Raw genomic sequence first — 115343 nt, 5'->3', positions numbered from 1 at the left:
CGCCAGTACATGCGCCAGGTCGCCACCCGGCTGAACCTTGGCGATACGCAGCACACTGTCTATCATGACGGCGGCAAATACTTTGGCTTCCTGGTTCGCGCGCAAGATTATCCTGACCTGAAATCGCATCTCGAGGGCTTGCGCGCGGTTGCATCGCAAGCTGTTTCCGTCTCGAAGCGCACGCTTGATCTTTCCATGACGATCGGTGTCGACCATTCGAAGAACAAGTCGCCATCCAGCCGGATCAGCTCGGCGATCGCCGCAGCTGACCAGGCGCGCGAGGCGTATCGCCCCGTCTTCATCATCACCAATTTCGAGGCCGACAGCGAAACCTGGGATTATTCGCTTCAGGCACGCCTCGAACAGGCCCTCACCGAGAACCGCATTTCGATCAAGCTGCAACCCCAGATCGAACTGCAGTCCGGCCGGATTATCGGCGCTGAGGCGCTGGCCCGCTGGGTTGATGAGGAGCGAGGCGAAATCTCTCCCGCCCGGTTCATCCTTCAATGCGAGCGCGTTGGGCGACTCGATGAACTGACAAAGCGGCTGCTCGGCCTCAGTTTTGCCGCATCCCGGTCGCTGCGAGAAAAGGGACTGCCGGCGCGTGTGTCGGCCAACGTCTCAGCCATCCAGTTCGTCGACCACCGGATCGCCGATATGATCGAGACTGCGCTTGCTGAATCCGGCGCCGACCCCGCCGATATCATTATCGAAGTAACGGAAAGCGCCCGCATCGAGGATTTCGCTGTTGCTCGCGACATTATGGAGCGACTTGGCAATTCAGGCATCCGTTTCTCTATCGACGACTTTGGTATTTCATCCGCCAACCTGGATGCGCTGTATCGCTTGCCATTCTTTGAACTGAAGATCGATCGGATGTTCGTCAGCGCCCTAACCAATGACCGTTCCGCGCGCACGATCGTCGAAAACATGCTCAGTCTTTCCAGCGGTTTGGGACTCGTCTCGGTAGCTGAGGGAATCGAGGACCTCGCGACCCTTGAAATCTTAAGAAATATGGGCGGTGACCTGGGCCAGGGCTATTGCATTGCCCGCCCGCAAACGCTCCCGCTCTTGCAGGAAACCATGCGATTACAGAGGGATAACGGTTTGCAGCGTAGCGGTTAAGGTTAACAGTTTACAAACAAGCATGGTTAATTTATTTCCTAGGCTCCATTTGCAAAAGGAGTCTGGGTCATGTTGCGTTCGATTTGGGACTGGATTTTCGCTTAAGTCGAAGTCCAATCAAATTTGAAAGGCCCCCTTTGTGGGGCCTTTTTTATTGCCCAAGGCAAAGCGCGCACGCGGCCTTGAGCCAGACTCGAGGGCGCAGCGGTGGATGTGAGACGCCCGATGGCAGGGCGATTCTTTCGAACCTTGGCGCAGGTTCACACTTTTGGCTGATCATGCGAACATGCTCGTCAGGCCTGTGGCTGGGGGATGCAGCAACTTTCGGTTCGCCGCAGGCCCGCCTCAAGCCACCCTCGCAATGGCGGGGCAGGCCCGTCTCGTTCATCTGCCAGAAAGGTTTCTCCGAACACGCAGAACGTCAAGTGCGTCAGATATGTGCCTGTTGGGCGCACGCCTTGAAGGAGATTTTTAGGGGGTTTTGACAGCCGGACGTGCCATGGTGGGGGGACGGTCGCCTGTAGGTCGTGCATGTGCGAGACCGGCTGATGAGGATTGAAGGAGTAATTGAATGATTTCTATCTCGACACGACCGGCGGCGCTCGCGGCGCTGGCCCTGGTTGCCATCCCGGCAACCGGTACCCTCTCAGCCCAGACGGCCGATGGCGGGCAAACCCAGATCGATGTTTATGGCTCGCTGCCGACCGATCTTGATGCCCTGCCTGACGGGCCGGAACTCGAAGGCTTCATCACGGCGCGCAACGGCAACCGCGTGCAGGTCACCACGCCAGGCGGCGGCGCGACGGTCTTTAACGTTGCCCCTGCGACCGAAATTCGCACCAGCGGTGGCTTCCTGGGGCTCAGCCGCGAGAAGCTGGGCGCCGATTCGCTGCTTAACGGCCTGCCGGTCACGGTTTCGACCGTGCAATGGGAAGGCGGTCTGGTCGCCAGCAAGATCGCGCTCAAGAGCAAGGACCTGAAAACCGCAGCGATGATCCGCAACGGCACCGACCAGCGCTTTGGCGAGAATGAAGCTGCCATCGCCGAGAATGCCGCTGCCACCGAAGCACTGCGCGGCCGCATGGCGGATATCGACAAGTACAACATCAAAGGCACGACCAACGTCTATTTCGACACCGGCAAGTGGAACCTTTCGCCCAGCGCCGAGCGTGAACTGTGCGAAGCGGCTTCCGAAGCCGAAGCGATGGACAATGCGCTGCTGCTGGTCGTCGGCTACACCGATTCGGTTGGCAATGAAGACTACAACCAGGAACTGAGCGAGAAGCGCGCGGGCCGCGTCGTGAACTTCCTGCAGCAGAAGTGCCGCTGGGCTCCCTGGCGCATGCTTTCGCCGACCGGCATGGCGGAGTCCGATCCGCTGGCGGACAATGAAACGGAAGCTGGCCGCGCGCAGAACCGCCGGGTGTCGGTCAACATCCTCGTCAGCAAGAGCGTTGACGGTATCTGATTATCGGAGATTATCCGCTTATCGGCAGGGGCGGGCTTCGGTCCGCCCCTTTCCTTTGAGGGCAAAGAGCGCCCGAACCGCCTGCGCGCTAGGCCATCAATCCACGCACAAACGGGATCAGCCCGGTCTGGCGGGTGCGCCGCATCCGTTCGGCATGCAGGATTTCGCGCACCTTGACGAAGCATTCGTCCACGTCGTCGTTGATCACGACGTAATCGTATTCGGCCCAATGGCTGATTTCGCTGCGCGCGCGCTCCATCCGGCTGTCGATCACCTGCTGGCTGTCCTGCGCCCGGCTTTCCAGCCGACGCCGTAGCTCGGGCAGGCTGGGCGGCAGGATGAACACGCTGACCACGTCCTGCTGGTCTTTCTGGTAGAGCTGCTGGGTGCCCTGCCAGTCGATATCGAACAGGAAGTCCTGGCCCTCTTTCAGCCCTTTGCGGATATAGCCCTTGGGCGTGCCATAGCGGTACCCGAAGACATGCGCCCATTCGTAGAAGTCGTCTTCGGCGACCATCTGGTCGAATTTTTCATCGCTCACGAAATGGTAGTCGACGCCGTCAACTTCGCCGGGGCGGCGCGGGCGGGTGGTGGCTGAAACCGATAGCTGGATCTCCTCGTCCGCCATCAGCAGCATGTGCGATATCGTCGTCTTGCCCGCGCCCGAAGGCGAAGACAGGATGAACATCAGTCCGCGGCGATGCAGGGTATCTTGGTCAGCCATGAGCGCTGTTGGCGCAAAGCGGGGTCAGGAATCAAGTGCGGCGGGCCGCGCAATCGACCTATTTCTTGCGGCCGAAATCAACCGTGACCACGTTGGAGCCGTCATCGCTGCCGTCCGGCGTGTCGCCCTCACCGTCATTTTCCGCGTCTTCGTGCGCTTCGGGTTCCATCTCGGCGACGGTCGCCTGGAACTGCAGGCCGAAATCGACCGCCGGATCGACGAAAGCGGTGATCGCGCTGAACGGGATCGAAAGCTTCGCCGGGACCTGGTTGAAGCTGAGCCCGACCGAAAAGCCGTCCTCGCTTACCTGCAGGTCCCAGAACTTGTTCTGCAGCACAATCGTCATTTCATCCGGGAAACGTTCGCGCAAATGCGGCGGGATCGAAACGCCCGTCGCGCCGGTCTTGAAGGTGATGTAGAAATGGTGGTTGCCGGGCAGTTCGCTGCCGCCTTGCACGATTTCGCCCAGCACGCGGCCCACCACGGCGCGCAGCGCTTCCTGCACGATCTCGTCGTAGGGGATCAGGCTGTCTGGCGTTTCATCACTCATATCGCCTGAATCGTGACGCTGTGCGCGGCTGCGGTCAAGCGGCAATCGACATCGCAGTTGTCGTGCGCAGTGCTTGCACACGGGCAAAGAGCGCTTATAGCGCGCACATGCGCACTGCCCGGATCGAGCGAAACACTGCGGAAACCGCGATTCTCGTCGAGGTGAACCTCGATGGCACTGGAAAATATGACGTTTCCACCGGAATCGGCTTTCTCGACCATATGGTCGAACAGTTTTCCAAGCATTCGCTGATCGATGTCACCATGAAGGTGAGCGGCGATCTGCATGTCGACCAGCACCATACGACAGAAGACAGCGCGCTGGCGCTGGGCCAGGCGATCACCCAGGCGCTGGGCGACAAGGGCGGGATCGGGCGCTATGGCAGCGCCTATTCGCCGATGGACGAAACGCTGTCGCGCGTCGCGCTCGATATCTCGGGGCGCCCGTATTTCGTGTGGCGGGCCGGCTTTACGCAGGAAAAGCTGGGCGAATGGGATACCGAGCTGATCGAGCACTGGTTCCATTCGGTGTCGCAGACGGCCGGGCTGACGCTGCATGTCGAACTGATCTACGGCACCAACAATCACCACATTTGCGAAAGCATCTACAAGGGCTTCGCCCGCGCGATGCGCACGGCGGTAGAGCTTGACCCGCGCAAGGGCGGGGCGATCCCTTCCACCAAGGGACAGCTGGGTGGCTAGTAAGCTCCAATCGGCTGCGAAGCAGCCGCAAGGGCGACTGCCCGCCCGCAGCGATGCGATCTTTGATCGCTTGAGCGAGGAGGTCGCGCGCCCGGACGGGCGTGCGGAACAACAATATGGCTGAAGCTCTGGCCCTGATCGATTACGGCGCGGGCAACCTTCACTCGGTGCACAACGCGCTGAAGGCCGCTGGTGCGGAACATATCGCCGTTACCTCAGATCCGGACCTGGTGCGTGGCGCGCGGCGGATTGTGCTGCCGGGCGTCGGCAGCTTCAAGGCCTGCGCCAAGGGGTTGCGCGGCATTCCGGGCATGGTCGAAGCGCTGGAAGAGCGCGTGCTGGACCACGGCGTGCCGTTCCTCGGCATTTGCGTGGGGATGCAATTGCTGGCCACGCGCGGGCTTGAACACGGCGCCACGCGTGGACTGGGCTGGATCGAGGGCGAGGTGCACCTGATCGAGCCCTCCGATCCGTCGATCAAGGTGCCGCATATGGGCTGGAACGATGTCGCCCTGCTGCCGCATGCCAAGCGCCATCCCGTGCTGGAAGAGGGCGAGGCCTATTTCCTGCACTCCTATCATTTCGCGGCGAGCGACGGCCATGATGTGGCGGCGATGACCGACCATGGTGAAGGGCTGGTGGCGGCGGTCGCACGCGACAACATCGTCGGCGTCCAGTTCCACCCGGAGAAAAGCCAGGCATACGGGTTGGCGACGCTGGAGCGGTTCCTGGAGTGGCGCCCATGATCGTTTTCCCCGCCATCGACCTGAAAGGCGGCGAAGTCGTGCGCCTGGCCGAAGGCGATATGGATCGCGCCACTGTCTATGGCGACAATCCGGCGGCGCAGGCGCTGATCTTTGCCGAGGCAGGCGCGCAGCACCTGCATGTGGTCGATTTGGATGGCAGCTTCGCGGGGCGCGCGGAAAACCGCGAAGCGGTTGAGGCGATCATCGAAGCCTTTCCCGGCTACGTCCAGCTGGGCGGCGGCATCCGCACGCGCGAAGCGGTCGAGGGCTGGTTCGACCTGGGCGTGGCGCGGGTGGTGATGGGCTCGGCGGCGCTGAAGGACCCCGAATTCGTCAAGGACATGGCGCGCGAATTCGAAGGCGGTATCGTCGTCGCGGTCGACGCAAAGGACGGCATGGTCGCGACTGAGGGCTGGGCCGAGGTGTCGGACGTGCCCGTGGTCGATCTTGCGCGCCGGTTCGAGGATGCCGGCGTTGCCAGCCTGCTGTTCACCGATATCGGCCGAGATGGCCTGCTGAAAGGCGCCAATATCGACGCGACGGTCGACCTTGCCCGCCGGGTCGATATCCCGGTGATCGCGAGCGGCGGGGTCAAGGGTCTCGACGATATCCACGTCCTTTCGCTCCACGCGCATGAAGGGATCGAAGGCGTGATCACTGGTCGCGCGCTCTATGAAGGGCGGCTCGATCTGGCGGCGGCACTGGCGATGGCGGCCCGCGCATCATGACCGTCCGCATCCGCGTCATTCCCTGCCTCGACGTCGCCGACGGGCGCGTGGTCAAGGGCGTCAACTTCGTCGATCTGAAGGACGCGGGCGATCCGGTCGAGCAGGCCAAGGCCTATGACGAGGCCGGCGCGGATGAACTGTGCTTCCTCGACATCTCCGCCAGCCACGAAGGGCGCGGCACGCTGCTCGATATCGTGCGGCGCACGGCGGAGGTGTGCTTCATGCCGCTCACCGTGGGCGGCGGGGTGCGCAGTGTCGAGGATGCCCGCGCGCTGCTGCTGGCCGGGGCAGACAAGGTGGCGGTCAATTCCGCCGCGGTTGCCCGGCCCGAACTGGTCGGTGAAATTGCCGCGAAATTCGGCAGCCAGTGCGTGGTCGCCAGCATCGATGCACGGCGCAGCGGCGCGGGCTGGCAGATTTATACCCATGGCGGGCGCAAGCCGGCTGGCATCGATGCGGTCGAGCATGCGGTGAAGTTGGCCGAGCTGGGCGCAGGCGAATTGCTCGTCACTTCGATGGATGGCGACGGCACGCAGGCCGGATACGATCTGGCGCTGATCCGCGAGATTGCCGACAGCGTCAACGTGCCGGTGGTTGCCAGCGGCGGGGTGGGCACGCTGCAGCATCTGGTCGAAGGGGTGACGCTGGGCCATGCCAGCGCGGTGCTGGCCGCCTCGATCTTCCACTTCGGCACCTATTCGATATCCGAGGCGCATGCAGCGCTGCGGGCTGTCGGCCTCCCGGCCCGAGGCGTTTAATTCTAGACCGCCAGTTGAAAATTCGTCATCGCGAGCGTAGCGACGCGATCCAGAAGCGGCCCCAACTGGATTGCCGCGGGCCTGCAGCCCTCGCAATGACGAGATAGAAGTGTCGGATACGCTCTCCAGACTCGAACAGGTCATCGCCGAGCGCCGCAGCGCTTCGCCTGACAGCAGCTATGTCGCTCAGCTCAACGCGAAGGGCCTGCCCAAGATCGCGCAGAAACTTGGCGAGGAAGCGACCGAGGCGGTGATTGCCGCGCTGTCAGGCAGCCGCGAAGAGCTGGTCGGCGAAAGCGCCGATGTGCTGTTCCACCTGCTGGTGCTGCTCAGCGCGAAAGATATCCCGCTGGCCGATGTTCTGGCCGAACTTGACCGGCGCGACGGAGTGTCCGGCCTCGACGAGAAAGCCGCACGGAGCGAATAATGCCGATCGACGCGACCCAGCCCTATGATGACAACAATATCTTTGCGAAGATCCTGCGCGGGGAAATTCCCTCGACCAAGGTTTATGAAGACGAATGGGCCTATGCCTTCGAGGATATCAACCCGCAGGCCGCGATCCATACGCTGGTGATCCCCAAGGGGCGCTATGTCAGCTGGGACGATTTTTCGACCAAGGCGAGCGCCGATGAAATCGCCGGTTTCATCCGCGCGGTGGGCGAAGTGGCGCGGGCGAAGGGGCTGGTCGAGCCGGGCTATCGCCTGCTCGCCAATATCGGCGGGCACGGGCATCAGGAAGTGCCGCATTTGCATGTCCACATCTTCGGCGGGCATCCGCTGGGGCCAATGCTCTCGAAATAACTTCAGGTCGTCGCTTTTTCGTCGAGGGTAAAAATCCCATACTTGCGGCGCGAGTCGCCCCTCCGCTAAAGCAACTCGCGAATGGTCATGCCCAATCCCCCCGGTGGCGTTTTCGATAGCGCGCGGCATCTTTATGCCGTGCGGGTCTATTACGAAGACACCGATCTTTCGGGGATTACCTATCACGCCAACTATTTGCGCTGGTTCGAACGCGCCCGGTCTGACCTGTTGCGGATGCTGGAGATCGACCAGCGCGCCGCGATCGAAGCGGGTGAGGGCGCCTATGCGGTGTCCGAAATCAACCTCAAGTACCTGCGCCCGGCAAAACTCGACGACGATGTGGTGATAGAGACCACCTGCACCGAGCTGGGCGCCGCAAGCTGCCGCATGCACCAGCGCGCGGTGCGCGGCGAAGAGCTGTTAAGCGAAGCGACATTGCGCGTCGGCTTTATCACGCCTGACGGGCGCCCGCGCCGCCAGCCTGACGAATGGCGCGCGGCGTTCAGGAATTTCATGGAAGACAATCTCGCATGACCACCAGCCTGCTTACCCTGATTGCCGCTGCACCCACCCGGCTCAACCCGCTCGACCTGTTCCTGCAGGCAGATATCGTGGTGAAGGCGGTGATGATCGGCCTGATTCTCGCCAGCATCTGGGTGTGGACCATCATCGTGTCGTTCAGCGTGCGCATGGGCAAGCTGGAACGCGGATCGCGCGACTTCGAAGCGGATTTCTGGGAAGCAGAGGAATTTGACAGCCTCACCACCGGCCGCGCGCGCAAGGACCTGCCCCCCGCGCGGGTCGCCGCGGCGGGTGTGGCCGAATGGAAACGCTCGACCCAGCATCCGCCGGTCGATCGTGATGGCACGCGCCAGCGGCTTGCCAGCACCATGGAAAGCCAGGTTGCCAAGGAGGCGGACGATCTTTCGGAACGATTGAACTTCCTCGCCACTGTCGGCTCGGTGGCGCCCTTCGTGGGCCTGTTCGGCACGGTGTGGGGCATCATGAACAGCTTCTTCCAGATCGGCATGCAGGAAAGCTCGTCGCTCGCCGTGGTCGCGCCGGGCATCGCCGAAGCGCTGTTTGCCACCGCGATCGGCCTGTTCGCCGCGATCCCGGCGGTAATCGCCTACAACCGCTTCAGCCACCGCGTGAACCGCTTTGAAGCGCGGCTGCAGCGCTTTGCCGACCGGTTCCATGCGAGCCTGAGCCACGAGTTGGATAAGGCGTGATGAAAATTGAGAAGCCGTCATTGCGAGCCCAATTTCTATTTGGGCGAAGCAATCCAGAGCGGTGCGCACCAGCATCCTGGATTGCCACGTCGCCTGCGGCTCCTCGCAATGACAAAGGCGGAAGGGTAGCTCCATGGCCATGAACCTCGCCTCCTCCGGCAAGTCCGGCCGCCGCTCGCGCCGTGCGCCGATGGCGGAAATCAACGTCACGCCCTTTGTGGACGTGATGCTGGTGCTGCTGATCATCTTCATGGTCACGGCGCCCTTGCTCGCATCGGGCGTGCCGGTGGAATTGCCTGAAAGCCGCGCCAATCCGATCGACCAGACGCCCGACCAGGTGACGATCTCGATCGATCCGACCGGGGCGATCTACGTCAATGACAAGCGGGTCGAGGCCGGCGGACTGCCCGATGCGCTTGAGGGCATTGACCGCGGTACCGATGGGAAGGGCCCGGTGATCGTGCTGCGCGGCGATCGCAGCCTCGATTATGGCCGGGTGATGGCGGTGATGGGTGAGCTCAACCGCGCCGGCTTCACCTCGATCTCGCTGGTCACCGACAGTTCAGTTTCGCCGCCATAACTCCATGGCCACGATGGAAACCACAGCCCTGCGGCAAGACGAGAAGATCGGCCTGGCGATTGCGCTGGCGCTGCATCTTGCGTTGGCGGGGGTGCTATTGTTCCAGCCGGGGCCGGGCGAAGGGCTGGAAGCGCCCGAGCGGATGACGGTAAGCCTCACCACCGAAGTGGGCCTGCAATCCACCGCACAACAGATCGCGCCGGATAGCCGCGCCGCGCTCGCCCCCACTGTGGCGGAGGAAGTGCAGGCGCCGGTCGAGGCCTCGCCTGACAGCGCACAGCGGCCCAATCGCCAGCCGCCCCCGCCGCGCACCAATGCGCGCAATGCCGTGGCGCAGCCACAGCGCCCGGCGGCGCAGACTCCGCCGCGCCAGGCCACGGGCACGCAAGTGGGCGAAAATTTCCTCGAAGGCGTGGGGTCGAGCCGTAACAGCGACGATACGCGCCTCCCCGCCGACCAGATCGGTGCGAGCGCGCAGGCATCGCTGCGGCAGGCGATCAACCGGCAATTGAAGCCGCATTGGAACGCGCCGCAGGGCGTGGATGTCGAACAGCTTGTGACAATTCTGGCGTTTCGGCTTAATGAAGATGGCAGCTTGGCAGGCAGGCCGCGCCTGGTCAGGCAGTTGGGGATCAACGACGCTAACCGCGCGCAGGCCTCGCTCCACGCCGAACGCGCAATTCGCGCCGTCCAACTTGCCGCACCTTTCGATCTACCACCTGAATATTACAACGCCTGGAAGAACATTGCAGAATGGCGTTTTGACAGAAGGCTTTGAGAATGAAGAAGTTGATCGCTAGCCTGATTGTGCTGCTTGCCGCGCCAGTAGCCGCGCAGGATCTGGCCCAGCCCGCGACCGAAGGCGGCGTTGTCGAAACCGAATTCCAGGCAGAGGGCGGCCTGACCGGCGCAACTACCGATGAAAGCGACTGGGCGGACCTCGGCATTGCCATCCCCGGCTTTGCCGCCGATCGCGATGTGGCGACGCCGGCCAATGCCAATGGCACCGCCGCGCTGGGGCGCGAGATCGCCCGCGTGATCACCGCCAACCTCCAGAACAATGGCCTGTTCAAGCCGGTCGGGCCGAACAGCCTGCCGCAGCCCAGCTTTGCCGAGATCACCGCCCCGGCGTGGGGCAACTGGCGCGGGCGCGGCGCGGAGATGCTGGTGCATGGCTATGTCCGCGCGCGGGCCGACGGGCGGCTGGTGGTCGGCTGCTATCTCTATGACGTCGCGCTGCGGGACGAGCTCGTGCGCGAGGGCTGGGTGGTCCCGCCCGCCGACTGGCGCCGCGCGGCGCACAAATGTTCGGACATCATCTATGCCCGGCTGACCGGCGAGAGCCCGTTCTTCGACAGCCGCATCGCCTATATCGCGGAGACCGGGCCGAAGGATCGGCGGGTCAAGCGGCTCGCGATCATGGACAGCGACGGTGCCAACCACCGCTTCCTGACGCTCGGCAGCGCCACCGCGCTCACCCCGCGCTATTCACCCGATTACAAGCGGCTGCTCTATCTTTCGTATGTCGACGGTAACCCGCGGATCTATGTCTATGACATCGGCACCGGCCGCCAGACGCTGGTGACGCAAAGCACCAATCCCACCTTCGCCCCGCGCTGGAGCCCGGACGGGCGCTATATCCTCTATTCGATGGCGATTGCCGGCAATACCGATATCTACCGCGTCCCCGCGACCGGTGGGCAGAGCGTGCGGCTGACCGATACGCCCGGCATCGACATCGGCGGCTCCTATTCGCCGGACGGCAAGCAGATCGTGTTCGAAAGCGACCGTTCGGGCAGCCAGCAATGCTATGTCATGAACGCCGACGGCACCAACCAGCGCCGCATCAGCTTTGGCGGCGGGCGCTGCGCCACGCCGGAATGGAGCCCGCGCGGCGACCAGATCGCCTTCACCCGGATCGCGGGTGACTTCAACATCGCGGTTATGAGCCCCAACGGGCGCAACGTGCGCGCGCTGACCAATGGCTGGCAGGACGAAGGCCCGACCTGGGCGCCCAATGGGCGGATCGTGCAGTTCTTCCGGACCGAACGGAATACCGGTAAGTCGGCGCTGTGGCAGGTCGACCTGACTGGCCGCAATGAACGCAAGCTTCCCACCCCGGTCGATGGATCTGACCCCGCCTGGGGACCCATCCTCCCTTAAAATCGTAAGTGTGCTATAACCCCCTAAGGGTCCAGCGATGGCCCCTATTCCGAGAGGAACCCCCACCATGAATACACGTGTTGCTACTGTGATGCTGCTGGCTTCCGCCACCGTGCTGGGCGCCTGCGCCAAGAAGGCCCCGGAAGAGCTGCCGCCTCCTCCGCCGAACCAGGGTGAGACGGCCACTCAGCTGCCCGATCGCGCGCCGGTTGGCCCGCAGGTTGGCAGCCAGGCGCATTTCGTCGAGGCGGTGAATGGCCAGAACGTGATCTATTTCGATACTGACCGCTTCAACATCGACAGCGCCGACGCGGCGGCCTTGCAGACGCAAGCGCAGTACCTGGCGCGTTACCCGCAGGTGCGCATCACCGTGGAAGGCCATGCCGACGAGCGCGGCACCCGCGAATACAACCTTGCGCTGGGTGAACGCCGCGCCAATGCGGCGAAGAACTATCTCGTCGGCCTGGGTGTCGATGCCAGCCGCGTGGCGACGGTCAGCTATGGCAAGGAACGCCCGGTCGCACTCGGCTCGAACGAGCAGGCCTGGGCGCAGAACCGCCGCGCGGTCAGCGTGGTGATCAACTAGTCGAACAAGGAAAACGGACGGGGCAGGTCGGGGGCGGGCGCCTCCACCTGCGCCGACCACAGCCCGCCGCCGCGATGCAGGTCCGCACCTGCAGGCTTATGCAACAGCGCCATCGCCGCCATGGCGAAGATTGCGAAGCTGCTGGATATGGCGAGTTGCTTGCTCATCGGACTTTCTGTGCGGCGCGCCTAGCACCAGTTTGTTTACGATCTGTTGCAATGCAACATTTCACGCTGAAACTGGTTCCCGCATCTTTCAAAGCGGCGCAACCATCCCTAGACTGAGCGCAATGCCCACCCGACCAACTGCATATCATGCCTAAGGCGACCCGCTCCAACGACTGGGGTTTCCCGCGCTGGCGCGGCTATGGCAGCTCGCGCGAGGCAACCAGCGTGCGCCTGTGCGACCGGCACGGGTGTGACGAGCCGGGCGATTGCCCCGCGCCCAAGGCGCCCAACAGCCCTGAGCGGTGGTATTTCTGCCAGCAACACGCCGCCGAATACAATTCGAAATGGGATTATTTCGAAGGGCTCGACAAGGCCGAACGCGAGGAGCGCGCGCGCAGCGAACGGCGCGACAATTCGGGCTATGCCGAGGCCTCGCATTACGGCTGGGCCGGCTCGGGTGACGGCAGCCGCAGCGCCGACGAAATGCGCGCGCTCGAAGTGCTCGAGCTGGAAGCGGATGTGGACTTTGCCGCGATCAAGAAGGCCTGGCGCGAAAAGGCCAAGACGGTACACCCCGATGTGAAGCCCGGCGACAAGGACGCCGCCGCCGAATTCCAGAAGCTGCAGGTGGCTTACGAAGTGCTGAAAGCTGCCGAGGAACGCCGGGAGTGGCGGGGTTAGGGCTGAACTGACGGCTTCCGCGCTAATCGCGGACGTCACAGCTAGCCGTTTCTGGCTGCGGTTTCTGTCGTCACGCCGATTTCAAGTATCTCATGATGGCAACCAACCTTCAGCTTGCAGCGCCGTCCAGATTTTCTGAATTACCTTTCCGCCACGCTGCATGACAGCCGTGCCATCAGCGACCTGTAACTGACCGTTGCGGACTTGCAGGCGGCCTTGCGTCATCACGTGTCGCACTTGCGGGCCACTTGCATACAAAAGGTTGTTGAGCGGTTCAGGCGGCAATGCTCCTGCACCTACAAGGAATCCACTAACGTCGACCGCGATCAGATCAGCCAAGGCGCCTTCCTCGATCCGTCCCAGATCACTTCGTCCCAGCGCCTCTGCCGGATAGAGCGTGGCGCCCTTGATCGCCTCAAGCATCGTTGGCTCCACAATTGGCAGCTCCGAATTGTTCTTGAGGAGGTGATACCGCGCTTGCCCCGTGATCACCGCCAGCTTGAGTACTTCGAGATAGTTGTTGGAATGAGTATCGATCCCGACATTGGTCCTGATACCGTGACCTAATGCCTCAGGATAAGGCTGGGTCTTGCCACCAAGGCCGCTCATTCCGGGACAATGCGCGTATATCGCGCCTTTCTGGCTGAGAAGGGGCGCATCCACACTCCAATCCGGATAGCCCATGTGTGCGCCGAAAAACGGACCGTCCAAAAGGCCAAAATCATCAAGCCACTGTGCTGAGGTTCGCCCCCAGCGCCGCTGCATGGTCGGATTTTCCATCGGGTGCCATGCGAGGTGCGTATGTATTCCAGTGCCCAGTTCGCTCGCGGCCTTGGCGATGGCTTTCATGGTCTCTGGCGTATGGAAATCAGCTGCCATCGGCGACATCATCGGCATGATCCGGCCATCTGCTGCGCCGCCGTATTTCCGTCCGAATGCGAGGTTCTGTTCAATCTCCTCAAGCGTACCCGCCTCCGCTTGGTACAATGCGCCGTCACCGGTTGCAGTGATGATCGGACCAAGCCGGGTGAGGTTGGGGAGCATTGCCCCGGGATAGCCTCTCGCGCCAAACCGAGATGCGACGCGCACATAGGATTCTGCCTGTCGCAGGGTGCAACTCATTTCAAGCTGCGTGGTGCAACCACTCAACAAGAGTTCGGCGAGATTATACTCGGTTAGAGCGTCGAGTTCCTCGTTGTCGAGCAACGCCTCCACCAGTTCCAGAGGTCTTAAGTCAGACCGCCCGGACTCGATCAGTCCGCGTGTTGGGGTCCCTGCCGAGACATGGGTGTGGCCGCTGATAAAACCCGGAAGCAGCAGGCAGTTGCTCATTTCAAGCCGCGGGATCGAAGCAGGCAGAGGTTTGGTCTGGACGGCCTCAATACGTCCGCCCCGTACAAGAATTTGGATGTCACGCTCGATCAAGGGCTCGCCATTCTGCCAGCGCAGCACCATGCCCGGCTCAAGCACGAAGTCGCGAGTCTCATCGAGACCAGGTGTCGCTGCCAGTGCCGATGGGAACTTGCCAGACGAAGCGGCCAGAAGCGCGCCGCTCGCGCCAATTCTCAGTAGCCCTCTGCGCGATAGACTTCTCAATGGCATAATGGTCCGATCTTCTGCGTGGGGAAGCAGTTTGACCGACTTTCCCATGCTTTGCTTGGCTAGATCAGAACAGTTCGCCTGTTGGACAACTTTTGCCGCGAGAAATTCCAGATGCTCTCGCACCACGCCCATCCTCGGACATTTCCTACATCGCGCGAACCCGCTAATCGGGCGGGGCTCTTTCTCTCCGTCCGGCCTTCCTCGCAATGTGCGTGAGTAACCGCGCGCTGCCTGATACCTGTGCCCCAGCATGGTCTCACTTTGCGCCCGCGCAGAGTCACACTTCGGCGCGCAAGGGTCACACTCGGCCCCGCCAAAGTCACACTTGGGGCCGCAGAGTCACACTTTCGGCACCCGACAGTCACAGAATGGCTTTTTAGCCCTTGGACCGTGTTCCATGTGTTCCATCGGGCCGGATTTCGAAGCCGTCCGGCTCAGGTTTTTGGCCCTGCAGATCCCCTGCCGCTGGCGTTGATCGCGGGATCGGGATTGTCGTTCCACCACGGCACGTCACTATAGGGCCGCACGTCCAGCTCATGCGTCCAGCAATTCTTCGGCTGCTGCGCCAGGTGCCAATAGGTTTCCGCGAGCACCGCCGGATCGATGATCCCGTCTGCGCCCTTGGCCGCCTCGAACGCGTCCCACTTGTCGCCCAGCAGCTTCACCAGCGTATCGGGCGAGCGGACCGGGCCGTCGACCACGACATGCGCGACATGCACGCCCTTGGGCGCGAATTCGGCGTTGAGCGTCTGACACAGCATGCGCCGCCCGCCCATCGCCGCGGCATGGCTGTGCTGCCCGGCATTGCCGCGCACCGCAGCCGTGGCCGAAGTGACCAGCAAGGTGCCTTTTCCCCGCGCGACCATCGCCGGGAACATCGCATGCGCCAGCCGGAACACGCCGAAGCAGGCGAGCCGCCAGCCGAGCTCGAAAATGCGGTGCGGCGTGTCTTCCAGGCTGCGATTGCCGATTTGCGCGCCGAGATTGTAGAGCGCACAATCGATCGGGCCGATGTCGCGCTGGGTCCGCTCGACCAGTTCCTCGATCGCGCCATCTTCCGCCGCATTGAGCAGGGTGCCACTGGCGCTGCCGCCCGCCGCCTCGATCTGCCCGACCAGCCGCGCCAGGCCCTCCTCGTCGCTGCGCCGGGCAAGCACCGCGTGATAGCCCCCGGCGGCAAAGCGCGCGGCGGCGTGCCCGCCGATCCCCGCGCCCGCGCCGATAACGAGAAATACCGGTTTTGTTGCAGCCATGATGTCGCTCTCCTTTCGGTGCGGCCAAGCTACACTGGCAGGCGTCGCTTCCGGCCTGGCGGTTGCAGCCTGGCAGGCGGTTCATCCACTGTCACTTTGGCGTGTTGCCCGTACGGATATCGCCAGCTGCAACCTGGCGATCGAAAATGACAACGCCGTCGAATAGTTGGGACCAGTCTTCAACAATCGGCAAATAGCTGAACAATCCCCCAGACCGTGTTCCGGCCTTGGATAGCGCAGCAGCGTCCAGCAAGATCGCTCCATCACGGGCGATTGGCCCGGTGAAGGTTTCAAGCGAACCCGGTGCCGCAGCTTCAATAATGCGGGGCTCCGGTCGGCCGCGCGTTGTTCCCCCTTGAGCGGCGAAGCCCAACATAAACACCCGATCACCGTACAGGTCGGCGAGATAGGAGCCAAACGGCTTCACCCCTTCAAAGCGTTTGTGGCGATGCTGCGCGCGCTGCGTGCGAATTGGCGGTCCAGACAATGGCTTTGGTCTTGGCCGGCCAGCGGGCCATCCAGCGCTGGAAATTGGCGAACATCTCCTGGTCGCGGCTTGTGGAGTAGCTGTTTGCGTCGGCCGAGTTAGCAGCCGCGAAGGCTGACAGGTTGGCCAGCATTTCCTGGCGCTCGCGGCGGACATCGGTATCGGCAGAAACGGGGAGCGCTCCTATGGCCTCAAGGCATAACGCGACCGCTTGCCGACGCTCGGAGTTGCTGCCTTTGAACAGCAAATCCCGGAAAGCCTTGCGGCAGTTCTCGCGCTCCACCGGCACAAGTTCGCCCGAAAGCTCGGCGATGACCCCGAAATTGGTGAAGTCCTGTCCTGCTCCTCCCAACTGGAAATCGAAGCCGCCAAGCCGGATCGCCCCGTTGGTTGCCTGCTCTGCCAGATAGGCGAGCAAGGGCTGGAATTCCTCGTCGAACTTCCATAGCCCGCCAACCGCAGTAGCAATCTGATCGGGCATTACCGGGCGGTCTGCACGGCGCGCCCGATCGAGCTGTACAAATTCGAAGAAGCTCGCTTCGAACAGCACAGCAGAAAAGCCGCAGTGTGCAACCAGGCGCGTGATCAACGCGGTCTTGAACATCTCGGTACGTGCGTCGCCGTGTTCAGCTTCGCCTAAGACTGCGACTTGCCGGTCACATAGGGCCGCAGCTGCCGATTCAAGCACAGCAGCTTCTGAATGTGGCTCCCCCCTGGGCCAAGGCGGGTGCTGGAAGGTTCAGGGCCAGTAGTGCGGCGAGGCGCAGCTTCATCGGTCGGTCAAACTTTCGCCAGTGCCTGATCGAAATCGGCGATCAAATCGTCCGGGTCCTCGATCCCGATGCTGATGCGCACCAGATTGTCGGTGATGCCCAGCGCCGCCTTGCGTTCGTCCGGCACCGAAAGATGCGTCATCGAAGCCGGGTGGCTGGCGAGCGTTTCGGTCCCGCCCAGGCTGACCGCGAGCTTCGCCACTTTCAGCGCGTCGAGGAAGCGGAAGCATTCCGCCTCGCCGCCCTTGATGAAGACCGAGAAGGTGCTGCCCGCGCCGGTGCAATGGCGGTTATAGATGTCTTGCTGGCGCGGATCCTTGATCATGCCGAGATAGCCCAGCCCTTCGACCTTGGGATGCTGGCTCAGGAACGCGCACACCCTCTCCGCATTCTGCCCGGCGCGCTCCATCCGCAGTTCGACGGTTTCCAGCGAACGCAGCAGCATCCAGGCGGTGTTGGGATCGGCGATCCCGCCCATGGTGTTGCGCAGCGCGCGGATCGCATCGATGAAGCGCTTCTTGCCCGAAACGCTGCCGGCGACGAGGTCCGAATGGCCGCCGACATATTTCGTCAGCGAATAGACCACCAGGTCCGCACCCTGATCCAGCGGGCGCTGCCACAGCGGCCCAAGGAAAGTGTTGTCGATCGCGATCGGGCAGCGATCCGGGTCGAAATGCGCGTCGCGGGCGGTCTTGACCGCTTCGACATCGACCAGCGCATTGGTCGGGTTGCCCGGGCTTTCGAGATAGATCAGCGGGACCTCGCCGCCTTGTGCCTCGGCCTGCGCCTTGGCCTTGCGCATCACTTCGTCGAGCTGTTCCGGCGTGGCGCCGGCCGGGAAATCGACATAGGTCACGCCGTATTTGGCCATGATCTTTGCGACGAAACCTTCGGATGCGGCATAGAGCGGGCCGGAATGGACGATCACGTCGCCTGCCTTGCACGCGGCCAGCATGAGGATCGCGATTGCGGTCATCCCGCTGGAAAAGCTCAGCGCTTCTTCCGCCCCGTCCCAGATCGCGAGGCGATCCTCCAGGATTTCCTGGTTGGGTGCATTGAAGCGCGAATAGACGAGGCCCTCGGCGCCGCCCGCGCGCTTGCCGGTGATGCCTTCGAAATGGCGCTTGCCCGCCGCCGCATTCTCGAACGCAAAGGTGCTGGTGAGGAAGATCGGCGGCTTCAACGATCCTTCGGACAGCACCGGATCATAGCCATAGCCCATCATCAGCGTGCTGGGCTTCATCGGGCGCCCGCCGATCGTGGTGATCAGCTCTTTCGGCTTGCGGCGCGGGGTGGGCTGGTCGACGGGATCGATCGCGTCGGTCATGGGGACGATGTCCTTCCTTTTACAAGCGCTCCCAGGAAGGCAGGAGCCGAATGGGCCGCCGGGGCGCCCGTTCCTAACCTCCGCAGGAACGCCTCTCCACCAGCCAGCCGGATTGCCGTCCGATTATCGCGCACTGGTTGCAGTTGCAACCATCTAGGCGAGGGCGGCCACAGCCCACACCGCGCCGACGATCAGGAAAATGCCGATGATGTCGAGCGCCAGCCCCGCGCCGACCATCCGCTCGATCCGGATGCGTCCGGTGGCCCAGCCGATGGCATTGGGGCCGGTCCCGGCGGGTAGCATGAAGCCCCAACTCGCAGCGATCGCGGCCGGCATGGCGAGCAGGATCGGATCGACCCCCAGCGCCACGATCAGGCTGGCAACGACCGGGATGATCCCGCTGGCGGTGGCGACATTGCTGGCGAACTCGGTCACCAGCACTACCATGGCGACAATGGCGAGCGCGACCAGTGGCAATGGCACGTTGCTGAGCGGCAGCAGCGCATTGCCGAGCCAATCGGCAAGGCCGGATGTCTGCATACCCGCTGCCAGTGCCAGCCCGCCGCCGAACATCATGATCACGCCCCAAGGCGCACGGTCAGCTTCCTTCCATACCAGCAATGGGCGCCCGGTGCCGTCAGGGATCAGGAACAGCGCGAGCCCAGCGATGATGGCGATGGTGCCGTCTTCCCAGCTTCCCGCGGGCAGATAGGGTTCGACCAGCGGCACGCTCATCCACGCGAGAAAGGTCAGTGCCACCAGCGGCACCAGCCGCTTTTCCGGCAGGGTCCATGCGGCGTGGGTGTCAATCGCGGCGCGCGCCTTGCCAACGTCGAAGGGGTGCGCGCTGACCCTTTGCGCCCGCGCCACGATCCAGGCGGCGATCGGTACGCCGACGATCACGATCGGCAGGCCATAGAGCGACCATTGGGCAAAGCTGATGCGGACCCCGGCGATGGTCTCCAACAGGCCCACCGCGATGGCATTGGTGGGCGAACCAACCACGGTGCCTAGCCCGCCGATACTGGCAGCAAAGGCGATGCCGATCGGCAAGGCGCCGGCCAGGCCTTCCTGATCATCGTCAGACACCCCGCCACCCGCCAGCACTGCCAGCGCCATCGGCATCATGATCAGCGCGGTCGAGGTGTTGGAGATCAGCATCGAAAGCAGTGCGGCGCTGATCATGAAGGCCAGCAGCAGCTGTGTCTGACCGCCGCTTGTGCCGACCAGCCGCAGGATCGCAAGGCTCAGCCGCTTGTGCAGCCCGGTACGCTCGATCGCCAGCGCAATGAACGCGCCGCCGAGGATCAGGAACAGGATCGGCGAATAATAGCTGGCGGCAACCTCGCGCGCGCTGCCGACGCCGCCGAACGGCAGGACGATGAAAGGCAGCAGCGCGGTGGCGGTGAGCGGGATCGCCTCTGTCATCCACCATGCTGCCATCCACACCACCAGCCCCGCGACCAGCCAGCCCTCGGCCGGCATGCCGGCAGGGGCCGGTGTGAATGCAGTGAAAGCGAAGGCCAATGGGCCGAGGATGAGGCCGATCTGGCGGGCTGTCATGTGTGAAATTTCCCCATTTCCAGCATGCTAGCCACGAAGCTGCCGGTTGGCGAGACCGCGCATACGAAAAGGGCGCGCCAATCAGGCACGCCCTTCAAAAATTCGGGTTTCGCTGCCGTGGTTTACTTCGGCGCGAGCACCATCAGCATCTGGCGCCCCTCAAGCCGCGGAAAGGCTTCGACCTTGGCGATTTCCGCCACATCGTCCTGCACCCGCTTGAGCAAGTTCATGCCCAGTTCCTGGTGCGCCATTTCGCGTCCGCGGAACCGCAGCGTGACCTTCACCTTGTCGCCGTGCTCGATGAACTTGTTCACATTGCGCATCTTCACGTCATAATCATGCGTGTCGATGTTGGGACGCATCTTGATCTCCTTGATCTCCTGCGTCTTCTGGGTCTTGCGGGCTGCGTTGGCTTTCTTTTGAGCCTCATATCGGTACTTGCCGACATCAAGGAATTTGGCCACCGGCGGGTCCGCATTGGGCGATACTTCGACCAGGTTCAGGCCAAGCTCGTTCGCCTGCTCCATCGCTTCGCGCGTATACATGACGCCGAGGTTCTCTCCCTCGTGGTCGATCACGCGTACTTTGTCGGACTGGATGAATTCATCGTAGCGAGGGCCGCTTTTGATTGGCGGGGCCATCGAACGCCGGGGTGGACGGGCTATGGGGTGTTCTCCTGTTTCAGCCGTGATTCTGTGGGTGCTATGTAGTGGTAAAGCAGTCGGAACGCTAGGGGTTAGGCCGCGCTACGAAAAAGCCGCAATTGCACCAGCCTTCCCTTGGCAGGCAGCACGGCGTCGATCGCGTTCGCAGGGCTGAGCGCGGCGCGAATTTCCGGCGCGCCTGCGTCCATTCCTCCGGTAAGCGCGCCGAAAGCTGGCAGGATCATCCGGTCGCCGCTTGTCTGGCTGCGACTGAGGACACCGCAAGGTCGGCTGATATGACGGTTGCGGATGTTCACCCGCACCTTGGGGTGGAAATGGCCCGACAGCTCTGGCCGGGTTTCTCCTGGCTGCGCAATATGCCGCAGCACGATCCCGCCGATCTCCAGCTCCGCCGCCAACTCGCCACCGAATGTGCGATGCATGTGCTCGTCATGATTGCCGGTGATCCACACCCAGTCGAGCGCGCGGGTCAGCGCTTCCAGCATTCCCGCAGCATAAGGATCGAGCCGCGACGTCCCTTCACTATCGTGGAAGTTATCGCCCAGCGTGATCACACGCCGCGCACCAGTCTGCTTCACTGCATCCGCCACCCGCTCCAGCGTAGCGCGGCTGTCATAAGGCGGCAGCATCTGCCCGCCCCGCGCATACCAGCTCGCCTTCTCCAGATGCAGGTCCGCCACCAGCAAGGCCTGTTCGCGCGGCCAGTAAAGCGCGCGGCCATCGACCAGCAGCATTTCCTGATTGGCGAACGAAAGGGGAACCATGGTTGTGACTTGCCGTGCGCGCGGCGCTTTGGCAAGACGTCAACTGGATCGTATCAGGGGAATGTATGGCTGACTGGACACCGCACACCGCGCGCGCAAAGGAATGGTTCGAAAGCTTGCGCGACCAGATCTGCGCCGCGTTCGAGGAAATCGAGCGCGAGACGGGCTCTGATGCGAGCTTCCAATATACCCCGTGGCAGCGCGAGGAAGAGGGCAATCCCGATCCCGGCGGCGGGGTGCAGGGCCTGATGAAAGGCAAGGTGTTTGAAAAGGTCGGGGTCAATGTCTCGACGGTGAAGGGCAGCTTCAGCAAGGATTTCGCCGCTTCGGTCAACGGTGCTTCGCCCGAGCATCCCGGCTTCACCGCTACCGGCATCAGTCTGGTCGCGCATATGGCCAACCCGCATGTGCCTGCGGTGCATATGAACACGCGCTTCCTTACCACGCAGGCGGCGTGGTTTGGCGGCGGGGCGGATTTGAACCCGCCGATCCCCTACGAGGAAGACACCGCGGATTTCCACGCGCGTTTCCGTGCGGCCTGCATGGCCCACAACCCGACCTATTATGAACGCTTCAAGAAATGGGCGGACGACTATTTCTTCATCCCGCATCGCGGGGTGCATCGCGGGGTCGGCGGAATCTTCTACGATCACCTCGAATGCGCTGACGACGCCGCGTTCGAACGCAATTTCGCCTTCACGCAGGATGTCGGCAAGGCGTTCCTCGACATCTACCCGCAGCTGGTGCGTCGGCGGATGGAAAGCGAGTTCACGCCGCAAGACAAGCTGCAGCAACTCGAATGGCGTGGGCGCTATGCCGAATTCAACCTGGTCTATGACCGCGGTACGCTGTTCGGGCTCAAGACCGGCGGCAATGTCGATGCGATATTGATGAGCCTGCCGCCTGAAGCAGTGTGGAGCTGATTACTCCGCTGGCTTATCTCCAGCGGGTGCATAGACCCGTACCCAGTCTACCAGCATCGCAATCTCGCCGGTCTTGATCTGATCGACCGTTTCCTCAGGCACGCCCACATATGGCTGTTTGATGCCATTGGTCTTGAGCGGGTAGATCCCGCCCACGGCGAAATTCAGGATCAGGTGCTGCGGCGTATCGAAGCGCCATTCGCCGTAGAATTCGACCATCGGGCGGGTCACGCGATAGATCACCTGGCCGTCAATTTCGAACTCGATCGAGTCCTTCGTCCATTCGACCGCATAGACATGCCAGCCGGTTACATCCTGCCCTTCAGGGAAGAAATATTTGTTCACCAGCGGGGTTTCCCCCGAATAGCCGGGGCCATGCATTGCCACGCCGATCCAGTCCTTCTCGCCGACATATTCCATGATGTCGATCTCGCCGGTCTCCGGCCATTTGCCATTGCCGAGCAGCCACCAGGCCGGCCACACACCGGTCGCATCGGGCAGCTTGATCCGGGCTTCGGCACGGCCATACGTAAAGTCGAACTTGCCCTGGCTGTTGATCCGGCCGGAGATGAAATCGGCCTTGCGGTCCTTCCGCGTGTCAACCCCGGGCTTGTAGACCGGGCGCAGGACCAGCACGCCGCCCTCTGCCCCTTCGATGTCATCGGCAAACCGGATCGTCTCCGGGCTGTCGAGATAGGCCTGCTGTTCGTTGTTGACCCAGAATTCGGGGCCAACCACGTTCCACTTCGATCGGTCGAGCGCTCCATCATCGAACTCGTCGGCAAACACCAGTGTGCGGGCCTCTGCGCTCGCGCTGATCGGGTGGTGATCCGCCTGGGCGGGGTGAGCGGCGAGCAGCGCGGCGCTTGCGCTGACCAGGAACTTGCGTGCGAACATCGGGGCCTCTCCAAAAGTCACTCTGTGAACGTTCACAATGACGCGTATGGAGATTAAAGTCCAGCCTGCAATGCTATTTGGGTTCGCTGCCGCCACCCATGGCACGGCTGCGCTGCAACTGCTCGAAATAGTTCGTCGCGTCGTCCTTGTTCTCGCGCTCGAGCTGGCGGATCGCATCGCTGATGTTCTTGCGGCACTGGTCGCCCGCATCGCCCTTCAGGCATTTGTCCCGCTCTCGCTCTAGCTCGGACATCTTCTTCGCACGCTCAAGCATCCGGTCGCTGATCGCACGCATTTCATTCAGGTCCATTGCCCCGCCTGCTGCGCTGGCTTCGGAGCTGGCTTCAAGGACATTGCGGAAATCGCGCGCCATGCCATCGCTGCCGGTGACGGTTGTGGCGGTGCCCGGAGCACCGGAGATAACAGTCCCGTCGCCATAGCGGATGCTGCCATCGGGCTGCAGCACCCCCGGTTGCCCGTCGGGGCCATTGGCAGGGACGCGCTCGCCATTGGGCAGGGTGACCCAGCCATTGCTAGCGGTGTCGGTGCCGCCACCAGCCGGCCCCTTGTCCGGCGCGTCGCTGCTGCTGGCCGATCCGTCCGGCCGGGTGACAACGGTTTCGCCCTTGCTCCCCATCCCGACCGTGGTGCCATCGGGATAGGTAACGCTGCCGTCGGCGTTCTGCTTGCCGCGCTGCCCACTGGGGTCGGTGGCGCGCACCTGCTGGCCATTGGGCAGTTCGAATGTGTCGGGCGGCGGCTGGCTGCTGGTGCTGCCATCGGCGCGGCGCACCACAGTGCTGTCGTTCGCGCCGACGCCCACGGTCGTGCCGTCAGGATAGGTCACGCTGCCATCGGCATTGACCTTGCCGCGCCCGCCATTGGGGTCAGTGGTGCGGACTTTCTGCCCATTGGGAAGGGTGAAGTAATCCGTCTGGAGCGCCGCCAGAGGCAGCGGTGCGGCAAGCGCGAGCGCTGCCCCTGCCAGCAGCGCCAATTGCCTCAAGGCGCGATCTCCAGCACGTCAACATAGGCGACCTTGCGGTTGAGCGCGATCGAGACATAGACCGTGGGCTGGCCTTGCTGCGCGCGCCTGGCGGTGAAGTATTCGGTGTCTCCGGCAATGCCCAGATTGATGCCATTGACCGGTACGTAACCCGCGCCAAGCTGGTGGTAGGAAGAGCTGCCGCATTGTGCCTTGCGCGAGCACTGCCATTCGATCACGAAGCCCTGCCGCAGCAGCGGCTCACGCCACGCAGCGATCATGGCGGAAGCGGTCTGCCCGCCGGTCAGTTCGTATTGGGTGCGCGTCAGCAGGCCGGTCTGGTCCTGATAGCTGATCTGCTTGGGCTTGAAGCCGGTGATGCGGCGATAGCTGGACAGTTGCCCGGCCTGATGATCGACGGCTGTCGCCCCGGCAATCGGCGGAACGGAGAACGGGGCGGCCGGCGGACTGGTTTGCGCCGCGAAAGGATCGAGCACTCCGCCGTTTGCTGCTACGGGCGCCGCAGGAGCAGCGGCGGGCGCGGCGGCAGGTGCGCCTCCGCCGCCCTCCTTGCCGGGATCTTCAGGCAGGCAGTCCCGCGCGCCGGTCACGCATTGCACGGCCTCGCGCGTGCGGCGATCGGCCTGGCGCTTGGTTTCTCGTTCAGCAGACTTCTTTATCACTGTGCCCAGGCTTTGTGCGCTGAGGCCGCTTGCCGGGATTGCAGCCATGACACTGGCTGCAATCAGACCCGAGATGAAACGCATCGCAGTTCTCCCGCTATGAGGCGGCCAACTCTGCAGCCGCGAATGTCGAACACGATGAGAAATAACCAGAATTTGCACCCGATGCTTGTTCGAATGCGACATCACGCCCACATTCCGGCCCATGGCGAAAGCTATCGTCCGGCAACGGTGGATTTCGCATTGCAATAAGTCGCGCTGCACCGCACATTTGCTGAACGATGCTGCGGCAATACGAACTTGTTGAACGGGTCCTGGGTTATGACCCTGACGCCGATGAGGCGGCGCTGAACCGTGCCTATGTCTACACCGTGCAAAAGCACGGCACGCAGAAACGCGCATCGGGCGATCCCTATTTCAGCCATCCGGTCGAAGTCGCCGGGCTGATGACCGACCTCAAGCTCGACCAGCAGACCATCATCACCGCGCTGCTGCACGACACGGTCGAAGACACGCTGGCGACTATCGAGGATATCGAGGCCAATTTCGGCCAGGATGTGGCGCGGCTGGTCGACGGTGTGACCAAGCTTTCCAAGATCGAGCAAATGCCCGAGGATGAGCGGGCGGCGGAAAACCTGCGCAAGTTCCTGCTGGCGATGAGCGAGGATATCCGCGTGCTGCTGGTCAAGCTGGCAGACCGGCTCCACAACATGCGCACGCTGCATTTCATCAAGTCGCCGGAAAAGCGCCAGCGGATCGCGCGCGAAACGATGGATATCTATGCCCCGCTGGCAGAGCGCGTGGGGATGTATGAATACATGCGCGAGATGCAGCTGCTCGCCTTCGAACAGCTCGAGCCCGAAGCGCATGCCACGATCACCAAGAAGCTGGAGGATCTGCGCAGTCAGGACGGCGGGCAGGTCGATGCGATCGCGCTCAAGGTCAAGCAGGCGCTGGCCGAGGCGGGGCTGAAGGTCGAGGTTTCCGGCCGCGAGAAGCATCCCTATTCGATCTGGAAGAAGATGGCCGAACGCCATGTCAGCTTCGAACAAGTAACCGATATCATGGCCTTTCGCGTGATCTGCGAGAGCGAGGCCGATTGCTACGCTGCCCTGGGCGTGCTTCACACCACCTGGCAATTCCTGCCCGGGCGCTTCAAGGACTATATCTCGACGCCCAAGTCGAATGGCTACAAGTCGCTCCACACCTCTTTGATGTACGAGAATTCGATGCGGGTGGAGGTGCAGATCCGCACCCGCGCCATGCATATGACCAACGAGTTTGGGTTCGCCGCGCACTGGGCCTACAAGCAGGGCGACAAGCCCGATGGCGCGGTTGGCTGGCTGCGCGACCTGATCGAGATCGTCGATGCCAGCCATGATGCCGAGGAACTGCTCGAACACACGCGGCTCGCGATCTACCAGGACCGGATCTTTGCCTTCACCCCCAAGGGCGGGCTGTTCCAGCTGCCCAAAGGTGCGACCCCGGTCGATTTCGCCTTTGCCGTGCACACCGATCTGGGTGCACGTGCGGTGGGTGCGAAGATCAACGGGCGCCACATGCCGCTGCGCACTCCACTGAGCAATGGCGACGTGGTGGAGATCATCAAGAGCAAGAATGCCGAGCCGCAGCTGTCATGGCTGGGCTTCGTCGTCACCGGCAAGGCGCGCGCGGCGATCCGCCGTGCGGTGCGGCTGAAGGAGCGCGCGGAAATCGCGGAAATCGGCCGCAAGCTGTTTGACGAGATCGCCACCAAGGTCCCCGCGCGCATCGGCAAGAAGGCGCGCGATGCTGCGGTCCAGCGCCTGGGGCTGATGGACGAGGAAGACCTGATGTTCGCGATCGGCGCAGCCAAGCTGACCGACCGTGAAGTGATGGAAGCGCTGGTTCCCGGCTGCACTGCCGATATCGACGAGGATGACGATTGGACCCGGCGCGAGCACGCCATCTCTATCCGCGGCCTTACGCCGGGCGTCGGCTTTCAGCTGGCCGATTGCTGCCACCCCGTGCCGGGTGACCGCATCGTGGGCCTGCGGCGCAAGGGTGAGGGGGTGGAGGTCCATGCGATCGGCTGCTTCGAACTGGCCAATGGCGTCGATGCCGACTGGCTGGACCTAAGCTGGGGCAAGCGTTCGCAAGGGGCAGTCGGGCGGCTGCGTGTGACGCTTTATGACCGGCCCGGTACGCTGGCCGAGATGGCGGGTATCTTCGCTCAGAGCCATGCCAATGTGAAGCAGCTGGGCCAGATTGAAACCGATCATCCCTTCGCCACTTACGAGTTGGACCTTGAGGTGCAGGACTTGGCGCATTTGACGCGTATCCTCAGCGCTTTGCGCGCCAGCGATGCGGTGGCGCAGGCGGAACGTATCTGATGGCCGTGCGCTCCTGCGAAAAGCAGGAGCCCGGTAGGTAGCGCAATGCATCGGGGTTCCTGCTTTCGCAGGAACTCACAACAGCTCCAACTCCATCGTCACCTGATCGCCTGCCGCCAGATCCTCGGCCCGCATAACCTTCTTGCTGACCAGCAAAATCCATTCGCTGGCCTTGTTCTGCGGAAAAACTGAACTCTTCCAAGTCGTCTCGCCCAGCCGCGCGATCACCTTGACCGAGCCGAACCCGCGCCGCGTGCCATATTCAAGCCGGAGCAGGCGTGCGTGCATCGCAATGGCTTCGGCTGCATCGCCGGTAATCACGAGAAGGTGATAAACCGCCTTCTCCCCCTGCCAACGGGCAAGTTGCGTGGTGTGGCTAACCCGCTCACCCTGTGCCTGGCCGATAGTCACTCGCCGGGAATGCGCCGCACCGGCACCGGGATATTGCAGATATCCGCGCCGCCAGCAGGATGGATGAAGAACGCGTCGCGGCGGTTGGCACGCGCCTCGGCATACTTCGCAAAGCTCTCGCTTTCGGTACTGAGATATTCGAATGCGGGCTGCGGGATCTCGTGCAGGTCGCTGGCAATGCGGACCTGCCGGATCGGCGTGCGCCTGTCCTTTTCGAAATCGGCGTAGAAGCCCAGCTCCCCTTTTCCGCGCGGGAGCGAAGAAAGATGCTCCATCCCCTCGATGATCCGGCCCACAAGTGCGATATTGCGATCGAGCTGGCGCGGCGCATGGCCGATCACGGTGTAAAGCTCCGCGCCAGAGCCGGTGTCGGGAGAGTAGTTCCGCCCTACGCCGACCATGCCATAGCAATGGACGGGCCAGCTCGAACCTTGCTCGGTGCCCGCGATGGGCCAGCCTTTTGAACTGATTCTTGCCCAGTCGGCATAGGTATCTTTGGCGCCGTGAACCCGCAGCACCCGACCGGTCCCGTCATGATAGGGAGGCGTAACGTATTCTGTCTCTTCCAAGACCCTTAGTCCCTCTGGCAGTGGCTTGGTTTCCCCGGTCGCCTCAGGATTGTCGTAATTGGGATCGCCCCATTGCACGACGTAATTGTCCTGCACGCGGTTGACGCTGATATTGTCGTACCAGCCGCTCTTCGCGAGCAGCTTGATGTTGTGCACCCAGCCCTGGCTGAAGGGGGCGGGGATCAGCTGGATCACGACACGGCGCTGGTTGCCTTCTGCATCGGGGGCGAGGTCCATCACCAGCAGGTCTTCCGCCGGGATCTGCACCCAGTCCGATGGTGGCGCGGCGGCAACGATCTCATTGGGCGAGGGTGCGCTGGCTGGTGCTTCTTCAGCGCACGCTGCCGGGGACAGAGCGAGGGCGGCAAGGCCGATAACGAGGTTTTTCATCTGCGGAGGTGTGCCACTGGATTGCGCCTTGCGAAAGAGGGTTCGTCCCGCTATCCGCGCGGGCCTGTCTCAAGCCTCAAGTAGCGCACGGCGCGGTAGGCCAATAATTGGGGCATGCGGAGCAGTGGCCGAGTGGTCGAAGGCGCACGCCTGGAAAGTGTGTATACGGCAAAACCGTATCGAGGGTTCGAATCCCTCCTGCTCCGCCACCTAGTCTGCGACTTTCCCTACACGTGAGAATTGACCCCTCAGAACCCCGCAGTTCTGCGGGATTGCGGCTGTGAACCCGTACCACAGAGAGCGGTATTCTGAGAGAAAGGCCGGCCGAAAGCCGGGTTTTCTCCGCGGCCCTTTGGCGTGGTACCGTCTTAGGGTCTTTCCGTGTTACCGGCCGAAAAACACGGAAAAACGCAAAAAGAACACGGAACGGTATGCGCTCGACATCAAATTGCCGTTAGAAATCAGTTGAGTGATCTGGAAAGATATCGGGCTGGAACACGCAATGGCCCGATCCGCTTGAGCAGATCGGGCCATTGGCCGAGAGCCGATCGCTATCGGACTAGTGGTATTTCAGGAACATCTTGAACTGATGCTTGTCCGAGGCAGCAAGAAACTGGGTTGTTGAATCCACCTGATCATCGAACTTGCTGTGCGGGAAGCTGAACAGCTCGGCCTCATAGGCTGCGAGCCATGGCGCTTCGATGGGGAGCCATACTTTGCCCTGCTCGAATTTAAGCGACTGCTGTTCGGTTCGTTCGACCTTGCCTGTGGAGGGCGAGAGGTAATCCAACCACCGCTGCTGGTCCTTGAGGCGGATTTCCTCGATCAGGCTGATCCCGCTCGCCTTCTTCTCGACGATGACCATCTTGGCCTTGTATTGGGCTTTGAGCTCGTAGACCTTCTTGTAGAGCGCCGACAGGATCGGCCTGCCTCGCCAGACGTCGAGCAGGTAGAACCCATCAGGACAAATCGCCCAAGTCGTACACACGCTCCATGATTGGTCTTCATCGCCCTGATAGGCGGTGTCCCAGCTCTGGACGATCGCGATTGTCTGGGACGGCTTGGGCGGGATCTCGTAGCGCTGCACCCATTCCTCCTTGATGACCGCGCCACCGGGCGGCAGCGGGTTCTGGTTGAACTGGGCCTCGAAATCGAACTCCCCCATCTCCTTCTTAAGCTGCTCGAGATCCTTTAAGTCATGGCGCTCGGGCTGAAGGACGCGGCCAGCCTTGAAGCGGACCTTGAGGCCACCCTCGACGATGTCGAAATCCTGGGTTGTCGGCTGGATCGCCGGCAGGATCAGCTCGATCCAGCCTCCGGTCTCGATGATGTGGCCGGGCAGGTCCTCCTGGTGGAGCCTTTGCGCGACGACGATCAACCTGCCCTCCTTGGGGTGATTGAAGCGCGTGTGGATGGTCGATTTGAACCACTCGATGCATTTGGCACGAGCGGTGGGTGAGTGTCCCTCGCTGGCCTTGATTGGATCATCGATGATGATCACGTCTGCGCCGCGTCCAGTGAGCGTTGCCCCTGTAGAGGTGGCAAAGCGGTAGCCACCCACCGTGGTCCCGATCTCGGTCTTGTTCTGCTGTTTGGGATCGAGATGGGTGTTTGGAAACACCCGCCTGTACCATGGTGACTTCATCAACTTGAGCGTATCGGCGCTGAACTTCTCGGCCAGATCGGTTCCATATGAAGCGCAGATGATCCGCATCTTGGGATCCTGGCCGAGCAGCCAGGCAGGATAGGCAATCGAGATCAGATAGGTTTTTAGATAGCGCGGCGGGATGCAGACGAGCGCCCGCCTGACATCGCCTCTGAAGATTTTCATCAGCAGGAAGCAGATGATCGCGATATGCGGTGCCATATAGAGCTTGCCCGGCTCGAGGATCGGGAAAGCGCGAATGGCAAAGGCAAAGAAGTCCTTGCGGCAAAGGTCATCGACGATCCGGCGCAGTTCGAAGGGATCAGCCATTGTTTTCCTCCTCGTCTGATTGTTTGAAGACTTTGAATGTCTCTCGCAGTTTGAACCATTGATCGAAGGTGTCGAAGTCGGCAGCGGATTCCGCCTTGGTTGGAGGGATAGTCTCACCGGGGTCGAACTTCTCATCGAGGCTCATCTGCATGGCGATAGCCTTGAGGTCGCCGGATGCGGCCTTCTGGGCGAGCTGATGATAGGTCAGTTCCTGTTTGGTCATCTTCTGGGTCTCACCGTCGAAATTGACGGTGATCTTTTTCTGGACTGCCTCCTTCCACAATGTCTTCTGGTTCTTCGAACCCTTGGGCCGTCCCTTGGGATTGGGGGATGGGTCGCCCTTCTTCCACCAGGTGTCAGGGTCAGTCTTGCCCTTGCCCCATTTGGAGGGCTTCTTGTTGGGGTCCTTAGCCATGGCTCGCCTCCCTTTCCGACAGACGAACCCTTGCGAGCTCGTCGAAGGTCAGCCCGGTCTCGATGTGAATGGCTGGTATACCCGTCTCGCGCTCCCAGCGGCGGATGGCCCGGTCGACATATTTGGGATCGAGTTCGATGCCGCGACAGATACGCCCAGTGCTCTCGGCAGCGAGAATGGTGCTGCCTGATCCGATAAAGGGATCCAGCACGATATCGCCGCGATTGGTGACATCAAGCAGGGCATCCTCGACCAGCGGTTCTGGCTTGGGCGTGGGATGGTCAGCCAATGCCTTGGCCGAGGAGGATCCGGGACGATTGGCGCCAGGATAACGCCAGATGTTGCAGCGATCGCGCCCATGTCGGCCAAGTTGAATGTTGTTGGTGGCAGGGGTATTGCCATTGCAGAAGACCGCAACGAACTCATGCGCGTTGCGGTAGAGGCCACCCATGCCTCCCGATCCCTTGTCCCATACGGCAATGTTCTTGCGGGTGAGGCCAACATCCATCGCGGCGAGCAGCAGAATGTCGATCTGCCTCCAATCCATGCAGGCAAAGATGATGGCGCCAGCTGAGCTGAAGGCCTTGCAGTGCCCGAGATAGGCCGTGAAGAACTCCTGGAGTTCCCCGCGATCCATATCACCCGCTCCTTCAAGAAAATTCAGGTGCTTGTGCTTGCCTAGGCCGCTTACAAAGCCTTCTATCTCGCAGCCATAGGGCGGGTCGCTGAAGATGCATTGGGCAAGCTCGCCTGCAAGCAGGCGCACATACGAGTCCATCTCAAGCGCATCGGCGCAGTGGAGCCGATGCACGCCGAGCTGATACAGGTCGCCGAGGCGAGAGATGACGGACATGTCGTCTTCATCTTCCTCAAACTCATCTTCATCACCATCGCCCTCAGCCGGTTCGGACAGGATTGTGATCTGGTCGATCTCGGGCAGCGTGAAGCCAGTGTTTGTGAGATCGATCCCTGCTGACTCGAGCCTGATCATCTGTTCGCGCAGCAGGTCCGTGTCCCAGGTGCCTGTCTCGCCGACGCGATTGAGGGCGAGTGCGAGCGCTTCGATCTCGACCTCGTCGAGATGTTCGACCGACAGGCAAGGCACTGTCTCGAAACCGAGCTGTTCCGCCGCTTCGCAGATGACATGGCCCGATATGACCATGTCGTTGCGATCGATCAGGACCGGCATGACCAGCCCGAACTGCCTTATTGAGGTGATCACCTTCTCAAGCTGTTCGGGGGTGGTGACGCGCGCGCGGTTGGGCGATGGCTGAAGGTCGGCCAGAGGCTTTTCGATGACGACAAGCCTGGGTTGGATGTCATTGCGCGCGGGGCGGGACGCAGCACCAACGACCCTTGTCTTCGCCGCCTGTCCCTTTCGCCGGGCGCGAGACTTTTCCTGCAGCTGCTCTTTCACCCTGTCAGAGAACATCTTGCGCTTGGCAGCAGGCTTCTTGCTGCTGCCAGCAGTTGTTCCAGTCGTTGGTGACGTGTTGCTGGCCTTTGCGGCCGACGGGCTGGTGTTCTTGGGATGCTCCTGGTTTTTCATCGTTTCCTCCGTCCGTTAGTTCCGGCGGAGGAGGAGCTGAGTGCACAGTTGGTCCTGCCTCCACGCGGGAGTTTCAGGACCTGACCCCATGACTTAGGGGCCTACATCCATTTGCCAGTGAGCCGGAAGCTCAGTGACAAATACCGTGCCAGGTCTATGCCCTATTACGAGCCACAAATGCCTGCGGCTTGCAAGTGGTTTTTGCAGCCTCAGGTTCATCGCAACAGTTTATGGGCTTTCGAGCAGTATCGGAGGCGGTGAGCATAGGCAAAAGGTCTGCTTTGCGCCCCAATCCAAGACGTAGCGTTCCGATTTCTTAGTTCCCAAGAGCGGACGTTCTCCGTGGCCATTCCGGCCAAGGAGAATGAAGATGGCATACTCGCAATTTGCAACAAAACGAACGACCTTCCCCGCAAAGTACCCGGATTGTAAGAGCTACGTGGTAAGCTACGGGAGCGCTTATTATCGATCGACTGCAGAAAGCCCATTATGGCGAGCTTATGCCGAGTTTTTCAAAGCTATTTTATCATGGATATTTATAATGCTTTCACGCAGCCATGTGTGCCCCAAGTCCTGATCCATTCTTTTATTCCACATCATAAAGACGGGTAATTCGATGTGGACCGGTGCGGGGACAATTTTTAGATCATGTGCGGCTGCATAGGCTTGCGCCATGGGCTTGGGCAAAGTGGCGACCATGTCTGTCATGCCTACGATCCTTGGCATCTGAGAAAGGCTGGACACAGTCATCGTCCGCTGTCTCGTAAGTTTCTTTCGCCAAAGTTTGCGGTCAATGAGCGGCGGACCATAAGCCCCAGCCAGTTCAAGAACCACATGTTTCATTTTCGCATATTTTTCGAGAGTAATGTGATCACTGATCTCCGGGTGCTCTTTTCGTACCAAGCATACTTCCTGCACAGTGCCAATTTGAACGGAGCGAACCATCTCGCTCTCAATCGGGATCAACCAAAGATAAATATCGATGTTCTCAAAATGCAACTCCCGCTCAATATTTAGCCCAAGCGCCGATGTTGTTTTAATGTGCACCGAGGAAGCTGCTTGCTCCAGCAGCTTGGCGATTTGGGGGACAAGGAGCAATTCTCCATAGTCACTCAGTGCGAGGTTGAAGCTACGCTTGCTTTTGGTGGCATCAAATTCGGTGCGGTGCTCGATCGCCGACGACACAATTGATAGCGCTCGTCGAATGGGATTCGCCAATTCCAATGCGCGTGGAGTCGGCTTCATTCCCTGACCAGTGCGCGCAAACAGGCGATCCCCTGCGATATGTCGGAAGCGGTCGAGGGCAATGCTCATCGCCGGTTGGCTCATGCCGATTTTCTGGGCCGCACGCGTAATGCTTCTTTCAGTCATAATCGCATCAAAGATCGTCAGAAGGTTGAGATCAACATTCCGTAAGTTCATCGCTTTGGCTCCACGGCAATCACATTATTTGTACGGCAAATAACGATGATATTAAATATGAAGTTCTCTTATGACAAGCTCCTCCATAAGGGCGCTCCATAGGCAATTTGCTTGCGTATGGGAGAGCCGCTCACGTCCACCTGAAACTACTAGGCTGAGGTGAAGGCGGAAGACGGGGCAAATTCAATTTTCAGGGGAGAGAACGATGTTCAAGAACAAGAAACTGTTACCGGGTGCCAGCATTATGGCTTTGGCGCTGTCATCCGCTTCTGGGGCAATGGCGCAAGATGTGCCAACTGACAGTGAGCGTGCAGCTGAACGCGCATCTGACGATAACGTTATTATCGTCACAGCAACGCGGCGAAGCGAAGGGCTACAGGATGTTCCGATCGCCCTATCTGTGGTCAGCGGCGAAGCAATTGCTGAACAAGGCATAGACGATCTTGAAGCTCTGTCTGATCTCATCCCCAATGTTCATATTGGGAAATCCGGAAGTTCAAATCAAATATTCATTCGTGGCATAGGCTCCGGCAACAATCAGGGTTTTGAACAATCCGTCGGCATGTTTGTGGACGGTGTTTATATGGGGCGTGCCCGCAATTCACGGGCTGCGTTTCTAGACATCGAGCGTGTAGAAGTCCTGAAGGGCCCGCAATCGACCTTGTTTGGGAAGAATACAATTGCTGGTGCGATTAACATCACTTCCGGGCAACCAACCAATCAACTCGAAGGCTACGTAGAAGCAAACTACGAGACCGAAGTGAATACCTTTGGCGTAACCGCCATGGCTTCCGGACCATTGTCAGACCGCTTTAGAGCGAGGATCGCTGCTAACTATCTCAACTCGGATGGCTGGATGCGTAATAGTGCGCCAAATGGTGAAGATGGTCCGGGGCAGGAAAATATTGCCGTCCGCGGTATTTTTGAATGGGACGCGGCAGATGCGCTCACACTAAACTTTAAGGCGGAGCATGGTGAATTCGACATTGTTGGACGCGAACAGAAGCTGACGATTTCCACGCCCACCTCAGACTTTCTATTCGGACTGGGCAGCGATCCTAATTTTGCCAGCACCACCGGATTCAACCGCAACAAGTCTGATGCCGGTTTCCCTGGACGACCGCTGCTTGACAATACCAAGTCAAACATTTTTCAAATGACTGCGGATCTGGAAGTTGGGGACCACACGCTGCGCTCAATTTCCGCATTTACAAAATATGAATATCAAAACTGCACTGATGCGGATTATGCGCCGGTAAACTTTATTGATCGTTGCCGTAATGAAGAGCATAAGCAATTCACGCAAGAAATTCTGCTGACCTCTCCATCGGGGCAAACAGTTGAATATTTGGCTGGCGTATATTATCAAGATGCCGATCTCAGAAGTGATGCCAGTACGACGGTGGCGCTAAGTTCACTGCCACCCATTGAAAATGCCATTTTGGGCCTTTTGGGTGGCGGTGCCGCTGGCAGTTTGGATACGGAATTTCTCAACTTCTTTCGGCAAAAGTCTGAAACATGGTCAGCGTTTGCGGAGCTGACTTTCAACCTAACCGATAGTTTTCGCGTTACCGGCGGCCTGCGCTATTCGGATGACAGCAAAAATGCAGTGAAACAACAGATCACCGCTGTACCTGGTGGCACCACCTCCGATCCGTTTCTGGCATTCATAATGAGCTCCGCAGTGCTCGGTTTCGCCAACCAGTATTCTTATGATTTGGACCGGAGCGAAAATCACTGGACGGGTAATTTGAACCTCCAATATGATTTCAATGACGACATCATGGGCTACTTCAATTTCGGAACAGGCTATAAGGCCGGTGGCTTTGATGCGGACAATGGCCTGGATCGTTCGCGTCAGTTTGAAGATGAAACGGTAAAGTCTTTTGAAGCTGGCCTGAAAATGGAGCTCCTTGACCGGCGTGCCCGCATAAATCTCGCAGCATTCATCAATAGCTATGATGACGTGCAAGTGAGCTCTTTCGAGACAGTCGGCTTTATCGTCGGCAACGCCGCTAAAACCAAGGTTCAGGGTATCGAAGGCGACTTTGTCTTTGCGGCCACTGATGAGCTGTCTTTCCACGGCGCATTCTCGATACTTGATGCCAAGTATGACAAGTTTACCAATGCCGCATGCAGAATATCCCAAATCCAGGATGGCAGTTGCGCCGCCAATGGAGGATTTCAGGATCTTTCGGGTCAGCCATTGCAATTTGCTCCCGATACTTCGGGTAATATCGGGTTCTCTTACGATAGAAATATAACCGACGGCCTGGTAGTTTCGCTTGGAACGGATGTCCTTTGGACCGACGACATAGTTGTTGCGCCAGACGGCGATCCCAATGTCATTCAAAGCGCTTATGCTAAGGTCAATGCGCGCATCGGGATCGAGGCGGACGATGGAAGTTGGTCACTTGCGGTTGTCGGGAAAAACCTGACCAACAAGACGACCTTTAATTGGGGCAATGATGCATCGCTTTCAGGGACAGGGTTTGGATTTGAAAACGCCTATTTCCATCATATCCAGCCGCCTCGCACATTTGAACTGAGGGCACGATTGGCTTTCTAAGGGCGCCAAGGAAAATTGCGGGCACTTTTTGATGGCCCGAAATGATCGGAGGTGTGACCGGTCTCCCTGACACCCGTTGCACCTCCGTTGTCCATTTGCCCCAGTCGATGAAAGCCATTGGATATATTGCAAAAATCAAAGGGCGGTTTGGCTCATTTCCTGACGGGTTCTTACGGGAATTTCAGATATGATCCTCAAAGCAAAGCCGCTGGTTGTATTGTGCCAACATGCTGAAACTGCATAGTGAGGCTTAGTCAAACAGGCGAAAGCACTGCCGACAGATTGCATGCGTTTCCCTTCAGAACTCCAAGTCATTGATGGCTGAACTCAATAGCGGGACTAGAACCATAACTACAAAAGCGAGGCACTGTCCGATGAAAACTTTGAATTTGACGCGCTACGGAACTAGGTGGCCGCAAAGGGTCTTGTTGACCGGCCTGGCCATGCTCGCCTTCGTACTTGTCGATGACCTGACGGTTTTGGCACAGTCGGAGGATCTCGATACCAATATGGCAAAAGATCCCCAGGAACTGATCGATTCAGTCACAATCCCAGCATTCCTGCCACCCGACGAATATGAACGGCAATCATCAGAGGCGGCTGATAAGCGCCTTTTCCCGATTGGCCTGCCTCCTCTGAGGCAACCGCGCAACATTCTCGATGACCCGAGATCGCAGATCAAGGCTCCCGAAATCGAGGGCTATGCTGACAAGCTGATTGAATTTGCTGAACAATCGCGGCTTGATGGAAATATTCTCTGGGGACGCATTGAAGGAACCAAATATGAGCAAGCTGCACATAGCTGGATATTTACAACCCTGAAGAGCTTTGGAATCGAAGATGTCCAGTATGACAAGTTTCCAACGTACGAATCAATCTGGTTTCCCTCGGCAAACAGTCTGGACGTTGTTCAGGCGCCCGGATTTGATGATGGGCAGACATTTGCAGTTGAAGGCGCAATTACCCCCTTTCCATCGAAAACCACGCCAGCAGGCGGCCTCCAGGCTGAGCTAATATATGTCGGCGATGGGACTCCAGCAGAACTTGCCGGGCGGGATCTGACTGGCAAGATTGTAATGGTTCGCGGGCGGGCTGAATCCAGCGCACTATTCAGTTCCGTGCGCATTGCTTATTCGCGTATCGCCACAGGTCAGTGGGGCAAGCCCGCTGGTTTTATCGTTTGGTGGCAAATTCCCGGCGTTAAACAAGTCGCGGGACGTGTAGGCGCTCCCGGAGGCGGTGACCAGCTTGGCGAGGTCATTCCATGGATAAGCGTCAATGACGAAAACGGGTATTATTTGCGGAAATTGATTGACCGCGCGACCCAATCCGATCCGGTCAAAGTTCGTATGGTAGTAGAAGGCCGAAACCATCTGCCATCAGAACTGCAAACAGGTAATGTGTATGGTATCCTGCCCGGCAAGTCGGGCAAATATATCATGATGTTTACCCATGTTGACGGCTATTTTTATGGACTGCACGACAATGGCGCGTCGGTGGCCGCCAATCTGGCGCTGGCGCGATATTATGCGTCAAAGCCGCTGGAACAGCGTGAACATGGGTTTATCTTTCTATTTCAAGGCGGGCATGAACGAACGGGGGTTGGCGGAACAAGGGATTTTGCGACCAAATATGCCGATCTAATGAGAAACGATCTGTTGCTTGTGTCGCGTATGGAGCACCTGGGGTTTACGCAGCAGCTGAAAGAGGGATTTCTAACCGGCCCGACCAATAGCGGCTCACCAATATTTTTGACGCTTTCCAATCGCAGCCCGCTGCTGCTGAACCTCTTCCAGGAGGCTGCGAGCGAATATGGCATCAGCATGGCCGATGTCTATTCAACAGATTTTGCGACCGATGAAATCGCATTCTATCCGCCCTTTAATGATTTTGGAGCGCCGGTTTTTGCAGGCTGGTTACAAACGGGCCCCTATTATCACACCACCGCTGATGTAGACATGGACGGGATAAGCTATGCAGAAATGGAGAAAGTGGCGCGCGGCATGGCATTTATCTTCGATCAGCTTGGTAATCATACAGTCGAGGATTTACGCGAGGGAGAGTCGCCATTGACCAACGACAGCGTCTATTCCAGCGAGGCATTCAAACTGTTTTTGGGCAATAATTAACGTCAACCAAGCTCGGAAAATCAACGTGACATGGCATCATAAAAGGCTGTCTCGCCGTACCCTGCTTCGATCAGCGGGTATGAGTGCGGGTGCGCTCCTCATCGATCCATTTGGCCAAGCCTTTGCCAAGCCACATCAAAGATCAGACCAACTGGTCGAATATGATGCCTTAGGCCTCGCAGAGCTCATAAAGATGAAGCAGATATCTAGGACTGAGCTCGTCGAAATTATAATCAGACGGATCGATGCGATGAATCCGTCCCTGAATTTCATGACTGGAAAGGCTTTTGATCGGGCCCGCGAGCGGGCTGGTTCGTCAGCATTTGCGGGCGACAGCCGGTTTGCCGGGGTCCCTATATTGATGAAGGATTTGATCAGCATCAAAGGCCTTCCCTTGACCCAGGGATCGAAGCTCTTTGCAGATTATTATCCCGATAAAAGTGTCCAATATGTCGATGCGCTGGAAGCCTCGGGATTGAACATCATTGGTCAAACAAATGTACCCGAAATGGCCAGCTTCATCATGACCAGCAATGCGCTGTTTGGAACAACCCACAATCCATGGGACATGGACTATTCAGTGTTTTCATCAAGCGGTGGGTCGGCTTGTGCCGTAGCAGCCGGTGTGGTGCCTATGGCTCATGGTACTGATGGCGCCGGATCGAACAGATTGCCCGCATCGGCCACCGGTACGTTCGGCATGAAAGCCAGCAGGTATCGGCAATTGTCAGGCGAAACCGATGGCTCGAACGACATCGCCAAGACCAACCAGATGATTAGCCGCACGGTACGCGACAGCGCCGCAGCACTGGATGCAACCGAAGACAAGTCTGGTGCTCATTACAAATCCATTGGGTTCATAACATCCCCATCGGTCCGCCGGCTAAAGATCGGCTTTGTGACCAGCCGGGACGATGATCTCCTGCCGGTGGAGCCGGAGGTTCGACATGCACAAATTCGGACCGCCCAGCTGCTTGAAGATATGGGCCACCATGTTGAGGAGATTGCGTGGCCAGTCGACGATCATGCAATGGCCGAAAATTATCTCAAATTCACCGCCAGCAAAACAGCGCCTCTAGTCGATCTGATCCGCCGAAAATTCGGAGATAAGGATTTACTCGAATTGGGATTATTGACGCCTTTGCTGGCATCAAGTTTGCAATCTTATTCCAAATATACAGCGGCCGATATCGCTCAGGGTATGGCTAATCTGAATGGCCTGGTTTCCGTATTTGACGCTGCCTTTGACAGGGTAGATGTTATGCTAACTTCCGTATCTCCTGTCGTTTGCCCTCGGCTGAATGAGCACAGCTACAATGATCTTTGGGATGAAGAGATCGAAAATTTCATATTGGCCCGATTGAAATTTACTTCACCAACCAATTTCGGCGGCGTGCCCGCGATGTCAGTGCCATTAGGCATGAGCGCATCGGGTTTGCCCATCGGCTCCCATCTTATAGCGGCCAGAGGAAATGATCAGATGCTATACGAACTGGCCTATGAGTTGGAGGAGGCAAGCCCTTGGAAAAACGTTTGGGCCCCAAACTCGCTCCACTATTCCATGAAGTAGTATTTCTGGATTCTATTTGACAGGATATCGAGTCTCCGTGCGTTTGGCGCGCACGATCTGCTTCAAGCTCGAACGCGGGCTCAGCATGCCTCTGAAGCTGGTCGGATAAGTATATCTCCGACAGTCCTGTTGGCGCCCAAAAGCTGTCTCACACTCCTTCTGGCGCAAGGCGCACAACCATATCAGATAACCTAGGTCGCTTGCCAACGAGTCGGCCGCTGAAGTGTGGCTGGAAGGATAGGCTGCCGCTGCAGTTTCTCCGATCCGCGGAAACGAGACAGCTACACACCGAGACGGCTCGATGTTCCCATGCTATCACTTGCAATAGACGCTCTCCAAATAATCGCAGGACCGCCATAAAAGCGGCCAACCGCTATATGTTAGCTCTTTGACCAAGCCTGACAGTCCGATATCGGCCCAGTAGCAGCCAGTCTGCAACGCACCCCAATCTTAGTCATTGCGGTCGACTGGCCTATTGCCCGAAAGCGTCCATACAAGGCGCGATGATTATTTCGGCTAAAGATATGGCCCGGAAATCCGCTCACTTTTGCAATTGGATCGCTAACGAACCGCCTACTTCAAGCCTCAAGAATGAGAATGCGATCTGTCGGTAGTGATTGTTTGGCAGAAATTTCTCTCATTCTGATGGCAATCGCTTAATTCAGTGAGCCAAGATATCCCAGCTGACCAGCCCTGAAGGTAGCTTGCACACGGTTGGTCGAATCAAGCTTTTGGGCGGCCTTTTGAATGTGATATCGAACCCCTGCGTGGCTGCAGCCGAGGATCATGGCAATCTCGTCATCGGTCTTTCCAAAAGCTGCCCAGCGCAGGCACTCAATCTGACGATCAGAGAGCACGTTCTCGGTTGGCAGATAGGGGTTGCTCCGCATCGTGCGGACGTAGCCAGCAAGAAACTGGCGCGATAGTTCGGAGAACAGCTTACCAAACTGGGTGAACTCTTCAGCCAGATCCTCTTTACTCTCGTCGAGGCTTACGAAGACCGCTGCCGCGATCTGTCCAAATGGCAAGTGAAGCGGAACCACGATCGCGGCTTTGACGAGGCACCGTTTCTCGAAATCCTTAAGTTCGATCTTGTCGAGAAACGGATTCTGCCAACGCGATTGAAAACCATGGCGGTTCACCCAAAAGGGCTCGCTCTCAACTCTGCATGCGCGGATGACTTGAGAGCACAAAGCTTTCTCGTAATCGTTACGCAAGACCTCTTCCTGAGTGTCGCAACCAAATACGTTGGTGTTGATGTCCTGGCCTTCGGCATCAACCATTGGCTCCTGGGAAGAAATGTCATGCCACACCATAATGCGCATGCCTCGATCTCTTGCGATACGGTCCAGCACCAATGCTGCATCGAGAACATCGGCCTTATTGCGAATGGACACGGTTTCCACGAGCTGCAGCGGTTGCGCGCTTTCGTCCGGTCTGCGCAATTTCAATACATTACTAGCCATAGCAAATCCCCCGTTCCGGGAAGGCAAAAATGCTCGCGATTCCTGATAGGGCTGCAGAGAGATGCTGCGATCAGGCATGGCAATGCGGCGAGACAAACTCTCAAGATAAAGCTACCTCCGGCAGTCAGCTGACTGCCCAAATCGGATGCCAGCGTCCAATGTTAATTTGCAAATTTGCAAAGCCTTACTTTGCAAAGTAGTAAAGCCAAATGGCCCATCGACGCAGGCTCTTTGCTGGCGCGCAATTGCGCAAGATCCGTGAGGACAGAGACCTCAAGCAGTCGGAGTTGGCACAGCAACTTTCAATAAGCCCATCATATCTCAGCCAGCTGGAACATGATGATCGCCCACTGACACCGAAACTGGTTGAGAGGGTTGCTGATCTCTTTCCGGTCGATTGGCAGGATTTCTCTAGCGACCACACCGAACAACTTACCGTCCTGCTGAGAGAGGCAATTGGCGACCCGGCGTTCAGCGAGCCAATTTCCACCGACGCAATTGCCAGGCTTGCAGAGCAACAGCCGGCATTTGCACGGCGCTTTGTCGAGCTTCACGAAGCTTTCAGGCGGATCGGCCAGAGGCTTGAGATCGTGGACGAGGCGATCTCAGTCGATACACCTTCCGGCTCTCGCCTCCCCTGGGAAGAGGTCAGAGACTGGTTCCACCTGTCGAACAATTACGTCGATCAGTTGGATCGGTCGGCTGAGGCACTTTCCGATTCAATCCGAGGGTCAGATGGGTTGCTGACAAGCGAAAAGATGCGACGACACCTCATGGAGCGCCACGGCGTTGAAGTCCTGATCGAACCAGCAGACGCTATTCGCAATTTCGACGCGGAGCAGAAGAAGCTGCACATCGATTCAGGGCAGCCCGCCTCCGGTATCCGGTTCCAGATTGCACACCATGTCGCGGCAATGACACTCGGCGATATTATACGAGATGTCGCCAGCGCAGCCGAGCTGAGGAGTGAGGCGGCACGTGAATTGCTAACAATTGGCTTGGCGAACTATGCGGCAGGAGCGGTGCTGATGCCGTATGAGCATTTCCGCAGGTCAGCGCGCGAGTTCCGACACGACATCGATCGATTGACGCTGCTTTATCGCACGAGTTTCGAGCAGACCTGCCATCGGCTATCTACCCTGCAGCGAGATGGAGCGCGCGGACTGCCGATATTCTTCTGCCGGGTCGATATGGCAGGCAACATCACCAAACGTCACAGCGCGACGCGTTTTCAGTTTGCTCGTTTCGGCGGTGCCTGTCCTTTGTGGATCGTGCATGAGGCCGCTGCCATTCCTGACAGGGTACTCGTCCAATTGGCAGAGACGCCGGACGGGGTGCGCTATGTTTCAATGGCTAAAGGGCTGGTCAAGGCGTCTGGCCGTTTTGACCGAAATCCGCGGCGTTATGCGGTGGCACTAGGCTGCGAAGTGCGGCACGCCAGCGAATTCATATATGCCGACACTATTGACGTTACATCTGACGTGGGCGTCACGCCGATTGGAGTATCCTGCAGAATATGTCCAAGAGCTGATTGCGATCAGAGGGCTTACCCGCCAAGCGACCAGAACATCGCAGTCAATCTCTTCCGACGCGGCGTGGTACCGTATGAGCTGCACCGCCGATAGAACGCCCAGTGAGTAGCCTTCGATAACTTAAAGGCAAATCCAGCTTCCAAGCTGTTAGCTTGTCAAGTCTTGGGTTGCTAGAGGACAGCCAGCTTTCTCCGCCTGATCCACCAAGCCGGACAGACAGCAACCGGGCCAGTTTCGGCCAAAGAAGGGCCCCGCACGCCCAAGAGGCGGCGGGGCATCAGGAGAGGGATCGGAATGTCCGAGCCCTTCGGGTCGCGATATCTTCCTAGGTTGTGATTGTGACGAAGCTGAGAAGGGGTGTCGTTAAAATCGCGTGACCGCAATTACACCGTAACTGCGATACCGGTGCTACGTCGGCGCCAGCATCCTGCGCGCCTGCTCATTCCATGAGGGCGTAATCGCGCCGGTTGCCAGCAGCGCCTTGCCATCAAGCGAAGTGGGTGCCTTGCCTGCCAGGATCGCTTCGACCACTTGCGGCGAGAGGAAGGCGAGCCGAGCGACGCGGGTGATCCAGGAGACGCTGACGCCTCCCTGGTTGGCAAGCCGGGTGGCGTCGACCTCGCCACGCGAGAGAATGCCCCACCATTGATGCGCCTGAGCCAGTAGCCTCAGGAGCGTGGGATCTGCAGCGCGCGATCCAGCAGCGATGCCGCTGTCGTCGACCAGCCTGAGTGAATGCCCTGAGCGGGTCAACCGTATGTTGGCCATGTGCCGGATCGTCGCTGGCGCATCGGGACAAAGGTTCAGATCGAGCATTTCAGCCAGCGCATGGGCCGAGATAAGCAGCTCGATCCGATCGGGATGGATCATCACGTGATCGACGAGGGACTTGATCGAAGAGCGACGGAGGTGACCAAGCTCGGTACGCAATTGATCGAGCCTGCTGGTTACCCTCGCATATTGGGCGGGCGCTATGGCCAGTTTCAGTTGCCGGGCGAGAGCGAGCGGGTCAGCGAGTGCCTTCGCCAGTTCGCTGGCGACGGCCTGCTCGATCTCCCTGGCCGGGATACGCATGCTGTCGTGCATCGAACTTGTGGCATCGTGGTGTGCCGACTTCGAGACATAATAGCGATAACGCCTGCGTGTAGCTGTTCCTCCGCCGGTGCAGGGCTTGCTGGTATGGACCGGGATCAGCGCTTCGCCGGCTTGATCGAACAGCTTTCCGGCGAGCATGGCGCTGCTGGCTTCGCGCGCCGTGCGCGTGCCGCGGACATTCTCCGTCAGCTGCTGCTGAACTTCATCCCATTCCTCTCGCGGTATGATCGCGGGATGATTGCCGGGATAGGTCTTGCCCTTGTGCGCGATGTCGCCAGCGTAGATCGGGTTCCTGAGCAGATGGTAGAGCTTGCCGCGGGTAAAGGCGCAGCCACCGTAGCACTTGCCAGTGGCAGTCTGGCGCCTCGGTGTAGTGATCCTTTCGCGGGTGTTGTCAGACTAACGTGGTCTTCTGAGTCTCGCTCCGCTAGCGGCTGATTATGAGCCGCAAGTCGAGAGCTAAACCGCCCAGTCCATTCAAACGTTTCAACTCATCTCCCGAGGTCATCCGGCTGGTGGTAATGATGTACGTCCGCTTTCCGTTGAGCTTGCGGAACGTTGAGGATCTTCTGTCCGAACGCGGTATAGATATTTGCCACGAGACAGTCCGGTTCTGGTGGAACAGGTTTGGTCCAATGTTCGCGGCCGACATCAAGCGAAAACGGATCAGCCGAATGCGTGGGTTTCGCAATTGGCGCTGGCACGTCGATGAGGTCTTTGTGAAGATCAACGGAGAGACCCACTATCTGTGGCGCGCGGTAGATCACGAAGGCGAAGTGCTCGAGAGCTACGTTACGAAGAAAAGGGACAAGTCAGCCGCTCTGCGCTTCTTCAAGAAGACCCTGAAGCGACACGGGAAGGCCGAAGCGATCGTCACGGATGGTCTCCAATCTTACCCAGCAGCGATGCGCGAGCTCGGTAACCTGGAACGAAGAGAAGTGGGCAGTTGGCTGAACAATCGTGCGGAGAACAGCCACCTTCCATTCCGACGAAGGGAACGAGCAATGCTCAGGTTCCGGCAGATGAAGGCGCTACAGAAGTTCGCTTCAGTTCACGCCAACGTCCACAATCACTTCAACCAAGACCGCCACCTGATCGACCGACAAACTTACAAAGAGAACCGCTCAGCCGCCCTGGCCGAGTGGCAAAGCCTCATGGCCTGATCGACCGTGTGGGTAGGGCACGCTCTGCCAAGTGGAGACGCGTTAGCGTTAGACTGACAGCACCTCGGTGAGAGTTTCACCCCACTTCCATGGGAAACGTTGGATTACGATGCCGACCGTTCTGGCTATGTCGTGAATATCGACAAGAACCTTTTGAAGGATGCCCCCCGTTTCGAACGTAATAGCCAACCTGCTTGGGATCGCGATTACGGTCAGCACGTATATTCATACTATGGCGTGATGTACTAACACAGAGATCAATAGGTTCGAGCCATAAGTCTCTTTACCAACATGAGAGGGCTCCGACGTCATAGTCGGGGCCCTTTCTGGTATGCGCTACAGGTGGCAAAATTCAAAAAGATCAGGCTTTGGGTTGTCGCAAGCTGGACCGCTTTTGTTGGATTACGTAGCAAAGCTGCTAGTCAGCTATAAGGCACATCAATGTGTTGATGATGCGTCAGCTTCTGGGTCGTTAGCGGAACGCCGGCTTCTCAGTTTGATATTAGCTGATGCCGACGAAGCGTCTGACCGCCGATCCGGCAACAGCTCGCTTCATACCATGTGAATTGAACGGCAATGTGACCGAGCCATGCCTGTCGATTGCGATGAGCCCGCCGTCACCGCGATATCGCGCAACCTCATTGAGCAAGGCCTCGCAGGCACCTGTCAGGCTGGCTCCGCCATAAGACATTCGTGTTGCAACATCTCGTGCTCCGCCTGCATAGATAAAAGCTTCCCCAATTCCGGTGCAGCTGATTGCGACCTCGCCATCAGCCCAGTTGCCGATGCCGGTAATCGGTGTGTCGCCAACACGGCCTGCGCGCTTGCCAAGCAAGCCGCCAGTCGACGTGGCAGCTGCAAGCCTACCCTCCCGGTCGAGCGCTACTGCGCCAACAGTCCCGTGAGCCAAGCCCTCGTCGAGCCGCAGCATTTCATCGGGCTCGACCCCTACGGGCAAGCGGTAATGCGCGTCTCGATCTGCGACTATCTCCAGACCTTGCTCGATGGCAAACGCGCGTGCGCCTTCGCCGGCCAGGAGTGTATATGGGGTGTGTTCCAGCACCGCCCGGGCAGCCTTGATCGGCTGTGCAATGTCCACCGCAGCGCACACTCCCCCGGCGCGGTGGCGCGCGCCGTCCATGATCGCGGCGTCACATTCGATGAAGCCCTGATCGTTGGGGGCAGAACCACGACCTGCGACGTAAAGCCCGCTGGCTTCCAGTGCCGCAACAGCGTGCTCTACGGTATCGAGCGCGCTTCCGCCGTCAGCCAGGATCGCCTCGCATTCACTCACCAGATCGCCAAGATGCGCCTCGACCTCCGAATAATCCCGCTCGGGTTTTACGCCCGCTCCGCCGTGCAGCGCGATCACATGATTATTCGGCATCAGTTTCCTGCTCTTTTTATGGTTACTTCGATTGGCTCGATATCGAAGCCTATCCCGCTTAGGGTGTAGCGCGCGGTACCGTTCGGTCCTCGGCCCCACCAGCCATGCGATACTTCGGTCTGTGTGAAACGATAGGTGACGCCGAACTCGCCGACGAAGGAATGCCGCACGACTTGCTGCGCAGCCGAATTGTCCAGCAAGCCTTCTCCGGCGACCTCGGCCAATGATTGTCCGGCCAGAGCCATCCCGCCGCCCGACGGTGTTGCTGCATCGAAATATTCCCGCCCCAAGGTTGGCCGCTTGAATGGCGCGGGGGCGATGCTCGCGTTGGCCAGATCGATTGTATCTCCTGACGCGCCGAGCCCTACCATCAGGCCATTGATCGCAGGCCGCCCTTCCGCATTGCGGTGTGCAAAGCGGGCATCCAGGATGGTCACATAGCCCGTTCCCACCACACGGGCGGTGTGGGCAGCGCGATCGACCAACAAGGCAGTATCCTCGTCGATACCCATGCCGATCTTCAGCGCTTGTCGCCTATCGGTAAGCGCGGCTGCCAGCCGCCCAAGCCGGGCGCGCTGCCCGAAATGCTGGTCGATCAGCACATCGCCCGCAAAACCCAGCCCACGACCAAATTCGAGCGACTCGCCCGGCACCTGGGGTGCGAGCGCAGCCAGCGTATCGCCCTGCGTAATCATCGGATCGCTCATGATCGCCGCCCCGGCCGAGGTGCCGCCGATCACTGCACCAGCCTCAAGGCGTGCGCGGATCGAGGCGAGCATCGGTGAGTCGTGGCCGTCTGACGCAATCAGAAGGGCGGAAATTCGCGACTGGTCGCCGCCGGTGAACCAGATTGCACCGGCCTGTTCGATCTTGGCGATTTCCACCGGATTGTGGGAGTTGTCTCGCCAACTCGCTTCGTCGACGCTCTCAGTCGACGGATCGTCAACCATGGCAAGCTCGACAAGCAGGATAGCGGCGGGGTCAACACCATGCGCAATTAAGGTCTCGCGAAATGCGTCCGCAGACTGTTGCGGTTCTCCCGATGCCGCCGGGATGATCACAAACTTCGGGGTGCCATCCGGGCGCGCGTCGAGAAAGGCAGTGAAAACCTCTGCATTGTCTGGCTGCAGGCCACCACCGACGATGACCAGCGTCCCGGAATCGGCGTGGGCAATTGATGCCATGCAGCCGCAAGCAAGCCAGGCAAGGCTCGGCGCAAGAAGCCGGCGTCGCATCAATATCCCCCCGAATGCGCCATCAACATCACAGCGCTCGCCATAGCCATCAGGCCCAACATCGGCCGCCAGATAAAGGCAAGCCATTCGCCGTAACTCACTTTCGCTGCAGCAAGGCAGGCCATGAGCACCGCCGACGTCGGAATCACCAAATTGGTCAGCCCGTCACCCAATTGGAACGCCAGCACCGCAGTCTGTCGACTGACTCCGGAGAGATCGGCCAGCGGCGCCATGATCGGCATCGTTATGCTGGCCTGCCCTGAACCCGAGGCGACGAAGAAATTGAATACGCTCTGCACCAGATACATCGCCAGCGCGGTGAGCCAGTCCGGCACGGCAGCGGTCAAACTGCCAAGCCCATTGAGCAGCGAGTTGAGAAGGGACCAGCTGGCAGGATCGTCCCCGCCCAGGATCAGCATGATGCCCTTGGCGGCGCCGACGATCACCGCCGCGGGCAGCAATTGTGCCGCGCCATCGCGAAAGGCCTCCATCATTTCCGAAACCGAACAGCCTGCGATCCGGCCGATGCGGGCAATTGCAACCGTGACTATGCCGACGGCAAAGAACTGCGCAGCGATCTCGGCGAGGTAGTAGCCTCTCATTGTCACGCCCCAGGCCACCCAGACCACCCCGCCGATCAGCACGAGCAGGACCAATCCATGAGCGCGGGTGAAGGCCGTGGCCGAAACTTCCGCCGCATTTTCTGCCGTCGCCTGGAGCTTGCCGCGCAATCCCGTCCGCACGGCGCGCGCATAGCGCCAGGTGAAAACCGCAGCTGCGACGGTGAAAGCGGCCCATACCGCAGCTCGCAAGCCCAGACCCGACATAGGCGGCAGTCCGGCGATGCTTTGGGCGATGATGACGCTGAAAGGGTTCATCCAGCTCGTCGCGAAACCGATCTGGCTCGCGCCGTAACAGACCAGCATGGCGGTTATAGCGTCATAGCCCGCCCGGTTGAGCGCCGGGGCTAGCACCAGCGTTAGCGCGATTGCCTCCTCCGAAAGGCCGAACACCGCCCCTGCCAAGGAGAAGGCCACGAACAGCACAATGACCAGCCTTTCGTTTTCGGCTCGGCCGCCCGGAAGCGAAGCCTGCACGGCGGCATCGACCGCGCCCGTGCGCATTATCATCCCGAACACGCCGCCAAGCACGACGATGAAGGCCATCAGGCCCACCGTGGCCGAATATCGGTCTCCCGTAACCAGCCCGGCGAACAGGAAATCCAGGAAACCGGTCCGATCTTCATTGCCCAGCAGCGGTGCAGGCATGATCCCGCTTGCCGGCTGGTAGCTTCCGGGAACTATCCGGGCTGGATCGCCGGCCACGCTGAACTGCCCGGGCGTGAACACGAAGGTTGCCGCCCATGCCACCAGCGCCAGGACGAACAGGATCGCCAGCGTGTCCGGCATTCGCCAGGCGCGCGTATCGCGAACGGTCTCAGCCCTATCCTGATCGGATACTGGGTTTTCAGCCATCATGCTCTCCTGCCCGAAACGTTCCGGAGCCCGCATTTGAAGTGCGAGCTCCGGAGTGTGCGCATCAACATGCCGCGCTAGAAGCGCTTCGTCACGCGCAGCGTCGCATAGCGCCCGATCAGGTCATGATTGAACAGATCGACATTGGCCGATGAGCCGAGCACGCGCGGCGGATCTTCATCGAGCAGGTTCCTGACCGAGAGCTGGATGAAGCTGTCCTCGGCAAAGTCATAGCTCACACTCAGATCGAAGGTCAGGTAATCGTCGACCTCGTAATCGGCGTCCAGCGGCAGGCCCAGTGCTTGCAGCGTGCGGTTCGAAGGATCGTCACGATACCCGCTCTTGTAATGCCCGGACAGCGTTGCCCGCCATGCATCCTTGCGCCACCGCAGCTTGCCGCTGGCGATAAAGTCCGGATAGAGATAGTCGCCGGCCAATTGCTCCAGCGGGCTCGCCTCCGATGCCTTTCTCTTGAAATTGAGAATATGCGTCGCATCGAAGGTGAAGGTGAAATCGCCCGCACTTCCGCCGCCAAGGCGATGGGTATAGGCAAAGTCGATCCCGTCGGTTTTCTGGAAACCCAGGTTGGTAATCTGGAAATGCGCATCGGTGACGAAGCCGTTGGTCACTTCCAGCCCCGGTGTGCCGGTAGGCAATGCACCGCTGCCGACTACCGAGAATTCTCCGGCAAGCGCCCGCCGGATGAAGTCGTCCTCGTCGATGCCGACCAGATCTTCATGGCGGATGTTCCAGTAGTCGAGCCGCAGCTCGATGTCGGAATTGGGCGAGATGACCGCGCCGCCGCCAAAGCTGCGGGCGTTCTCGGCACCGAGGTTGGGATTGCCGACGTCTTCCGAAAGCAAGGACTCACCATCCTCGGTCGGATCGCCCGCACAAGCGCCAGGGGTGGCTTCGCAATCGACGCGATAGGAGCTGAGCAGCACACCCGCCCCGCTTTGCGCCAGCGACGGTGCACGGAACGATGTCGAATAATTGGCACGCAAGGCCAGCCATTCGACCGGTTCCCAGCGGGCCGCGATCTTCGGATTGAAATCGCTGCCGAAGGCCTGGAAGTCATCAAATCGTCCGGCCAGCTGGACATCCAGCGTGTCGGCAAGCGGCACATAGAGCTCACCGTAGAGCGACCAGCTGTTGCGCTTGGCGAAGGCGCTGGTCGAGGAGAAGCCAAGGATCGGCTCCGGATTGTCGAGGGTGGCCACAGCCACGCCTGCCGGGGTATCGCGCAGGGTTTCGCGCCGGAATTCGCCGCCGAAAGCCGCCTTCAACGGTCCAGCGGGCATTTCGAGGAGCGTGCCGTTGACGCTGGCGTCGAAGGAATAAAGCCGCGAACGGCCTTTACGCTCAGCCTCGGTTGCCAGCAGTTCCGCCACGCCGTCCGTCTGCGTGGTTTGCCCACCGAACGGATTGTACCACAGCGTGGTCTTGCCGACATCTTCGCAGGTGTCGCCGATGAAATCGGCGTCCGACCGTCCAAGGTCCACGTCCCAGCGCTCAACCCGTGTGCCGTCAGTGCAGATATTGCCGAGGTTGAGGTCGTAGAAGTTCTGCGAGACGATCAGGCCCGACAAGCCGCGCTGCGTCCGGTCGTTGCCACCAAACATGAATGCGGCGTCGAACTTCCAGTCGCCGGAAAGATCTCCCTTCAGCCCCGATGTGATGCGATAGCTGTCGGACTCGACCTCCACGGCTCGCGGCTCAGGAAACTTGCCCCAGGCGTAAATCGGGAAGCCGAAGAAGTCGCTGAAGTCTGTCGCGCCTTCGAATGAGCCTTCCTCGACAATGTCCTCGATCAGGGCCGCGGGCCAGAACGGGTTCTCCGGGTCAATCGGCGCACGCGAGAAGTTGGCCGGCGAGCTGACACCGCGCGATTCCACGCGGCTGTAGAGCACATCATTATACCAGGTCAGCTTGTCGGAAATCTCGAACTGGTGCGTGAACAGGCCGCCGATCGTTTCGAGCCTGTCCTGTGCAGAAACGAAGGCATTGGTGTTCACCTCACAGAACTCGCCGAGATTCCCGGAACCGAAATCCTCTGCTGCGCATCCACCATCGGCCGGCTCTTCGGTCTGGTCGAAGAACTGGAAGAACAGGTCATTGAAGCTTGGGTAAAAGCCTTGCTGGCTGGGTCGGAAGCTCTCGCGGCTGATTGCCCGGTCGCGCAGGAAGAACGGATTGCGCTTGAAATAGTCGACCACCAGCATCACCGAGTTGCGATCGCCCAATCGGGCCCCGGCGACGGCGGTGATATTGTAGCGGCCTTCGTCTGTCCCGGCGGTAGAATTGCCATAACTGGCGCTCAGCTCAAGCCCCTGGAAATCGTTGCGCAGCACGTAATTGACTACCCCCGCAACAGCGTCAGCGCCATAGATCGCCGATGCGCCGGAAGGCAGCACTTCGACCCGCTCGACGGCTGCAAGCGGGATCGAGCTGGCGTCGATGAAGCTCTCTTGCCCGCGGGCGAAGGCGCTGATCTGCGCCCGGCGACCATTGATCAGGGTAAGCGTAGCTGAGGCGCCAAGGCCCCGGAGCGACACCGCAGATGCGCCCACCGGCGTGTCGGACGATAGCGGCCCAGCAGTCGCAGTGGAAAAGGTCGCGCCGCCACCGGTGGCGACCGGCAGGTCCTGCAGTACCTCGATGATCGTGCCCGCGCCCGATCTCGACGATATCCTGGCGCGTTACCGCGATCGTCTGGACCGGACCGTCGCTCGGCAGTCCTTGTATGCGGCTGCCGGTTACGACGATCGCGGATGGCTCATCCGATGAATCGTCGGATGGTGCAGTGGAGACCTGCGCAAGAACGGGTGTGGCTACCCCTGCAAGCAGCAGGGCGGCAGCGCGCGACGCGCTGCGTGAAAATTTCAAATGTGAACGCATTGTATGATCCCTCAAACCTTCATTGGCGACAGAAGCGTCGCATGGCGAACGGTCGGGGAAGGGCCCGGATTTTCGGGACGAGCAAGTTCTGATGCTGAGAAGAATGCCCCTTGTCCGCGCCTATCCCGCGCGGTCAGGGATCACTCGTTGAACCAGTCAGTGAGGTGAAACTCGACCGACCGGCGCACGGTCACAAGACCGCGAAGAGGGCAGAAAAAATTTCTCTCCATGGTTTAATGATGCCATGTTTGGACTCGCGACGCAACTTTCGGGCGACCGGATTGGTTTCAATGAAATATTTCAGGCGTCAGAAATTCGCTCGGCCTGCCGTTGGAGATTTGAGATCGAGCCCGGAGAACTTCGGACTAGCTCCTTTTCAGACACACCATAGTTTCAGTTAGGCGACCTCTCACAAATCGCCAGCTCCTCTGTAGAGCCAGACCAAGTCCGACCCACTTTTCGCTTCAATTGGAGCAACTGGTCGAAGACAGGCTTTCATGCCGAACGTCCGCCATTGGGTCGAATAGCGGAGAGGCTGCTTCTATGCGTTCCGCTTGGGTTCATCCCATTTGAGATCTATCAGAGCTCTGAGTGATACTTTGGGAGAGGTAAAATGAGCAGGATGATCTGGACGGGACTGGCGGTGTCGTTCTTTGCAGCAGGCGCGGTTCATGCAGCCAGTGCAGACTATTTCCTGAAAATCCCGCCGATTAGAGGCGAGAGTGAAGCAATGACGCCAGGCATCGAGCCCGACGAGATCGATAGCAAAGTAGCGGCCCCCGCAACACCACGACAGGGTGACGTAACGCTAAAGCGTGGAGTGACTGCTCCAGCCCAGCGCGGCAATGTCGAAACCACATTCAAGGTCGAAAAGGGAGAAAAGGCAGCAGACAAGGATCATAAGGGCTGGATCGAACTGCTGTCGCTGACTGAAGCATCCGCCGGGCAGGCCACCGGGCGGAGAACCTATGAGCCGATCACCATTCGCAAGCGCATCGACAAGTCTAGCCCTGACCGGCAGAAGCCTGAAGGGCCCGATGATCTTGCCGCCCCGGGCGGTGGGCCAGTCGCCATCGGATTGCTGCTTCCCGCTGTTCAGAAAGTGCGCGAGGCTGCCGCTCGCACCGAAGCATGGCCAGGTTGTACACCGGGCCAGAGATTACCCGGGGTTGAGATCATGGAGGCTTCCACCGGGCGCAAGGGACGCATTCTCGATGCCACGGTAAGCAAATGCGCATCGGAACAGGTGAGCTTCAACTTTACCAAGATCGAGTGGGATTAGGCCCGTCGCGGCGGAAAGCTCCACGGCAGAAATTGGGTCGTTAGCGGAACGTCCGTTTCGCCCGATGGCCGCGCAAAAAGCGGCCATTCCGCAAACGGCCCATAAGCCGACCTTGCCGTCTCATTTCGATTATTGTGAAAGCGGACGGTCGGCCTCGTGTATGAATTGATACAAAATTTGCTACAAAACGAAAACTTGATCACAAATAAAATATTGAAAATAATATTAAAAATATCGAAGGGGTTAATTCCCTCCCTCTCCGCCACATTCCACCAGCCCCGCAGGACCAGGCTAGAAAAGGTCAATCCGCTGCAGCGAGGAGCAGCGCGCCGGTGATGCCGGCATCGTCGCCTAGGCCCGGCAGCACAATTTGATGCTTCGACTGGCCAGGAAAATAGCCGGCGTTTAACTCTGACGCCTGCTTCTTCACCAGATCGAGCAGCCCGCCGGTTTTCAGCACTCCGCCGCCCAGTACGATGACCTCTGCGGCTGACATTGCAACAAGCGAGTGGCACAGTTGCGCGAGGTATCTGGCGATGATTTCGTGCGCTTCATGTTCTGCTGGTAGGTCCGATAAAGATGCGCTCCAGCGGGCCTTGATGGCCGGGCCGCTCGCCAATCCTTCCAGGCAATCCCCATGGCGCGGGCAGATGCCGGCAAACTCCCGATCGGACGGGTGACGGCGGGGAAAGATATGACCCATTTCAGGATGCGCTGCTCCATGGACCGGCCGTCCATCGATAACCAGGCCACCGCCAATGCCGGTCCCGACGGTTACATAGGCGAGCGAAGAAGCACCTTTGCCAGCGCCAAAATAGTACTCGGCCATCGCCGCGCCGTTTACGTCGGTGTCAAAGCCAACCGGAACATTCAGCCTATCGGCAAAATAGCCGGCAATATCGCAACCTTCCCAACTGGCCTTGGGCGTATCGGTGATGCAGCCCCAGCGTGGGTTCGATCTGTCCAGCTCGATTGGGCCGAAGCTGGCAATCCCCAAGCCGCCCAGCTTGCCGTGCTGCGAGAACCAATCGCCCGCTTCGACCAGTGTCGTTTCTGGAGAGCGCGTGGGGATCGTGTGCCGGGCAATAACTTCGGTCGGCGAATGCCCGACGGCCAGCACGAATTTGGTGCCACCGGCTTCGATCCCGGCTAGCAGCGGCTTGTCCTGAGTATTCATGCCAGGGCGCACTCAGCCAGCGCACACCGGTCACCATCGATTTCGAGCTTCAGAAGCGGCGCGGGTGCACCGCCGAATAGCCGGTTCGCTTGCGCCCTGTCGTTCGGGAGGGGCTTCCCCTTCAGTCCGGGAAAGTCGACGAAGCTGGAGACGACAAGCTCGCGCGATACGAACCAGCTGTAGCTCTGGAGCGGTTCGCTGGCGGGATTGGCAAGGACCAGACCCGATCCATTGAGCGGTCGATAGTCGCCGAACAGCGTGTCGGCGACCATTCCGTATAGCCCATTGGGCGCATGGTTCAGCCCCGGCACAAATGTCGAGCTTTGGGTGACCCAGAATACGTAATAGCGATCTTCGTGAAACACGAGATGCGCACGTTCCAGCTCGTTGTTCACACCATCGGCATGGATCAAGGGCGGCAAGAGCTGCCATCTATCGGCAGCCCTGCGCGCGATGCCAACGGCCCCATTATGGTCGCTCTTGCTCGCGGCAAGCGATGCGGTGAAAATCAGATACTCCTGGCTGTCGGCAGGATCACGGAAATAGGCGGGATCCCGGAAGGCCTTGATCTTGCCCGCCTCCCCTTCATGCGCGTCGGCAAGCATGTAGTCCGGCGATGAACCATTCAATGACAGCTGCGGCATCGTCCATGAATGTGGCAGGCCATCGGAACCAATAATCGCATGCGCTTCGACAAGACGCTGCTGATACCCGCCAGGGCGCTCGTTCGTCCCTGCGGCAGTGAAGTAAAGCGTTACCCTCTCACCATCCGTGACCGCAGTGCCGGCCCATTCCCGTTCGTAATCCACCGCAAATTCGGGCAGCACATCGCCGCGATCCACCCAGCCATTCCGACTGCGCTCCAGCAAGCGGATTTTCGCTTCGAAATGGCGCAGCGCGGGATCACCCCGATCGGGCGCTGACAAGGCCATCCACAGCTCCCGCCCCTTGGTCGAGGCAATAAAGCCATCTTGGTCCTGGATTGGCCACATGTCCCAGTAGACGCGGCCAGCATCCAGCCCGGACCGATCGACGCCTTCAATCGTTGGAATACGCGAAACCTGCGAAGCATCGATCTGGCGTACACAATCTGCGGTCCAGGCAGTCGTCATGGCGACATCCTAGTCAATAAGTTGGAAAAGATAAGGGCCGGCCGGCAGGGAGTGACTGGCCGGCCCTTTGTCCCCTGCATCAGAAGTCGAAACGGACCGAAGCAGAAACCGTGCGGCCGTTGATGGCACGCGCGCGGATGTAATTGTCCACTCCCGCCGTGATCAAACCTTCCTCGGCCTCGGTGATGCCCTTGGCGTTCAGCAGGTTGTTCGCATTGAGCGACAATTCGATGTTGTCGACCGGGCGGAAGTTCACGAAAGCATTGACCTGGGTATAGGCCGGGAAGACCAGCTCGTTGCTGTCCTGCGCATAGGCCTTGGTGGTGCCGACCAGGTTCAGGCCGACCCGCGCCACGTCGAAGTCGAGCGAAGGCGTGATCTGGTAGACGAAATCGGCCTGGCGGCGGGGCGTATTGCCTTCGTTTGCCGGCGTGATGTTGTCCTTCGAGATTTCCGCGTCGGTCCAGGTCGCACCGGCGCGCAGGTCGAAGATGCCGCGGCGATAGGCCGCCTCGAGCTCGATCCCCTTGGCGGTGTAGGTCCGGTCGAAGAACCGCTGCGTGGTGGCCTCGAAGTTCTGCTCCTGCGTCTCGGCATAGAAGCCGGTCACGAACAGGCCGAGCCCTCCGCTGCGATACTTTACGCCGACTTCATATTGATCGACGTAATCGATCGCGTCAGCCTTGCGGACAGAACCATCGGCTTGGACCACGCCGAACAGCAGCCGGTCGGCATTGGCGCGGCCGCCACGGCTGGCACGCGCAAATACTGCCGCATCGTCGTTCAGCTGGTAATTCGCACCGATCGACCACGACCAATAACTGACATCGTAATTGATGGGGCTTGGGTTGGCGTTGTTGATGAGCGAAACGCTTTGCTCGACCGCCTGAATTGAGCCGTCGCCATCAACGTCGAAATCGGTGGCCTGGAGCGTGCCGGCATAGCTGCCGCGTGCCGAGACATTGTCGTAGCGCAGGCTGGCATCGAAGGTCAGCGCGTCGAATTCAAGACCCACCGCAACATAGGGGGCATCGATGTCATAGGTGGCATCATAGCTGCGCTGGCAGCAATTCCCCCAGAAGGGTACGCCATAGGCATAGAGTCCGTTGCGGGTGAGCGTGGCGCCGGTACCAGTATCGACAACGTCGACCAGGGCGGCATTGCTGCCATTCACTTCAAGCAGGAAGCTGTCCCACACCCAGTCCATGTCGATGTTCTGGCGCGCCTTGTAGAAGCCGGCAGTAAGGGTGGCGTTGCCCAGTTCCTTTGACAGCTTGATGTCATTGCTGAAGCCGCCGAAATCGTTGATTTCGGTGTTGAACAAGTGCGTCCGCATCAGCAGGCCATTGGCATTGTTGAACGCCTGTCCGGCGTTGGGGCCATTGGCGTAGACGAGGTTGTAGCTACCTGCGGTTCCGGTGAGCAGTTCACCCACCGAATTGCCGATTGCGCCTGCCGCGCCCACTTCCGACGGGAAGGGCGAGACGAAGCGGCCCGAAACATCCGACCAGCGAAAGCGTTCTTCCAGGGTCAGGCCATCGGCCACTTCGAACACGGCTTCGAGGCCAATCGAGGTGACGAGCGGATGCATCCCGTCCTTGATGTCGGTGGTGCGGCCGTTGTTGTTGCCATCAAGGCCGAAGACGTTGGTGAAGAGCGCGCTGTGCGGCGTGTCCTTCAGGATGTTGAAGTTGGTGAAGGAACGATATTTCGGATCCGAGTTGGATCCCGTCACCAGCATCGGCATCGGCAGGTACCCGATGGCGCGGTCATTGAGGTGCTTGGCGTAGAGCCGGACATAACCGCTCTCGAATTCCTGTGTCAGGTTGGCCTTGATCTGATAGCCGCTGTTGCCATTATATCCGGCATCGCGCGGGCCTTCGCCCTCGCGCCAGAAGCCGCCGATATTGAAGCGGGTGTTCTCGCCAATTGACGCGCCATAGTTGAAGTCGAGGCGGTAATCCTCATAGTCGACACCCAGGGTGCCGATGATCGTACCACCTTCCTGGCTGCCGTCCTTCGAGATGAAGTTGATCACGCCACCGGGCGAATTCGACGCCAGAGTGGAAGCGGAGCCGCCGCGCACTGCCTGGATCGACTGCACCGTTTGGTCCGCGCGCAGGAAAATATCGGCGTTGCCGAAGGCGATGTCGCCGAATTGCAGCACGGGCAAGCCGTCTTCCTGGAGTTGCAGGAACTTTGCGCCGCCCGAAGCGACCGGCAAACCGCGTACCGCGATATTGGCGTTGCCATCGCCACCGGTTGATTCAGAGCGAATGCCCGGGATCTGGCGGAAGATTTCCGCGGTCGTGCGCGGTGCGGCATCAGCAATCGCTTCGGCGCCGAGCGCACTGACCGAGATCGACGATTGCAGCTTGTTGGCCGGACGCGGCGATGCGGTGACGATGATTTCGTCAAAGCCGAGCGCGTCATTTTCAGCGGCGGTGTCGTTATCGGCCTGTGCCGCATCTTGGGCCAGCGCCGGGGTTGAAAGGGCGCTCAGCGCGACGCCGAAAGCCAAAACGTGACGGAACTTCATGACAAACACTCTCCTCCATGCCTCGCGCCATACTGCACGATCCGCACTAATGCATAGATCGACTGCAAACGATTGCAACTATAAAATGCAAACGATTGCAAATGTGGGTATTCTGTGTCACGAAATGATCACAAGGCCGGAGGAAATCCGGCGATGAGAGGATGGCTGGATATGCAAATTGCGGGAAAACCGAGGCTTTCTCTGCTGCGAATCGTCGAGATGAATGTCGGCTTCTTCGGGCTTCAATTCAGCTTCGGGTTGCAACAGGCCAATATGGGCCCGATTTATGGCTTCCTCGGTGCCGACGAGGCAACCATGCCGCTTTTGTGGCTGGCTGGCCCGATGACCGGCCTTATCATCCAGCCGATCGTGGGCGCGATGAGCGATCGCACCCATTCGCGGCTGGGGCGGCGAACGCCCTATTTCCTGATCGGTGCGATCATCTGCTCCATCTGCCTGTTCCTCATGCCCTATTCGAGTGCATTGTGGATGGCGGCTTCGCTGCTCTGGATACTCGATGCCGGCAACAACATTACGATGGAACCCTATCGTGCCTATGTCGCCGATCGTCTTGTAGCGGACCAGCGATCAACGGGCTTCCTGACGCAGAGCGCCTTTACCGGCCTCGCGCAGACGCTGTCGTACCTTGCACCGACCTTGCTCACTTCGTTCGTCGCGCGCGATGTGCTTGATGACAACGGGATCCCGGTGATCGTGCGTATCGCCTTCATCATCGGTGCAATCCTTTCCATCTCGACCATCGTGTGGTCAGTCTGGCGGGTGCCCGAATTACCGATGAGCGACGAAGAAAGGGCCGCGCTCGAGCGCAAGCCGCTCACCGCCCGCGCGACCCTATCCGAGATTGCCGACGCAATCCGCGAGATGCCGCGGCCGATGCGCCAGCTGGCGTTGGCGATGCTGTGCCAATGGTATGCCATGTTCGCTTATTGGCAGTATGTCACATTCGCAGTGGGTCGCGCGCTTTATTACACAAGCGACGCCTCAAGCGCGGCGTTCCGGGAGGCCACCCTAACCACGCAGCAAGCCGGGGCACTCTACAACTTCATCGCTTTCCTTGGCGCGCTTGCGCTGATCCCGATCGTCGCCCGCTTCGGCGCGCGCATGGTTCACGCCGCTTGCCTGACCGCCTCTGGCGCGGCGATGCTGATGCTGCCCGGTGTCGAAACCGCCGCGGGACTGTTTGCTCTGATGCTGGGCATCGGGATTGGCTGGGCCGGGATGATGGGTAACACCTATGTGATGCTGGCAGATCTCGATTCCGGCGGAACGTAACGGAATCTATATGGGCATTTTCAACATGTTCATTGTGATCCCGATGCTGATCCAGACGCTGACCATGCCGCTGATATACAATCCGCTGCTTGGCGGCGATCCACGCAATGTACTGGTACTGGGCGGGGTACTGATGCTGGTGGGGGCCGTCGCCACCTTGTTTGTTGACGCCGGACATCGGGTTCCGCGTGAACAAAAGCCGATAACGGGTTAAAGGAGCGCGGATGTCCGCCAGCGAAGATCACGAACTGCAAGATGCCCGGTCGCCGGTGCGCACCATCGTCGACCTTGCCAGGCTGGCGGGGGTGTCGCCCGGCACCGTGTCGCGGGCACTGGCTGGGAAATCGCTGGTCAATGCCAAGACGAAAGAACGCATCCAGGCACTGGCGCGCGAGCACGGTTTCCAGCTCAACCAGATGGCCAGCAAGCTGCGCCGCCAGAAGACCGGCGTGATCGGGATCGCCATCCCGCTGGGACATGACAGCCGCCAGCAAATTTCCGACACTTTCTTCATGACGCTGCTCGGCTTCCTGGCCGATGAACTGACCGAGAAGGGCTATGACCTGATGCTGCGCCGGGTCATCCCCGACCGCAACGAGGACTGGCTCGACCAGTTCATCGGCTCCGGCATGATCGACGGACTAATCGTGATCGGCCAGTCCGACCAGTTCGAGCGGATTGAGGACGTGGCCGACGGGTACCTTCCCATGGTCGTCTGGGGAAACCACCAGGAAGGGCAGCGGCACTGTGTGGTTGGTTCCGACAACCGCTTGGGCGGAAAGCTGGCCGCCGAAAGGCTGATTGCTGCCGGAGCCAAGGACCTCGCGTTCCTGGGAGACACGCAGGCGATCGAATTTGCTGCTCGTTTTGCTGGCGCGAAGGAAATCGCCGACCGGATGGGCGTGCCAATTCGCGTGCTCTCGACCCATTTGTCACCTGACAGAATGGGCGCGGAAATTGCACAGCACCTGCAAGTGATCACGGGGGAAGTGGACGGGATATTCGCCGCCACCGATACAATCGCGATTGCTACCTTGAAGGAGTTGCGTGGTCGCAGCGTCTCGGTGCCTCGCGATATGAAGATAGTCGGCTTTGACGATCTGCCGATTTCCAGCCAGACGGTGCCCGCACTCACCACCGTGAGGCAGGAAATCGCCGCCGGCGCGAAGGGCCTGGTAGATCTGCTCATCCGGCGACTTGGCGGCGAGGACACAGAGAGCCTCGTACTGCGCCCGCAACTCGTTATTCGCGAGACGGCTTAGGACTGGCTTAGATTTTCCCCGGCTCCGCCCTGAAGACCGGCTAAGGCGCTTTTCGAGGCGCGCTGCATCTTCGAATGGGCGATTTCGCTAGCTACTGTCCACCCAATCTCAACCGCTAGAGCCCCTACGACTGCTTCCAGAAAGCGGTCATTCCGCTTTCAGGTCATTTACAGGCCACCTCGAACGTCTGAGATTGGGACGCAAAGTGCAGACGAGTTAGTGCTGAACTGTCAGCGCCCTCTGAAAAGTTGTCCTTGATGGTGTGCCATTTGGCACATTGGTCTATTTTGGCCGGAAAATCCCAAAATTGCGTGGGTTGGCTGTCCCCTGCACCGCAACTTTATTTAAGAGCCGGATATATTTGAAAAATGTGGCTCAAGCGAGTTGATGATGCGTCGGCCCCAAGCAGGACTGTAAGGAAATTTTCACTGCCGCCGCGGGGCACGCTGCACGGATCGAGTTAAGGTTGAGGTGCAGCGCATCCACCAAGGGTTCCTCTACAGACGAACAATTGTCTCCGGCTGTCGAACAATGGAGTCGCCGAGGCTCGGCGCTCGTTTTGCCGGGTGTATGCCGGTTTGCAGTGATCTGGGGGCAGGCGCGATAGTCAATCTTTGGAAGTCGGAGGTGAGAGTTTGCTGAGGTCAGGTTTCTTGGCAGCAATTATGGTCGTCTTTCCGCTGCTGGGCGCACTGGCGGCAATGCCTGCGGATCCGCCATTCGAAGGCACGATAGCGCGGACGGCGGCTGAATCGAAGCCGGCATGGCCAAGACAGAACAGCGCGCCGGCAGATGCACCCAACATCGTCATCATCCTGCTCGACGATATCGGTTTTGCCGACACCTCGACCTTTGGCGGCATCGCGGAGACGCCCGCGCTTGACCGGCTTGCTGCGAATGGCCTGCGCTACAACAATTTCAATGTCACCGCGATGTGCTCGCCCACGCGCGCTGCGCTGCTGACCGGGCGCAACCATCATCGTGTGGGCTATGGCATCATCACCGAAGGTGCCAATGGCTATCCAGGATACAATTCCTATTGGAAGGAAAACACTGCATCCGTTGCTGAAGTACTCAAGGGTAATGGGTATCGGACTGCAGCATTCGGCAAATGGCACAACACGCCCGAATGGGAAATCACCAGCGCAGGCCCGTATGATCGCTGGCCCACCGGCCTGGGCTTCGAACATTTTTACGGTTTCATGGGCGCAGAGGACAATCACTGGGAGCCCAGCCGGCTATATCGAGACACCACCGCGATCGAAGGCAATCAGAGCGCCGACAGCGCATATCATCTTACGACCGACATTACCGATCAGGCGATTGGCTGGATCAGGGAGCATAGGTCCTATTCTCCCGACAAACCGTATTTCCTCTATTTCGCCACTGGTGCGGTGCACACTCCGCATCATGCCCCCAAAGACTGGATTGAACGCTATCGCGGCAAATTCGACCATGGCTGGGATGTGTTGCGCCAGGAAATCTTCGATCGGCAAAAGCGCCTTGGCGTAATCCCGCCCGATGCCGAATTGACACCCCGCCCTTCGCGTATTCCCGCATGGGACTCGCTGAGTGAGGACGAACAACGCCTGTTTGCGCGCCAGATGGAAGTCTATGCCGCGTTCGTTGCGCATACCGACTATGAGGTGGGGCGGTTGCTGCAGGAAATCGCGGAAACGCCGGGTGGACGCGAAAACACGCTGGTGTTCTACATCGTCGGCGATAATGGCGCGGTCGGCCGACGGTTGCCGGGCTATGGCGGGGATGCGACGCTTGCTGAGGAATTGGCGCGGATCGACGAGCTGGGCGGCCCGATGGTGCCATTCAACCAGTATCAGGGCGGCTGGGGCTGGATGGGCAACACGCCGTTTCAATACTGGAAAACCGTCGCCTCGCATTTCGGTGGCCTGCGTGCGCCGCTGATCGTTTCCTGGCCGAAAAAGATTGCGGACCAGGGCGGGCTGCGTCAGCAATTCCAGCATGTGACCGACATCGTCCCCACGATCTACGATGTCGTCGGCATCGAGCCGCCCAAGGAAATCGATGGCATTGCCCAGCAGCCGATGGATGGCCGCAGCATCGCCGCGACCTGGGCCAGCGCAGACCTGCCGTCAGCCCATGAAACGCAATATTTCGAGCTCTCGGGCAGTCGCGCGATCTATCACAAGGGCTGGATGGCCTCGGCTTTGAGCGGCTTCATGTCACCCAGCGGCGATCCGGACCGGTGGGAACTCTACCACGTCGCACAAGACTTCAGCCAGGCCCGCAACATCGCGTCAAAGTACCCCGAAAAGCTGGCAGAACTCCAGGCGTTGTTTGACCGCGAGGCGTCGGTGAACGGTGTCTACCCGATCGGCGGCGCGGCATGGGATCCTGGCGCCAAACCATTCGCCATGCGGAATCGAAAGCGTTTCGATTATTACCAGGGTGCAGCCCGCATACCCTGGGCGCAAATCCCCGACTTCACCCGCTCTTTTTCCCTGGAAGCGGTAGTCAGTCTTCCGGACGAAGGGGCACAGGGCGTCCTGGCGACCTTCGGATACCGCAACAAGGGGTTCGCCTGGTTTGTAAAAGATGGCCGATTGCAGTTCGAAAGCCGCGAGGGGGTGCAGAGCGATATCCTGGTCAGCGATCGGCCACTGCCGACCGGGGCCACACGCCTCCGCTTCGAATTCGATTGCGAGACCTGTGAGGGGGCAGGGCGATCGCGCGTCCCCGTTGCCGGCACCGCGCGGATGTGGATCGGAAGCGAACTCGTGGCTCAGCAGCGCCTTGCCAAGGTCGACTTGATCAATAGTGGCGAAGCCTTCGCCTTTTACATGGGGCTCACCGGCGGATCGCGGATTAGCGATGCCTTCGATGCGCCATTCCCGTTCACCGGCCGTCTGGAACGGTTGACCATTGAGGTTGATGGCGGGGCTGGGGCGAAATCTTCGAATTGACGGGTGGGCTATGGAAACAGGCAATGATTTCGGGTTGGGGATGGCAGCATGACCGGCCCCCTGTTGCTGACCGGCGCCAATGGCCGGACTGGACGGGCGATCCTCAAGAGCATGGCCGCGGCCAGTATACCGGTGCGGGTTTTCATTCGCGATGAAGCGAAGGCCGATGCGCTCCTTGACTTGGGCGCCAGCGAAGTCGCGGTGGGCAATCTCGAGGCACCTGAAACGCTGCGGGCAGCGGTCGAAGGGGCAGCCAAGGTGCTGCACATCGGCCCGCCGATGTATGCCGGAGAGCTTGAGGCAAGCCTAGCGCTGATCGATGCCTCGATGAAAGCCGGTGTGGCGCACTTCATCTATTATTCGGTGATGCACCCGCTTTCGCGGATCATCCGCCATCACCGGCTCAAGCTGGAAGTCGAGGAACTGCTCATCAATTCCGGGCTGACCCACACTATCCTCCAGCCATCGCGCTACATGCAGCACCTCGAACCGATCTGGCCCAAAGTTGTGTCCGAAGGCGTGCACGCGATGCCGTTTGACGTGACGCGCAAGTTCAATGTGGTCGATCTTGCCGATCTGGCTGACGCCTGTGCGGTGGTCGCCGGGAGCGATCGGTACAATTTCGGCACCTATGAACTGGCCGGGCCCGAAGCGCTGAGTCAGGAGGACATGGCGGCAATCATTTCGGAAGTAATCGGAAGGCCCGTGGAAGCGCGCGCGGTTCCGATTGACGAGATGAAAGCCAGGGCGCGTGCCGCAGGGGCCAGCGATGATAGGGTCGAGCAAATGGAAATCATGAACCGCCATTACGATGCGCACGGATTTCGTTCGAACTCGGTGGTGCTCGAGTGCCTGCTCGGGCGGCCGGCAAACACCTACCGCTCCTACGTGGAGAGGGTCGCAGCAGAAAAAGGAGCCGCCCTGTGAGTGACAGCCTGTTCGCGATCATCGCTTACGATCGGCCGGGCAGCGATGAGGCAAGGATTACCCATCGCGACGGTCACCTCGCGCATTTCAGGGCGCATGCTGACAGGATTTCAGTCGCCGGGCCCCTGAGCGGATCAGCCTCTGGCTCGTTGGTGATCTACCAGGCGTCGAGCGCACAAGAGGCCCGCGATTTTATAGAGGGCGATCCTTTCCACGCTGCAGGCGTATGGGATCGTATCGAGGTACTTAACTTCAAGGCCGCTTCAGGAAAATGGGCGGGCTGATCCGCGAACGGCGCATGTTCGCCTAGCGAATTGACCGGCCTTCACCGCTACACTTGCGACGCCGCCTCGGCGAGAGTTTGATGGTTTGAAAGCAACCGGATTTGCAAGGCGGTGAAAGATATGTCCGATTTTATGCCCGATGACGGAATTCGCCCAGTCAATACAGGTGAGGTCGGGCAAGCTGGCCATGATCCGCTGCGCCGAGGTTTGCTGGCATCGATGGCCGGGATCGCGGGCATGGCGGTGATGGCGCCGTTGGGCCGGGCTCACGCCCAGGAAGCGGATGAGAAGCCGTCAGCCGGTGCCTACGGCAAAGAGGTATTCAACTCCTACGATCGGCCGCGCTCCTTCCTCAACGGAGAGATGGACAAGGGTACCCCGTGGAAGGCGAAGCAGACGGGCAATTTCGATCTTGAGGATCCCGCGCAGAACCATCTCGTAAGCCTGAAGATGACCAATAACCTCGTCGGCGAGCGGACCTATATCCCGATGCTGGCACGCATGCTGATCGCGCGGCCGGACGAACCGGGGGCATTGGTGCTTGGCATCGCGTCGATGTTTACCTGGCAGCTGCAGGTACCCGATCCTGAGGAATTCGGCGAAACGCCCGAAGGCACCGCAGTCATGCGCTCGATGTATAGCGCGGTCTATCTCGATCCGGTTTCGATGAAGCCGGTTACCGAATTGAAGAACACGCTCACGGGCAAGATGATGGAGCTCGAAGACTACCTCTTCATCGAGAACTTCCTGTCCTTCCCGAACGGCGGATCGCGTTTCATTGCCGAACGTCAGTTTGCCGATGACGACCCCTATGAGCCCAAGCCGAAGAACATCCAGAACTGGGGCGACGAGCTGATCCTGTTTATGGGCGGCATCTACAACCAGCCGGGAATCCACCAGCCGCGCTTTACGGAGAACAACTGGACCTCAAAGCAGGCCGAAGTGATGGATCCGGACGCTGCGCTGATCAAGACGCAATACGCGCTGATGGGCGCCAACAAGGCTTATGAAAAGCCTTGGACAGGCTACACCACCAGCGATCCGGAGATCCTCTGCACTCTCGCACGCGGCAAGAAAGTGCATACCGCGGACGAACTGCCGGACATCCACAAGCAGCTGATCGCCGAGCGTTACCCGGACCGGCTCTGATTACGGCAGCGTGTATATGCAGATCCTGGCGGAGAGTCTGCTCCCCCGCCCGGATTAGAAGTCGCTCAATTCATCGAAGCGCTTCACGCGGGGAGCCTTGTAGCCGGGCTGATCGATATCCAGCGTGCCTTTCTCGCGCTTCTCCATCAATGACTGCATGAACTCGACCGCGTCGATCCGTGTCTCCTTCCATGAGTCCACGTCAAAGATTTCTGGAGTGTACTTTTCGAGGTTGCTCCGGATATCGGCAGGAAGGGCGTCGAAGCCGGAAATGTGCTGCCCATAGGCGCGCACCATTGTGCGCCCTGGCGTATTGCCAAGTTTCAGGTAGGGAGCCCAGCTGACCAGGTTCTGCATATGCATTTCGGCCGGAACATGGGTTTTCTTCTCGTCGAGCACGTCATCGATATTGGCGGAATAGACGAGCATCGAATCCCAGTAATTCTCGGATGCTCCGCCGTATGGTCCCCACTCTTCCGGGCTCAACATTCCAGGCACGCGCAGGCGCGTTAGGGTGGGGATGTAGACACGGTCCCCGATCATCGTGATGTTGAGCGGATCGGGGGCAAAGGTAGCCGCATCCTTGGGCATGTTCGGGCTGTAGGAGCGCGGTACAGGGCCAAGGACGAAATGGGGCAGTTCGATCACTTCATCGGTCAGCGGGTTTTTCCACTCGCTGATCGCTTCGTTGGTGTCGAACTTGGAGTAATAGGCCACCTCGAAATGCTGCACGTCAAAGCTGTTGTCTTTGCCGGGCGACCATCTTTGGATGACATAGTTGTTCATGGTGAAGAAGGGGATCAGGTTCCCCTCGCCAGTGAAACCGAAGACATGGAATTTGAGGAACGCATGGCGCTCCATTTTTTCGGTCGAGCCGAATACCTTCGCGATCAGTCGCGTGCGTGCGACAGGGTCGGCCAGCTGTGTATCAAGCTCGGCCCGCCGCATTTCGAGATCTTCGGCAGATAGTTCGCGAGGGCCCTGGCTGCAGGCTGCGGCAAAAAGACAAGCGGCCAGGATTACCGACCGCTTCATTCCGATCACGAATTTGCCTAAGGTATTCTGCGACATTTCCGAACCCCATCCTGTGTGAAGCTCTGGTCTACATCACACATGGCTGCTCGCGTCACTGACGCGCGGTATGTCCACAGTGCGATAAATCTGCTCGCTGCGCGGCGTGGGATAACCCGTCGACTGTCCGCTTGGCGGTCAATGGGTTGCGCATTCTTGCTGCTGGCAACCGGCAATTCCAGTGAGGGCATTATGACGCAAATCGAAGAGCTCAAATCTGAACTCCGCAAGGCGATTGATGCCTGCAATCCCGACGGGACATATGATGATCCGACATTCGACAAGATCCATGACCTGATCGGGCGCCTCGTTCCCCACACGCCTACGCCCCGCCCGCTAGACAAGCAGGGTTTTGTGGAGGGCCCATGGGGATCGCTTTATGCGCAATTTGGACCCAAGCACACGGCAGGCAAGCCGATCAAGCACGAAACGTCAATGAAGCTGCAGAGCTTCGCGCGCTTTCCCGACATTCCCATCAAGGTTGAGGATATCGAGCAGGAAATCCGGGTCGATGGGCGGCACTACAACAACGTCGTGACCATAATGACACCGGATGAGCAGCACCATGCGACGATGATCGTGTGGGGAAGATACGATATCGCCGAAGAAACGCCGCAGCGCTACGAAGTTGAGTTCTACGCCGTGGAATTGGTGGCGCCCGACGGTGTCAGCGATGAGGATGTGCAGAGGCAGTTCGGGCTCGATCCGGACTTCGCACTGAGGCAGGAACTCAAGCCCCCGCGGCTGCATTCGGATGTAGTCTATTGCGATGACGACATGCGGATCAATTTTGGCAGCATGGGTGGGGTTTATGTGCTGCGCCGGCTCCAATCGCCCGGCAAGTCCGTAAGCTTTGGCTGAGCCGGGGCCAGTGAGCATGGCAATGGTACCCTCGACCGGGAAGGTTGGCTTGATTCCGCAGTTGACCTGGGCCTCCGGATCGTTCGCCACAGGCGCCTTGTTCAACGCGATGGCGTTGTTCGCCTTGTTCTTCATGACGAGCGTTTTGGGAATCGGCCCTGCAGTTGCCGGGACAATCATCCTCCTCGCGCGCGTTTATGACGGGATCATCGACCCGCTGATCGGGGCGATCAGCGACCGGACAAGGCATCGCTGGGGGGCGCGCCGGATTTACCTGCTGATCGGCGCGCTGGGCCTGGGGGCCAGCTTCATCGCCTTCTTCAATCTGTCCGCGATGGGCGTTGCCGGAGCGCAGGCAGGCTTTCTGGTCACGGCAATACTCCTGCTCTATTCGACCGCCTATTCGATCTTCACCATACCCTATCTCGCGATGCCACCGGAGATCGCCCCGGGTTATGACGATCGCACGCGGCTGATGAGCTTTCGTGTGTTCTTCCAGCTTGCTGGTGTAATGGCTGGTTCGGTTGGCGCACCTGCCCTGATCGAGATGAGCGGGGGCGAGCAGGGTGGCTATCAGTTCATGGGCCTGATCCTGGGTATCGCTGCAACTGGCCTTTGCCTGATTGTATTCGTCGGTGCAGCATGGCTGCCGCAATCGGAGCGCCCCCAGAAAACCGACCATGTCGACACGCTGGCCCTGCTTGCCAGCCCGTTTACGGACATGGTCAAAGTGATCGGCAACGCTCCATTCCGGCAACTGACGGTGATCAAGCTTTGCCAGCTTGCCGTCCTCTCGACGGTGTTGGCATGTACACCGTACTTCTTCGGCTTCGTGCTAAAGCTTGGGCCTGCGCAGATCGGGCAGTTTTATGCCGTGTTCGGTATTGCCGGGATTGTCAGTGTACCGCTCTATCGCTGGATTATCGCCAAATTCGGGAAGCGCGAAAGCTATATCGCTTTGATACTTCTGTATGCCGTTGCGCTGGCCTCGTGGATCTTGTGGCATCCCGCTGAAGACAGCTTGTTTCTGTTTGTTAGGGCGGTGCTTATCGGGTCTTTTTCCACGGGCACCTTGCTTTGCGCCTTGGCAATGTTGCCTGACACAATGGAATATGATCGCCTGCAATCGGGCGAAGCGCGCGAAGGCATTATGAGCGGGGTCTGGACGTTCGTCGAAAACCTGGCCGGCGCGCTTGGTCCCTTCATTATCGGCATGCTGCTCCAGGCGAACGGATTGATTCAAAGCCGCGATCCTTTGGTCGAGCAGCCGCAGGCTGTGTTGACTGCGGTGCATTTCGGTGCGTCGATCATTCCCGCGGTATTCTGCGTTATCGCCGTGCCCATCCTGCTGCGATACCGGCTTGATGAAGCGATGCTTGAGCAATTGCGCGCGAAACAAACCTAGCGGAGTCTGCCGGTGAAAATCGCCGATGTCCTTTTCGCACCAGCGAGAGGCGCCTTCTTCTATGACGATCAGGCCGCCATTCGCGCTGGCCGCACGCAGGATGGCATGGCCTATCTCGGCGCGCCCCTGACACCCGGCTTTGTACACGTACGCCAGCCGTCCACCGCGCTTTCCATCGGGCTCATGCTCGACGATGGCACGGTCGTCTGGGGTGACATGGTCAGCGTGCAATATTCGGGTGCCGCCGGGCGCGACCCGCTGTTCGATCCTGCCAGGATCGAAGCTTTGTGCCGCAATGTGCTGGTGCCGAGGCTTGTCGGGCTTGATGCGGCAGAGGGGATTACAAATTGCGGGCAGGCCCTCACGTTTACCGAAACTGGCCGTCTTCCGCTCGCGATCGAATATGGCACAAGTCAGGCGCTGCTCAAGGCAGCGGCGCATGCACAGCGACTAACCCTTGCGGAAACGATCGCAGACTGGCTCGGCTTAGCCCCGCCGACTGAACCTGTGCCGATCTTCGCACAAAGCGGGGACGAACGCCGCAGCAATGTCGACACCATGATCCTCAAGCAGGTCGATGTCTTGCCGCATGGATTGATCAATTCTGCGGAGAAGTTCGGGCCTGATGGCGAAACCTTCAGCGATTATGTGGTTTGGGTTGCGCAGCGGATCGCTGAACTGGGAACGCCCGGTTATCATCCGGTGCTACACTTTGATGTCTATGGCTGGGTAGGGCTGGGCATCGGGACTGAACCGCGCGAGGTCGCCGAGTATATTGCCAGGGTCGCCGGGCGCGTGCCGGATTACACCCTGAACATCGAATGCCCGGTCGATTACGGTGATCGTGCAGCGCAGATCGAGAATTACGCCGCCATCGTCGAACATGTCGATGCATTGGCCGGAAACGCCCAGATCGTTGCCGACGAGCATTGCAACACACTCGAAGATATTGAAGCGTTCATTGCCGCACGGGCCGCACATATCATCCAGATCAAGACCCCCGATGTCGGCAACTTGCTCGACACAGCGCGCGCCATTGTCGCAGCCCGCGAAGCCGGGATCGGCGCGTACAGCGGGGGCACGAGCGCAGAGACCGACGAATCCGCGCGTGCCTGCGTGCACGTCGCTCTTGCCGCACGAGCCAGCATGATGCTGGCCAAGCCCGGCATGGGCGTGAACGAGGGTATAGCCATCGTCGGCAATGAACAGGCGCGCACCCTTGCGACTATTCGCGCGCGGCTAGGGCAGGGGCACTAGCATGCAGGATGACCTCGCAGGTGTGCTCGTCGTATCGCTGGAGCAGGCGGTCGCCGCACCTTATGCGAGTTCGCGGCTAGCGGACGCTGGCGCGCGAGTCATAAAAGTCGAACGGCCCGAAGGCGACTTCGCAAGAAACTACGACACAATGGTCAATGGCGAGAGCGCCTATTTCGTCTGGCTGAACCGAGGCAAGGAATCCTTGTGCATTGATCTGACGGAGAGCGAGGATCGCGCTCTGCTGTTGAGGATGATCGGCAAGGCAGATGTGTTTATCGAGAACCTGAAGCCCGGCACGCTGGCAAAGTTCGGGATCGATCTTGATCGGCTTTGCGAGGAACATGAAGGACTGATCGCCTGTTCCATCTCTGGCTTCGGCGACGAGGGGCCTTTCTCCCGGCTCAAAGCCTACGACTTGATTGTCCAGGGCGAAACCGGCCTGTGTTCAATAACCGGAACTCCTGATGGCCCCGCGAGGGTTGGCGTCTCCGTATGCGATATCGCTGCCGGAATGACGGCCCATGCTGCAATCCTGCAGGCGCTTTATCGGCGTGAGCGCCAGGGCAAGGGTCGGCGAATCCGCGTGTCATTGTTCGACGCTTTGGCTGACTGGATGAATGTGCCGTTCCTGCAATATGCCTATGGCGGGTACGAGAACCAGCGGAGCGGGGTGAATCACCCTTCGATCGCGCCATATGGCGCATTCCCCACCGGTGACGGGAAACAGGTGATCTTCTCGGTGCAGAACCAGCGCGAATGGCGTGCCTTTTGCGAACATGTCATGGGCGATGCCGATCTTGCTGATGCACCCGCCTTTGCCACCAATATGGAGCGGATCGCGAACCGTGCAGCGCTGGAAGACCTTGTCCGAAAGCGTTTCGTCGCGCTCGATATCGAACAGGTGATGGCGCTGCTGGAAGATAGCGGGATCGCCTATGGCCGCCTGAACGGCATCCCCGAGCTGGCCGAACATCCTCACTTGCGCCGCATTACCGTCAAGGCGGAAAGCGGCGAAGTGCATCTGATTGCACCCGGGGCGCTTTACAGCGATCCCGCTTCGACAAGGCTTCCTTCGGTGCCGAAGATTGGCGCAAACTCGACCCCGATCAGGCAGGAATTCGCCGCTGATTGAAGGAATTGCGCTGACGTCTTTCCTTGATCTGTAAACCTCCTTAGACATTTTCCGTGTAGTGCTATAGTTATGCCGACCTATCCAATAGCCTCGCTCGGTGGGGGCAAAAGCAAGGGGACCGCATGGAACGAGGGGTGCCGATCAGATCGATAAGCCGCGGCCTGGCGGTCCTGGCGGCGGTCAATCGTGATGGGCCGATTTCCATGATGGGCATCGCGCGCGCGGCGCAAGTTCCCTACCCAACGGCTTGCCGGATCATCCAGACCTTGCTCCATGAAGGGCTGGTCGAAAAGGAACCGGCTCGCAAAAGATATCGGGTGACCTCGCTGGTCCATACCTTGTCGACCGGTTACCAGGAAGAGGACCAACTCGTTTCCGCCGCCCGGCGACACATCGAAGACTTATGCCATGCGGTCGGCTGGCCGATTTCCATCGCGACGCGTGTCGGCACGCGCATGATGGTGCGCGATTCTACACACAAGATGACCTCGCTGACCTTTTCACACTACTTCCCCGGTTACACCTTGCCGATTGCCGAATGTGCGACCGGGAAGGTGCATTTGGCGTTTTGCGATGAGCAGGAACGTGAGGCGATCCTGGATGGCCTGAAGGCGATCGAGACCGATGCGTCCCAGATGGGACTTGTGCTGATGGGCGACGACTTCATGCTCAACAAGATCCGTCGCGATGGATATGCGCTGCAGATCCGCAACGTTTATAATGCTGATCCCGGCAAGACCTCTTCGATCGCGGTGCCCCTGATGGATCAGAATGATCGATTGATCGGCTCGCTGGCCCTGATCTTCTTTGCCAGTGCGATGAAGGGCGATGAAGCCGTCGAAAAGTATCTTGAGCCCATGCAGCAAACGGCGCAGGCGATCCGCGCATCCCTCGCGCAAGAACATCCAATCAGTTAGCTTTATCGCGGACAAGGCTGGCTGCGTGCTCGCCGGCAAGCCTGCCGAGCGTGGTCGCCGTCAACAAGCCATTTCCCGCCATATATCCATCTGCACCCGGCCCGGAGATGCCACGGGCGGCCCCGCCTCCGGCATAGAGATTGGGCATAATGCCGCCTGATGCTTTGCGCACGCGGGCATGCTGATCGACTTCGAGACCGCCCTGAGTGTGGAACAGGGCCCCGGTCACCTTCACGGCGTAAAAGGGCGCACTAAGCGGAGCCTTGCCTGCAAAGCTGCGGCCAAATTGGTCGCGCTCGCCGCTTGCGATCAGCTCATGGGTTTCAGCAATGCTGGCCTCCAGTCCGGTGGCATCGACACCGATCTTTGCCGCGAGCTCGGTCAGGCTATCGGCTGAATGAAGGCATCCGGCGGACATCGCCTGCTGATAGTCGTCAAACTGCTTCATGATCTCATGCCGCTGTTCGTCATAGATGCTCCATGCGACATGACCGTCTTGTTTGAGCACCTCGACCGCCTGCTCGGAATAGCCGGCCGCTTCATTGGCGAAGCGCTGGCCAGCCCGGTTGACCTGTATGCCTCCTTCGGTGATAAGCGGCCAGAGAATGGGAATGCCATAGCCCGCAGCCAGACCGGCATGGCCCTGATAGGCGCTGAGATCCGCCATCGCTGCCCCGAGTTCCTTACCCCAGGCAATCGCGTGGCCCTTGTTCCCCGGATGGCCGTGGAAGGTCGCATGTTCTAGCTCGGGTATAAGTTCGCGCACCATCGCCTGGTTGCCGGCAAAGCCACAGCAGGCAAGGATAAGCGCCTCGCAGCCGATAACATCGGTTGCGCCGTCGGGATGCGTAGCGGCAACAGCGATCACCCTGTCATCATTATTGACATAGATTGTGTCGACCAGGCTGTTGGTGAGGATATCGACGCCCGCATCCTCGCACGCGCTGGCAAGCGCGCCCATCAGTTCGCCGCCCGATCGGCTCGGCATCCCATGCATCCGCAACGCGCTGTGCCCGGGATAGGTAAAACCTTCGACCAGACTCAGGTCAAGGCCGTGCTTGTCCACCAGCCAGTCGATCGTTGGCCCTGATTCCGCCGCAAGATGTGCGACAAGAGCGGCATCCACCAGCCCCTTGGCCTTGCCGGCGATGTCTTTGGCGAACAATTCGGGGCTGTCGTCAATATCCTTGGCGCGCTGGATCTTGCTGCCTGCGCCGGGTATCAGCCCGGTCGACATGGAAGTCGTACCCATCGGCTGGCTGTCGCGTTCGATCACGACCACATCGACCCCGGCATCGCGCACGGCGAGGGCAGCGCACAGGCCGGTCCCGCCGCCGCCGATAATGACAACCGGGATGTCGATAATGGTATCGACCGAATTGGTCCGGATGACGCTTACCTCGCCCATCAGCATTCGTCTCCAAAGGTCAGGACAGGTTTGATTGTGCGCCCTGCGGCGGCGTCCGCAAACGCTTCGCTGATTTTCTCGAAAGGATAGGTTCGGATCAACCGATCGACCGGCAGGTCACCGGCGGCGTGATGCGCGATCAGCAGCGGCAGAAACGTTTGCGGTACTGCATCGCCTTCGATCACACCGACAATCGTCTTGGTCATGAAATCGAGCCCGCCGGGATGCGAAATCGGTGCGTCGAATGGTCCGGGCAAGGTCAGCACACCAAGCGTCCCGCCGCTATGAATGGCGGCGAGCGATCCTTCGAAAGTCGCTTGTGTGCCGGCAGTGTCCAGCGCCGCCGATGCGCCTCCCTGGGTGATGGATCGCACTTGCGCAACCCAGTCGCTCTCAGCCCCGTCAAGCGCTTGGGTCGCTCCCAAAGCCAGCGCCAATTCGCGGCGCGCAGGCATCAGCTCCACCGCCACGATCGGGTCGCATCCGATAATGCGGCCAGCCATGATCGCCGCGAGGCCTACGGCGCCTGCTCCAATGACCAGCAGAGGGCGCCCTTCCTTCGCGCCGAGCTGGTTGAAAACCGCGCCCGCGCCGGTCTGGATGCCGCAACCGAGCGGGGCCGCGGTGACCATGTCGAGCCCGTCGGGAATGCGGACAAGGTTGCGCTCGGTCGCGATCGCGTGCGTGGCAAAGCTGCTTTGCTGGAAAAAAGCGCCGCTTACTTCGCTGCCGTCAGGTCGGGTAAGAGCCGGTCGGCCAGCCGCCCGCATTCCTTCGATATTGAGCGCAATCCCGTCAAAACAATAGGCAGGATGGCCGCCCTGGCAATTGGCGCATGCGCCGCAGGAACCGAATGTGGCGATCACGCGGTCGCCCTTTTGGAATTTCGTGACGGCAGAGCCTGTCTCTACCACGACGCCCGCACCTTCATGGCCGAACACGCGTGGGCGATCGCCTCCATTGGGCAATGCCGAGATCGGTGTGGCAAATGCCTGCGGCCTTGATCTCGACAACGACTTCGTCGGCTGCCGGATCGTCCAAGAGCAGCGTTTCGATCCTTGGCGAAGCGCCGCCGCCATCGCACACCGCCGCTCTGATTTCGCGAGGCATCAGGCGCTCCCGTGTCGATCCTGGAAGGCTACGATCTCTTCCATCCCGAGCAGGCGCGAGATTTCCTTGAAGTCGAACATCGCGTCGTGTGACGGGTTGGCATTGTCTGCGGCGAGTCCGGCGTAGAATTTTGCCGCTGCGCCAAGGGCAGACAGGGGCGCGCCGGCCGGATAGATCACCAGCCTTGCTCCCAGCTTGGCATATCCAGAAGGCGAAAGGATCGGCGTAAAGCCGCCGTGCGCGGCATTGATCATCAGCGGTTTGGCGAGCGCGCCTGCGGCCTGCGCGATCTCCTCTTCGCTTTCCGGTGCTTCGATGAACAGCACATCGGCACCCGCTTCGGCATAGGCAGCCAGGCGATCAATGGCGGAATTTAGGCCTTCGCTGCGCCTGGCATCGGTGCGCGCGATGATCAGCATCTCGCCGCCCTCGCGCGCTTCCACCGCCACTTGCATGCGCTTCACCATCTCTTGCGACGGCACCGAAGTTGCACGCCCGACATGGCCGCAAATCTTGGGGAAAGGCTGGTCTTCGATCTGCATCGCGGCAATGCCGGCATGCGAATAAAGCTGCACCGCGCGCCGCAAATTGGTTAGGCTGCCAAAACCGGTGTCGGCATCGGCGATGACCGGCACTTTGGCGCGGGCGGCAAAGCGCCCGAAGACGGACGCGAAATCGCTCATTCCCGCAATCCCGACATCGGCTTCGCCAAGTGCCGACGCGGTGCCCCAGTAGCCCGAAGCGTAGAGCGCCTTGTGCCCCGCCGCTTGCGCCAGCAGCAGGCTCATATGGTCATAGATGCCCGGGGCAACGACCACATCTTGCGTATCGAGCATGTGCCGCAATTGTGCCGCTGCGCTTTGTGACGATACTCCGGTCATGCGAAAATTGCCTCGATGTTTGCCAGCACGCTGCGGTCCTCGATGGTCGGCGGGATCTTCGGCTCTTCCCCATCGGCGATTTCGCGGATGGTCTTGCGCAGGATCTTGCCTGAGCGGGTCTTGGGCAGTTTGGGCAGAACATGCACACGCTTGAAAGCGGCGACCGGGCCGATTTGCGCACGCACCGCTGCAACCAGCTCCACCGCAAGCACTTCGGCCGAGACATTTGCGCCTGCCTTCAAAACGACGAAGCCGACCGGGACTTGCCCTTTGAGCGCGTCTGCCATGCCGATAACAGCACACTCCGCGACGGCCGGATGCGCGGCCAGAACCTCTTCCATGGCGGACGATGACAGCCTGTGTCCGGCAACATTCATGACATCGTCGATCCGCGCCATGACATGAAGATAGCCGTCCTCGTCGAAGAAGCCCGCATCTCCAGTCAGATAGTTGCCGGGGAACCGCTCGAGATAGGCCTGCCGGTAGCGCTCGGGGGCGTTCCATAGCGTAGGCGCGAAACCGGGCGGCAGGGGCATGCGGGCAACGATTGCGCCGCTTTCGCCGGGCGCGACGGTTTCGCCTTGTTCGTCGACACAGGCGAGGTTCCAGCCGGGCATCGGTAAGGTTGATGATCCCGGCTTGATTGGCAGTTGTTCTATCCCAAGAGGGTTTGCGGTAATCGCGCTGCCAGTCTCGGTCTGCCACCAATGGTCAACTACTGGGACTTGGAGCAGCCTGGCGGTCCATTCCAGCGTATCGGGGTCGGTCCGCTCGCCCGCCAGGAACACGGCCTTGAGGTTGGCCAGGTCATGTCCATCGGCCAGCGCGCCCTGCGGGTCGATCTGCTTGATGGCGCGCAGCGCCGTGGGCGCGGTGAAAAAGCTGCGCACGCGGTGCTTTGCCATGATCCGCCAGAAGATGCCTGCATCAGGCGTGCCGACCGGCTTGCCTTCGAAGATAACGCTCGGATTGCGGTGCAGCAGCGGCGCATAGCAGATGTAGCTATGGCCCACGACCCAGCCGACATCGCTGGCGGCCCAGAACGCCTCGCCCGGTGGGCAGCTGTAGATGCCGTCCATGCTCCAGTTGAGTGTGACGAGGTGCCCGCCGGTATCGCGCACAATGCCCTTGGGCTGGCCGGTCGTGCCCGAGGTATAAAGGATATAGAGCGGATCGGTTGCGGCGACCGGAACGCATTCCACGGCCTTTGCCTTGCTGAGCAATTCGGCCCAGTCATGGTCCGCATCCGCTGAAAGATCGGCAATTTGCTCGTCGCGTTGCCAATAGACGGTTGCTACGGGCGAGTGCCGCGCGATCGCATAGGCATCGCGCAGGATCGGCTGGTAGGGCAGCACTTTCGCGCCTTCGATCCCGCAGCTTGCGGCAAGCACCACTTTGGGTTCTGCATCGTCGATCCGGCTTGCGAGTTCTGGCGCGGCAAATCCGCCGAACACGACCGAATGGATCGCGCCGATCCGCGCGCAGGCGAGCATGGCAATCACGGCCTCGGGCGAATTGGGCATGTAGATCAGCACTTTCGATCGCCTTTTCCAACACCCAGCGATCGAAGTGCTCCGCCAACTCGCGAAGTTGCTTCCTGCAAGGCAGCGTAGGTAAGCTGGCGAGAAGTACTTGTGACGGGGCTTTCGTAAATCAGCGCGATATCGTCGCCATGGCCCGCCTCGACATGGCGATCGACGCAATTGTAGCAGGCGTTGATTTCGCCGCCGACGAACCAGCGCGGAATTGCGTCAGACGCATGATCCAGCACCTTGTCCCAGCGTTTGAACCAATCGAGTGCCTCGGCCTGCTCTGCCCAGAAGGATTCAGGCGCTTCGATCGACCGGCGATAGACGTCAGAATATCGGGACGTTTTTGGCATGATGGCAGTCCTTTTAAGAACTCTCTTGGGACGGTGCTCTTGCCCGCTGCGCACTATCCATTGGGCGGATAATGAGACGAGGACCTTTCGAGATGCTTGGTTGGTCTGATATTTGGTCGAATATGACGATGTTGCGAATGCGCGAAAGACCAGAGACTGCACTATGAATGAGCAAGGCAAGACCGCAGCGGTGCCGGCCCAGCTGGGTGAGGAGATCGGCGGTCCGGGCAAGGCCTATTTCGACAATGTCGTGCTCGACAATATACTTGACGCTTTGCTTGAGCTGTCAGCCGCAACCTGGACATTCCATGACCGGGTCAATGTGCTGGAAAAGGTGCTGGAAAAGCATGGCCTTAACGTCAGCGAGGAAATCGAGCAGCACCTGCCCGACGAAGCGGAAATCGCTGCGCGCGCGGGAAGAGCGCGCGGCCATGGTGCAGCGTGTGTTCGGAAGTTTTGTCCGTCGGCCCGTGGCCGGCGTATCGATGCCTACAGGAGATCAGTCATGAGCCGCGGCCAGATTGGCGTTCTGCCTCGCCCAACCACGCTTGCCGATGAAAGCTATCTGGAATTCATCACCAGCTTTCGCCGCCTTGCGATCCAGGAGATGTTCCCGAAGGTGGCGGAGCATGGCGAAGCTGCACTTGCGAAGGCGCTGGACAAGGGCGAGGTTGAGCAGCCCGCGGAGGGGGAAGCGATCAAGCTGAGCGAGATCCGCAAGGTCTTCGGCCAGAATCCCGTCACGCCGACTTTCCAGCGTTTCGTCCGCACCCAGCAGGAAATGATGTGGCGCCGCACGCGTGAAAGCTTCTATCGCGATATCGATGCCGTGATGGCCTACATGGACGAAGCCGAAGCCAGGCATCCAGAGCGCATCCATATCGATCCCGATTTCGTGGAGCCTGACTACACCCGCCGGGAAATCCACTGCCAGCCAGGCGGCTATACCGACGATCCGATGGGCGGGATCGTGTTCCACTATGGCACCAAGGTTTTCTATGAAGGCTTCAACGACCAGGACGAGCTCCACATCGAGCTAGCCGAAAAAGCGACCCGGCCGGCTGACGGAAAGGTCGAACGCATTCTCGATATCGGTTGTTCGATCGGACAAGCCACAACTGTGTTGAAGGATTTGTATCCAGAGGCCGAGGTCTGGGGCCTCGATGTAGGCAAGCCGATGATCCGCTATGCCCATGCCCGCGCGGTCGAACACGGCAAGGAAGTGCATTTCAAGCAGGCATTGGCGGAGGAGACCGGCTTCGCAGATGGCTCGTTCGACATGGTGCTAAGCTACATCCTGTTTCACGAAGTCCCGGTGCCGAAGATGAGGGAAATCATTGCGGAAACCTTCCGCGTGCTCCGCCCGGGCGGGGTATTCACGATTTACGAATTTCCCAGCAACGACAAGAATCAGGTCAGCGCTTCGACCCGCTTCCTGGTCGACTATGACAGCAAGAACAATTGCGAGCCCTATTCGCCGGCTTTCGTTGCCAGCGACTTCCGCGGCATCATCGAAGAAGCCGGCTTTATGGTCGAGCAGGGGCCTGGGCTGACCAATGGCTTTCTGCAATCGCTGGTCGCGCGCAAGCCCGGCTGAATTTCATCGGGGCAATAATCGCAGGGGGAGGGCGCGCGCGGAGCGATCCGCGCGCGCTTTTCTGTCAGGCCAGTTCGACTGTTGAAGGATCGTAAGAGAAGATGCCCAGGGCGTCTTCGTTCTTCGGCGGGTTGTCGCGCAGGACGTAGGGATCAAGTGCCTGCAACCGGTCACCGCCAAGGTTGCTTTCTGCCTGCAGAAAGGCCGCGCGTTCGACCCGCGCCCGCTCATAGAATGACAAGGCGTCGACTGGGTCCTTGCATGCGGCAAAGCACCGGCCCAGCACCACAGCGTCTTCAATCGCCGACGAAGCGCCCTGGCCCATATACGGCAGCATCGGATGCGCGGCATCGCCAAGTAGGCCGATTCGGCCCTTGACCCATTGCTTGAGCGGCTCGCGGATGAACAAGCCCCAGCGATAAAGATCGTCTTCGCCGATCGCGGCGATCACTTCGGTGACATAGGGCGCCCAACCTTCGAACAGCGCGGCGAGTTCGGCAGGCTTGGCCTTGGCATTCCAGCTTTCCTCGACCCAGCCGCTGGCCCGGGTAAGCGCGACCATGTTGACCAGCTCGGTGCCGCGGATCGGATAAGTCACCAGGTTCTGGCCCGCGCCGATGTGATTGATGTTGCTGCGCTCCGTTGCGCGCGGGCTCAGGCGGTTGCCCGGGATCAGCGCACGCCACGCCACATGCCCGCTGAATTTTGGGTCGGGCGTATCGAACAGGATGTCACGCACGACCGACCGCAGGCCATCCACTCCGATTACGATGTCGGCCTCCGCCGAGCTGTTGTCGTCAAAGCCCAGCAGTATATGGTCTTTGCGCTGCTCGAGCGTCTTCAGCGACTTGCCCATCCGGCAGTTCCGGGTGCCGAACGCCTTGACCAGCGCATCGAGCATGTCCGCGCGGTGGATCTGGTAGTAGGAGCCGCCATAGGTTTCGCGGCAGTCGCGGCGGTCAAAGCGCTGCAGTTGCTCGCCTGTTTGCCCGTGCAGGATGAACTGGTCGAGCGGTTCGTTGCAGGTCGCGCGCAGGAAATCGGCAAAGCCCAGGCTTTCCAGCCCCTTGACCGCGTTGGGGCTGATGGAAAGGCCCGCCCCCACTTCACCGAATTGAGGTGCGCGTTCATAGACCAGCGGTTCGTACCCCGCCTTCTGTAGCGCGATCCCGGCGGTAAGTCCGCCGATCCCCCCTCCGACAATGGCGATCCTTGTCACAGGCCAAGCGCTCCGGGATTGAGGATGCCATGCGGATCGAGCCGCCGCTTGAGGTCTTTCATGAGTGCACTTGCCTCGCCTTCGCGGGCTTCCGCATAGGGATAGAGGCGCCCGATCTGGAAATGGGTGCTGCCGTGCTCGCGCATGAGCTGCACGATCTCGCCAACCAGATCGCGAACAAGCGCGCGACCCGCTTCATTTGCTGGATAGTTCTGTGCCACGCCTTCAAGATAGGCCGGATTGCGCCGTTCGTGATACAGCATGCGGTCGTCCGGCCAGTAGAATACGGGCTCATAGAGCGTGCCGATTCCGGCAATGCCGGCGAAGAATTCCGCAACGGTCACATCGCAGGCTGCCATCTGTTCATGCCGTCTTGCCTTCAGCGCCAGATAGTCGCGATGAAATTGCTTGATCCGCGACTCCGCGATCACGCCATGGATCGGCAGCATCCTGCGGCCATCTGGGTGCGTTACCGGAAGCTCTGGGAACGGTATGGCCCGGATCGATAGCGGCACCGTGTTGACGATTTCCTTCCCGCCTTTCGCGAGTTGTTTGATCGCCTTGAGGCGGCTGCGCATCTCGTCCCGGTCGCGCGCTTCGACCACGAAATGAGCCGTGTAGGCCGCGCCGTCGAGGAAGCGCCTGCCAGCCATGGCAATGCGCGCAACCCGGCTGACTGCTGCGGTAAGACTGCCAGCCGCAAGGCCTATGCGCCACGCTGCTTTGGCATCCCTGACAAGGTCGGGTGGCCCTGCGTTCTGCCGGGCCACATCTGCATCCATCGCCAGCAATTCGCTCGCCAGCCGTCGCAATCGCACTTCGCGCAGCATGTCAGACATCAGGTCGAAGCCATTGAACGCGAACGACAGGCCGTTGACCAGTTCGGGTCTAGGTTCGATTTCGAGCGTCGCAGCGGTCTTGATTCCCAGCGCGCCGGCATCATTGGCAAAGATCCCGGTCAGGTCGGGTCCGAAATGGCGATTGAACGGGCCGGTCCCCGCGCTGCCGTCAGAGCCGGTGAGGAGAACGCTTCCGGTGCCGGAAACGATCTCGAAGCTTTTGACCGCATTGGCTGAGGCGCCCGTCACTCCCGAACCGAAGGTGACCGATCCCTGGCTCAAAGAGCCGCCGATTGTGGCCGTGCGACCTGACATCGGCCCCCAGAATCGCGCACGCATACCATGCTTGGCGAGCGCATCGTCCAGCGCAGCCCAGGTGCATCCGGCCTCAACCGTGACGTTCCCGTCTTCGAGGTTGATTTGGCGGATCTGCGCGAGCCTGGCGAAGTCGAGTATCACGCTGCGACCGTCTTGAGGCTGGAAGGCCTCTGTATAGCTCATGCCTCCGCCGCGCGGGCAAATCGCTACCCTGTGTTGCACGCACCATTCGACCAGCGAAGCAACTTGCGCGGTGGAAGAGGGCGAAACCACGGCCAGCGGCAAGATCCCCTCGAAAAACAGATCCTGGCTGGCGAAGCGCCGCTCGTTCTCGCGTGTTTCGACGGCCTCCTCACCGAGCTCAGCGACCAGCCCGGCGAGCGGAACGATCGCATCGTCAGCATTATCGACATTGGAACCGAAGGCAGAGGTCATCAATGCAAATTTGTATGCGAAACTACCTTGCTCGCGAGGGTCGGCAGGGCCTTGTCCACCACGCGGATATTGACGTCCCTCAGTGTGCGCCTTGAACGAGAGCGGAGTAGGCAGTCGCCATGTTGCAATCCACCAGCAAAACCGCGCCAATCCAGCTTCCTTCGAGCAAGCAGGCATGGTTCGTCGTCATCGCCCTTTCGATTGCTTCTATCGTCAGCTGGATCGACCGCCAGATAATCAACCTGCTGGTAGAGCCGATCAAGGCAGATCTGGCTCTCACCGACGTCCAGATCAGCCTGCTGCAGGGATTTTCCTTTGCGTTGCTTTATGCGTTCATGGCGTTGCCGCTGGCTTGGCTGGCAGATCGCCATAACCGGAAATGGGTGATCCTGGGCGGCTTGATCTGCTGGTCGGCAGCGACATTCTCAAGCGGCCTCGCGATCGGTTTTGCGGTACTGTTTATCACCCGCATGCTGGTGGGGATCGGTGAGGCGACACTCGCTCCCGCAGGCTTCTCGATCATTTCGGATTATTTTTCCAAAGAGAAACTCCCGGCCGCGGTCAGCGTTTTCACCGGCTCCGGCTTCATCGGTTCCGGCTTTGCATTGATGGTCGGCGGGTTCCTCTACGCCAAGCTCGAGGCTATCGGCCCGCAAACACTGCCTTTTGGAACTTTTGCGCCATGGCAGTTGACGTTTATGGCAGTGGCGCTGCTGAGCGTGCCGGTATTCTTCCTGTTGCTGTTCGTGCGCGAACCGCAGCGCCGTGATGACACAGTCGTGCTGGCGACAGACGATGCACCGCCGGCTTTGGAAGTGATCAGTTTCCTGCGATCGCATCTGTGGGTGTTCGCGCCACTGATGCTCGGCTTCGCCTGCTTTGTGGCGGCGCAATACGGGATCGGCTCCTGGGCACCGAGTTTTTTCATCCGGGTCTACGGATGGACCCAGCTTGAAGTCGGCCAGTATTTCGGCCCCGTAGTCATGCTGGCCGGGATCGGCGGAGTTGTGGTGAGCGGCTTCCTAGCTGAGCGTTGGTTGGCGCAGGGCATTGTCGATGCGACAATTCGCCTGCCGGTCTACGCGATCATGCTTGCGATACCGTGTGCGGTAGCATTCCCGCTGGTCGGAAACGCCTGGGCATCCCTGGCGCTGCTCGGCCTCGTCATTTTCCTGGGCACGGTCCCGTTTGGCGCCGGCGTTTCGACATTCCCGCTGATAACGCCCAACCGGATGCGTGCGCAGGTAGTCGCCGTCTACCTGCTCATTGCCAATTTGCTGGGGTACAGCGCCGGCCCGATCCTGATCGCCTGGCTGACGGATTCGGTTTTCGCCTCGCCAGAAGCAATCGACAAATCGCTCGCAGTTGCCTCGCCGGCAATCATGGTCGTCGGCGTGTTCCTGTGCCTTGCGGCACTCCGCCCCTACCGCGCGCTTGCGGCAGCAAGTTCAACCACTCAATCTTCCTTGGAGTCCTGATTAATGGCGCTCATCGCACTAGCCCCGGAAACCACATCCTTCCTTGGCAAGGACAAGAAGATCCTGATTGGCGCGGACTGGCGTGACCCGTCTTCCGACAGCGCGATCGATATCGTCAATCCCGCTGATGGCGATGTGTTGGGCCGGATCGCCGACGCCGCAGTGGCCGATGTCGATCGGGCCGTCATGGCTGCGCGCAAGGCGTTCGACGAAGGCCCATGGCCGCACATGAAGCCCGGCGAGCGCGTCCTGCTGATGAACCGCATCGCCAATCTGATGGAAGCCAATGCGGAGCAGCTGGCCCAGCTTGAAACGCTCGACAATGGCAAGCCGATCAATTTCGCGCGCGGCGATATCGCCGCAGCGATCGGAGCAATCCGCTATTACGCGGGATGGGCCGACAAGATCCAGGGCAGCACGCACAACATCAACATGCCGGGCGAGCACCACGTCTACACCATCAAGGAACCGGTAGGCGTGGCGGCATTGGTGGTGCCGTGGAACTACCCGTTGGTGATGGCAGCGATGAAGCTGGGGCCATGCCTTGCCGCCGGTTGCACTGCGGTTCTGAAGCCTGCCGAGGACACCTCGCTCACGGCTTTGCGGCTGGGCGAGATCATGCTGGAGGCTGGCCTGCCCGAAGGCGTGCTCAACATCGTGACCGGTTATGGCCACACCGTTGGCGCGGCGCTGGTCAACCACCCGGCGATCGACAAGATCGCCTTCACCGGCTCCACCGCGACCGGCAAGGTCATTGCCCATGCGGCTGCCGAAGGGCTCAAGAAAGTCAGCCTTGAGCTGGGCGGCAAGTCGCCCAACATCATCATGCCCGATGCGGATCTCGAGGCAGCGATCCCGGCTTCTGCGCTCGGCATTTTCTACAACAGCGGGCAGACCTGCACTGCGCCTTCGCGCCTTTACGTGCATGAGGATGTGAAGGACGAAGTGATCAAGGGCATCGCCGAATTCGGTAAATCGCTGAAGATCGCGCCGGGCCTTGATGACGAAAGCCAACTGGGCCCGCTGGTTTCGGCGAAGCAGTTCGAGCGCGTGACCGGCTATATCGAAAAAGGCCTGAGCGAAGGGGCGGAAGTCGTCTCGGGCGGTGTTCGTCATGGCAACAGCGGTTACTTCCTGGAGCCGACCGTCATTTCCGGTACCACAAACGACATGACAGTCGTGCGAGAGGAAATTTTCGGCCCGGTACTCGTGACGCAGAGCTTCGCAAGCGAAGATGAGGTCATCGCGCTCGCCAATGACAGCGACTATGGCCTGGCCGGATGCGTCTGGACGAGGGACGTGACAGCGGCACACACAATGGCGCGCAAGATCAAGGCTGGCATCATCGGCGTGAATACGGCGATGGGTGCAGACTGGGACGTGCCGCTGGGTGGCTACAAGCAATCGGGCATCGGGCGTGAGAACAGCCGCGATGGACTGGAGCTTTACCTCAATACCAAATCGGTTTTCACGCAATTGAAGGCGGGCTGGTGAGCGAAACTCTGATTCCAACCGAAGTGCGCCGCGTCGATGTCGGGGACGCGGAAATCCATACCGAGATCACGGGCGATGGCCCGGATCTGTTTCTGGTGGCCGGTCTTGGCGGAAGGGGCGCCTTCTGGACGAAACAGGTCCAGTTTTTCGCCCGACTTTTTCGCGTGATTACATTCGACCACCGCGGATGCGGCGAAAGTACCCCTGACAAGGTCGTCTACGGCGCGGAACACATGGCAGACGATGTGCTGGCGCTGATGGATGCAATGCAGATCGAGCGGGCGAACCTGATCGGGCATTCGACTGGCGGCGCGATAGGACAGCATATCGCGCTGAAAGCGCCGCAGCGGCTGGAAAAGCTGGTCCTGTCGTGCAGCTGGGCCGGGCCGGACACCTATCTGACCGAGCTGTTTCGTACGCGCCGCGAGATCCTGATCAGCTGCGGCCCACTCGCTTATCTTACCATCGGCACATATCTTGCCATGCCGAGCCGCCATCTGCAGCCGCAGATGAAGAGCGCGCGCGCATTCATGGAAGAGCGGCTGGCGGCTTTTCCCGGGCTTGAGGTCGAATTGTCACGCATCAACGCGGTCTACACCCATGACCTGCGCAGCCGCCTGCATCAGATCGCCGTGCCCACTTTCTGTATCGGCGCCATGGATGACCAGCTCACTCCGCCAGGCTTCACCGAAGAGATGGCGCGGCTGATCCCGGGTGCGGAGAAGCATTTGGCGGACCACGGCGGCCACTTCTGTCCGATGGTGGTACCCGATGTCTACAATCCGCGTGTACTCGAATTCCTGAAGAACTGAGGAGCCAGCGCTCATGTCCGTTCACCCGCCAGTTGGCCATATAACCAAGGGCAAATCGGTGATTGTCGGCCCCGACGATGGCCGATCGCTGTGGCAACCGATGCCCAGCCGTGGCTATGTCAATGTCAACCTGACACCCGACAACATGCCGTATGACACCTTTTCCAGCGGCATCCAGGTCATGCCGCCGGGATGTATGGTGCGCGAACACGGCCACAAGCAGAACCACGAGCTGATCTTCGTTTACGAAGGCACTGGCGAGGTCGATATCGACGGTGAGGTGACTGCTTTCGGTCCCGGCACGACGATCCTGTTCGCGCGCAATTGCACGCACTGGATCAAGAACACCGGCGAAACCGACCTGAAGATGTTCTGGGTGTTCTTTCCACCCGGCCTCGAAGACTGGTTCAATGCGATCGGGCGTGAACGCCAGCCCGGTGATCCGATGCCTGAGCCGTTCGATCGCCCCGGCAATGTCCAGGAAGTGATGGACAAGATGCGCTTCCTCCCGCCGCGAGGCAGTTGATCACAGCCATGCGCATCATTACCCAATCCGAAGTGGAGCGCTTGCTCCCGGTGTCCGCCTGCGTAGCTGTTATGCGTGCAGCGATGATCGCGACGTCGCGCGGCGATGTATCCTTGCCGATCCGCCAGTTCATGCCGGTGCCAGGGGCGCCGGGTAAACTGGCGCTGATGCCGGGCTCGCTCGGTGAAGCGGGCGTGGCGGAGGACGCAAGTTTCGGGATCAAGCTCGTCTGCAAATACGAGCGGCCGCATGGCGACCCGCTTGGAACGCATGTCGGCATGGTAATGCTGTTCGATAGTGCCAAGGGGATACCGCTGGCGATGGTCGAAGGCTCCTCGCTGACTGCCATTCGCACCTCAGCGGCCAGCGCTCTGGCGACCGACCTGCTGGCGCGCCCGGATGCCACACGGCTGGCGATCATCGGCAATGGCGAACAGGCCATGCGCCACATCCCCGCGATGCAGGCGGTGCGCCAGATCAGTCATGTCACCGTGTGGGGACGCGACGCCAAACGGGCGGCAGCCTTCGCCCGCGAGGCCACAGACCAGTACGGCATTCCGGTCGAACCGGCAGATGATCCAGCTCCGGCAGTAAAGGATGCCGACATCGTCTGCACAACCACTTCCGCCAAGGAACCTGTGTTGTTCGGGGCGGACCTGAAGCCAGGCCAGCACCTCAATCTTGTCGGATCGGCTATCCCGACAACCTCAGAGGTCGATCATGAGGCAGTCAGGCGCAGTCGCTACTATGTGGACTATCGCCCGGCAGCCATGGCGGCTGCAGGCGAACTGCTGAAGGCGATCGAGGCTGGGATCATAACGGAAGATCACATCGTTGCGGAAATCGGCGAGGTTGCGGCAGGCGACGCCCCGGCGCGTAGCTCTGCGGACGAGATCACCTGCTACAAATCGCTGGGCGTGGCTGCGCAGGATCTTGCTGCAGCGCATATGGTCTGGCGCGCGGCGCAAGCCGAAGGGGCGGGAATCGAGATCGACCTGCTTGCCTAAGACAGGGCGGCGGAGCCGACGCAGTTTCATCGATCACTCACAGGTCCCGGGATGCGGGATGCCGAATGATAGTGCCCGCCAAATGGGCATCTGTTCGCACAGTGGGCAATTAGCTTGAAGAGGCACGACGAGGGAGGGGCTTTTGGCCGAATAGGAAGATCGAGAGGAGCAGTCCTTTTGAATGGGGAGATAAGATATGAGGAACTCACATGCGAATAGCGTTCGGGCGCTGAAGGCCGCTACACTTGCGGCAGCTTCGACCTTGGCGCTTACGGGAACCGGTGCCGCTGCGCAGAGCCAGGGCGCAAACGAAGAAGCTTCGTCGACCGACCAGAACGTGATTATCGTTACTGCGCGTAAGCGCGAAGAAACGCTGCTTGAAGTGCCTTTGGCCATCTCAGTCTTCTCCCAGGAAGAGATTGCCGATCGCGGGATCCAGACGGCTGCCCAGCTTTCGAATTATACGCCCGGCTTCGTTTTCCAGGAGGTGGGCCAGGGCGGTTCATCGGGCCGTGAAAACCCCAACATCCGTTTCCGCGGCGTCGCCGTGCAGAACGAAAACCCCGCAGCGCGCGCCGGTGCGGTGTTCTATGAAGGTGCCTATCTTTCCGCCGGTGCCGGCCTGTTGCCGCTGTTCGATATCGGCCGGGTTGAAGTGATCAAGGGGCCGCAAAATGCCTTCTTCGGCCGCAACACCTTTGCCGGGGCGGTGAACTTCTTCCCGACCGAGCCGGGCGACGAGATCGAAGGTTTCGCACAGGCGCTCTATTCGCCCAGCGATCAGGATACATACCAGGTCAGTGGCGCTGTTTCCCTTCCTCTGGCAGAGAGCCTCGGTGCTCGCGTCGGTGCCTATTATCGCCGGGAAGGAGCCGATTTTACCTATGGTAACGGCGACCCGCTGGGTGAGGACAAGACCTTGGCCCTGCAGGGTACCTTGCTGTTTGATAGCGGACCCATCCGCCTGAAAACCACCGCTTACTGGGTCGACGCCGAAGATACACGCGGCCTTGTTTCGCTCGATTACACGACTGCACCGGGCGATTGCGACCTGGTCTACAGCGGCAGGCTGCGCGACATTGCGACTGGCGATGAAATCGGCGATTTCTCGACCGATCTCTCCTTGAGCAATCGCGGGACGTTCTGCGGCAACATTCCTGACTATGACAAGAACGGCTTCAATGTTTCGCCGGTCGGCAGCTTCGAAGGGAATACCGTTCCGCTTAGCCCATTCAGTGCACAAATCCCGTTTTACCAAACGCTTCCTCCGGAAGCACAAGGTCTCCCGATCCCGAGCGCTCCCAATGGGCTTGGCAACAATTACTATACCTGGCGTGTGAACCAGTCAGGCGATTTTGAACTGGGCGATCACACGATCAGCGCGATCCTCTCATACGGTCGTGCGGGCAATTACCGGATCAACGATACCAACTATGGACAAAGCGATCCGGCAAGCCCGAACATCCTGGTTGGGGCACTGGCGTCTTATGCGGCTGACCTGGTCGGCGAAATCCGGATTGCTTCTCCCGATGACAAGCGGCTGCGTTACGTATTCGGTTACAGTCATATCGACTCGAAGGTCCGGCTGATCGAGTTCCCGCTGTTCGCAGGTTTCGGCGGCGCCTCTGATGACAACCCGCTTACCTTCTCCGATCTGACATCGGATGCACTGTTCGGTTCGGTCGATTTCGACATAACCGACCAGCTGACCCTGTCGGTGGAAGGTCGCTATGCTTGGGACACGCTGACCACGGTCTACAACGGCCCGACGCTGCGTGACTATGACCGGAACAATCTGCCGGCTAGTGTCAGGTTCGTTGCCGACAAGGACCAGAAGCTCAACAAGTTCATGCCGCGTGTCTTGCTGTCCTATAATCCTAATGACAGCCTGAATATCTACGGCAGCTTCGCTTTGAGCTATCTGCTGGGGCAAGACACCAATATCACAGAATATGCGCTGCTGTTCCCCAATGCCGCAGACCTTGGCCTGACGGTCGAGAATATCGGCCTGTTCACCGACCCGCAAAAGCTCACTGCCTACGAGATTGGCGTCAAGGCACAGCCAACCTCGAACCTCAGCGTATCGGTTGCTGCCTACATGATGGACTGGAAGAACCAGATCACCTTCAACCTGGGGCCGCAGTTCCGCCCGCTCTACACGGCCGGCGACTCCGAATATAAGGGGATCGAAGCAGAGGCGACATTCAAGCCGGTGCCATGGTTGAACCTCAACGGCTACATCAGTTATGTGGATGCGCAGTTCACCGATTTTGGCGGCACCGGCTCGGTTGTGACCCAGATCCTTTTCCCGGGTATTTCGGGATCAACCAACATTTCGTCGGATGGTCTGGTTCCGCGTTACATCTCGAAATGGACCAGCGCCTTCGGTGCACGGGTTGCCCTGGATCAGCTGTTCAACCTTGATCGCGAGGTCTTCTTCCGGATCGACGGCAATTACACCGGCGACTTCTATGAGGACAACCTCGAATACAACAAGATCAACGGCTTCTGGAAGTTCAATGCCCGTCTGGGTGCGAAGGTCACCGACAGCCTGCGCATTGATCTTTACGGGTTGAACCTGACCGATGATCTCAGCTTCACATCGTCGGGTGGTACAACCACCGGTTCTTTGGGCTCGGCGGTACCTTTCGCTACTCGGAAGACCTTCGGTACCCTGCCACGGGCGCGCGAGATCGGTGTCGAACTTCGGCTCGACTTCTAAGCGTGCAGGCCGGTCGGCCTGAGCAAATACGAGCCGGGCGCTTTGCAGGGGTTTGGACTGCTGGCGCCCGGTTTCAGGCAAAATGGCCTATTGGCCGTGGAGTAAGGACCCGATGATCGATCGTGTTGCGGTGAGTCTGTTCGCAGCGTGCCTGACCGCAGGTTGTGCAGCGAGCTATTCCGTGCCCGAATTATCCTCCGCCGGCCAGGAGGCACCCGGCGTTGCGCCAGTATCTGCTGCTGGTGGCGAAGCGGTCCCGGGAATGAACGTTTACGAAGTAACCGACACCTCCGCATATTCGGACGAAGATGAGGCCGAGTATCTGCGCCGCTTCAACCGGTTGATGGATGATGCGAGATCCGGGATCGGACTTGATTCCTACGATCCGCTCGAACCGGTGCCGGGCGCCCCAGCAGCAACGCAGATGCCCGCCACCGCATCTCCGGCATTATCCGCTCAGGCAATCGCACAAGCACATGATTATGTGGCGGCGCGCAACACTTCGGCCTTCCTTGTCTGGAAGGATGGCGCGCTCCAGCATGAAGCCTATTTCGGCGATTTTGACGCCACGACGCCAATAGTCTCGAAGTCCTTGGCGAAACCGATCACGGCGCTGCTCGTTGGGCGCGCACTCATGCAGGGTCACATCAAGTCGTTAGACCAGCCGGTTGCCGATTTCATCACGGAGTGGAAGGGCGATCCAGAGCGGGAAAAGATCAAGATCCGCTATCTCCTCGACATGCGCAGCGGGCTGTTGCCGCAAGGCTTCTCACCAAAGCCGGAAGACATGCTGAACCGTGCGTACCTGCATCCACGACATGACGAGATCATCATAAACGATTACCCCATGACCCATGAACCGGGCTCGCGGTATGAATATTCCAACGCCAATTCCGAACTGGTTTCGCCGTTAATCGAGCGTGCCACAGGCAAACGCTACAGCGAGTATGTCAGCGAAGCGCTGCTTGAACCGATCGGTGCGATGGGCGGCAGCGTCTGGGTCAATCGGGAGGGTGGTACGGCCCATTCGGGCTGCTGCATGCTGCTTCCTGCGCAAAGCTGGCTGCGCATGGCAATGCTGATCATGAACGACGGCGTCTGGGAAGGTCAGCGGCTGTTGCCGGAAGGATATGTCGCCGAAATGCGGACCGGAACAGCACAAAACCCTTATTATGGATTGGGCCTGTGGATCGCGGGACCCTATATCGAGCGCCGGGGGTTCGCGCACCCGGATGTTCCCTACGGCAAGGTCGAACATTCCGAACCCTATCTCGATAAGGACCTGTTCCTGTTTGACGGCAATTCAAACCAGGTAGTCTACATGATACCGTCCCAGAACATGATCGTTCTGCGGACCGGCGCGCGGCCGCCGAATGAGGCCCCTTGGGACAACACCGTCTTACCCAATATGCTGATCCGCGACGCAGCCCAGCGTGCTGGCAAACCCATGCCGGAGCCGCAACCGAGGTGACGATGCCAGCAAACAAAAGGGTCATAGCCTGATGGCAACAACAGCTCCCGCCACAAATGCTGCATCGCGAGCGGATGACGACACGCTTTCCGTTTCGCTCAAACTCGGCTGGGGCAGCGGGGCATTCGGAATTGCCTTGCTGATGAACGGGATCGCCGGCCTGATCCTGCTGTTTGCTGCGAGTATCCTGCAGATCGAACCTTGGCTCGCCGGGACCGTGATATTCCTGGCCAAGCTGATCGACGTGGTCACGGACCCGATTGTCGGCGTCTGGAGCGACCGCTTTGAATCGCCTCGTGGGCGCAGGCGTCCGTTCCTGTTCTGGGGAGCAATCACCGGTGCAGCCAGTTTCGCGCTGATATTCACCACGCCTTCGTTCGAAAGCCAGTATGTCTCGGCCCTTTACCTGTTCGTGGTGCTGAGCTTCTATGCGATCGCCTACACGATCTACAATATTCCCTACATCTCGATGCCGGCCGAGATGACCGACAGCTATCATGAGCGTTCCTCGATCCACGCCTATCGCATGGTTTTCGTTTCGCTCGGTTCGCTGATTGCCTCGGCAGGCATCAAATTCGCGCTCGAACGGCTCGGCAAGACGGAGGCTGAAAGCTACGCCATCGTCGGGATTGTGTGCGCTGTCCTGATCTTCATCAGCCTTATGATCGCCTATTATGCGACTGCATCGGCGCGGTTCACGCAGGGAACGAAGAGCACCAAGTCAAACGCCGCGCAGATGGTGGAGGAATTCGGCGCCGTGCGGAGCAACCACCACTTCCTGCGCTTGCTCGGCGTCAAGTTTGCACAGCTCATGGGCGTGCAGACGACCCTGGCGGCATTTGCCTATTTCTTCGTCCAGACCCTGGAACGCAATTTCGACGTGCTGGCGATCTTTGGACTGGTCAGCACGGCGGCTTCGATCATTTCCGCGCCGCTGCTGGTTCGCTTCTCCAAGCGTTTTGGCAAGCGCAACACATACTACCTCGCGGCATCGGCCAATGTTCTTTACGCGCTCAGCTGGTCGCTCGCGAGTGACGCCGAGCCCGCTTGGGCGCTGTTCGTAAGGGCGGCAGTGATTGGTTTTGCGTTCAGCGGAAACGTGGTGATGGCGATGTCCATGCTGACCGATATCATCAATGCAGACGCGAACCGGACCGGGGTAAGGCGCGAAGGTGCCTTCACGGCGCTTTACAGCTTCGTGGAAAAGCTGACCGCCGCCGTTGGGCCATTGATCGTGGGCTTCGCGCTTTCGATCGCCGGGTTCAACAACAAGCTGCCCTTTGATGTTCCGCAAGGCGGGAACGTGAACTTTGCCCTGCTCGTTTCAGTATCATGGTTGCCGGCGCTTTTCGGGCTCATGGCGATTTGGCTACTTTCCGGCTACCGATTGAATGAGGATGATATCAACCGCAAGCACGACCAGGTGACGACATGAACCAGACCTATCAGGACCCTCAATTGCGCCAGCGTGGCCGTGCCTCGGTCGATTTCCTGGCGCAAATGGCGATTGCTTCGAATGACGTGCGTAAAGGTGTCGATGCAGCAATTGCGCAGCGCGTGCCCGATCCGTCTGCTTTGCCCGACGACCTCGACGAGCGGTTGGCCCATATGGATGCCTTGCTGGCTGACTGCGGCGCCTACACGATGCAGCAATTGCTGGGCGACTGGCATGGGCGCATGCATGGCAGGATCGCGGCCGAGGCTTATGAAGAGATCAAGCGCGACTTGACGGAAGCGTTTGAAGCTTCGCAGGCGGGGCCGGCGACACTGGTACTCGATCCAGATCTGCAGCCTCCTGCCTATTGGGATGGCGTAAGCTTCCATCGCACCGGCCCGTGGGACGGGCACCCCGAAATGGGCTATGTCCATGGCGAGATCGTCCATAAGAAGATGGTCGCGCGCTTCTTTCCCGGCGGCATCTTCCAGCAGCGCCGCGATGTGGCCAAGATGGCACCGCGCGACGACTACAAGCGCATCCTGGACATGGGCTGTTCCTCCGGGCATTTCACTACTGGCCTGCAACTGGCCTATCCCGATGCGGAGATCACCGGGGTCGAACTGTCAGCGGAAATGCTCAAGCACGCATGGCGCACGGCCAATGCCAAAGGCTGGAGTTGGAAACTCTACCAGAAGCTGGCGGAGGATACCGGGTTTCCCGACGGGAGTTTTGACCTGGTCGCGAGCTATATCATCCTGCACGAAATGCCGGCCGATGCGATCCGCAAGCTGTTCAAGGAAGCGTTCCGCCTGCTCGAACCCGGTGGCGACATGCTGATGAGCGATGTGACGCGCTTTGCCGATATGGACAAGCTGGCCGTGTGGAAGGCCGATCGCGGAGCGAAATTCGGCGGGGAGCCGCATTGGCGTGAAAGCGCGAGCCTGGACCTGGCCGAAATCGCGCGTGAGGCAGGATTTGTCGACGTGAAGGCGGAAGGAACCTATCCGCACGTCATCCAGGGTCGCAAACCATGAGCGCCGTCGATCCGAAGAGCTTCAATACTCCCGAATCCGACATTTTCGGGCCGCACAATATCGACAATGTGGCCCGTGCCGTGCTGACTTTGACGCGCGAAGTCGCTGTGTTGAGCGACCGGGTGATGGTGCTTGAGGAATTGCTTGAGCAGAACGGCGTTGTGTTGCGCGAAGCGATCGACACCTACCAGCCTTCGGACCAATTTCAGGCGCGGGCGGACAAGGCGCTGCAAGTGATCGCTGGTAATGTCATCGCTGCACTGCAAGGTGCCGATGGCGGCAATTGATACGTCTGGTTTGCAGGGTGTTGTGCGGCGGGGGCGCCTGGCTTCGGCTTTGGTTGTCGGCATCACCCTGGCAGGGTGTGCGACGACCGATCAACGGGTAGCACCGGCCGTTGTATCCACCTGTGCCGAGCGGCTTTCCGGGACCTCTGCTGAAATTTCGCTAACTGCAACTGCCGAGAATGGTCGCAAGGTACCTCTGACTATCTTCGTCCCTGAACAGGCCGGAACCTATCCGCTGATCGGCTTCTCGCATGGTGCCTTTGCCAGCCCGACGCGATATCGCGCGATGCTCGCTTCGCTGGCGGCCGCGGGCTATATCGTGATTGCGCCGATGCATATCGATTCAGAAGAGTTCGGATTGCCGGAGCGGCCGGCGCCGGCGGACACCTGGCGTACGCGCAATCTCGATATGGCGCTGGCGCTTGATCCAACCGCTGAGATCACTGGAGCGCTTGCGGAGCGAGGGATGAAAATCGATCCCGAACGGCTTGCCTCGGTCGGGCACAGCTATGGCGCGATCATGGCGCAATTGCCCGGGGGCGCCATGGCGACGGAGCCGGACGGTTCGCAGGTCAATCGGGCGAATTCAGCGGTTGATGCAGTGGTAGGTTGGTCGCCGCCGGGCCAAGTGCCCGGCATGATTTCGGCAGAAGGCTGGGGCACGCTTGCCAAGCCGACACTCACGATCACCGGCACGGCCGACATCCTGCCTGGATTCATTGATGATTGGCGCGCGCACAAGGCGTCCCATGACTATGCGCCGCAAGGTAATCGCGCACTATGGGTGGGCGAAGGGATCGATCACTATTTTGGCGGCATGTTCGGGCGCGAGAAGCCTGCAACAGCGAGCAGCCAAGCGCTCTTCCGGCGTGCTTTGGCTGTAAGCCTCAATTTCATCGACCGGCATGTCAATCGTGCGGACGTTTGTGCCCTCGGCGATGCGTCGGCCGGCGAAAGCTATCAGGAAGATTGAATATGCGGACACGTGCTCTTGCCCTCGCGATTACGAGCGCGTTGCTGCTGCCTTCCTGTGCCAGCGTAACGGCAACGCCGACTGCAGCTGAGACGGCTTCGTCGAATGCGGCGATTGCCGACCAGGCCTCGCTCTATTCGGATCTCGACAACCCGATGCGGCCGGACGAATTCCAGGGCGCGACGATCCTGGATGTCGAACGCTATCGGCCCACTTATCGCCTTACCGCCTGCACTGCGGCTCCAGTGCCAAAAGCTGAGGCCGCCGACCCGAAGCTTGCCGCGGCGATAGCGGTGGCCAAGGCCTATTCCGACGAGCAGCAAGGCGTCGGCCTGATCGTGATGAAAGACGGCCAGCTGGTTCATGAAAGCTATGCCGACGGGGCTGACGAAACGACGCTGACCGCATCTGCTTCGCAGATGAAATCAGTCCTCGCCCTGCTGTACGGGATCGCGCTCGACAAAGGGATTATCGGTTCGATCGACGATCCAGTGGGCAATTATGTTGCCGAATGGGCTGGAGATCCGCGCGGCGAGATTACGTTGCGCCAGATGCTGACCATGTCGAGCGGGCTTGGCCAGGCCAATTTCATGCAGATGATCTTCGCGCCGGATGTGGCGGCGGTGGCCTTGCAGACTGAACTGGCTACCACTCCGGGCAGCGAATTTGCTTATGGCAACGCGGTAAGCAAGGTACTGGCTCTCGCGCTCGATCACCGGGTCACAGCTGCGGGGTATGCCAGCCTTGAGCAGTTCCTGCATTCGGAACTGTGGTGCCAGATGGGCGGATCGGAGGCGCTGATCTGGCTTGATGCGGCGGGCAAGATGCGCGGTTATGCCGGGTTGCATGCGAACCTGCGGGACTGGGCGCGGATCGGCGAGATCATTCGCAATAAGGGGAGGGCGAATGGCAGGCAGATCGTGTCGGCAGCCTGGATAGCGGCGATGGCAAAGCCGTCGGCGGCCAATGCCCAGTATGGGTTACAGGTCTGGCTGGGGCGTGAGTGGACGCCGCAGCGCGCCTACAGCGCGGCCAATCCCGTCAAGGTTCCGCACGCAGAACCCTTTGTCGCGAAGGACATCGTTTATTTCGACGGGTTTGGCGGGCAGCGGGTATACGTCATGCCGTCCAAGGGGCTAACGATCGCACGTTCGGGGCTCGTCAACCTGCAGTTCGACGATTCAGTCCTGCCTAATTTGCTGGCGCGAGCAATCGACTGATCAGCTGCCATGCGCCTGCACATTGGCTTGTCAGGCGACCGTTCAGTGCATGCCGACCTTCTGGTGATCCGGTGAACGCTCTTTGGCAGAGAGCTCGCCGGCATCTTCCTTGATCTTCATCTTCTTGAAGGTGTCGTACTCGTTGACGCCACCCATTTCGCGCTTGGACCAGGTTGTGGCGAAGCCACGCGGATATTCGCTATCGTCGTCCTTGCGGCCGTCTTCCGACCACAACAGCGGGAACAGCGGCCCGGCGGGCTTTTCGCCATCCAGCATTTCGTCGAAGGAAACGCCAGCGATATTGAGGCAATCGGGGCGTGGCGCCCAGCGGATATCGTCGCCGAACACACGTTCGGAAATCGCGATGCGCCAGTCGTCGGTCGGGTTGCCGCCCGAATAGTGCAGCGCCCATGGGTGGACCACCAGCATATCGCCTGGCTCCATGTCCCAGGTCAGGAAGCGCTTGCCCTCCTGCCCGCGCAGTGGTTCGATATCCGGGTGCGGCACACGGTCATCGGGCTTGATCATTTTGCGCGCGTTGGGGCTGAACAACCAATAGGGCACATCGTCATGCTGCGTTTCAGCCAGCACCTCGAGGCAATTTTCCTTCACGATCGGGGTCAGCGGGATCCAGAGCGATGGCACCATTTTGCCCTCGACGGGAAAACCCATGCGGTCGCAATGCCACAGCGTCTTGGCGTCCGACTGCGGCGGCTTCGCGAAGAATTCGTCGAAATAGAAACGGATTTCCTTCGACTGCAGGACCTTGCCAGCGGCTTCGGCAATCGGGCCTTCGAACATCAGCTTGCGATAGGCCTCCAGTCGGCGCGCCATATATCGCCCCGGTATCGTGGGAAGCAGGCCAACATCCTTCTTCTCGATGATGACCTCGCGTGCGATCGGCTCCAGCAGTTCGATCCAGTCCTTGTCGAGCACCTGGCGCAGGCAAACCACCCCATCGCGCTGGTAATCATCGATATCCTGTTGCGTGACGTCGCGGAGTGGGCGAGAATTGAGAGGCATGAAATTGCTCCTTCGAAAACTCCTCACCGATACCAAATTCGGGTGCCCGGCAGCGCGTTGCCGATTTCATTTGTCCACGCATCGGATATCTCGGTCAAATCGCCGATGTTAGTACTCAAACGAAACCGGCCGTTCGAAGTCATCCCACCTTGGTTCGAGAAGATCGGGATGATCGCGTTCCAGTTTGCTCAGGAACTTGTCCGGAAAGTGCTGCACGCTCGGAATCTTGTAGGCATCCCAATAGCCCAAAAGATGGCCGGGCCTGTCGCCCATGTTCATCCACTTCGAATAGGGGAAGACGTAGACCCCGGTCGATTTGGTCGCGAGGCTGGTGATGCTCTTGTCCATGAAATCGTCATAGTCGACCTCCTGGATAGAGCTTTCCATGTGATTGAGCGGCCAGTCGGGCGGGGCCGAGCGAATGCTGTCGAGTTTCATCTTGCCGTTCTCAAGGCGAAACTGGCGATAGGGGACGGTGTAGCGCGAGCCATCACTGGAGACATTGCGGAACCCCTTGGGCGAATGCACAGTGCCTGGATCGTTGAGCAGCAGGTTGGTCGGTGTGGCGATGGTCTCGCCGGTCAATGGGTTGACCATGGATTCCATGTAATCATTGGTTTCCAGGCTCATCGGCACCGAGATATTGTGCGCATGGATGCGATAGGTGTGGTCCGCCACCTTGCGAAAATAGCTGTACTCCAATCCTTCGTAGCGCAGCATCGGCAGGGGCGGACGGTCGCCAGGCACCATGTAGACCATCCAGTAGAACCATGTGAGCGCTGTCCCTTGGTGCTCCACCAGGTCACGCTCGATCCGGAAATGGGCTTCGAACTCCTCGATCGGATCGTCGAATTCCACGAATTGCGACGTCATCTTGGGATTTTCGGGCCAATGTTGCGCTTGCGCCTTCTTGGCCATTGCTGTCCCGGAATTGAGCATCGCACTACCTGCTGAAAGAGCGGCGGCGGAACCGACAAAGCTGCGTCTACTTATCATGGGGGCTTCTCCAATTCTCGTCGACGAATGCAGCGAGCGCCGCATTGAATGTCTCAGGCCGCTCCGCGAAGGGGGAATGACCACCCGGATCGACGGTCAGAACGCGCGCTTGCGGCAAATAGGCCTGGAGCGTCGCGATGTCGGCCGGGTTGACGGCAAAGTCCGATACGCCATGCACAACGAGCAGCGGCGTCTCCTTCAGCTGCGGCAGCAACGCGAGGTTATCGCTGGGATGCTTGCGCAAGAATGGCTGCGCATAGGGCGGGACCATCAGGCCGAGCAGCCGCGCCCGCTCCTGCCATTCGCGTGAGGGGCCATCCTCGGTTGCCTCGTATAAAAGCGGAGCAAGGATACTGACTGCGGCTTCCTGATCCGTCAGCGACACGCTTTGGCGCAGGTTGTAATATTCGGCCATGTCCTGCGTCACCTGCGGGTCGATTGGCGCAGCTTGAGGCGTTGGAGTGACAAGCCCGCCCAGCGCGCTCACCATGACCAACCCGGAAACGCTGTCAGTCCCTTCGGCCAGAAGGAAGTCGGCCGTTACCAGCGTTCCATAAGACCACGCGACGACGATCGGCCGCTTGAGTCCGGTTGCCGCGATCACGCGGCTGACATCGCCCGCCCAGACGTCGCGCAAGGTGTAGGCTTCCGCTTCGGATGGTTTGCCTGACATACCGTGACCGCGCAGGTCGAACACGACCATGCGATACCGCGTTGCAAGATCAGATCGGAGCTGCGGGCTGAAACTGTCCGCGCCCATCCCGATCCCGTGCAGAAACAGAATTTCGGGCCCGTCTTCAGGCCCTTCGACCGTCACCGCCAGCGGCACGCCTTGATAGCCTTCGACGTAAAAGGTCTCCGCTTGGGCGACCGATCCCGTGAGGAGCGAGAGCAGGATCGCGGCTTGCGCCAGCGCGGCTTTCCAGAAACGGGTCATCGGCGTTTGCCTTTTTGCATCCCGCGGATCGCCGTGTTCACCAGAAATGCCGTGTCCCAATCATCCACGAATTGGCCGTGGCGGAAGATCACCAGCTCTTGCGAAGGCACAGCATGAACGATCCGGAAGCCGCCGCCTTCCATGATCCTGACATCGTCAGCCAGGAACGGTTCGGACTGCGGGATGACCCCTGGCTGACCTTCGAAATAGCCACGCATTTCGACAAAGGGTGAGCCAAGCCACAGGCCCAGCCCGAAATTCGCGTTGCGGGCTGATGGCGTTGCCATGGTCGCAATCCAGCTGGCCGGCACCACTTGCCGCCCTTGCCATTTGCCTTGATTGGCAAGCAGCACGCCAAGTCGCGTCCAGTCGCGCGCCGTTGCCCGCATGCAGCACATGGTGCGGGCGGTGCCACCGGGCCGGTCGAACTGGAATGTCGCATTAGATCCGCCCATCGGCTGCCAGATGTGCCGCGAGACGAGCGTCTGGATCGGGGTGCCGGTTGCCCGTTCGATGACCAGCGCCAGCAGCTGCATGTTTTCCTGCGCGACCTCGAACCTGGTGCCAGGCGCGGTCACCAGATCGTAGGCGAGAGCGGCACGAACCACATCGCCGCAATAAACGAGGCACAGGTCCTTGTTTCCTTCGATCTGGTCGGCTGGCATTTGCCTGGCGACTTCCAGGCCGGATACATTCTGGGCAAGCTGGCGGATCGAAATCTTCCCGCGGGGATCTTCCTGCCATTCGGTGATGAACTTGCCGATCGGATCGTCGAGCGACAATTTGCCGTCCTCTGCCGCAAAACCCAGAACCATCGGCGTGACCGAGCGGGAGATGGCCCGACCGTTAAGCAGTTGGTCGGGCCTGGTGTCGTTCCAGTACCGTTCGAGCAGTACCTGGCCCTTATGGATCACGATCAGGACGTTGCTTTTCCGTGCCTCGGCCCAAGCTTCCATATCCCGCAGTGCGGCGGGCGAAATGGTCTCACGCCCCTGCTCGACCTGCGGCAGGAAGGGGGCAGGGGCGCCTTCGATCACCGCGTCTGGCCAGTAGAACCAGTCAGGTGGTTCGAACGGGTCTTCGGGTTGCGAGGCCAAGCGCCAGAAAAAGACGGGATCGTTGTAGCGCCAGTCAGTGATTGCTTGGTCCGGGTTTGAGACATTCGGGGGAAAATCTTGCGCCAGCAACGGTGCGGACCATCCCAGCAAGCAAGCCGCCAGGCAGATTTCAGCGCGGTGGAGCGCTGCCTCGATCCTGCTACGGCTGTTGGCCCGTTGCATCAGGCGGCGGCTTCCCCGTGACTGCCCTTCCATCCGCCCAGCGCATACCAGGCTGCGGCGCGACCATGATCTTCCTTCTCGCCCTCGTCGGCGGTGGCGGTGAAAACGCTGCGATCGACCACGGCCTTGACGTGATCCTCGAACACTTCGCTTTCGTCGAACCCGGCATCCTGCATCATGCCGGTAAGGTTCAGCGTGTGGACCGTGCTCCAGAATGGCTCGTTGTTATTGAACGAATCCCAGTCGCGGATGAACTGCTCGTAGACCGGCATTTCCGGCTTGTAGGGCGGCTGCTCGAGGTGCAGCATGAGCCCGCCTTCAGCGAGCACGCGATACCCCTCGGCCATGATCCGGGGCAGCGCCGAGCGGCTGGTTTCGTGCATGAACATGGTGGTTTGCACCCAGTCGAAATGCCCGTCCGCCCAGCGCGACAGGTCTTCCGCATTGGCCTGGATGAAAGTGATGTTGTGCGCGCCCAGCGCCCGAGCACGGGCATGGCCATACCGCAGCACGGGTGCGGCGGTGTCTATCGCGACAATCTCCGTTTCCGGAAACGCCAGCGCCAGCGGGACGATATTGTGCCCGATTGTCACACCGATATCGAGCACGCGGCGCGGCTGCCAGCCCGGCCGGGTGCGTTTGATCCAGTCGACGATGGCCTGCCCCGCACCGTCGGACAGCGCGCCAATGCCGCCCGCCGTGGTCGCGAAGATGCCACTGTCGTAATTTGCACCCGCTGAGAAATCGCCAGGGCATTCTTCCCCGTGATAGCTTCCCGGCATGCAATGGATATCTACGGCATCCTGATAACGCGGGGTGGAAATCGTTGGGTCAAGCTCCAGCCCGGGGCCGTTGCCATTGGCTTCGCGTATCTTTTCCGAAAGTTCGGCGTGCTGGCGCAGCACAATGCCGCGCCCGTTCTGCTGGCGGAATTCCATCGAATTGCGCCGCAACGCCGACCACATCCGGTGATACGGGTCTGCATTCATAGCCTTGCGCACTTCGTGGCGGTTGTTCGGTTCGCGGCCATGTTCGGCGATGAATTTCGGCAGTACGCGCTTTTCGTAAGCGAGTGCATTACCGGGCCCGAGTGCCTGCGCCATGTAGCGGTTGAAGTTTGCGAGGAAATTGTACCTCGCCGCTTCGTCATGGTTAGGCTTGGGAAAGACATCATGCTGGTGCACTTCCGTATAGGGCGGTGCGATGCTGATATCGGTCATGGATTTTCTCCGGTAAGGTCGTAATTATGCGGGTGCGGCCGAACGCGCCGCAGGAAGTTCGGGATAACGCCCCAGTGTAAGCAAGATTCCACCGCCAATCGCGAACAAGACCATGCTGACCATCAGCATCAGGTCATAGGATCCGGTCTGGTCGCGCACGATGCCATACAACAATGGGGAAATCGAAGCGAAGATCCCGAACGGCATGTAGAGCAGGCCGTAAATCCGGCCGTATTCGATCATCCCGAAATACCGCGCCGCCATGAACGCGACGACATCGGACTCCGCTCCGGCCGCAAAGCCAAGGAAGAAGCCCGCAACCAGGATGAGCGCTTCGCTATTGGTGCCGCTGACAAGCAGGATACAGGAGATTACGGGCAGGCAGAGAACAGGGAATGCGATGCCCGGCGCCCAGAAACGGTCAAACAACGCGCCAACTATGATGCGACCGGCAAAGATGCCGATGGCGACAACAGAAATGACCCCTGCCGCAAAAGTCGTGTCAAAGCCCTTCAGGACGACAATCTGGACCATATGGATGTGCGCGCCGCCATAGGCGAGCGCGACCAGGCAGATGCTGCCGAAAAGGACGTAGAAGCGATAGGAGCGGAGCGCCTCGTTCCGTGTAAATCCTCGCAATACACCGCCTTCTCCCAGGGCTTGCTCTGGCATTTCGTCCGGCCTGGGTTCGCGGAAGAAAACCAGCGCCAGCGGGAGCGCTACGAGGAGCGGCAACAAGGCTACCACGGGAAAGACTGTCCGCCAGCCGGACTTCTCCAGCACAAAATTGCTCAATTGGGGTACGACCAGCGCGGCCAAGCTTGTACCGAGCAACAGGATCCCAAGCGCTAGCCCGCGGTTGGCATGAAACCACATGCTGATCGCGCGGCTCCAGGACACCGGCGTCGACCCGATCCCGACAATCCCGATGATCGCCCAAAGGATGTAGAATGCCGGCAGGAACGCCGGAACGAAATACATTGAGGCGAAACTGACGCCGAACAGGCCCAAGGCGGTCAGTGCAACCGGTTTGACGCCGTGCTTGTCCACCAGCGACCCGATGACCGGAGCCAGCAAGGCGCCGATGATGCCGTAAATGGTTACCGCTGCGCTGATTTCGAAGAAACTCCAGCCCAGGTCGGCATTGATGGGCCCGATCACGATCGGAAGGACGTTGAAGGGAATCGGCGAAGAGCCGCAGGCAACGCCAATCGTTGCTGCCGCCAATGGCTTCCAGCCCTTGCGGAATTCTGATGCCATATCTGTCTTCCCTTCAGCGCCTTACATTGCCTTTTTTGCGTGCGCGAAACCTGCCGTACTGTTGGATGTCCGCCTGTCGAGCATTTGCCGGGGCAGCATCGCTGGAGCGGCAGGGACTTGGCAATTCGGCTGAGCGATGCAGCTTGTCTCCTCCCCCCTAGCACGCGTGCGGACAGTCGTTTCGGCTTCGACACGCACAGTGCGCGGCTGATCGAGCTGGTGGCAAAGGCTGATATCGGTTCGCTCGATCCAGCCGCAATCAACGCCTTACGGATATTCTTGGCGGACACGTTAGCGGTCGGCATTGCCGGCAAATGCAACCCGGCTGCCGATGGAGTGCTTGCTGCTATGCAAGCTGTTGGCGGAGCGGGACATGTCGGCTGCCTGGGCCGGCCCGACATTGCCCTGCCGGCACACCAGGCGGCAGTCATCAACGGCTTCCAGATTCACTGCCTCGAATGGGACGGCCTGCACGAACCCTCTGTTGTCATCGCGCTTTGTGCGACCATTGCGGCCCTGCACGCAGACCTTGCATCGAGCGACGCGACCTATGGCGACCTGCTGCTGGCCTTTGCTGTCGGGGTGGAGACGGCGGTCTTCTTCGGCTCGGCAGCCGCGACCGCACCCCGCTTTTTCAGGCCCTCGGCGGCGGGCACGATGGGTGCGGCGATGGCAGTTGGCAAGCTGCGCGGCTACGATCGGGAACAACTCCACAACGTCCTCGGGCTGGCGTATTCGCAGGTGGGCGGCACGATGCAAGCGCATTGGGAAGGCTCGGAAGCGCTGGCCTTACAGGTGGGATTCGCCGCGCGCGCTGCGCTCACTGCCGCCGATCTGGTTGCGCATGGCATTACCGGTCCGCATGAAGTTGTCAGCGGGAAGTTTGGCTATTTCACGCTGATCGAACAGCCGGAGGATCTCGATGGGGCGCTCGCGCAATGGGGCAGTCCGTGGAAGATCACGGAGATGGCGCACAAGCCGTTCCCGGCAGGACGGGCAACACAGGCGGTGCTGACGGCGCTGCTCGAGCTGCGGGCAGAACGGGATTTCGATGCCGAGGACGTGGCACTGGTGCGGGCAGAGGTGCCTTCGCTGATCGGTTTGCTGGTCTCGCGGCCATGGTCGCCCAAGATGTCGCCAGCCTATGCGCGGCTGTGCCTTGAATATATCGTCGCGCGCATGCTGCTCGATCGCACGATCGATCCGGTCCGCTTTACCGATGCTTTCATCGGCGAGGATGATGTCGCCGCGCTCGCACAGAGGATCGAATGCGTAGTCGATGACAATCCCGATCCCAATGCGCTGGGGCCGCAGACAGTGACCGTGACGCTCAAGGACGGCACCAAAATGCAGCGTTTTGTCGATGCGCCGCTTGGTGCGCCGGGGCACCCGCTGAGCGCAGCACAGCGGATCGACAAGATCGCACGGTGCTTCGCTGCCGGCGGCTGGAAGGGCGATCCAGCGCAATTCATGGCTGCATTCGAGAGCGCTCCGCTGGATCAGAAAGCGCGCGAGCTTGTCCTGGCGCAGACTGGAGGCAGTGCATGACGCTCGACCGAGAACGGATGATCCGGCAGGCGCTGGAGGGCTTCTTCCTGGCCCTGAACGCGAAGGATATCGCCCGCCTGCGCGAAACCTTTACGCCGGAATGCCCGATGATCATTCCCTCGTCCGATCTCGTCTACAAGGATGCGCATGACATGATCGTGCACCTTGAGGATTTCACGCAGACATTCGCTAAGATCAATTTCCACGATTTCACGCTGGTGCCCGACCCGCTGGAAAAGCGCTTGGCTGCGACCTTCACGGTGACGCTGACCGACGACCAAGGTGAGGTCACGGAAATGCGCAACGCCAATTTCTTCGAGTTCGATGACGATCACCAGATCTCCCGCGTGCTCATCATTGCCACCAAACCCCTCGACAAGGGGTTCCAGGTCGGGCGCAGCTAAGCTTCGAGAAAGAGAGAATAGGATGGCCACCAAAGCAGAAATCGCAAAGAACATGCCGCTCCTCGCAGCCGGTGAGGGCGTGTGGGAAGGGTGGTATCGCTATTACGACGCGGCCACCGGCGAATTGATCGACCAGCACCGCTCTCGCCTGATCTGCCGCCTGCCGGAAGATGGCAAGCCAGCGGACTATCACCAGACCAATCACTATTTCTGGGAAGATGGCCGGGTCGAAGTGCGCGAATTTCCTGCCAATTACGCCGACGGACGGATCTGGTGGGATAATGACCTGATCAAGGGGTGGGCGGCCGCCATGCAGCCTGACGACCAGAACCTTTCCACCTGTCTCAACTGGGTGCGCAAGAACGAACCCGGGATATACCTCTACGAGATGATCCAGGTCGATGAGAGCCACAATTTCCGCAGCCGTGTGTGGCAATGGTTCCGCGATGGCAAATGCTATCAGCGGACCCTGATCGACGAACATCGCGTGTCCGATGACTGGCAGAACTGGACCAATCACGACGCGCCGACTGACTGAAGTATCGCCCTGCAGTGCAAACCGACCGATTCAGGAGAATGACAGATGCATAGAAGAGATTTCATGATGGCAGGTGCCGCAGGCGCCTCATCCCTCGTGTTGGGCCATGCCGCCGCCGAAGCTATGACCATGGGTCACAGCCACAAGGGCGCACATGGCGGCAAGGGAATGGAAACGAGCCTTGTCGGCGATTACCTGGATCTCACCACACCCGAGGGCAATCGCGAGGCGATCGGCCGGACCAACGGCAATATCGACATGGAGACGACCAAGTTTGGCTGGTTCAAGGGCGTCGTGCATGGCGCACGGCCGAACGAAAAGGTGCGTGACCTGTTCGGCTTCACCGGTTTCAGCGCAGCAAAGCTGCTGCCCTCGAACGATCCCGAATATCCCGGATATCGCAAGGTGCTGCGCGAGGTGGGTTTCTATACCGACCTTGAGACCGGCGAGATCATGGAATATTGGCAGAACCCCTATCTCGAGGAGCGCGTGCGGGTGGTCCCGATCGCCAATGATCCGTTCAATGAGCTGATTACTGCCTACAATCCTCCGCCACCGACTTATGGGGGTCTGAATACCGAAAAGCCCAAGAAGGTGCCGATGATCCTCAATTGGGAGCGCCACGGCAACGACTTGAACCTCTCGCGGCGGATCAACCTGTTCTATCCATCTGCGCTTCAGCCGGAAAAGTGGCCGCGCGAAAGCCCGGGCAAGTTCAACCGGGTGAGCGAGATGTTCCTCTATCACTTCAACTGGGACGAGATGCAGGATCCCAGCCTGACAGCAGTGAAGGCGCGCGGGGTGTGGAACCGCATTACACCGTGGCTGCCGTGGATGTTGATGGGGCCGACTGATGGTCATTGCTTCTACACCTGCCATTTCGGCGCGGTGGACTCGCTTGAGTATGCCGATCCGGTTGCAGTTGAATACGCGGCCAAACACTATCCCAAATATCTCGAGGCTCCCGGTCCTGACGCGTGGGAGAAGGACTCGCTGTCATCGCTCGAGATGTATTCGCGCGAACAGACACCGGCGCCGCTGGTCAACGGGGTAGTGCCCGTCGCCCCGCCGCCGAAGCTGCCGTTCTGATCGGGGTTTAGCCTGTGCCGGGGGCACGCGGCGGCATGCCAGATGGGATTGCGCCGATCGGGCACGGGGCAATCCTTGGCGGGCTTTCGACGGTTCCCGATCTCGACCGGGCGATCGCGGCCTATCGCGATACGCTCGGCCTGGAACTGGTCGCGGTCAAGAACGTCTCGACCGCGCTGGCCCAAAGCTGGGGCTGCCCGGGCGTGGCCAATGCGCGGATGGCTGTGCTCAAGCCGCGCAGCGATGCGCCCTGCTGGCTGCGGCTGGTAGAGCAACCCGCCGATCCTGAATTCAAGCCGACCACGACCTATGGCTGGGCCGCTTTCGAATTGACGGTGGAGGATGTCTGGCAATGGCCGGACAAGCTGCCGCCCGACCATTTCGAGATTGTCGGCCCGCCGCGCCACCTCGACAATTTCGAGCCCACCTTCATCCCCATGCAAGTGTTGGGGACAGGGCGCGAGATGCTTTACCTCAACCAGGTGCTGCGCGATCCGTCGGACGCCCGGCTACCCCGCGCCAAATGCCCGGTCGACCGGATCTTTATCTGCGTATTGGCGACGCCCGATCGCGTAGCGAGCGCTGCCTTTTACTCGGAACGGCTGGGGATGGATCGCGGGCCCGATTACACGCTCGCCTATTCCATGATCAATCGCGCGTTCGATCTCGCGCCCGATACAAAGACGACGATCAGCATGATCCATCGCGGGCTGGAGCCGCTGCTGGAGATCGACGATTACCCCGCCGCAGCGCGCCCGCGGAAGTCGCGGGCTGGGATGCTGCCCCCGGGCAATGCATTGGTAACGCTGGCCGTGCGCGATCTAGATGCGTGCTCGGTCGAATGGCTGGAGCCTCCGTCAGTGCGAAGAGGCGCCCCCTATTTCGGTGCGCGGGCGGCTACGTTTCTTGGCCCGGCCGGTGAACTGATCGAACTGGTTGAAATCGCTGAAGATTGACATGGACGAGCCTTATTGGCGCCGGGTGACAAGTGTGCCTCCGGTCGTCACGATAATGCCGCCATCCTCGCCGGTCAGGGTTTCTTCAAGTTCAAAGGCATCGCGGGATATCCGGTAACGCATGTCGGGCGTGATTGTCTGGCCGAATGCCTTGCTGGCATAGGAACAAGTGTCTGACCCTTCGCCAACAAAACCGTCCTCTTGCCGCGTCCAGGTGAAAAAGCATGTCTCGGGAAAGGACATTAGCCGGTCGGGCGCAAGCTGCTGCCAGTCGGCGGCATCTCGGCTTCGCAGGGCTTCAGCCTGTTCGGGTGCAAGGACCAGCGCATGCATGGTGTTGGCTGGCCGTTGCGGCTCGGTCGCAAAGACGAAGATCTTTGCTTGCAGGATTGGCCCCTCAGCGGTGCCGCGCGTTACCTGGTAATAGAGCACTTGCTCGCCGAATTGGGGCGCCACCACCGGGGTGAAACTGTGAACCAGCATGTGGATTTCGGCGCCCGGCTTCATGCCCTTCGGCGCCTCGCCAGCAAATGTACCGGGTAGGAGATCAAGCAAAGCTGCCAACTCGTTTTCGAGTGGCGCGACCGATTTTTGTGCGGGATGCGCGCAGCCGGCCAGCAATCCGCAAATAAGGAATACCTTGATCGACCGTTTCATGCGCGGCTCCTCTCGGCCAGATCGCCTAACTGAAGGTTAGGGTCGCCAGCCCAGCAGTCAGGATTGCGGCTATACCGCCGACCAGAGCCCGAAAGCGAAAGTCAGTGCGCAGCTTGCGCCGTTTCATTTCGCCATATGGCATGTCTGGATCCTGACTGAGGAGGAAAGCGGGCTTGTCGAACAGGCCGGGCGCAAGCTTGTGCAGGCCCCAGCGGCCGAAAAATCCCAGTGCCCACAGTTTCAGGCGCAGCGGCCGATGATTGTACTGCTCCGGAAAGGTTTTTTCGACCACCCACACGAGATCGCGTGCTTCTGGCCAACGCATCTTGGCATATCTGGTAGCAGCCTGTTCGATTGAGCCAGCTTGATCGATTTCCTTCGCAAGAATGTCGAGATCCTGCAGCGCCGCATTGACACCAAGGCCAAGATCGGGCGGGAACGCGTGTGCGGCATCGCCGATCAGTAATACCTGGGTTTTCGCACTGTCCGGACCAAGCGCGATGTGCAAATTGCGGGCATATTGCGGTGCCGGGAATGCGCCCGCTTCCAACCCGACAAAGTCGTCGGCCTCTTCACGAGAGACCAGTGCGCGAACATCCAGCTGCGGGAAGGAGTCCTCCATCCAGGCCAGAAGCTCTTCGCCACTTTTGAGCGTCCACAACTCATGGTCGCCTTCGCGGATCAGGTTGACGCTGCGTGGATGGCTGGGATCGACGACCGGGAAAGCGTACAATGCGCAGGCTTTTCGCCGGTCCTTGTGGCGAGAAGGAATGATGTAGCTCATCCGGTTGTCGTTGACCGCGACCTTACCGCCTGCCGCCGTGAACTGGGACGGAAGGTTCAGCACCTTGTAGCGCAGGCCGGTGCTGATCGAGTCCCCCGCAATCATGTCGAAAAAGCCGGCTGGCGTTTCCGATTGTTCGATCAAGGCTGCGCGGATGGCCGAATTGAGCCCGTCACAGGCAAGTATGAGATCCGGTGCGAAGGCTTCGATGTCCCCTGCCGGGTTCTCTACCTTTACGCTTACTCTTCCGTCATCGCTCCGCTCGATGCCGGCAACGCCATGTCCGTAGAGGACCCGGAGTCGTTCCGAACCCTTCTCTTCGATCGCGCAATAGAGCATGGTCAGGAGTGCGCGGCGGGTGGTCCAGAAGCAGGTCGGGCGATCAGGATCGATGATCGGAACCACCCTGGTATGGACGGAACCATCCGGGGCGATAGTAGTGGCAGTGAAATTGGTCGTATCGACACCGCATTGATACATCCGATCGGCAATTCCGAGGCGTTCGAGAATGCGCAACCCGCGCCGATCCACCAGGTAGTTGAAGCTCTTGTTTTTTTCGAAATCGCTGGGGGAGGGGCGGCGTTCGGCCAGCACGATCTCGTCCCAGCCAAGCTGGTCGAACAATAGCGCAGCGGCCAGGCCTGCTGGACCGCCGCCGCTGATGAATACCGATCTCTTTGCCATGTTCGCTTTAGCCTGCCTTCCCTTTGATGATGTCTGCGGCCTTCTCGGCCACCATCATGACCGCCCCGTTGGTGTTTCCGCTGACATGTTCGGGGAACACGCTGGCGTCGACAACGCGCAGCCCTTGCACCCCGTGCACGCGCAGCTGCGGATCGACCACGCCTTGTGCGATATCGGGCGCCATGCGGCAGGTGCCGACGGGGTGATATGTCGGATCGACGGTTCGGCGCAGATATTCCTCCCACTCGGCATCGCTTTGCACTTCCCTGCCGGGTGTCATCTCGGCCTTGGCATGGGCGGCGATCGGCTGGTGTTCCATGATGTTCCGCGCGATCCGGCACGCCGCGGTCAGATCTGCGACGTCTTGCGGATCTGACAGCATTTCCAGCTCGATCCGGGGCTTGTCACGCCAATCGGCGCTGCTCAAGCTCAGCTTGCCGGAACTCCTTGCATAGGAAAGACCGACCACCAGTGTGACCATCGGATTGCGCGAAGGTGCGACACCTTGCGGGGTCAGTTCGAAACCGAATGGGCCAAACAGCAGCTGGATGTCTGGTGACGACTTGTCCGGACTTGAGCGATAGAATCCCACGGCATGTGGGTAGGGGCTTGTCGCAGGCCCGCGCCTTGCGACCAGCCAGCGCAGCGCGTGCCAGGCGATGCGGACGCTATTGATCTCCTGGTTGAAGGTTCGCTGGTCGACCGCAAAGCCGAGCTGGGCGTTGGGATGCTCACGCAGGTTGGCGCCGACATGCAGGTTATCGATCCTGATATCGATACCTAGTTCCTTGAGCCCTTGCGCAGGACCAATGCCCGACAACATCAACAGCTTGGGCGACTGCAGCGCTCCGGCGGCCAGGATGACTTCGCGCCGCGCTTTCGCCTCGCCCAGCTTGCCGCGGCTGACAAATTCAACTCCGTTCGCGCGAGATTCCTCGAATGTCAGCCGGGTCACTTGCGTCTGCGTTCGGATTGATAGGTTGGCGCGCCCGCGCGCCGGCTTGAGATAGGCGTCGGCAGCGCTGAAGCGCCGTCCCTTCAGCTGGGTCAGCTGCGGCGGGCCGATCCCTTCCTGCGATCCTGCGTTGTAATCGTCATTCGACTGCAAACCGGCTGCCAGCGCCGCCGCCACGAATGGCTCTGCCAGCGGATGCCGGGTTCGCAAATGACTGATTGCCAGTGGCCCCAACGCGCCCCGTTCCTGTCCGACCTCGAATGTGCAATGCTCAAGCTTGCGGAAATAGGGCTCACAATCGGCAAAGCTCCAACCTGCATTACCACCTGCGGCCCAGGCATCGAAATCCTGCGATGCCCCGCGGACATACAGCATGCCGTTGATCGAACTGCTTCCGCCGAGGACTTTGCCAGCCGGCCAATAATCCTGGCGGCCGGAGCGGCTAGCATCAGGTTCAACCTGGAAGCCCCAATCATATTTCGGATTGCCGATCAGTTTGATCAGCGCGGCTGGGACCTTGATGAAGGGTGATCGATCCTCTCCACCCGCTTCGAGCAACAGGACGCTGGCTGCGGGATCTTCGCTGAGACGATTGGCAAGAACGGATCCCGCCGATCCTCCCCCGACAATGATGTAATCGAATTCTTCCATCACCTTGTCAGTGCCACAAGTTGGCTATCGCCCAATCGGTCGATCATTGTTGTTCGCATGGCGGCTAAGTTGATAACCGCTTTCGATTGGTCGTGTGCTCGAAGCTACCCCCCAAGGACAACGGTGTCCTGCGCGGCCTCTGCCGTCCGTCAGGTCAGTTTTGAATGGAGCTGAAAAGCATGCAAGAGATCCGCACACAGGTGGTTGTGGCCGGTGCAGGTCCTGTCGGGACGGTTGCTGCCTTTATGCTGGCAAGTCGCGGGGTCGATGTGGTCTTGCTCGAAGACGGTGCGGATTGCGCGCTGGATCTGCGGGCCTCGACATTTCACCCACCGACGCTTGAAATGCTGGAGCGCTTCGACATCACGCCGCGGCTGATCGAAATGGGATTGAAGGCGCCGGTCTATCACTTCCGTGAACGCCGCACCGGTGAAGTTATTGATTTCGACATGAGCGAACTCGCCGATGTCACGCGCCATCCCTATCGCATCCAGTGCGAGCAATATCATCTTTCGCGGATGCTGTCGCAAAAGGTGCGCGAACAGGCTGGTGCCGAGGTGCTGTTCAATCACCGGGTGGTGGCGCTCGAGCAGACGAGCGAGGACGTGACGGTCTATGCCGAAACCCCCTTTGCGATCCTCAAGATCAGGGCCGACTATCTGATCGGCGCCGATGGCTCGAACAGCACAGTGCGCAAATGGCTGGGGACGCAGTTTGCCGGATTCACCTATCCCGAAAAGTTCCTGTGTTTCACCACGGAAGAGCCGCTCGAGCAGCACATCGAAAACCTCGCCTATGTGAACTATGTGTCGGACCCGGAAGAATGGATGGTGCTGCTGCGCGTGCCGTCCTTGTGGCGGGTGCTGGTCCCAGCCAGCATGGATGCGCCGGACGAAGAGCTGCTGGCTGATGCCAAAAAGAACGAAGTGTTCGAGCGGTTGATCGGCAAAGGCGAAGAGGTGGAGACCCAGCATCGCACGATCTACCGCGTCCACCAGCGGGTGGCGAAAAGCTTCCTGACCGGTCGCACCGCACTCATCGGCGATGCTGCGCATCTCAACAACCCGATCGGTGGTTTCGGAATGAACTCCGGCATCCACGATGCGTTCAATCTCGGTGAGCGATTGATCCGGATCTACCAGCACGGGGCGGATGCCGACACCGAACTGAAGGCATTCGAGCATCAGCGCCGCACCACCACCCACGATTTCATCCAAGCGCAGACGATTCGCAACATGGAGTATCTGAAGGAAGGTGACGGCCAGTTGCACGCCAGGCGCAAGGCGGAAATGGCTGCAATCCGCGACGATCCGGTGCGTCGCCGGGAATTCCTGCTAAGACAGTCGATGATCGAATGCCTGGAAAAAGAGAAGGAAATGAGCTGATGCCTGTCCGGCCAAGACCCAATCCGGATGTCCAGGGCTATCGCAAGCTGTTCGGTGTCTTGGGGCCGTCTACCAACACTATCGTGCAGCCGGATTTCGACGACCTGCGCGTGCGCGGGGTGACCAATCATTACAGCCGCATCGTGGTGGACGATGCCAATGCCATTTCGGACGAGACCTTTATGGCGGGCACGCTGGAGATCAGCCGTAACACGCTGGATGCGGTTCGCGGTGTGCTGACCTGCAACCCCGATTACCTGGTCATGGGGATGAGCGCCGTTACATTCTACGGCGGCGCGAAGGGTGCGGAGCAGTGGCGCCAGAACATTGAGGAGGCGAGTGGCCTCAAACTTTGCACCGGTTCGCAATCGCTGATCGAGGCCTTCAATGCCTATGGCGGCATCAAGAAGATTGCGGTGATTTCGCCCTATTACCCGTCAGCCAACGCGCAGGTTGCGCATTTCATGTCCGATCACGGGATTGAAGTGGTGCGCGATACCTGCCTCAAATGCCCCAGCTGGACCGCCATTGCGCAAGTGCCGACCGCCACCCTGCGCGAAGAACTCAAGAAACTCGATGGCGACGATGTCGACGCGCTGGTCCAGGTTGGCACCAACCTTTCCATGGTGCGATTTGCGGCGGCGGCGGAGGAATGGCTCGGCAAGCCCGTCATCGCGATCAACACCGCGACCTATTGGAACGCGCTGCGCCAGAACGGCATTATGGACCAGAAGACCGGTTTAGGCCGGCTGATGGCCGAATTCTAGGATATCGCATGTTCGAATACGATTATGTCCCGCTTCCCGAGCGCGCACCGCTGCGCTGGCCGAACGGTGCGAAAGTGGCGCTCATGTTCACTTTCAACCTGGAGACCTGGGATCTCGTCAAGGACACGGACCAGCCGTATTACGCCGGGGGGCCTGCGCTTTTGCCGAATGCGCTGGCCGGCCGGATTCCAGACTATCCCAACTACTCCTGGCGCGAATACGGCCAACGCGTGGGCGTGTGGCGGATGTTCGACATGTTCGACGAGATGGGCGCCAAAGCCGGCTGCACCGTCAACGCGGTGACCTTCGAGCGGCGCAAGGCGATGGCCGATGCCTGCCTTGAGCGTGGCTGGGAACTGATCGCGCACAATTACGAACAGGGCGAACTGCTGACCGACTTCCATGATGACATCGATACCGAACGCGACATCATCCAGCGTTCGGTCGAGATGTACGAGAAACACGCGGGCAGGAAGCCGAAGGTATGGCTGTCCTCATCCTTGCGCGGCACGCTCAATACCCCGACCATCCTCGTCGAAGAGGGGTTCAAGGCCTACTGCGACATCATGAATGACGATCAGCCTTATATGATCCGCACCGATGCCGGGCCGATCGTCGCGACCCCCTATTCCAACGTCATCAATGACTTCACGATCCTGACCCGCAACATGCGCACGACCGACGAGTATCGAGATCTGCTGATCGAAGAACTCACGGTGCTGCACAAGGAAGGCGAAAAGACCGGCCGGATCATGAACATTGGCCTGCATCCGCATGTCTCGGGCCGAGCCTATACAATCCGTGCGTTGCGCGAGTTCATCGAATTCGCGCAAGGTCTGGACGGGATTTGGTGGGCCACCCGCGAGGAGATTGCCGACTGGTATGTCGAGC

General features: G+C 59.9%; 103 protein-coding genes, 1 tRNA gene and 1 pseudogene (2 of these 105 only partly in view). 58 read left to right on the top strand and 47 right to left on the bottom strand.

The features are described 5' to 3' along the window. On the top strand, positions 1-1125 hold the 3' portion of the coding sequence (locus tag G6N82_RS05505; protein WP_165194542.1) for a bifunctional diguanylate cyclase/phosphodiesterase. 903 nt of this gene lie to the left of the window's left edge; the window shows 1125 of its 2028 coding nt (coding positions 904-2028); the start codon falls outside the window, past its left edge; the stop codon is at positions 1123-1125. A gap of 571 nt (positions 1126-1696) precedes the next feature. After that, a complete protein-coding gene (locus G6N82_RS05500; protein WP_165194539.1) occupies positions 1697-2593 on the top strand; it encodes an OmpA family protein in 897 nt (298 codons plus the stop codon). Between the two features lie 88 nt (positions 2594-2681). Here the strand turns inward: G6N82_RS05500 and gmk are convergent, their stop codons facing one another. Together gmk and G6N82_RS05490 are read right to left on the bottom strand one after the other, a co-directional pair. Beyond that, entirely contained in the window at positions 2682-3317 is a 636-nt protein-coding gene (gene gmk, locus G6N82_RS05495) for a guanylate kinase (RefSeq protein ID WP_165194536.1), read from the bottom strand. A gap of 58 nt (positions 3318-3375) precedes the next feature. After that, positions 3376-3867, bottom strand: a complete 492-nt coding sequence (locus G6N82_RS05490) for a ClpXP protease specificity-enhancing factor SspB (protein WP_165194533.1) — start codon at positions 3865-3867, stop codon at positions 3376-3378. Positions 3868-3974: 107 nt separating this feature from the next. Between G6N82_RS05490 and hisB the strand changes: the two genes are divergently transcribed. The 13 genes from hisB (at position 3975) to pal (ending at position 12165) form a co-directional block, all read left to right on the top strand. Further along, positions 3975-4568, top strand: a complete 594-nt coding sequence (hisB, locus tag G6N82_RS05485) for an imidazoleglycerol-phosphate dehydratase HisB (RefSeq protein ID WP_165194531.1) — start codon at positions 3975-3977, stop codon at positions 4566-4568. Beyond that, a complete protein-coding gene (locus G6N82_RS15170; protein ID WP_277601962.1) occupies positions 4561-4692 on the top strand; it encodes a hypothetical protein in 132 nt (43 codons plus the stop codon). The genes hisB and G6N82_RS15170 overlap by 8 nt, the downstream gene beginning before the upstream one ends. Then, entirely contained in the window at positions 4685-5314 is a 630-nt protein-coding gene (gene hisH / locus G6N82_RS05480; protein WP_165194528.1) for an imidazole glycerol phosphate synthase subunit HisH, read from the top strand. The genes G6N82_RS15170 and hisH overlap by 8 nt, the downstream gene beginning before the upstream one ends. Beyond that, complete coding sequence (gene hisA, locus G6N82_RS05475; protein WP_165194525.1) at positions 5311-6042, top strand: 1-(5-phosphoribosyl)-5-[(5-phosphoribosylamino)methylideneamino]imidazole-4-carboxamide isomerase; 732 nt, start codon at positions 5311-5313, stop codon at positions 6040-6042. Before hisH ends, hisA begins: the two co-directional genes overlap by 4 nt. Continuing rightward, a complete protein-coding gene (gene hisF / locus G6N82_RS05470; RefSeq protein WP_165194523.1) occupies positions 6039-6800 on the top strand; it encodes an imidazole glycerol phosphate synthase subunit HisF in 762 nt (253 codons plus the stop codon). Before hisA ends, hisF begins: the two co-directional genes overlap by 4 nt. A 103-nt stretch (positions 6801-6903) precedes the next feature. Beyond that, a complete protein-coding gene (locus G6N82_RS05465) occupies positions 6904-7227 on the top strand; it encodes a phosphoribosyl-ATP diphosphatase (RefSeq protein ID WP_165197983.1) in 324 nt (107 codons plus the stop codon). Next, entirely contained in the window at positions 7227-7604 is a 378-nt protein-coding gene (locus tag G6N82_RS05460; protein ID WP_165194521.1) for a histidine triad nucleotide-binding protein, read from the top strand. The genes G6N82_RS05465 and G6N82_RS05460 overlap by 1 nt, the downstream gene beginning before the upstream one ends. Before the next feature lie 81 nt (positions 7605-7685). Continuing rightward, positions 7686-8138 carry a YbgC/FadM family acyl-CoA thioesterase gene (locus tag G6N82_RS05455; RefSeq protein ID WP_165194519.1) on the top strand — a complete coding sequence of 151 codons (453 nt, stop codon included), beginning with the start codon at positions 7686-7688 and terminating at the stop codon, positions 8136-8138. Then, positions 8135-8836: a protein TolQ gene (gene tolQ, locus G6N82_RS05450; protein ID WP_165194517.1), complete on the top strand. Its 702-nt coding sequence runs from the start codon at positions 8135-8137 to the stop codon at positions 8834-8836. Before G6N82_RS05455 ends, tolQ begins: the two co-directional genes overlap by 4 nt. Positions 8837-8969: 133 nt before the next feature. Beyond that, on the top strand, positions 8970-9416 hold the full coding sequence (locus G6N82_RS05445; RefSeq protein ID WP_165194514.1) for a biopolymer transporter ExbD: 447 nt from the start codon (positions 8970-8972) through the stop codon (positions 9414-9416). A gap of 13 nt (positions 9417-9429) precedes the next feature. After that, on the top strand, positions 9430-10194 hold the full coding sequence (locus G6N82_RS05440) for a TonB C-terminal domain-containing protein (protein WP_165197981.1): 765 nt from the start codon (positions 9430-9432) through the stop codon (positions 10192-10194). Between the two features lie 2 nt (positions 10195-10196). After that, on the top strand, positions 10197-11579 hold the full coding sequence (gene tolB / locus G6N82_RS05435; RefSeq protein ID WP_165194512.1) for a Tol-Pal system beta propeller repeat protein TolB: 1383 nt from the start codon (positions 10197-10199) through the stop codon (positions 11577-11579). Between the two features lie 67 nt (positions 11580-11646). Beyond that, the gene (gene pal, locus G6N82_RS05430) at positions 11647-12165 is read left to right on the top strand and encodes a peptidoglycan-associated lipoprotein Pal (RefSeq protein ID WP_206520301.1); all 519 of its coding nucleotides are present in this window, start codon (positions 11647-11649) and stop codon (positions 12163-12165) included. On the opposite strand, the gene G6N82_RS05425 is transcribed toward pal, so the two are convergent. Further along, positions 12162-12332 carry a hypothetical protein gene (locus tag G6N82_RS05425; RefSeq protein WP_165194510.1) on the bottom strand — a complete coding sequence of 57 codons (171 nt, stop codon included), beginning with the start codon at positions 12330-12332 and terminating at the stop codon, positions 12162-12164. The two genes, pal and G6N82_RS05425, sit on opposite strands and share 4 nt — an antisense overlap. A 147-nt stretch (positions 12333-12479) precedes the next feature. Here G6N82_RS05425 and G6N82_RS05420 point away from each other — a divergent pair, with 147 nt between their 5' ends. After that, the gene (locus tag G6N82_RS05420) at positions 12480-13013 is read left to right on the top strand and encodes a J domain-containing protein (protein ID WP_165194507.1); all 534 of its coding nucleotides are present in this window, start codon (positions 12480-12482) and stop codon (positions 13011-13013) included. A 90-nt stretch (positions 13014-13103) separates the two neighbouring features. On the opposite strand, the gene G6N82_RS05415 is transcribed toward G6N82_RS05420, so the two are convergent. The 8 genes from G6N82_RS05415 to pdeM form a co-directional block, all read right to left on the bottom strand. Then, positions 13104-14747: an amidohydrolase family protein gene (locus G6N82_RS05415; RefSeq protein ID WP_165194505.1), complete on the bottom strand. Its 1644-nt coding sequence runs from the start codon at positions 14745-14747 to the stop codon at positions 13104-13106. A 302-nt stretch (positions 14748-15049) separates the two neighbouring features. Next, positions 15050-15868: an SDR family NAD(P)-dependent oxidoreductase gene (locus G6N82_RS05410; RefSeq protein ID WP_165194503.1), complete on the bottom strand. Its 819-nt coding sequence runs from the start codon at positions 15866-15868 to the stop codon at positions 15050-15052. Positions 15869-15959: 91 nt separating this feature from the next. Then, positions 15960-16295, bottom strand: a complete 336-nt coding sequence (locus tag G6N82_RS05405) for an erythromycin esterase family protein (RefSeq protein WP_165194501.1) — start codon at positions 16293-16295, stop codon at positions 15960-15962. Positions 16296-16299: 4 nt separating this feature from the next. Beyond that, a complete protein-coding gene (locus tag G6N82_RS05400) occupies positions 16300-16959 on the bottom strand; it encodes an erythromycin esterase family protein (protein ID WP_165194499.1) in 660 nt (219 codons plus the stop codon). A 176-nt stretch (positions 16960-17135) separates the two neighbouring features. Next, on the bottom strand, positions 17136-18455 hold the full coding sequence (locus tag G6N82_RS05395; RefSeq protein WP_165194497.1) for a cystathionine gamma-synthase family protein: 1320 nt from the start codon (positions 18453-18455) through the stop codon (positions 17136-17138). A 153-nt stretch (positions 18456-18608) separates the two neighbouring features. After that, a complete protein-coding gene (locus G6N82_RS05390) occupies positions 18609-20018 on the bottom strand; it encodes an SLC13 family permease (RefSeq protein ID WP_165194495.1) in 1410 nt (469 codons plus the stop codon). A 122-nt stretch (positions 20019-20140) separates the two neighbouring features. Further along, entirely contained in the window at positions 20141-20659 is a 519-nt protein-coding gene (gene infC / locus G6N82_RS05385; RefSeq protein WP_165194493.1) for a translation initiation factor IF-3, read from the bottom strand. A gap of 95 nt (positions 20660-20754) precedes the next feature. Beyond that, positions 20755-21447, bottom strand: a complete 693-nt coding sequence (pdeM, locus tag G6N82_RS05380) for a ligase-associated DNA damage response endonuclease PdeM (RefSeq protein WP_165194491.1) — start codon at positions 21445-21447, stop codon at positions 20755-20757. Positions 21448-21512: 65 nt separating this feature from the next. On the opposite strand from pdeM, the gene hemF reads away from it, so the two are divergent. Further along, positions 21513-22370, top strand: a complete 858-nt coding sequence (gene hemF / locus G6N82_RS05375; protein ID WP_165194489.1) for an oxygen-dependent coproporphyrinogen oxidase — start codon at positions 21513-21515, stop codon at positions 22368-22370. Here the strand turns inward: hemF and G6N82_RS05370 are convergent, their stop codons facing one another. The 3 genes from G6N82_RS05370 to G6N82_RS05360 all read right to left on the bottom strand — a co-directional run bounded on the left by G6N82_RS05370 (position 22371) and on the right by G6N82_RS05360 (position 25019). After that, positions 22371-23267, bottom strand: a complete 897-nt coding sequence (locus G6N82_RS05370) for a glycoside hydrolase family 16 protein (protein ID WP_165194487.1) — start codon at positions 23265-23267, stop codon at positions 22371-22373. A 73-nt stretch (positions 23268-23340) separates the two neighbouring features. Next, on the bottom strand, positions 23341-24273 hold the full coding sequence (locus G6N82_RS05365) for a hypothetical protein (RefSeq protein ID WP_165194485.1): 933 nt from the start codon (positions 24271-24273) through the stop codon (positions 23341-23343). Further along, a complete protein-coding gene (locus tag G6N82_RS05360; RefSeq protein ID WP_165194483.1) occupies positions 24270-25019 on the bottom strand; it encodes a hypothetical protein in 750 nt (249 codons plus the stop codon). Before G6N82_RS05360 ends, G6N82_RS05365 begins: the two co-directional genes overlap by 4 nt. Positions 25020-25216: 197 nt before the next feature. Between G6N82_RS05360 and G6N82_RS05355 the strand changes: the two genes are divergently transcribed. Then, positions 25217-27307: a bifunctional (p)ppGpp synthetase/guanosine-3',5'-bis(diphosphate) 3'-pyrophosphohydrolase gene (locus tag G6N82_RS05355; protein WP_165194481.1), complete on the top strand. Its 2091-nt coding sequence runs from the start codon at positions 25217-25219 to the stop codon at positions 27305-27307. Between the two features lie 75 nt (positions 27308-27382). Here G6N82_RS05355 and G6N82_RS05350 read toward each other — a convergent pair whose 3' ends face one another. Continuing rightward, positions 27383-27718 (bottom strand): DUF1905 domain-containing protein, encoded by a 336-nt coding sequence (locus G6N82_RS05350; RefSeq protein ID WP_241255205.1) that lies wholly within the window; start codon positions 27716-27718, stop codon positions 27383-27385. Further along, a complete protein-coding gene (locus G6N82_RS05345) occupies positions 27715-28677 on the bottom strand; it encodes a peptidylprolyl isomerase (protein WP_165194479.1) in 963 nt (320 codons plus the stop codon). Before G6N82_RS05345 ends, G6N82_RS05350 begins: the two co-directional genes overlap by 4 nt. 118 nt (positions 28678-28795) lie before the next feature. On the opposite strand from G6N82_RS05345, the gene G6N82_RS05340 reads away from it, so the two are divergent. Beyond that, a tRNA-Ser gene (locus G6N82_RS05340) sits at positions 28796-28886 on the top strand. Between the two features lie 350 nt (positions 28887-29236). Here the strand turns inward: G6N82_RS05340 and terL are convergent. From terL to G6N82_RS05320, 4 genes are all read right to left on the bottom strand, one after another. Further along, positions 29237-30652: a phage terminase large subunit gene (gene terL / locus G6N82_RS05335; RefSeq protein WP_165194477.1), complete on the bottom strand. Its 1416-nt coding sequence runs from the start codon at positions 30650-30652 to the stop codon at positions 29237-29239. Continuing rightward, complete coding sequence (locus tag G6N82_RS05330; protein WP_165194475.1) at positions 30645-31067, bottom strand: DUF5681 domain-containing protein; 423 nt, start codon at positions 31065-31067, stop codon at positions 30645-30647. The genes terL and G6N82_RS05330 overlap by 8 nt, the downstream gene beginning before the upstream one ends. Continuing rightward, the gene (locus G6N82_RS05325; RefSeq protein WP_165194472.1) at positions 31060-32616 is read right to left on the bottom strand and encodes a site-specific DNA-methyltransferase; all 1557 of its coding nucleotides are present in this window, start codon (positions 32614-32616) and stop codon (positions 31060-31062) included. The genes G6N82_RS05330 and G6N82_RS05325 overlap by 8 nt, the downstream gene beginning before the upstream one ends. Before the next feature lie 498 nt (positions 32617-33114). Further along, positions 33115-34038, bottom strand: a complete 924-nt coding sequence (locus tag G6N82_RS05320) for a LysR family transcriptional regulator (RefSeq protein ID WP_165194469.1) — start codon at positions 34036-34038, stop codon at positions 33115-33117. A gap of 205 nt (positions 34039-34243) precedes the next feature. Here G6N82_RS05320 and G6N82_RS05315 point away from each other — a divergent pair, with 205 nt between their 5' ends. The 3 genes from G6N82_RS05315 to G6N82_RS05305 all read left to right on the top strand — a co-directional run bounded on the left by G6N82_RS05315 (position 34244) and on the right by G6N82_RS05305 (position 40306). After that, positions 34244-36607, top strand: a complete 2364-nt coding sequence (locus tag G6N82_RS05315) for a TonB-dependent receptor (RefSeq protein WP_165194466.1) — start codon at positions 34244-34246, stop codon at positions 36605-36607. Between the two features lie 374 nt (positions 36608-36981). Then, positions 36982-38736 carry a M28 family peptidase gene (locus tag G6N82_RS05310; RefSeq protein WP_206520300.1) on the top strand — a complete coding sequence of 585 codons (1755 nt, stop codon included), beginning with the start codon at positions 36982-36984 and terminating at the stop codon, positions 38734-38736. Positions 38737-38815: 79 nt separating this feature from the next. Beyond that, positions 38816-40306 (top strand): amidase family protein, encoded by a 1491-nt coding sequence (locus G6N82_RS05305; RefSeq protein WP_165194460.1) that lies wholly within the window; start codon positions 38816-38818, stop codon positions 40304-40306. 656 nt (positions 40307-40962) lie between these two features. Here the strand turns inward: G6N82_RS05305 and G6N82_RS05300 are convergent. Continuing rightward, entirely contained in the window at positions 40963-41772 is an 810-nt protein-coding gene (locus tag G6N82_RS05300; protein WP_165197975.1) for a LuxR C-terminal-related transcriptional regulator, read from the bottom strand. Positions 41773-41981: 209 nt separating this feature from the next. On the opposite strand from G6N82_RS05300, the gene G6N82_RS05295 reads away from it, so the two are divergent. Continuing rightward, a complete protein-coding gene (locus tag G6N82_RS05295) occupies positions 41982-43397 on the top strand; it encodes a helix-turn-helix transcriptional regulator (protein WP_165194457.1) in 1416 nt (471 codons plus the stop codon). 315 nt (positions 43398-43712) lie between these two features. On the opposite strand, the gene G6N82_RS05290 is transcribed toward G6N82_RS05295, so the two are convergent. Beyond that, positions 43713-44537 carry a hypothetical protein gene (locus G6N82_RS05290; protein WP_241255204.1) on the bottom strand — a complete coding sequence of 275 codons (825 nt, stop codon included), beginning with the start codon at positions 44535-44537 and terminating at the stop codon, positions 43713-43715. A 302-nt stretch (positions 44538-44839) separates the two neighbouring features. On the opposite strand from G6N82_RS05290, the gene G6N82_RS05285 reads away from it, so the two are divergent. Then, positions 44840-45562 carry an IS6 family transposase gene (locus tag G6N82_RS05285; RefSeq protein WP_165194454.1) on the top strand — a complete coding sequence of 241 codons (723 nt, stop codon included), beginning with the start codon at positions 44840-44842 and terminating at the stop codon, positions 45560-45562. Between the two features lie 502 nt (positions 45563-46064). On the opposite strand, the gene G6N82_RS05280 is transcribed toward G6N82_RS05285, so the two are convergent. The 4 genes from G6N82_RS05280 to G6N82_RS05265 all read right to left on the bottom strand — a co-directional run bounded on the left by G6N82_RS05280 (position 46065) and on the right by G6N82_RS05265 (position 52301). Continuing rightward, a complete protein-coding gene (locus tag G6N82_RS05280; protein ID WP_165194452.1) occupies positions 46065-46949 on the bottom strand; it encodes an isoaspartyl peptidase/L-asparaginase in 885 nt (294 codons plus the stop codon). Then, on the bottom strand, positions 46949-48133 hold the full coding sequence (locus tag G6N82_RS05275; protein ID WP_165194449.1) for a cyanophycinase: 1185 nt from the start codon (positions 48131-48133) through the stop codon (positions 46949-46951). The genes G6N82_RS05280 and G6N82_RS05275 overlap by 1 nt, the downstream gene beginning before the upstream one ends. A 50-nt stretch (positions 48134-48183) precedes the next feature. Continuing rightward, positions 48184-49662, bottom strand: a complete 1479-nt coding sequence (yfcC, locus tag G6N82_RS05270; protein WP_241255203.1) for a putative basic amino acid antiporter YfcC — start codon at positions 49660-49662, stop codon at positions 48184-48186. A gap of 74 nt (positions 49663-49736) precedes the next feature. Beyond that, entirely contained in the window at positions 49737-52301 is a 2565-nt protein-coding gene (locus G6N82_RS05265; RefSeq protein ID WP_241255246.1) for a TonB-dependent receptor, read from the bottom strand. Between G6N82_RS05265 and G6N82_RS14950 the strand changes: the two genes are divergently transcribed. Further along, complete coding sequence (locus G6N82_RS14950; protein ID WP_241255202.1) at positions 52234-52446, top strand: hypothetical protein; 213 nt, start codon at positions 52234-52236, stop codon at positions 52444-52446. The two genes, G6N82_RS05265 and G6N82_RS14950, sit on opposite strands and share 68 nt — an antisense overlap. Before the next feature lie 724 nt (positions 52447-53170). After that, entirely contained in the window at positions 53171-53839 is a 669-nt protein-coding gene (locus G6N82_RS14850; protein ID WP_206520299.1) for a hypothetical protein, read from the top strand. A 301-nt stretch (positions 53840-54140) separates the two neighbouring features. Here G6N82_RS14850 and G6N82_RS05255 read toward each other — a convergent pair whose 3' ends face one another. The 3 genes from G6N82_RS05255 to G6N82_RS05245 form a co-directional block, all read right to left on the bottom strand. Then, positions 54141-55016 carry an ROK family protein gene (locus G6N82_RS05255; RefSeq protein ID WP_165194444.1) on the bottom strand — a complete coding sequence of 292 codons (876 nt, stop codon included), beginning with the start codon at positions 55014-55016 and terminating at the stop codon, positions 54141-54143. Next, complete coding sequence (locus tag G6N82_RS05250; RefSeq protein WP_165194442.1) at positions 55013-56128, bottom strand: glycoside hydrolase family 68 protein; 1116 nt, start codon at positions 56126-56128, stop codon at positions 55013-55015. Before G6N82_RS05250 ends, G6N82_RS05255 begins: the two co-directional genes overlap by 4 nt. Positions 56129-56207: 79 nt before the next feature. After that, positions 56208-58667 (bottom strand): TonB-dependent receptor, encoded by a 2460-nt coding sequence (locus G6N82_RS05245; protein WP_165194439.1) that lies wholly within the window; start codon positions 58665-58667, stop codon positions 56208-56210. A 171-nt stretch (positions 58668-58838) separates the two neighbouring features. On the opposite strand from G6N82_RS05245, the pseudogene G6N82_RS05240 reads away from it, so the two are divergent. The 6 genes and pseudogenes from G6N82_RS05240 to G6N82_RS05215 all read left to right on the top strand — a co-directional run bounded on the left by G6N82_RS05240 (position 58839) and on the right by G6N82_RS05215 (position 66524). After that, positions 58839-60174: pseudogene (locus G6N82_RS05240) on the top strand (MFS transporter). A gap of 10 nt (positions 60175-60184) precedes the next feature. Then, positions 60185-61222, top strand: coding sequence for a substrate-binding domain-containing protein (locus tag G6N82_RS05235; protein WP_165194435.1), 1038 nt, complete (start codon positions 60185-60187; stop codon positions 61220-61222). Between the two features lie 665 nt (positions 61223-61887). Next, complete coding sequence (locus G6N82_RS05230; RefSeq protein ID WP_206520298.1) at positions 61888-64164, top strand: arylsulfatase; 2277 nt, start codon at positions 61888-61890, stop codon at positions 64162-64164. A 48-nt stretch (positions 64165-64212) separates the two neighbouring features. Continuing rightward, positions 64213-65091: an NmrA family NAD(P)-binding protein gene (locus G6N82_RS05225; RefSeq protein WP_165194431.1), complete on the top strand. Its 879-nt coding sequence runs from the start codon at positions 64213-64215 to the stop codon at positions 65089-65091. Continuing rightward, positions 65088-65375 (top strand): YciI family protein, encoded by a 288-nt coding sequence (locus G6N82_RS05220; protein ID WP_165194429.1) that lies wholly within the window; start codon positions 65088-65090, stop codon positions 65373-65375. The genes G6N82_RS05225 and G6N82_RS05220 overlap by 4 nt, the downstream gene beginning before the upstream one ends. Before the next feature lie 120 nt (positions 65376-65495). Continuing rightward, complete coding sequence (locus G6N82_RS05215) at positions 65496-66524, top strand: hypothetical protein (RefSeq protein WP_165194427.1); 1029 nt, start codon at positions 65496-65498, stop codon at positions 66522-66524. Between the two features lie 54 nt (positions 66525-66578). Here G6N82_RS05215 and G6N82_RS05210 read toward each other — a convergent pair whose 3' ends face one another. Beyond that, complete coding sequence (locus tag G6N82_RS05210) at positions 66579-67595, bottom strand: DUF1838 family protein (RefSeq protein ID WP_165194425.1); 1017 nt, start codon at positions 67593-67595, stop codon at positions 66579-66581. A gap of 192 nt (positions 67596-67787) precedes the next feature. Between G6N82_RS05210 and G6N82_RS05205 the strand changes: the two genes are divergently transcribed. The 5 genes from G6N82_RS05205 to G6N82_RS05185 all read left to right on the top strand — a co-directional run bounded on the left by G6N82_RS05205 (position 67788) and on the right by G6N82_RS05185 (position 73167). After that, positions 67788-68456: a PAP/fibrillin family protein gene (locus G6N82_RS05205; protein ID WP_165194423.1), complete on the top strand. Its 669-nt coding sequence runs from the start codon at positions 67788-67790 to the stop codon at positions 68454-68456. 16 nt (positions 68457-68472) lie between these two features. Further along, entirely contained in the window at positions 68473-69861 is a 1389-nt protein-coding gene (locus G6N82_RS05200; RefSeq protein ID WP_165194421.1) for an MFS transporter, read from the top strand. 12 nt (positions 69862-69873) lie between these two features. Further along, positions 69874-71118 (top strand): methylaspartate ammonia-lyase, encoded by a 1245-nt coding sequence (locus tag G6N82_RS05195; protein ID WP_165194419.1) that lies wholly within the window; start codon positions 69874-69876, stop codon positions 71116-71118. 1 nt (position 71119) lies between these two features. Continuing rightward, positions 71120-72250, top strand: coding sequence for a CaiB/BaiF CoA-transferase family protein (locus G6N82_RS05190; RefSeq protein WP_165194417.1), 1131 nt, complete (start codon positions 71120-71122; stop codon positions 72248-72250). Between the two features lie 122 nt (positions 72251-72372). Beyond that, a complete protein-coding gene (locus G6N82_RS05185) occupies positions 72373-73167 on the top strand; it encodes an IclR family transcriptional regulator C-terminal domain-containing protein (protein WP_165194415.1) in 795 nt (264 codons plus the stop codon). Here the strand turns inward: G6N82_RS05185 and G6N82_RS05180 are convergent. Genes G6N82_RS05180 through G6N82_RS15165 form a run of 6 tightly spaced genes read right to left on the bottom strand, consistent with a single transcriptional unit; the run spans position 73160 to position 78448 of the window. Next, entirely contained in the window at positions 73160-74575 is a 1416-nt protein-coding gene (locus G6N82_RS05180; RefSeq protein ID WP_165194413.1) for an FAD-dependent oxidoreductase, read from the bottom strand. The genes G6N82_RS05185 and G6N82_RS05180 overlap by 8 nt on opposite strands. Beyond that, positions 74575-75516, bottom strand: coding sequence for a zinc-binding dehydrogenase (locus G6N82_RS05175; protein WP_165194410.1), 942 nt, complete (start codon positions 75514-75516; stop codon positions 74575-74577). The genes G6N82_RS05180 and G6N82_RS05175 overlap by 1 nt, the downstream gene beginning before the upstream one ends. Further along, positions 75503-75685, bottom strand: coding sequence for an alcohol dehydrogenase catalytic domain-containing protein (locus G6N82_RS05170; RefSeq protein ID WP_165194408.1), 183 nt, complete (start codon positions 75683-75685; stop codon positions 75503-75505). Before G6N82_RS05170 ends, G6N82_RS05175 begins: the two co-directional genes overlap by 14 nt. Then, positions 75685-76566 carry an isocitrate lyase/PEP mutase family protein gene (locus G6N82_RS05165; protein WP_165194405.1) on the bottom strand — a complete coding sequence of 294 codons (882 nt, stop codon included), beginning with the start codon at positions 76564-76566 and terminating at the stop codon, positions 75685-75687. Before G6N82_RS05165 ends, G6N82_RS05170 begins: the two co-directional genes overlap by 1 nt. After that, entirely contained in the window at positions 76563-78101 is a 1539-nt protein-coding gene (locus tag G6N82_RS05160; protein WP_277601961.1) for an AMP-binding protein, read from the bottom strand. The genes G6N82_RS05165 and G6N82_RS05160 overlap by 4 nt, the downstream gene beginning before the upstream one ends. After that, positions 78095-78448: an acetyl-coenzyme A synthetase N-terminal domain-containing protein gene (locus G6N82_RS15165; protein ID WP_277601960.1), complete on the bottom strand. Its 354-nt coding sequence runs from the start codon at positions 78446-78448 to the stop codon at positions 78095-78097. Before G6N82_RS15165 ends, G6N82_RS05160 begins: the two co-directional genes overlap by 7 nt. Positions 78449-78611: 163 nt before the next feature. Here G6N82_RS15165 and G6N82_RS05155 point away from each other — a divergent pair, with 163 nt between their 5' ends. After that, positions 78612-80045, top strand: coding sequence for a class I SAM-dependent methyltransferase (locus G6N82_RS05155; RefSeq protein ID WP_165194403.1), 1434 nt, complete (start codon positions 78612-78614; stop codon positions 80043-80045). A 64-nt stretch (positions 80046-80109) separates the two neighbouring features. On the opposite strand, the gene G6N82_RS05150 is transcribed toward G6N82_RS05155, so the two are convergent. Further along, positions 80110-81264 carry an FAD-dependent monooxygenase gene (locus tag G6N82_RS05150; RefSeq protein ID WP_165194401.1) on the bottom strand — a complete coding sequence of 385 codons (1155 nt, stop codon included), beginning with the start codon at positions 81262-81264 and terminating at the stop codon, positions 80110-80112. After that, positions 81261-82856 (bottom strand): FAD-binding oxidoreductase, encoded by a 1596-nt coding sequence (locus tag G6N82_RS05145; RefSeq protein WP_165194399.1) that lies wholly within the window; start codon positions 82854-82856, stop codon positions 81261-81263. The genes G6N82_RS05150 and G6N82_RS05145 overlap by 4 nt, the downstream gene beginning before the upstream one ends. Before the next feature lie 119 nt (positions 82857-82975). Here G6N82_RS05145 and G6N82_RS05140 point away from each other — a divergent pair, with 119 nt between their 5' ends. The 12 genes from G6N82_RS05140 to G6N82_RS05085 all read left to right on the top strand — a co-directional run bounded on the left by G6N82_RS05140 (position 82976) and on the right by G6N82_RS05085 (position 97318). Then, complete coding sequence (locus G6N82_RS05140; RefSeq protein ID WP_165194397.1) at positions 82976-84334, top strand: MFS transporter; 1359 nt, start codon at positions 82976-82978, stop codon at positions 84332-84334. 3 nt (positions 84335-84337) lie between these two features. Next, positions 84338-85828 carry an aldehyde dehydrogenase family protein gene (locus G6N82_RS05135; RefSeq protein WP_165194395.1) on the top strand — a complete coding sequence of 497 codons (1491 nt, stop codon included), beginning with the start codon at positions 84338-84340 and terminating at the stop codon, positions 85826-85828. Continuing rightward, complete coding sequence (locus G6N82_RS05130; RefSeq protein ID WP_165194393.1) at positions 85825-86640, top strand: alpha/beta fold hydrolase; 816 nt, start codon at positions 85825-85827, stop codon at positions 86638-86640. The genes G6N82_RS05135 and G6N82_RS05130 overlap by 4 nt, the downstream gene beginning before the upstream one ends. Before the next feature lie 13 nt (positions 86641-86653). Continuing rightward, positions 86654-87166, top strand: coding sequence for a cupin domain-containing protein (locus tag G6N82_RS05125; protein WP_165194391.1), 513 nt, complete (start codon positions 86654-86656; stop codon positions 87164-87166). An 8-nt stretch (positions 87167-87174) separates the two neighbouring features. Beyond that, complete coding sequence (locus G6N82_RS05120) at positions 87175-88173, top strand: ornithine cyclodeaminase family protein (protein ID WP_165194389.1); 999 nt, start codon at positions 87175-87177, stop codon at positions 88171-88173. Between the two features lie 196 nt (positions 88174-88369). Then, a complete protein-coding gene (locus G6N82_RS05115; RefSeq protein ID WP_165194387.1) occupies positions 88370-90895 on the top strand; it encodes a TonB-dependent receptor in 2526 nt (841 codons plus the stop codon). Positions 90896-91007: 112 nt separating this feature from the next. Further along, entirely contained in the window at positions 91008-92366 is a 1359-nt protein-coding gene (locus tag G6N82_RS05110; protein WP_165194385.1) for a serine hydrolase, read from the top strand. A gap of 31 nt (positions 92367-92397) precedes the next feature. Continuing rightward, the gene (locus G6N82_RS05105) at positions 92398-93801 is read left to right on the top strand and encodes an MFS transporter (RefSeq protein ID WP_165194383.1); all 1404 of its coding nucleotides are present in this window, start codon (positions 92398-92400) and stop codon (positions 93799-93801) included. Next, positions 93798-94838 (top strand): class I SAM-dependent methyltransferase, encoded by a 1041-nt coding sequence (locus G6N82_RS05100; RefSeq protein WP_165194381.1) that lies wholly within the window; start codon positions 93798-93800, stop codon positions 94836-94838. Before G6N82_RS05105 ends, G6N82_RS05100 begins: the two co-directional genes overlap by 4 nt. Then, a complete protein-coding gene (locus G6N82_RS05095; RefSeq protein ID WP_165194379.1) occupies positions 94835-95125 on the top strand; it encodes a hypothetical protein in 291 nt (96 codons plus the stop codon). Before G6N82_RS05100 ends, G6N82_RS05095 begins: the two co-directional genes overlap by 4 nt. Next, entirely contained in the window at positions 95085-96098 is a 1014-nt protein-coding gene (locus G6N82_RS05090) for a hypothetical protein (RefSeq protein ID WP_165194377.1), read from the top strand. Before G6N82_RS05095 ends, G6N82_RS05090 begins: the two co-directional genes overlap by 41 nt. A 2-nt stretch (positions 96099-96100) precedes the next feature. Beyond that, a complete protein-coding gene (locus G6N82_RS05085; RefSeq protein ID WP_165194375.1) occupies positions 96101-97318 on the top strand; it encodes a serine hydrolase in 1218 nt (405 codons plus the stop codon). 42 nt (positions 97319-97360) lie between these two features. Here the strand turns inward: G6N82_RS05085 and G6N82_RS05080 are convergent, their stop codons facing one another. The 6 genes from G6N82_RS05080 to G6N82_RS05055 all read right to left on the bottom strand — a co-directional run bounded on the left by G6N82_RS05080 (position 97361) and on the right by G6N82_RS05055 (position 104034). Further along, positions 97361-98341, bottom strand: a complete 981-nt coding sequence (locus tag G6N82_RS05080) for a phytanoyl-CoA dioxygenase family protein (RefSeq protein WP_165194373.1) — start codon at positions 98339-98341, stop codon at positions 97361-97363. A 108-nt stretch (positions 98342-98449) separates the two neighbouring features. Further along, entirely contained in the window at positions 98450-99337 is an 888-nt protein-coding gene (locus G6N82_RS05075) for a hypothetical protein (protein ID WP_165194371.1), read from the bottom strand. Next, positions 99327-100274 carry an alpha/beta hydrolase gene (locus G6N82_RS05070; RefSeq protein WP_165194368.1) on the bottom strand — a complete coding sequence of 316 codons (948 nt, stop codon included), beginning with the start codon at positions 100272-100274 and terminating at the stop codon, positions 99327-99329. Before G6N82_RS05070 ends, G6N82_RS05075 begins: the two co-directional genes overlap by 11 nt. Continuing rightward, a complete protein-coding gene (locus tag G6N82_RS05065) occupies positions 100271-101554 on the bottom strand; it encodes a serine hydrolase (protein ID WP_165194365.1) in 1284 nt (427 codons plus the stop codon). Before G6N82_RS05065 ends, G6N82_RS05070 begins: the two co-directional genes overlap by 4 nt. Continuing rightward, complete coding sequence (locus G6N82_RS05060) at positions 101554-102774, bottom strand: class I SAM-dependent methyltransferase (protein ID WP_165194363.1); 1221 nt, start codon at positions 102772-102774, stop codon at positions 101554-101556. Before G6N82_RS05060 ends, G6N82_RS05065 begins: the two co-directional genes overlap by 1 nt. Positions 102775-102798: 24 nt before the next feature. Beyond that, on the bottom strand, positions 102799-104034 hold the full coding sequence (locus G6N82_RS05055) for an MFS transporter (RefSeq protein WP_165194360.1): 1236 nt from the start codon (positions 104032-104034) through the stop codon (positions 102799-102801). A 117-nt stretch (positions 104035-104151) separates the two neighbouring features. Here G6N82_RS05055 and G6N82_RS05050 point away from each other — a divergent pair, with 117 nt between their 5' ends. From G6N82_RS05050 to G6N82_RS05030, 5 genes are read left to right on the top strand one after another with little or no spacing between them, the layout of a single operon-like run. Continuing rightward, positions 104152-105582, top strand: coding sequence for an MmgE/PrpD family protein (locus tag G6N82_RS05050; RefSeq protein ID WP_165194357.1), 1431 nt, complete (start codon positions 104152-104154; stop codon positions 105580-105582). Next, a complete protein-coding gene (locus G6N82_RS05045) occupies positions 105579-105986 on the top strand; it encodes a nuclear transport factor 2 family protein (RefSeq protein ID WP_165194354.1) in 408 nt (135 codons plus the stop codon). The genes G6N82_RS05050 and G6N82_RS05045 overlap by 4 nt, the downstream gene beginning before the upstream one ends. A 22-nt stretch (positions 105987-106008) precedes the next feature. Beyond that, positions 106009-106524: a DUF3598 domain-containing protein gene (locus tag G6N82_RS05040; RefSeq protein WP_165194352.1), complete on the top strand. Its 516-nt coding sequence runs from the start codon at positions 106009-106011 to the stop codon at positions 106522-106524. A gap of 45 nt (positions 106525-106569) precedes the next feature. After that, a complete protein-coding gene (locus tag G6N82_RS05035) occupies positions 106570-107613 on the top strand; it encodes a DUF1838 family protein (protein WP_165194350.1) in 1044 nt (347 codons plus the stop codon). 35 nt (positions 107614-107648) lie between these two features. Continuing rightward, positions 107649-108569 carry a VOC family protein gene (locus G6N82_RS05030; RefSeq protein WP_165194347.1) on the top strand — a complete coding sequence of 307 codons (921 nt, stop codon included), beginning with the start codon at positions 107649-107651 and terminating at the stop codon, positions 108567-108569. Between the two features lie 12 nt (positions 108570-108581). On the opposite strand, the gene G6N82_RS05025 is transcribed toward G6N82_RS05030, so the two are convergent. From G6N82_RS05025 to G6N82_RS05015, 3 genes are read right to left on the bottom strand one after another with little or no spacing between them, the layout of a single operon-like run. Next, the gene (locus G6N82_RS05025; protein ID WP_165194345.1) at positions 108582-109226 is read right to left on the bottom strand and encodes a hypothetical protein; all 645 of its coding nucleotides are present in this window, start codon (positions 109224-109226) and stop codon (positions 108582-108584) included. 25 nt (positions 109227-109251) lie between these two features. Further along, positions 109252-110694, bottom strand: coding sequence for an NAD(P)/FAD-dependent oxidoreductase (locus G6N82_RS05020; protein ID WP_165194343.1), 1443 nt, complete (start codon positions 110692-110694; stop codon positions 109252-109254). A gap of 7 nt (positions 110695-110701) precedes the next feature. Further along, positions 110702-112300: a GMC family oxidoreductase N-terminal domain-containing protein gene (locus G6N82_RS05015; protein WP_165194340.1), complete on the bottom strand. Its 1599-nt coding sequence runs from the start codon at positions 112298-112300 to the stop codon at positions 110702-110704. 179 nt (positions 112301-112479) lie between these two features. On the opposite strand from G6N82_RS05015, the gene G6N82_RS05010 reads away from it, so the two are divergent. The 3 genes in view from G6N82_RS05010 to G6N82_RS05000 are tightly spaced (at most 8 nt apart) and all read left to right on the top strand, a layout consistent with a single transcriptional unit that may run on beyond the window. After that, positions 112480-113685: an NAD(P)/FAD-dependent oxidoreductase gene (locus G6N82_RS05010; protein WP_165194337.1), complete on the top strand. Its 1206-nt coding sequence runs from the start codon at positions 112480-112482 to the stop codon at positions 113683-113685. Continuing rightward, positions 113685-114452 carry an arylmalonate decarboxylase gene (locus G6N82_RS05005; RefSeq protein WP_165194335.1) on the top strand — a complete coding sequence of 256 codons (768 nt, stop codon included), beginning with the start codon at positions 113685-113687 and terminating at the stop codon, positions 114450-114452. The genes G6N82_RS05010 and G6N82_RS05005 overlap by 1 nt, the downstream gene beginning before the upstream one ends. Positions 114453-114460: 8 nt before the next feature. Continuing rightward, positions 114461-115343: the 5' portion of a polysaccharide deacetylase gene (locus tag G6N82_RS05000; protein WP_165194333.1), read on the top strand. 35 nt of this gene lie beyond the right edge of the window; only the first 883 of its 918 coding nucleotides appear in the window; its start codon is at positions 114461-114463; its stop codon lies off the right edge, out of view.

It is taken from the genome of Altererythrobacter sp. BO-6 (assembly GCF_011047315.1).
Taxonomy (GTDB): domain Bacteria; phylum Pseudomonadota; class Alphaproteobacteria; order Sphingomonadales; family Sphingomonadaceae; genus Erythrobacter.
Note: the sequence above shows the minus strand (reverse complement) of the source record. Positions and strands in the feature narration are given on the sequence as shown.

Bases quoted from the DNA above. Each gene is read 5' to 3' on its own strand.
- G6N82_RS05215 (WP_165194427.1), top strand. From the start codon at position 65,496: ATGTCCGATTTTATGCCCGATGACGGAATTCGCCCAGTCAATACAGGT.
- G6N82_RS05410 (WP_165194503.1), bottom strand. From the start codon at position 15,868: ATGGCTGCAACAAAACCGGTATTTCTCGTTATCGGCGCGGGCGCGGGG.
- G6N82_RS05070 (WP_165194368.1), bottom strand. From the start codon at position 100,274: ATGACCCGTTTCTGGAAAGCCGCGCTGGCGCAAGCCGCGATCCTGCTC.
- G6N82_RS05060 (WP_165194363.1), bottom strand. From the start codon at position 102,774: ATGACCGATATCAGCATCGCACCGCCCTATACGGAAGTGCACCAGCAT.
- G6N82_RS05020 (WP_165194343.1), bottom strand. From the start codon at position 110,694: ATGGCAAAGAGATCGGTATTCATCAGCGGCGGCGGTCCAGCAGGCCTG.
- G6N82_RS05025 (WP_165194345.1), bottom strand. From the start codon at position 109,226: ATGAAACGGTCGATCAAGGTATTCCTTATTTGCGGATTGCTGGCCGGC.
- G6N82_RS05115 (WP_165194387.1), top strand. From the start codon at position 88,370: ATGAGGAACTCACATGCGAATAGCGTTCGGGCGCTGAAGGCCGCTACA.
- G6N82_RS05005 (WP_165194335.1), top strand. From the start codon at position 113,685: ATGCCTGTCCGGCCAAGACCCAATCCGGATGTCCAGGGCTATCGCAAG.
- G6N82_RS05155 (WP_165194403.1), top strand. From the start codon at position 78,612: ATGAATGAGCAAGGCAAGACCGCAGCGGTGCCGGCCCAGCTGGGTGAG.
- G6N82_RS05255 (WP_165194444.1), bottom strand. From the start codon at position 55,016: ATGAATACTCAGGACAAGCCGCTGCTAGCCGGGATCGAAGCCGGTGGC.
- G6N82_RS05315 (WP_165194466.1), top strand. From the start codon at position 34,244: ATGTTCAAGAACAAGAAACTGTTACCGGGTGCCAGCATTATGGCTTTG.
- G6N82_RS05090 (WP_165194377.1), top strand. From the start codon at position 95,085: ATGTCATCGCTGCACTGCAAGGTGCCGATGGCGGCAATTGATACGTCT.
- G6N82_RS05360 (WP_165194483.1), bottom strand. From the start codon at position 25,019: ATGCGTTTCATCTCGGGTCTGATTGCAGCCAGTGTCATGGCTGCAATC.
- G6N82_RS05425 (WP_165194510.1), bottom strand. From the start codon at position 12,332: ATGAGCAAGCAACTCGCCATATCCAGCAGCTTCGCAATCTTCGCCATG.
- G6N82_RS05140 (WP_165194397.1), top strand. From the start codon at position 82,976: ATGTTGCAATCCACCAGCAAAACCGCGCCAATCCAGCTTCCTTCGAGC.
- G6N82_RS05180 (WP_165194413.1), bottom strand. From the start codon at position 74,575: ATGGGCGAGGTAAGCGTCATCCGGACCAATTCGGTCGATACCATTATC.
- G6N82_RS05295 (WP_165194457.1), top strand. From the start codon at position 41,982: ATGGCCCATCGACGCAGGCTCTTTGCTGGCGCGCAATTGCGCAAGATC.
- G6N82_RS05010 (WP_165194337.1), top strand. From the start codon at position 112,480: ATGCAAGAGATCCGCACACAGGTGGTTGTGGCCGGTGCAGGTCCTGTC.
- G6N82_RS05120 (WP_165194389.1), top strand. From the start codon at position 87,175: ATGCGCATCATTACCCAATCCGAAGTGGAGCGCTTGCTCCCGGTGTCC.
- G6N82_RS05230 (WP_206520298.1), top strand. From the start codon at position 61,888: ATGGTCGTCTTTCCGCTGCTGGGCGCACTGGCGGCAATGCCTGCGGAT.
- G6N82_RS05305 (WP_165194460.1), top strand. From the start codon at position 38,816: ATGAGTGCGGGTGCGCTCCTCATCGATCCATTTGGCCAAGCCTTTGCC.
- tolB (WP_165194512.1), top strand. From the start codon at position 10,197: ATGAAGAAGTTGATCGCTAGCCTGATTGTGCTGCTTGCCGCGCCAGTA.
- G6N82_RS05015 (WP_165194340.1), bottom strand. From the start codon at position 112,300: ATGGAAGAATTCGATTACATCATTGTCGGGGGAGGATCGGCGGGATCC.
- hisF (WP_165194523.1), top strand. From the start codon at position 6,039: ATGACCGTCCGCATCCGCGTCATTCCCTGCCTCGACGTCGCCGACGGG.
- G6N82_RS05210 (WP_165194425.1), bottom strand. From the start codon at position 67,595: ATGTCGCAGAATACCTTAGGCAAATTCGTGATCGGAATGAAGCGGTCG.
- G6N82_RS05310 (WP_206520300.1), top strand. From the start codon at position 36,982: ATGAAAACTTTGAATTTGACGCGCTACGGAACTAGGTGGCCGCAAAGG.
- G6N82_RS05125 (WP_165194391.1), top strand. From the start codon at position 86,654: ATGTCCGTTCACCCGCCAGTTGGCCATATAACCAAGGGCAAATCGGTG.
- G6N82_RS05355 (WP_165194481.1), top strand. From the start codon at position 25,217: ATGCTGCGGCAATACGAACTTGTTGAACGGGTCCTGGGTTATGACCCT.
- G6N82_RS05420 (WP_165194507.1), top strand. From the start codon at position 12,480: ATGCCTAAGGCGACCCGCTCCAACGACTGGGGTTTCCCGCGCTGGCGC.
- G6N82_RS05040 (WP_165194352.1), top strand. From the start codon at position 106,009: ATGGCCACCAAAGCAGAAATCGCAAAGAACATGCCGCTCCTCGCAGCC.
- G6N82_RS05370 (WP_165194487.1), bottom strand. From the start codon at position 23,267: ATGTTCGCACGCAAGTTCCTGGTCAGCGCAAGCGCCGCGCTGCTCGCC.
- G6N82_RS05145 (WP_165194399.1), bottom strand. From the start codon at position 82,856: ATGACCTCTGCCTTCGGTTCCAATGTCGATAATGCTGACGATGCGATC.
- terL (WP_165194477.1), bottom strand. From the start codon at position 30,652: ATGGCTGATCCCTTCGAACTGCGCCGGATCGTCGATGACCTTTGCCGC.
- G6N82_RS05075 (WP_165194371.1), bottom strand. From the start codon at position 99,337: ATGATAAGTAGACGCAGCTTTGTCGGTTCCGCCGCCGCTCTTTCAGCA.
- hisA (WP_165194525.1), top strand. From the start codon at position 5,311: ATGATCGTTTTCCCCGCCATCGACCTGAAAGGCGGCGAAGTCGTGCGC.
- G6N82_RS05205 (WP_165194423.1), top strand. From the start codon at position 67,788: ATGACGCAAATCGAAGAGCTCAAATCTGAACTCCGCAAGGCGATTGAT.
- G6N82_RS05095 (WP_165194379.1), top strand. From the start codon at position 94,835: ATGAGCGCCGTCGATCCGAAGAGCTTCAATACTCCCGAATCCGACATT.
- G6N82_RS05345 (WP_165194479.1), bottom strand. From the start codon at position 28,677: ATGAAAAACCTCGTTATCGGCCTTGCCGCCCTCGCTCTGTCCCCGGCA.
- G6N82_RS05080 (WP_165194373.1), bottom strand. From the start codon at position 98,341: ATGCCTCTCAATTCTCGCCCACTCCGCGACGTCACGCAACAGGATATC.
- G6N82_RS05085 (WP_165194375.1), top strand. From the start codon at position 96,101: ATGCGGACACGTGCTCTTGCCCTCGCGATTACGAGCGCGTTGCTGCTG.
- G6N82_RS05100 (WP_165194381.1), top strand. From the start codon at position 93,798: ATGAACCAGACCTATCAGGACCCTCAATTGCGCCAGCGTGGCCGTGCC.
- G6N82_RS05275 (WP_165194449.1), bottom strand. From the start codon at position 48,133: ATGGCATCAATTGCCCACGCCGATTCCGGGACGCTGGTCATCGTCGGT.
- G6N82_RS05330 (WP_165194475.1), bottom strand. From the start codon at position 31,067: ATGGCTAAGGACCCCAACAAGAAGCCCTCCAAATGGGGCAAGGGCAAG.
- pal (WP_206520301.1), top strand. From the start codon at position 11,647: ATGAATACACGTGTTGCTACTGTGATGCTGCTGGCTTCCGCCACCGTG.
- G6N82_RS05185 (WP_165194415.1), top strand. From the start codon at position 72,373: ATGGAACGAGGGGTGCCGATCAGATCGATAAGCCGCGGCCTGGCGGTC.
- G6N82_RS05055 (WP_165194360.1), bottom strand. From the start codon at position 104,034: ATGGCATCAGAATTCCGCAAGGGCTGGAAGCCATTGGCGGCAGCAACG.
- G6N82_RS05045 (WP_165194354.1), top strand. From the start codon at position 105,579: ATGACGCTCGACCGAGAACGGATGATCCGGCAGGCGCTGGAGGGCTTC.
- G6N82_RS05455 (WP_165194519.1), top strand. From the start codon at position 7,686: ATGGTCATGCCCAATCCCCCCGGTGGCGTTTTCGATAGCGCGCGGCAT.
- G6N82_RS05280 (WP_165194452.1), bottom strand. From the start codon at position 46,949: ATGCCGAATAATCATGTGATCGCGCTGCACGGCGGAGCGGGCGTAAAA.
- G6N82_RS05190 (WP_165194417.1), top strand. From the start codon at position 71,120: ATGCAGGATGACCTCGCAGGTGTGCTCGTCGTATCGCTGGAGCAGGCG.
- G6N82_RS05235 (WP_165194435.1), top strand. From the start codon at position 60,185: ATGTCCGCCAGCGAAGATCACGAACTGCAAGATGCCCGGTCGCCGGTG.
- G6N82_RS05170 (WP_165194408.1), bottom strand. From the start codon at position 75,685: ATGCCTCGCGAAATCAGAGCGGCGGTGTGCGATGGCGGCGGCGCTTCG.
- tolQ (WP_165194517.1), top strand. From the start codon at position 8,135: ATGACCACCAGCCTGCTTACCCTGATTGCCGCTGCACCCACCCGGCTC.
- pdeM (WP_165194491.1), bottom strand. From the start codon at position 21,447: ATGGTTCCCCTTTCGTTCGCCAATCAGGAAATGCTGCTGGTCGATGGC.
- G6N82_RS05035 (WP_165194350.1), top strand. From the start codon at position 106,570: ATGCATAGAAGAGATTTCATGATGGCAGGTGCCGCAGGCGCCTCATCC.
- infC (WP_165194493.1), bottom strand. From the start codon at position 20,659: ATGGCCCCGCCAATCAAAAGCGGCCCTCGCTACGATGAATTCATCCAG.
- G6N82_RS05460 (WP_165194521.1), top strand. From the start codon at position 7,227: ATGCCGATCGACGCGACCCAGCCCTATGATGACAACAATATCTTTGCG.
- G6N82_RS05300 (WP_165197975.1), bottom strand. From the start codon at position 41,772: ATGGCTAGTAATGTATTGAAATTGCGCAGACCGGACGAAAGCGCGCAA.
- G6N82_RS05395 (WP_165194497.1), bottom strand. From the start codon at position 18,455: ATGACCGACGCGATCGATCCCGTCGACCAGCCCACCCCGCGCCGCAAG.
- gmk (WP_165194536.1), bottom strand. From the start codon at position 3,317: ATGGCTGACCAAGATACCCTGCATCGCCGCGGACTGATGTTCATCCTG.
- G6N82_RS05135 (WP_165194395.1), top strand. From the start codon at position 84,338: ATGGCGCTCATCGCACTAGCCCCGGAAACCACATCCTTCCTTGGCAAG.
- G6N82_RS05290 (WP_241255204.1), bottom strand. From the start codon at position 44,537: ATGCTCGCCGGAAAGCTGTTCGATCAAGCCGGCGAAGCGCTGATCCCG.
- G6N82_RS05165 (WP_165194405.1), bottom strand. From the start codon at position 76,566: ATGACCGGAGTATCGTCACAAAGCGCAGCGGCACAATTGCGGCACATG.
- G6N82_RS05030 (WP_165194347.1), top strand. From the start codon at position 107,649: ATGCCAGATGGGATTGCGCCGATCGGGCACGGGGCAATCCTTGGCGGG.
- G6N82_RS05065 (WP_165194365.1), bottom strand. From the start codon at position 101,554: ATGCAACGGGCCAACAGCCGTAGCAGGATCGAGGCAGCGCTCCACCGC.
- yfcC (WP_241255203.1), bottom strand. From the start codon at position 49,662: ATGATGGCTGAAAACCCAGTATCCGATCAGGATAGGGCTGAGACCGTT.
- G6N82_RS05320 (WP_165194469.1), bottom strand. From the start codon at position 34,038: ATGAACTTACGGAATGTTGATCTCAACCTTCTGACGATCTTTGATGCG.
- G6N82_RS05445 (WP_165194514.1), top strand. From the start codon at position 8,970: ATGGCCATGAACCTCGCCTCCTCCGGCAAGTCCGGCCGCCGCTCGCGC.
- G6N82_RS05490 (WP_165194533.1), bottom strand. From the start codon at position 3,867: ATGAGTGATGAAACGCCAGACAGCCTGATCCCCTACGACGAGATCGTG.
- G6N82_RS05110 (WP_165194385.1), top strand. From the start codon at position 91,008: ATGATCGATCGTGTTGCGGTGAGTCTGTTCGCAGCGTGCCTGACCGCA.
- G6N82_RS05415 (WP_165194505.1), bottom strand. From the start codon at position 14,747: ATGGGCGTGGTGCGAGAGCATCTGGAATTTCTCGCGGCAAAAGTTGTC.
- hemF (WP_165194489.1), top strand. From the start codon at position 21,513: ATGGCTGACTGGACACCGCACACCGCGCGCGCAAAGGAATGGTTCGAA.
- hisH (WP_165194528.1), top strand. From the start codon at position 4,685: ATGGCTGAAGCTCTGGCCCTGATCGATTACGGCGCGGGCAACCTTCAC.
- G6N82_RS05105 (WP_165194383.1), top strand. From the start codon at position 92,398: ATGGCAACAACAGCTCCCGCCACAAATGCTGCATCGCGAGCGGATGAC.
- G6N82_RS14850 (WP_206520299.1), top strand. From the start codon at position 53,171: ATGAGCAGGATGATCTGGACGGGACTGGCGGTGTCGTTCTTTGCAGCA.
- G6N82_RS05440 (WP_165197981.1), top strand. From the start codon at position 9,430: ATGGAAACCACAGCCCTGCGGCAAGACGAGAAGATCGGCCTGGCGATT.
- G6N82_RS05400 (WP_165194499.1), bottom strand. From the start codon at position 16,959: ATGTTCAAGACCGCGTTGATCACGCGCCTGGTTGCACACTGCGGCTTT.
- G6N82_RS05250 (WP_165194442.1), bottom strand. From the start codon at position 56,128: ATGACGACTGCCTGGACCGCAGATTGTGTACGCCAGATCGATGCTTCG.
- G6N82_RS05390 (WP_165194495.1), bottom strand. From the start codon at position 20,018: ATGACAGCCCGCCAGATCGGCCTCATCCTCGGCCCATTGGCCTTCGCT.
- G6N82_RS05225 (WP_165194431.1), top strand. From the start codon at position 64,213: ATGACCGGCCCCCTGTTGCTGACCGGCGCCAATGGCCGGACTGGACGG.
- G6N82_RS05500 (WP_165194539.1), top strand. From the start codon at position 1,697: ATGATTTCTATCTCGACACGACCGGCGGCGCTCGCGGCGCTGGCCCTG.
- G6N82_RS05285 (WP_165194454.1), top strand. From the start codon at position 44,840: ATGAGCCGCAAGTCGAGAGCTAAACCGCCCAGTCCATTCAAACGTTTC.
- G6N82_RS05245 (WP_165194439.1), bottom strand. From the start codon at position 58,667: ATGAAGTTCCGTCACGTTTTGGCTTTCGGCGTCGCGCTGAGCGCCCTT.
- G6N82_RS05325 (WP_165194472.1), bottom strand. From the start codon at position 32,616: ATGAAAAACCAGGAGCATCCCAAGAACACCAGCCCGTCGGCCGCAAAG.
- G6N82_RS15165 (WP_277601960.1), bottom strand. From the start codon at position 78,448: ATGCCAAAAACGTCCCGATATTCTGACGTCTATCGCCGGTCGATCGAA.
- G6N82_RS05200 (WP_165194421.1), top strand. From the start codon at position 68,473: ATGGCAATGGTACCCTCGACCGGGAAGGTTGGCTTGATTCCGCAGTTG.
- hisB (WP_165194531.1), top strand. From the start codon at position 3,975: ATGCGCACTGCCCGGATCGAGCGAAACACTGCGGAAACCGCGATTCTC.